Below are 115,343 nucleotides of genomic sequence, written 5' to 3'. Positions count from 1 at the left end.
AAGAAGACGTCATTTTTGAAGCCATGCTCGCGCCACTCCAGCTCGCTGTTATCCCGACCAAAAAGCAGGGGAATACGGTAGCGTTCGGCGTGCTTTTGCAGGACGCGTAAATCGAACTGCACGACGTTCCAGCCGATAATGACATCAGGATCGTGACGGGCAACCCAGTCGTTGAGCTTTTCCAGTAGCAGCGGACGGCTTGCGACGTACTCAAGTTCAAAATCCAGCGCCGAGGCATTACCGTTTTCCGGGCCGAGCATGTAGACAATTCGCTGCCCGCAGCCTTCAAGGCCGATGCAGTAGAGTTCGCCGTGGCGCGTGGTTTCGATATCCAGCGAGACCCATTTCAACGGTGGTCGGTAGTCCGGGTTCGGCTTCAGGCGGGCATTAATCAGTGTGTTGTTTTGAGGAGTACCTTCGACCCAAACCGGGGAGGTAATAAAACGTTCCATCAGATAACGTTCTGGTGGACGCACATCGGCCTCGTAAACCGTTACACCATTTTCGCGCAGCAGTTTTTCCAGCCTCATAAGCTGGCGATGTGAGTGGCAATACAGGCCAGAAACGGGCTGACGGTGAAAGTCTTGCAGCTGAAGCGGCGCCAGGCGATAGCCTTTTTCGGTGCGTAATAATGTGGTGACGCGGGGGATCTGACTGGTGGGGATAAAAGCGACCGACTCCTGCGGTGCAAGCGTGACCTGCAATGGCCCGCTGTCCGTTGCCAGCCAGAATGAAACCTCTGTCCCCTGCGGGGTATCCCGCCAGTGTCGGGTTAGAATAAAGCCTGCCTGCGCCACGCTGTGTATCCATTAAAAAACCAGGCATTATTATAGCCTGGTTCTGATAGATTGGCTGTGATTTTATACAGTTGTTATGTGTCAGCAGGGACTACTGCCCGTAGTAGGCTTTTGCGCCGTGTTTGCGCAGGTAGTGTTTATCCAGCAGGGTTTGCTGCATATCCGGCAATTGCGGCGCAAGCTGGCGGCAGAAGATCCCCATATAGGCCACTTCTTCCAGCACGATGGCGTTGTGTACGGCATCTTCAGCATTTTTTCCCCAGGCAAACGGACCGTGAGAGTGCACCAGCACGCCTGGCATCTGCGAAGCGTCAATGCCTTGTTTCTCAAAGGTTTCGACGATCACATTCCCGGTTTCCCATTCATATTCGCCGTTGATTTCTTCCTCGGTCATTTTCCGTGTGCAGGGAATCGTGCCGTAGAAATAGTCCGCATGAGTGGTTCCCGTGGCCGGAATAGACTGACCTGCCTGCGCCCAGATGGTTGCGTGACGGGAATGGGTGTGAACAATGCCGCCAATGGTCGGGAATGCCTGGTACAGCAGACGGTGCGTTGGGGTATCAGAAGAGGGTTTTTTCTGGCCTTCCACCACTTCGCCTGTTGCAATACTGACAACGACCATATCGTCGGCAGTCATTACGCTGTAATCGACACCGGATGGTTTAATCACAAATACGCCGCGTTCGCGATCGACGGCGCTAACGTTGCCCCAGGTCAGGGTGACCAGGTTGTGCTTAGGCAACGCCAGATTGGCTTCCAGCACCTGACGTTTAAGATCTTCTAGCATGTTAACTCCTGAATGCCGGATGGCGCTTCGCTTATCCGGCCTACGGTGATTTGTAGGCCCGGTAAACGCAGTGCCACCGGGCAATCCGTACTTTAGCGTTTAAAACCGTAATACACGTCATTCCAGCGCAGTGCGTCTTTAAAGGCTGGCAGGCGGGTATCGTTGTCGATCACGGCGATCTCGATATCGTGCATTTCAGCGAACTGGCGCATATCGTTCAGATCCAGCGCGTGGCTGAAGACGGTGTGATGTGCGCCGCCGGCGAGGATCCAGGCTTCAGATGCGGTTGGCAGATCCGGCTGGGCTTTCCACAGTGCGTTTGCCACCGGCAGTTTCGGCAGGGAGTGCGGCGTTTGTACCGTGTCGATACAGTTAACCAGCAGGCGAAAACGATCGCCGAGATCGATCAGGCTGGCAACCACGGCCGGGCCGGTTTTGGTGTTGAAGATCAGACGGGCAGGATCGTCTTTACCGCCAATGCCGAGGTGCTGTACGTCGAGGATCGGTTTCTCTTCCACCGCGATAGACGGGCACACTTCCAACATGTGCGAACCGAGTACCAGATCGTTGCCTTTCTCGAAGTGGTAGGTGTAATCCTCCATAAATGAGGTGCCGCCCTGCAGACCGGTTGACATCACCTTCATGATGCGAAGCAGAGCGGCGGTTTTCCAGTCGCCTTCGCCCGCAAAGCCGTAGCCTTGCTGCATCAGACGCTGTACGGCCAGACCCGGAAGCTGTTTCAGACCGTGTAAATCTTCAAATGTGGTGGTGAAGGCGTGGAATCCGCCCTGTTCCAGGAAGCGCTTCATCCCCAGTTCAATACGGGCCGCTTCCAGGACGTTCTGACGTTTTTCACCGTGGACTTGCGTTGCCGCCGTCATGGTATAGGTGCTTTCATACTCATCGATGAGCGCGTTGATTTCGCCGTCGCTAATTGCGTTCACGACCTGTACCAGATCGCCCACGGCCCAGGTGTTTACCGAGAAGCCGAATTTGATCTGCGCGGCAACTTTATCGCCATCGGTGACCGCAACTTCGCGCATGTTGTCGCCAAAACGGCAGACTTTCAGATGGCGAGTGTCCTGTTTGGACACGGCCTGGCGCATCCAGGAGCCGATGCGTTCGTGTGCCTGTTTGTCCTGCCAGTGACCGGTGACCACGGCGTGCTGCTGACGCATACGTGCGCCGATAAAGCCGAACTCACGGCCGCCGTGCGCGGTTTGGTTCAGGTTCATAAAGTCCATATCAATGCTGTCCCACGGCAGGGCGGCGTTGAACTGGGTGTGGAACTGAAGTAGCGGTTTATTAAGGATAGTCAGGCCGTTGATCCACATTTTCGCCGGCGAGAAGGTGTGCAGCCACACCACCATACCTGCGCATTTGTCGTCGTAGTTGGCGTCGCGACAGATGTTGGTTATTTCATCCGGACGCGTACCCAGCGGTTTTAACACCAGTTTGCAGGGCAGTTTAGCTTCGGTATTCAGTGCGTTAACGACGTGCTCCGCATGTTGAGTTACCTGACGCAGGGTTTCAGGGCCATACAGATGCTGGCTACCAATCACAAACCACACTTCATAGTTATCAAAAATCGTCATTGTCGTGTCCTTAATGTGTCAGGGTTGCCAGGTCTACCGGGGCTTGTTGCGCCGGAGCGGCAGTCGGAAGGTATTGTTGTTCAGCGCTAATCGCCCACTGCTGGTAGCGGCGGTAAAGCTGTTCAAAACGTTGAGCCTGTTCTGGACGAGGTTGCAGTGTGTTTTCCACGGCACTCGCCATTTTTTGCTGAGCGGCCGGGATATCGGCGTGTACTTTCGCGGCAACGGCGGCGAAGATAGCCGCGCCAAGTGCGCAGCACTGGTCGGAAGCGACAATCTGTAGCGGACGGTTTAGCACGTCACAGCAGGCCTGCATGATGACCGGGTTTTTACGGGCGATACCGCCTAACGCCATCACGTTATTAACCGCAATGCCTTGATCGGTGAAGCATTCCTGAATGGCACGTGCGCCAAAGGCCGTGGCGGCAATCAGCCCACCGAACAGCGCTGGTGCGTCGGTGGCCAGATTGAGATCGGTAATCACCCCTTTCAAACGCTGGTTGGCATTGGGCGTACGGCGACCGTTAAACCAGTCGAGCACCACCGGCAGGTGATCCAGCGACGGATTTTTCGCCCAGGCTTCGGTGAGCGCTGGCAGCAGTTGTTTTTGGCTGGCTTTAATCTGGGTCTTCAGCTCCGGATGCTGCGCGGCAAGCTGCTCCAGCGGCCAGCTCAACACGCGGCTAAACCAGGCATAGATATCGCCAAATGCGGACTGCCCCGCCTCAAGGCCAATAAAATCAGGCACTACGCTGCCATCAACCTGGCCGCATATGCCTTTCACCGCGCGTTCGCCGACGCTGTGTTTGTCGGCAATCAGAATGTCGCAGGTCGACGTGCCGATGACTTTTACCAGCGTATTGGGTTGTGCGCCCGCGCCGACCGCACCCATATGGCAGTCAAAAGCGCCGCCTGCAATCACCACGCTTTCCGGTAGCCCCAGACGCTGTGCCCACTCGGCGCACAGGGTGCCAACCGGCAGGTCGGCCGTGAAGGTATCGGTAAACATTGGGTATGGCAGATGGTGGTTAAGGATGGGGTCGAGCTCATCAAAGAAACTGGCTGGCGGTAGGCCGCCCCAGCTTTCATGCCACAGGGATTTGTGTCCGGCGCTGCAACGTCCGCGGCGAATATCCTGTGGACGTACGGTATTGGAGAGCAGGGCCGGAACCCAGTCGCACAGCTCAATCCATGAAACCGCAGCCTCTGCGACCGCGTTATCCTGGCGGGTTACATGTAGGATTTTGGCCCAGAACCATTCGCTGGAATAAATACCGCCGATATAGCGGGAGTAATCGATCTTGCCCGGTGCGTGGCACAGACGGGTAATTTCTTCAGCTTCTTCGACTGAGGTGTGATCTTTCCACAGGACAAACATTGCATTCGGGTTTTCAGCGAACTCCGGACGCAGCGCCAGTACGTTGCCCTCGGCATCGATAGGTGCCGGGGTTGAGCCGGTACTGTCAACGCCAATCCCGACCACTTCCGCGCGCTGTTCAGCGCTCAGTTCGGCCAGCACGGTTTTCAGCGCCGCTTCCATGGATTCAATGTAGTCGCGCGGATGATGGCGAAACTGGTTGTTTGGGCCATCGCAATACTGCCCTTCCTGCCAACGTGGATACCACTCAACGCTGGTGGCGATCTCTTCGCCGGTGGCACATTCCACCGCCAAAGCGCGTACTGAATCACTACCAAAATCGAGGCCAATTGCAATCGCCATCGTCTTACTCCATCCAAAAATACGGGTATGGATAAACAGTAGTGAGTAGCGATAAAAACCGTCAGGCAGGATCCGCTAATCTTATGGATTAAAATGCTGTGGCATCACAAAGTGTGACGCTGTGCAAATAATCAATGTGGACATTTCTGCCGTAGTTATAGACACTTTTGTTAGCCGATTTTGACGTTGGCGTAGTACATGTTTTTTACAAAGAGCTTTTCACAAGCGGGGTTGATGGTCCATTATCGCAAACACAGCGGCCCGCAGCGGCGACGGCGATGATGTCTGACGTAATATGGACAAATTGTTTCTTGGCAGAACCTAGGGAGTATTGAAATTATGGCTGAAACGCAAAACGATCCCCTGCTACCAGGCTATTCGTTTAACGCGCACTTGGTGGCCGGATTAACCCCCATTGAGGCGAACGGATACCTGGATTTTTTTATCGACCGGCCGCTGGGGATGAAGGGCTATATCCTCAATCTCACCATCCGTGGCGAGGGGGTTATCAATAACCAGGGCAAGCAGTTTGTCTGTCGTCCTGGGGATATTTTGCTGTTTCCGCCCGGAGAAATTCACCACTACGGACGCCATCCTGATGCCAGCGAATGGTACCACCAGTGGGTCTACTTCCGGCCGCGCGCCTACTGGCAGGAGTGGCTGGCCTGGCCGGCAATCTTTGCCCAGACTGGCTTTTTCCGCCCGGACGAAGCGCACCAGCCGCATTTTAACGAACTGTTTGGACAGATCATTCATGCCGGGCAGGGAGAAGGGCGCTATTCCGAACTGTTGGCGATAAACCTGCTGGAGCAATTATTGCTCAGACGTATGGACGCGATTAACGAATCGCTGCATCCGCCGATGGATAACCGCGTGCGCGATGCCTGCCAGTACATCAGCGATCACCTGGCGGACAGTAATTTTGATATTGCCAGCGTCGCACAACACGTCTGCCTGTCGCCTTCCCGTTTGTCGCATCTGTTCCGTCAGCAGTTGGGCATCAGCGTATTAAGCTGGCGTGAGGATCAGCGTATCAGCCAGGCCAAGTTACTGCTGAGCACCACACGTATGCCTATTGCCACGGTGGGTCGCAATGTTGGCTTTGACGACCAACTCTATTTCTCCCGCGTTTTCAAAAAATGCACTGGTGCCAGTCCGAGCGAGTTTCGCGCTGGATGTGAATAAAAAGTGAATGATGTGTCCTGAAAGTTGTCATAACTCGCAATCTATTCAGACAATTGATGGCTTGACGAAGTTGAGAAGGGTTAGCAGAATCCCTGCTTCGTAAATCTGACGGACACATTATGCAAGCATTGCTGGAACACTTTATTCTCCAGTCCGCCATGTACTCTTTGATAGCTGTGCTTCTGGTGGCTTTTTTAGAGTCTCTGGCGCTGGTTGGCCTGATTCTACCTGGCACCGTGATGATGGCGGGGTTGGGGGCGCTGATTGGCAGCGGTGAACTGAATTTCTGGCATGCCTGGCTTGCGGGCATCATTGGTTGCTTGTTGGGGGACTGGATCTCTTTCTGGCTGGGCTGGCGCTTTAAAAAGCCGTTGCACCGTTGGTCGTTTATGAAAAAGAACAAGGCGTTGCTGGATAAAACCGAGCACGCGTTGCATCAGCACAGCATGTTTACCATCCTGGTGGGGCGCTTTGTTGGCCCGACGCGGCCTTTGGTGCCGATGGTGGCGGGTATGCTGGATCTGCCCGTCGCCAGGTTCATCGTTCCCAATATCATCGGCTGTGTGTTGTGGCCGCCGTTCTATTTTCTGCCAGGGATCCTGGCGGGGGCGGCAATCGATATTCCTGCTGATATGCAGAGTGGGGATTTCAAATGGTTGCTGCTGGCCACGGCGCTACTGCTGTGGGTAGGCGGTTGGTTTTGCTGGCGGTTGTGGCGCAGCGGCAAAGCGGCTGCCGATCGCTTAACCGCGTATTTCCCCCGTAGCCGTTTGTTGTATCTGGCGCCGTTGACGCTCGGCATTGGCGTGGTTGCGCTGGTGGCGTTGCTGCGACATCCACTGATGCCGGTGTATATCGATATTCTGCGCAAAGTGGTGGGTTACTGACGATTCCTTTGCCGGATGGCGGCTTCGCCTTATCCGGCCTACAAAATGTGCGACCTGTAGGCCGGATAAGGCGTTTACGCCGTCATCCGGCAATGCATTATGCTTTAATGCCCAATAGCGCCGAGGCGCTGGCCTGGCCGCTTAATAACGCATCCGTTTTGCCCTGCCAGGCGATGCGTCCATCGGCGACCACAATCGAACGAGTCGCAATGCGCGCCGCATCTTCAACGCTGTGCGAAACCATCAGCAATGTAAGCTGCTTATCGCGACAGATCCCGGCCACCAGCGTTAACATCTCCTGGCGCAGCGCAGGGTCAAGCGCAGAGAACGGTTCATCAAGCAGCAAAATGGGTTGTTCGCGCACCAGGCAACGCGCCAGCGCCACGCGTTGTCGCTGCCCGCCGGAAAGCTCTCCGGGGAGTCGCTCCAGCAGTGAGTCAATTCCCATTTGCCGGGCGATGTGGTGCATTTTCTCCCGCTGCGATGCGTTCAGCTTCAATCCCGGATTCAGGCCCAGGCCGATGTTTTGCTGCACGTTCAGATGGCTGAACAGGTTGTTTTCCTGAAACAGCATAGAAACAGGACGGCGTGAGGGTGGAGTGGTGGTGTGATCTTCGCCTGCAATCATCATTGTGCCGCTTGCAGGCGTGAGAAAGCCTGCTATCAGATTCAACAGCGTACTTTTCCCGGCGCCGCTTGGCCCGAGTATCGCTACCTGCTCACCGCGCGCGATCGACAACGTAAAGCGCATGGGCAAATGGTGATAAAGCCATGTGATATCAATCAGTTTTAACATTTCGACCCGGCAATTTCTCAATAACGGTAAACAGCGTAAAGCACAGGATCAGCAGCAATAACGCCGTCACCGCGCCATCCTGGCTGCGATAAGAGCCAATCTGCTGATATAAATAAAACGGCAGGGTGCAGAAATCTTCATTGCCGAACAGGGCGACTACGCCAAAATCGCCAATCGACAGAACACAGGCAAAGGCCATCGCCTGCGCCAGTGGGCGCTTCAGGGCGCGCAGTTCAACCACTTTTAGGCGCGACCATCCCTCAATGCCCAACGACTGGCACAACATACTGTAACGCGCGGTCACGTCACGCATTGGGTTTTCCAGCACCTTCAACGCGTAGGGGATCGCCATTAGCGCATTGGTAAAAATGACAATGCCGTCAGCGGACTCGGGGAGTCCAACGGTATTATTGAGCAGCAGAAAGAAGCCGGTTGCCAGCACGATACCCGGCATGGCGAGGATCATCATGCCGCTAAGCTCCAGCATTTGCCCTGCCAGCGCCTGTTGGCGGGCACGCAGTTCACGACTACTCCAGAGCAGCATCATGGTGAGTATGACGCACAACGCCCCTGCCGCCAGCGCAATGCGCAGCGAGGTTCCCAGCGCCTGCCACAGTACGGGTTGCCTAAGAACGTCCAGCATATGGTGGTTAAATCCATCGACAATCACCGCCAACAGCGGCGGCAGCAGTAGCAGTAAAGCCAGACTAATCAGCAGTGCGTCTGCCAGACGGCTGTGTAGACGATCGTCGGGATCCCGCCAGCCCTGAACCAGCGTGATGCCGGGGGCGATGGCCCGGCTCAGGCGTTGGCTGAGCAGCACCAGTGCCAGACAACAAATCATCTGGATCAACGCCAGCATGGCGGCGCGGGCGGGATCGTAATCAAAGTTCAGCGCCTGATAAATCGCCAGCTCGATGGTGGTGGCCTGCGGCCCGCCGCCCAGCGACAAAACGGTGGCGAAGCTGGCGAAACAGAGCATAAAGATGAGTGCTGCGACGGGCAGGATTTGCCGGCGCAGCCACGGCCATTCCACAAAGCGGAAGAAATGCCAGCCGCGCAGACCCAACTGAGCGGCTAACTGTCGCTGTTCACCGGGAATATTCTCCAGCGACTGCAACAGCAGGCGGCTGGCCATCGGCAGATTGAAAAAGACGTGCGCCAGCAGAATGCCCTGCAAACCGTACGGCGAAAAGGTCCATTCCAGCCCGAAGGCATGCCAGAGTGAGGCCAGCCAGCCCTGACGACCGTAGACACTAAGAATACCGAAGACCGCGACCAGCACCGGCAGGATTAACGTCATTGCGCACAGACGCAGCAGCGCCAGACGTCCGGGAAAACGACGACGATAGAGCGCTCTGGCAAGGAAAATCGCCGGGACAACCGACAGCACAGCGGATAGAAAAGCCTGCCAGAATGAAAAGCGCACCACGTGCCACAGGTAGTCATCTTGCCACAGCGAGAGCCACTCTCCCTGCGGGGCGTTAAACCACAGCGCCAGAAACGCGGCCAGGGCCACGGCGACCATCAGCGTGGCGGCGGTAAGCCCTGGAACCAGCCAGCCGGGGATTAACGGCTGACGGCGCGTTGCCATTCGCTAATCCATGCCTGACGTTGAGCCGCAACCTGCTGCGGCGTAAATTCCAGCGCGGTGGCTGGCTTAGTCAGTTGCTCGAATCCTGACGGCAGGGCGACCTGCGTCACCGGATACATCCAGTTGCCGGTCGGAATCGCATTCTGGAATGCCGGAGACACCATGAACTTCAGGAATTTCTCGGCCAGTTCCGGCTGCTTGCTGGCCGCGGTTCGCGCGGCGACTTCCACCTGCAAATAGTGGCCTTCGCTAAAATTAGCGGCGGCGTAGTTGTCTTTTTTCTCGGCGATGATGTGATAGGCCGGAGAGGTGGTGTAGCTGAGCACCAGATCGCTTTCACCTTTCAGGAACAGGCCGTAGGCTTCACTCCAGCCCTTGGTGACGGTGACGGTTTTTGCCGCCAGTTTCTGCCAGGCCTCTGGCGCTTTATCGCCATAGACTTTTTGCATCCACAGCAGCAGTCCCAGACCTGGCGTGCTGGTACGTGGATCCTGATAAATGACGCGCCATTTCTGGTCGCTTTCTACCAGTTCCTTCAGGCTCTTCGGCGGGTTTTTCAGCTTGTTTTTATCATAAACGAAGGCGAAATAACCGTAATCAAATGGGACAAAGGTGTCGTTTTTCCAGCCGCCTGGCACGTTAACGGCGTCACTTGCCACACCGCTTTTGGCGAACAGGTTAGTTTGCGTGGCGGCTTCCAGAAGATTGTTGTCCAGCCCCAGCACGACGTCGGCTTTGCTGTTCTTTCCTTCCATGCGCAGGCGGTTAAGCAGCGAAACGCCATCTTCCAGCGCGACCAGTTTCAATTCACAGTTGCAGTCAGCTTCAAACGCGTTTTTGATTGTCGGACCCGGACCCCAGTCAGCGGCGAACGAGTCGTAGGTATAGACGGTCAGTACAGGTTTGGCGAAGGCAGGTGCTGCGCACAGCAGTAAAAGCGGAAGACATTTTTTAAACACTTTGCACCTCATAAAGTAAAACTCTAAATAATTCGAGTTGCAGGAAGGCGGCGACGCAGCGCATCCCCGGGAGCGTACTGGTAGTACGTGACTGGGGTGAGCGAGGAAAGCCAACGCATCTGCAGCTTGAAGTATGACGAGTTAGGTGGCAAAGGACTTGAGGAGCAGGCTCAAATCCCTTCGCCGGCATTATCCGGATCAGGTTCGACGGGTATCTCTCAGCCCATACGCGTCATCCTTCAAGCTGCCTCTGCGTTGCCTGCGTTCGTTCACCCCAGTCACATAGTTATCTATGCTCCTGAGGATTCACTCGCTTGCCGCCTTGATGCATCATGAATGATTTAGCGTATATTTGTTTTCTGGCACCCCGTTGAGAACGGCGTTAGTGTAATGATTTTGTTGCCGGGCAGCAATCAAGAGCAAGGCTCTACGGATCCGGTGGTGCAAACCACGCCGATTTAAAATCAAACCAGCCGAGGGTATTCATGCGCAACCCGCGCATACTGCGCTGCCCCTGAATAATCAACCAGTGGTGGATTAACGGCACAATGGCCTTTGTGGTGAGCAACTGTTGGCACCATGCCGCCAGGCTCATTTCACCGGTTCGCCAGCGGGCGGCATCGTTTTCCCAGTCCTGCGAAATACAGTTTTGCAGCAGCGGAACCTCGCACAAATGGGCGAACAGCGAGAAGTCCAGCGGTAGGGTAAAGTTAGCGCTGTTGAGCCAGATATCGCTGACGATTTCTCCCGCATGCCATTGATCGTAGTCGATCTCCTGAATATTCAGTTGCACCTGATGCTGCGCCAGCAATGTTTTCATGATCTGCGCGATAATTCGGTGTTCGATATGATCGCGATAGTAAGTGAGAGTCAGCGTTTCCAGTCCGGCTGGTTTTTCACCATGGCCGGGTTTGGCATGGTGCCAGCGGGGGAGTAAACCATAGGCGGGGAACCACAATCGCTGATACTGTTCGTCGGCGTGGCAAATTAAATGGGTTGGCGAGAGTACGCGGCTAGCCCACTCGCGAACCTCCTGGTTCGCGCCGCGGTGGGTGCGCGTATCAAACAGCAGGTAGTAGCAACCTTCTTCGAGGCGGCTCTCGATCGCCTTTTCATCCTCGGTGGGACCTTTTAGCGTCAACCCGCCGCCCGGTTCTTCGCCGATGTCAGGTAACACCCAGACGTTCACTTCGTCGATCAGCGCCCGGTAACCAAAGTAATCATCAAATGCGTGAATTTTCAGCTGGTTATTGGTATTTCTCATCACCGCATAGGGGCCAGTGCCAATCGGGTGGCTGGAGAAGTTATTCAGCGTTTCCCATTCTCGCGGCAGGATCATCGCCGGGACTTGCCCTAACAGCCAGGGTAGCCAGCGGTCAGGCTGGGCAAGGTGGATATCCAGCGTCCAGGCGGTGGGAGAGACGATTTGTGTAATGTGTGAGTACAGCGGCAGCGTGTTAATGCGCCTCAGTGAGGCGATGACATCCTCCATTTCCAGCTCGCGTCCATGGTGGAAATGGATCCCCGGGCGCAGGAAGAATCGCCAGTGTAAAGGTGATATCTGCTGCCAGTGATGGGCAATGTCCGCTTCCAGTTCCCCATTTTCCTCATTTACACGAATTAAGGCGCTGAAGATTTGCCGGGCGATATGGGTTTCGGAACGGCGTAATGCCGTACCGGGCAGCAGGTTGTGCATGGGACGATAATAGAGAACGCGCATGATGTGCCGCCCCTGGCGAAAACTGCGGCCGAGGTGGGAAACCAGCATCTGCCGTACGGCCGTTTTGTCACCGACCAGTTGCACCAGTTGATCGATGCGATCCTGTTCCAGCAGGTCTTCTGCCCGCTGCTGCTGGAGCGCCAGCCCGGTGTAGAGGAATGTCAGGCGTGAGCGTTTACCGCGCCCAACCTCGGCTTCCCACGTTAACCAACCGCGCTCCTGCATGGTATTAAGCAGGGTTCGCATATGGCGGCGCGAGCAGTTGAGCAGCTCCGCCAGCTCGTTCAGCGTGGTGTCTTGCGTTTTGCCGTCACAGCATTGCCACAGACGGATGAACTGTTGTTGCAAACGACCAGAAGACATAAAAGGGGAACTCCTGCGAAAAACTCAGCAATTTTATTATCCCTATATTAAGCCAATAATAGATTCCGATGAAGCGATGAGACAACGAAGGGGTTATCTATGCGTCAGTTCTATATGAAGTACTTTACCGCGACAGAGAAATCGTCCTGGTTGGCTTGCCTGAGCGCACCGCAGCGCTTAAAGATGCTCGAAGAACTGATGCAGTGGGAGGTGACAGCCTGACCTCTGAATTACGCATTGCAGACATCATGTGTGACTGAGTATTGGTACAGGCTGTATCCTGCCATTATCCCTGAGCATCGCTGGTGGCTATTTTTTCACATGGCAAGGCGCGAACAGTGAAATTTGGTGAACCAAATAAGGTGTGAGCAACGCAGCAATGTGAAAAAATGGCCCCAGCCCTCCGGGACGCGTGTAAAAAACGCATTCTCTGCGTTGTCAGGCTTGGGGATAGATTTCTATACCCTGCGCCCTCCGCCTTGATAATGCGTTTTTTACTCAGCGTCGATGCCAGGTATAATGGCAGGATACAGCCTAAATTCGCCGCGCCAGCAGGTATTATCTGCTGGCTTTTTTCGTTTCAGCTGCGCTTAAAAGGAAAGATATGCTCTGGATAATGACCATGGGACGGCGCCTCAACGGTGTTTACGCGGCATTTATGCTGGTCGCTTTTATGATGGGCGTGGCAGGGGCGTTGCAGGCACCCACGCTGAGCCTGTTCCTGAGCCGTGAAGTCGGGGCGCAGCCATTTTGGGTCGGGCTGTTTTACACCGTTAATGCGATTGCCGGGATTGTCGTCAGCCTTGGCCTTGCGAAACGTTCCGACAGCCAGGGCGATCGGCGCAAGCTGATCATGTTTTGCTGCCTGATGGCGATTGGCAACGCGCTGCTGTTTGCCTTTAATCGCCATTATCTCACGTTGATCACCTGCGGCGTGCTGCTGGCCTCGCTGGCGAATACCGCGATGCCGCAGTTGTTTGCGCTGGCGCGGGAATATGCGGATAACTCCGCGCGTGAAGTGGTGATGTTTAGTTCGGTGATGCGTGCGCAGCTTTCGCTGGCCTGGGTGATCGGACCGCCGCTGGCCTTCATGCTGGCGCTGAATTACGGCTTCACGGCGATGTTTTCCATTGCCGCAGGGATTTTTGCCATTAGCCTGGTGCTGATTGCGCTGATACTGCCGTCTGTCGCTCGGGTGGAGCAGCCCGTTGACGTGCTGCTGGAACAAACGGGGGGCTGGCAGGACAAAAATGTGCGTATGTTGTTTATTGCCTCCACGCTGATGTGGACCTGCAATACCATGTACATCATCGATATGCCGCTGTGGATAAGCCTTGAACTGGGTTTGCCGGACAAGCTGGCAGGGATCCTGATGGGGACGGCTGCCGGGCTGGAAATTCCGGCGATGATTCTGGCGGGCTACTACGTGAAGCACTTTGGTAAACGACGAATGATGATTACCGCCGTGGCGGCCGGCGTGCTGTTTTACCTTGGTCTTATTTTCTTTCACAGCCATACGGCGTTGCTTATTTTGCAGCTGTTTAACGCCGTATTCATCGGTATTGTCGCTGGGATAGGGATGCTGTGGTTTCAGGATCTGATGCCGGGACGCGCGGGTTCAGCAACCACATTATTCACCAACAGTATTTCGACCGGCGTCATTCTGGCGGGGGTGATTCAGGGCGCTGTTGCGCAAAGTTACGGACATTTTGCCGTTTATTGGGTGATTGCGGCGATTTCAGTGGTCACGCTGATGATGACCGGGCGGGTGAAGGACGTGTAATACGTACCGGGAATTTCACGGCGTTGCAGCGCTCGTCCTGGCTACGCCGGATGGCGGCGTAAACGCCTTATCCGGCATAACAAGGACTAGCGCATAAACGCCGGCTGCTTGTCTTCGTACTCGGTAATAGCCGCTTCATGCTGTAGCGTCAGCCCGATGCTGTCGAGACCATTCAGCATGCAGTGACGGCGGAAGTCGTCGATTTTAAAGCTGTAAGACTTATCGCCCGCTTTCACCACCTGCGCTTCCAGATCCACTTCAAATTTAATCCCCGGATTGGCTTTCACCTGCGCAAACAGTTCATCCACCTGCGCATCGCTCAGGGTGACCGGCAGCAGTTGGTTATTGAAGCTGTTACCGTAGAAGATGTCGGCGAAGCTTGGGGCGATCACCACTTTAAAGCCGTAATCGGTCAGCGCCCACGGCGCATGTTCGCGAGAAGAGCCGCAGCCAAAGTTTTCCCGCGCGAGCAGAATTGACGCACCTTTATATTCCGGGAAGTTCAGCACGAACTCAGGATTAGGCTGTTGACCTTTTTCGTCCAGAAAACGCCAGTCGTTGAACAGATGAGCGCCAAAACCGGTACGCGTAACCTTCTGCAAAAACTGTTTGGGAATAATTGCGTCGGTATCAACGTTGGCGGCATCCAGTGGGACAACCAGGCCGGTATGCTGGGTAAATTTCTCTGCCATGGTAGTTTCCTTATTTGATGCTGCGAATGTCGGCAAAATGACCGGTGACGGCGGCAGCGGCGGCCATGGCCGGGCTGACTAAATGCGTACGCCCACCGCGGCCCTGACGGCCTTCAAAGTTGCGGTTGCTGGTGGAGGCACAGCGCTCGCCCGGGTTCAGGCGGTCATTGTTCATCGCCAGACACATCGAACAACCCGGTAAACGCCATTCAAACCCAGCTTCGATGAAGATCTTGTCCAGACCTTCCGCTTCCGCCTGCGCTTTCACCGGACCAGAACCCGGCACCACCAGCGCCTGTACGCCCGGCGCGACTTTGCGCCCTTTGGCGATTTCTGCCGCGGCGCGTAAATCTTCAATACGCGAGTTGGTGCAGGAACCGATGAACACTTTATCGATAGCGACTTCTGTTAACGGAATACCCGGTTTCAGCCCCATGTACGCCAGCGCTTTTTCTGCTGAAGCGCGTTCTACCGGATCGGCAAATGATGCCGGGTCGGGGATATTATCGTTCACCGAGATGACCTGACCCGGATTCGTTCCCCATGTTACCTGCGGTGCAATCTCTTCTGCCTGCAGGGTAACGACGGTATCAAACGTTGCACCATCGTCGGTTTTCAGCGTTTTCCAGTACTCTACCGCGCGGGCAAAATCATCGCCTTTCGGTGCGTGCAAACGGCCCTGCACATAGTTAAAGGTGGTTTCATCCGGTGCGACCAGGCCCGCCTTGGCACCCATTTCAATGGCCATATTGCACAACGTCATACGGCCTTCCATGCTCAGTGCGCGAATGGCTTCGCCGCAAAACTCAACCACATGCCCGGTGCCGCCTGCGCTACCAGTTTTACCGATAACGGCCAGCACGATATCTTTGGCGGTAATGCCCGGAGCGGCTATACCATTGACTTCAATCTTCATGGTTTTGGCGCGCCCTTGTTTCAGGGTCTGCGTTGCCAGCACGTGTTCAACTTCAGAGGTGCCAATACCAAAGGCCAACGCGCCGAACGCGCCGTGGGTAGCGGTGTGGGAGTCGCCGCAGACGATGGTCATACCCGGCAACGTCACGCCTTGCTCAGGCCCCATCACGTGGACGATCCCCTGATACGGGTGGTTCAGGTCGTACAGTTCGACGCCAAATTCATTGCAGTTTTTGATCAATTCCTGCATCTGAATACGCGCCATTTCGCCCGAGGCATTAATGTCTTTCGTTTGCGTCGAAACGTTGTGGTCCATCGTGGCAAAAGTTTTACCCGGCTGGCGAACCTGGCGGCCATGCGCGCGCAGCCCATCAAACGCCTGCGGAGAGGTCACTTCATGCACCAGATGTCTGTCGATATACAACAGCGGGGTTTCGTTTTGCGCCTCAAAGACGACGTGCGCATTAAACAATTTTTCGTATAACGTCCTGGCCATGATTACACCCCTTCTGCGACGTAGCGAGCAATGATATCGCCCATTTCATCGGTACTGACTGCGGCAGCGCCACGGGCTAAATCACCGGTGCGAATACCTTCTTCTAATGCGCGGTTGATGGCGCTCTCAATGGCGGTTGCCGCATCATTGGCATCCAGGCTGTAGCGCAGCAGCAGCGCCAGCGACAGGATCTGGGCGATAGGGTTGGCAATATTCTTCCCTGCGATATCGGGTGCAGAACCGCCAGCTGGCTCGTACAGGCCAAAACCCTGCTCATTCAGGCTGGCAGACGGCAACATACCCATTGAGCCCGTGATCATGGCGCACTCATCAGACAGAATGTCACCAAACAGGTTGGAACACAGCAGTACGTCGAACTGAGACGGGTCTTTGATTAATTGCATTGTCGCGTTGTCGATATACATATGCGTCAGTTCAACGTCCGGGTACTCGTTGGCGATTTCATTGACGATTTCACGCCACAAGATGGACGTTTGCAGTACGTTGGCTTTATCAATCGACGTGACTTTACGGCGACGCTGGCGAGCGGATTCAAACGCGATACGCGCAATGCGTTCAATCTCGAAGCGATGATAAACCTCGGTATCAAACGCTTTTTCATGTTGTCCGCTGCCTTCGCGGCCTTTTGGCTGACCGAAGTAGATCCCGCCGGTCAGTTCGCGAACGCACAGGATGTCGAAACCGTTGGCGGCAATATCTGCGCGCAGAGGACAGAAGGCTTCCAGTCCCTGATACAGCTTAGCCGGACGCAGGTTACTGAATAATTTGAAGTGCTTACGCAATGGCAACAGCGCACCGCGTTCAGGTTGCTGGTTAGGCGGCAGATGTTCCCATTTTGGGCCGCCAACGGATCCAAACAGAATGGCGTCGGCTTGCTCACAGCCTTCAACCGTCGCCGGTGGCAGCGGCTGACCGTGGTTATCGATAGCGGCTCCGCCCACGTCATAGTGGCTGGTGGTAATGCGCATGCCAAAACGGTTGCGAATTGCGTCCAGTACTTTCAATGCTTGCGCCATCACTTCCGGGCCAATACCGTCACCCGGCAAAACAGCAATATGATAATTCTTCGACATCACACGGTTTCCTTGTTGTTCTCGTTGTTCTGAGCTTTGCGTTGCAATTCTTTTTCGACTTCTTCAGCGCGCCAGATGTTGTTCAGCACATGGACCATCGCTTTGGCGGAAGACTCGACGATATCCGTTGCCAGACCGACGCCGTGGAAGCGGCGACCGTTATAGTTGGCGACGATATCCACCTGACCCAGCGCATCTTTACCGTGGCCTTTGGCGGTCAGGCTATATTTGACCAGTTCGATGTTGTATTCGGTGACACGGTTGATGGCCTGATAAATTGCATCGACCGGGCCGTTACCGTTAGCCGCTTCGGCTTTGACTTTTTCGCCACAGGCCAGCTTGACGGAGGCGGTGGCAATATCATTAGAACCAGACTGCACGCTGAAGTAGTCCAGACGGAAGTGCTCTGGCTCTTCCTGCTGTTTGTTAATAAAGGCCAGCGCTTCCAGGTCGTAATCAAATACCTGACCTTTTTTATCCGCCAGCTTCAGGAACGCGTCGTACAGGTTGTCCAGGTTGTATTCATTTTCTTTATATCCCATCTCGTCCATACGGTGTTTTACCGCAGCGCGTCCGGAACGGGAGGTCAGGTTCAACTGTACCTGGTTCAGGCCGATGGATTCAGGCGTCATGATTTCGTAGTTTTCACGATTTTTCAGCACACCGTCCTGATGGATACCGGAAGAGTGGGCAAACGCACCGCTACCAACAATCGCTTTGTTGGCCGGGATAGGCATGTTGCAGATTTGGCTGACTAATTGACTGGTACGCCAGATTTCCTGGTGATTAATGCGGGTCTGTACGTTCAAAATATCTTTGCGTACTTTGATCGCCATGATCACTTCTTCCAGTGAGCAGTTACCGGCGCGTTCGCCGATACCGTTCATTGCGCCTTCCACCTGGCGAGCACCGGCGTGAACGGCCGCCAGCGCGTTGCCAACGCCTAAACCTAAATCATCATGGGTGTGCACGGAGATGATGGCTTTATCGATATTCGGTACGCGCTCATACAGGCCAGAAATGATTCCACCAAACTCAAATGGCATGGTGTAACCGACGGTATCCGGGATATTGATGGTTTTGGCACCGGCGTTAATAGCGGCTTCTACCACGCGGGCCAGATCGGCGATAGGAGTACGCCCCGCATCTTCACATGAGAACTCCACGTCATCCGTATAATTACGCGCACGCTTAACCATGTAGATTGCGCGTTCGATCACTTCATCCAGCGTGCTGCGTAATTTCGTCGCGATATGCATCGGCGAGGTGGCGATAAACGTATGAATACGGAAAGCCTCAGCGACCTTCAGCGATTCTGCGGCAACGTCGATATCTTTTTCTACGCAGCGGGCTAAGGCACACACGCGGCTGTTCTTAACCTGACGAGCGATGGTTTGTACGGACTCAAAGTCACCCGGTGAAGAAACAGGAAAACCCACTTCCATCACGTCAACGCCCATACGCTCGAGAGCCAGAGCTATCTGCAGTTTTTCTTTCACACTCAGGCTTGCCTGTAACGCCTGTTCACCGTCGCGTAAGGTGGTATCGAAAATAATGACTTGCTGGCTCATGGTTTAGGTCCTTGGTGTTTAGGGCGCCTTGCTTCGAGCATAAAAAAACCCGCGCAATGGCGCGGGTTTTTGTCTTAACTGGAGCTGACTTATTGCTGAATGTCGTCCACCAGTCTACCGCGCAATGACAATGCGTTTAGTAGTAGTAGACCGTTAAAACGAGCAATGTAAGTCATCAATCAAGCTCCAGGCGAATGCGATATGCTTTTAGTGGTACTGGATATGAAGATTGATGTCAACCCCATCCCCCATAAATGCCTCCACTCGGCGGAAAAAATCTCCTGAACTTTGAGCGAATTGTGCTGAATTTTTATGGTTGTATAAAATAAATCAGCGTGTGGATTACATACTTTTCACGATTTGACATATTTGAGCATATTTGTTTTCAGCCATTGTAACGGCATATTGAAGAGATAACTTGTGGATGAATTTTCTATCTTTATGATTTATTGGTTTTTATATTAATTTTGAATGGGTTTGAGGTGCCGTGGGAAAAATGATTGATAAATAAATGTTAAGCATCGCGGTGTTAATGATATAAACATTTAATTAAATCTTAAATATACATTCACTTCGTGCATGATTGTGTATTTGTCATGGTTATGGTTATATTGTTTTCGACATTTAAACGTATGAATCATCGTGCAGTGACCTCTGCCACACTGCGCTCGCATTTGTTTTTGTTCATTCAGGCATGGGCCTTTATGTTTTCCTAATTTTAATGCTTTTCCTTTTTCTTATTTTATATGCATGGTAAATCATATTAACGGAGGTTATTTCTGAGCTCCGTCTGGGAAAAGGGAGTTTTGAGTGACAGTGGAGTTAAATATGCCAGAAGCAAAAATAATAGATAAATCTAATCTTTTAGAGATGGGGAAACCGCAGCTGCGCATGGTTGACCTTAATTTATTAACCGTTTTTGATGCGGTGATGCAAGAACAGAATATTACTCGCGCAGCGCATTCTCTGGGTATGTCGCAGCCTGCAGTCAGCAACGCAGTCGCGCGTCTGAAAGTTATGTTTAATGATGAGCTCTTTGTGCGCTATGGCCGAGGCATCCAGCCCACTGCACGGGCTTTTCAGCTATTTGGCTCTATTCGTCAGGCGCTGCAATTGGTGCAGAATGAACTGCCAGGGTCCGGTTTTGAACCCGCCAGCAGCTCACGTGTATTTAATCTCTGCGTCTGTAGCCCATTGGATAATATCCTCACGTCATTGATTTACAATCGCGTTGAGCAAGTTGCACCTAATATTCATGTTGTATTTAAATCATCGCTCAACCAAAATACAGAACATCAATTACGGTATCAGGAAACAGAATTTGTTATTAGCTATGAAGAATTCCGCCGTCCTGAATTCACCAGCATTCCGTTATTCAATGATGAGATGGTGTTAGTCGCAAGTAAAAAACACCCGCGCATTAGCGGTCCATTACTCGAGAGTGATGTCTATAATGAACAGCATGCGGTAGTTTCTCTCGATCGCTTTGCGTCATTCAGCCAACCCTGGTATGACACTCAGGATAAACAAGCCTGCGTTGCTTATCAGGGAATGGCATTAATCAGTGTACTGAATATTGTATCTCAAACTCATTTGGTTTCTATTGCGCCACGCTGGTTAGCTGAAGAGTTCTCCGAGGCTTTAGAACTGCAAATATTACCGCTACCGTTAAAACTGAATAGCCGGACTTGTTATCTTTCCTGGCATGAAGCAGCAGGTCGGGATAAAGGACATCAATGGATGGAAGAGCTGTTAGTCTCTATCTGTAAGCAGTGACCTATGGCAGAGTAAATCCGATGATGCGTCTGGTTTATTCTGCTTTTTTATTTTTATTTGAAATTTTATGCTGAAATCTGCTTTTGGTTTTTGCCTGGGAGGGTGAAAAAATAGAGTAATCGCTGTAAGTACTCATTTTTAAGAGATTATTTGTCATTTCATTTGCTTATGCTGGTTTAATTCTCCGTTTATTCGATTCTTTCCTCCGTTTTATTCTTATCCGCTGTTACACCACCACTTCGGTGTCAATTGCCAGGCCTTATCGTCAGCGGTTAATGTGTTGTTAAACCGTTATTCATTATAAGAGTGGAGGCAAGCCATGGAGATGTTGTCTGGAGCCGAGATGGTCGTCCGATCGCTCATCGATCAGGGTGTGAAGCAGGTATTCGGGTATCCCGGGGGCGCAGTCCTCGATATTTATGATGCTTTGCATACGGTCGGAGGTATTGATCATGTGCTGGTCCGCCATGAGCAGGCAGCGGTCCATATGGCCGATGGTCTGGCACGCGCGACGGGGGAAGTGGGCGTTGTGTTGGTCACCTCAGGGCCGGGAGCAACCAATGCGATCACCGGTATCGCAACGGCGTACATGGACTCCATCCCGCTGGTGATACTCTCCGGGCAGGTGGCTACCTCTCTGATTGGCTACGATGCCTTTCAGGAGTGCGATATGGTGGGGATTTCTCGTCCGGTGGTGAAACACAGCTTTTTGGTTAAACAAACGGAAGACATCCCGCAGGTGCTGAAAAAAGCCTTCTGGCTGGCGGCAAGCGGTCGTCCGGGACCGGTGGTAGTGGATTTGCCGAAAGATATTCTGAATCCGGCGAAGAAACTGCCTTATAGCTGGCCAGAGTCGGTGAGCATGCGTTCGTATAATCCGACGACGACCGGGCACAAAGGACAGATAAAACGTGCGCTGCAGACGCTGGTAGCCGCGAAAAAACCGGTTGTGTACGTGGGGGGCGGGGCGGTGAATGCTGCCTGCCACGAACAACTGAGGCAGATTGCTGAAGCACTAAATCTACCGGTTGTCTCCTCGCTGATGGGCTTAGGTGCGTTCCCGGCAACGCATCGCCAGGCGCTGGGCATGTTGGGTATGCACGGTACCTATGAAGCGAATATGACTATGCATCATTCGGATGTGATATTTGCGGTCGGCGTGCGCTTCGACGATCGCACGACCAATAATCTGGCAAAATATTGCCCGAATGCGACCGTGTTACATATCGATATCGATCCCACCTCTATTTCAAAAACCGTTACTGCGGATATTCCAATCGTGGGTGATGCTCTCCTGGTGCTTGAGCAGATGCTGGAGCTGCTGCCGCATGAAAAATCACAGCAGCCGCTGGATGATAACCGTGACTGGTGGCAACAGATTGAGCACTGGCGCGCCCGGCAGTGCCTGAAGTATGACACCCAGAGTGAGAGCATTAAACCGCAGGCCGTCATTGAAACTATCTGGCATCTGACGAAAGGCGATGCGTATGTCACTTCAGATGTGGGCCAACATCAGATGTTTGCTGCACTGTACTACCCGTTTGATAAACCGCGCCGCTGGATCAACTCAGGTGGCCTCGGCACCATGGGATTCGGTTTACCCGCAGCGTTAGGGGTGAAGATGGCACTGCCGAATGAAACAGTAGTCTGCGTCACCGGGGATGGCAGCATTCAGATGAATATCCAGGAGCTGTCGACGGCGCTGCAATATGAGCTGCCGGTGCTGGTACTCAACCTTAACAACCGCTATCTCGGCATGGTCAAACAGTGGCAGGACATGATCTATTCCGGGCGTCATTCGCAGTCTTATATGCAGTCGCTACCCGATTTTGTCCGTCTTGCTGAAGCATATGGGCATATTGGTATCCAGATAAATCATCCGGATGAGCTGGAAAGCAAGCTGGGGGAAGCACTGGAACATGTGCGCAACCACCGGCTGGTGTTTGTTGATGTCACCGTCGATGGCAGTGAGCATGTCTACCCGATGCAAATTCGAGGGGGCGGTATGGATGAGATGTGGTTAAGCAAAACGGAGAGGACCTGATTATGCGCCGGATATTATCAGTATTGCTGGAAAACGAGTCGGGTGCATTATCGCGTGTGATTGGCCTCTTCGCCCAGCGTGGTTACAACATTGAAAGCCTGACCGTCGCGCCGACAGACGACCCGACCTTGTCGCGGATGACGATTCAAACCGTGGGCGATGAAAAGGTCCTGGAGCAAATTGAAAAGCAGCTTCACAAACTGGTGGACGTTCTGCGCGTCAGCGAACTGGGGCAGGGCGCCCACGTTGAACGAGAGATCATGCTGGTGAAGATCCAGGCCAGTGGCTATGGCCGGGAGGAGGTGAAACGTAACACGGAAATTTTCCGTGGGCAGATCATCGATGTCACGCCGTCTATCTACACTGTGCAGTTGGCGGGAACCAGTGACAAACTGGACGCCTTCCTGGCCACACTGCGTGAAGTCGCTAAAATTGTGGAAGTTGCCCGTTCCGGCGTGGTGGGGCTTTCCCGCGGCGATAAAATCATGCGCTAATCATGATCGGCTTCTGAATTCGCAAGCCCAACGACACTGGTTGGGCTTTTTTTTGCGAAATCAGCGGTAACCAGAGACAAAAGCGGTTGCCGGAGTCATTATTCTGCGCTTAGATGTTAATAAATTTAACCCATGCCATCTCAAAGGTTATGGTTTGTACATTTTACGCAAGGGGCAATTGTGAAACTGGATGAAATCGCTCGGTTGGCCGGCGTTTCGCGAACGACTGCAAGCTACGTTATTAACGGTAAAGCAAAGCAATATCGCGTAAGCGACAAAACGGTTGAAAAAGTCATGGCGGTGGTGCGTGAGCATAATTACCACCCGAATGCCGTGGCGGCCGGGCTCCGTGCTGGACGCACACGTTCTATCGGGTTGGTGATCCCGGACCTGGAGAATACGAGTTATACCCGCATTGCAAACTACCTGGAACGTCAGGCGCGTCAGCGTGGGTATCAACTGCTGATTGCCTGCTCTGAAGATCAGCCGGATAACGAAATGCGCTGTATTGAGCATCTTTTACAACGCCAGGTTGACGCCATTATCGTGTCGACCTCCTTGCCGCCTGAACATCCGTTCTATCAGCGTTGGGCGAACAGCTCATTCCCGATTGTGGCGCTGGATCGCGCGCTGGATCGCGAACACTTCACCAGTGTTGTCGGCGCAGACCAGGATGATGCGGAAATGTTGGCGGAGGAACTGCGTAAATTCCCGGCTGAAACCGTGCTCTATCTGGGGGCTCTCCCTGAATTATCCGTCAGTTTCCTGCGCGAACAGGGTTTCCGTACCGCGTGGAAAGACGATCCGCGTGACGTGCACTTCCTGTATGCCAACAGCTATGAGCGGGAGGCAGCAGCGCAGCTGTTTGATAAATGGCTGGAAACACATCCGATGCCTCAGGCACTGTTTACCACGTCGTTTGCCCTGCTGCAGGGGGTGATGGATGTGACTCTGCGTCGCGATGGTCAGTTACCGTCTGATTTAGCGATTGCGACGTTTGGCGACCACGAACTGCTCGACTTCCTGCAGTGCCCGGTACTGGCGGTGGCGCAGCGTCATCGTGATGTGGCTGAACGTGTGCTGGAGATCGTCCTTGCAAGCCTTGATGAACCGCGTAAACCAAAACCAGGATTAACGCGCATTCGGCGTAATCTGTACCGTCGCGGCATCCTTAGCCGTAACTAAGTGGTTGCTATTGATGGCATTGGAGAGAATGCTTCGATGCCATCAAATATCTTACTGTCAGAAATAACCTTATTATATTTAAGAATATTCTTTAGAATTATCTGAATTTCATTCTTTAATTATCCTAATTTAAAAATGCAACTATCCTTTTTTGGGTTATTGATACGTAACGACGCGTTACGTTTGTATTATTTTGTTACATGCTTGTGTGGATTTGCCGAATTAACAAACACTTTGCCGTCGAATTGCGGCAATCCCTCGCCTTCCTTGGCCGTACGGGTCGTACAGACCGATGAACTGGTACTGTTATCTCGCCGCATATTGTCCTAAAATGCCGCTCGCGTCGCAAACTGACACTTTATATTTTCTTCTGATGATATTCAGTTGTTTTAAACAATGATGAGTTGTTGGATTTTTTTCTTACAAATATTCATGACGTTAATTTGCTTCGTTTGCTGTACGGAATTTGCTCAACGCAGATATTAGCCGTAAACAATGGGTTTTTTGCTCCGCTAAGCGCCGTGACTTGCTTGACAAGGTTTTCCTCCGCTCCGTAAACTCCTTTAAGTGGGAATTTGTGGGATAAAGTGGTAATCGGGGGTGAGACTGGCATGTTCCGGGGAGCAACGTTAGTTAATCTCGACAGTAAAGGGCGCTTATCCGTGCCTACCCGTTATCGGGATCAACTGCTCGAGAGCGCTACCGGTCAGATGGTTTGTACCATTGACATCCATCACCCGTGCCTGCTGCTGTACCCCCTGCCTGAATGGGAAATTATCGAACAGAAGTTATCGCGTCTGTCGAGCATGAATCCAGTTGAGCGTCGCGTACAGCGCCTGTTGTTGGGTCATGCCAGCGAATGTCAGATGGATAGCGCTGGTCGCTTATTGATAGCGCCCATTCTGCGGCAACACGCAGGGTTAACGAAAGAAGTGATGCTGGTTGGGCAGTTCAATAAGTTTGAACTGTGGGATGAAACGACCTGGTATCAACAGGTCAAGGAAGATATCGACGCTGAACAGTCTGTTACCGGCGCGCTGTCGGAACGATTGCAGGATTTGTCTCTATAAAATGATGGAAAACTATAAACATACAACGGTGTTGCTGGATGAAGCCGTAAACGGCCTGAATATTCGTCCAGACGGCATCTACATTGACGGGACATTTGGTCGCGGCGGTCATTCACGTCTGATCCTCTCGCAGCTTGGCGAAGAAGGACGTTTACTGGCTATCGATCGCGATCCGCAGGCTATTGCCGTAGCACAGACGATTACCGATCCCCGTTTTTCCATCGTCCATGGACCTTTTTCTGCGCTGGCTGACTATGTCGCCGAGCGCGGACTGACCGGTAAGATCGACGGGATTCTTCTCGATCTTGGGGTTTCTTCTCCGCAGCTTGATGACGCTGAGCGCGGATTCTCATTTATGCGTGACGGTCCGTTAGATATGCGTATGGACCCAACACGCGGTCAGTCAGCGGCCGAATGGCTGCAAACCGCCGATGAAGCAGACATTGCCTGGGTGATTAAAACCTTTGGCGAAGAACGCTTCGGCAAACGCATTGCACGCGCCATCGTAGAGCGCAATCGCATCGAACCGATGACCCGCACCAAAGAGCTTGCGGAAGTGATTGCGGCGGCAATGCCGGTGAAAGACAAATTCAAACATCCCGCGACCCGTACCTTCCAGGCGGTGCGCATTTGGGTGAACAGTGAACTGGAGGAGATAGAGCAGGCGCTAAAAAGCTCGCTCAGCGTGCTGGCACCAGGTGGTCGCCTTTCGATAATCAGTTTCCATTCGCTTGAAGATCGCATTGTGAAACGCTTTATGCGCGAACAAAGCCGTGGTCCTCAGGTTCCGGCTGGAATACCGATGACCGAAGCGCAGATCAAAAAACTGGGCGGTCGTGAGTTGAGAGCACTAGGCAAGTTAATGCCGGGCGAAGAAGAGGTTGCTGAAAATCCTCGTGCCCGTAGTTCAGTTCTGCGTATTGCAGAGAGGACGAACGCATGATCAGCAGAGTGACAGAAGCCCTCAGCAAAGTTAAGGGATCGATAGGAAGCAACGAGCGCCATGCTTTGCCTGGTGTGATCGGTGACGATCTTTTGCGGTTTGGGAAGCTGCCACTCTGCCTGTTCATTTGCATTATTTTGACGGCGGTTACCGTCGTGACAACCGCACACCATACGCGGTTACTGACCGCGCAGCGTGAGCAGCTGGTTCTGGAGCGAGATGCGCTGGATATCGAATGGCGCAACTTGATCCTTGAGGAGAACGCGCTCGGCGACCATAGCCGTGTTGAACGGATCGCAACGGAAAAGCTGCAAATGCAGCATGTTGATCCCTCACAAGAAAACATCGTAGTACAAAAATAAGGATAAACGCGACGCATGAAAGCAGCGGTAAAAACGCACAAACCAAAACGCCAGGAAGAACAAGCCAACTTTATCAGTTGGCGTTTTGCGTTACTGTGCGGCTGTATTTTGCTGGCACTGGGTTTTCTGCTGGGGCGCGTTGCCTGGCTGCAAATCATCGCGCCGGACATGCTGGTACGTCAGGGCGACATGCGCTCTCTGCGTGTCCAGGAAGTGTCCACCTCGCGCGGGATGATTACCGACCGCTCTGGTCGTCCACTGGCGGTGAGCGTTCCGGTGAAGGCGATTTGGGCCGACCCAAAAGAGGTGCATGACGCAGGCGGCGTGAGCGTTGGCGAGCGCTGGAGAGCGCTGTCGACGGCGCTGAACCTCCCGCTTGATCAACTGGCTTCCCGCATTAACGCCAATCCGAAAGGGCGCTTTATCTATCTGGCGCGTCAGGTAAACCCTGACATGGCCGACTACATCAAAAAACTGAAGCTGCCAGGGATTCACCTGCGTGAAGAGTCCCGCCGTTACTATCCTTCCGGAGAAGTGACTGCTCACCTCATTGGTTTTACCAACGTCGACAGCCAGGGGATTGAAGGCGTTGAGAAGAGCTTCGACAAATGGCTCACCGGACAGCCGGGTGAACGTATTGTGCGTAAAGACCGCTATGGTCGCGTCATTGAAGATATCTCCTCTACCGATAGCCAGGCGGCGCACAACCTCGCGCTGAGTATCGATGAGCGTTTACAGGCGCTGGTCTACCGTGAACTGAATAACGCCGTGGCGTTCAACAAGGCGGAGTCAGGCAGTGCGGTGCTGGTGGATGTGAACACCGGTGAAGTGCTGGCAATGGCGAACAGCCCGTCTTACAACCCGAACAATCTCACCGGTACGCCGAAAGATGCGATGCGTAACCGTACCATTACCGACGTGTTTGAGCCGGGTTCTACCGTCAAACCGATGGTGGTGATGACCGCGCTGCAGCGTGGCGTGGTACGTGAAAATACCGTGCTTAACACCATTCCTTACCGAATTAATGGCCACGAAATTAAAGACGTGGCGCGTTATAGCGAATTGACCCTTACCGGGGTTTTGCAGAAGTCGAGTAACGTCGGTGTTTCCAAGCTGGCGTTAGCGATGCCGTCCTCAGCGTTAGTAGATACTTACTCACGTTTTGGGCTGGGAAAAGCGACCAATTTGGGGTTGGTCGGAGAACGCAGTGGCTTATATCCTCAAAAACAACGGTGGTCTGACATAGAGAGGGCCACCTTCTCTTTCGGCTACGGGCTAATGGTAACGCCGTTACAGTTAGCGCGAGTCTACGCAACGATCGGCAGTTATGGCGTTTATCGCCCGTTGTCGATTACCAAAGTTGATCCTCCTGTTCCGGGCGAACGTATCTTCCCGGAGGCGACCGTACGCACCGTGGTGCACATGATGGAAAGCGTGGCGCTGCCGGGCGGCGGTGGCGTGAAGGCGGCGATTAAAGGCTATCGCATCGCGATTAAAACCGGTACGGCGAAAAAAGTAGGGCCGGACGGCCGCTACATCAATAAATACATTGCTTATACCGCAGGCGTTGCGCCTGCGAGTCAGCCGCGCTTCGCGCTGGTTGTTGTTATCAACGATCCGCAGGCGGGTAAATATTACGGTGGCGCCGTTTCCGCGCCGGTCTTTGGTGCCATCATGGGCGGCGTTTTGCGCACCATGAACATCGAGCCGGATGCGCTGACAACGGGCGATAAAAATGAATTTGTGAATAATCAAGGCGAGGCAACAGGTGGCAGATCGTAATTTGCGCGACCTTCTTGCTCCATGGGTGCCGGGTGCACCGGAGCGAGCACTGCGAGAGATGACACTCGACAGCCGTGTGGCTGCATCGGGCGATCTCTTTATAGCAGTAGTGGGTCATCAGGCGGACGGGCGTCGATATATCCCGCAGGCGATAGCGCAAGGTGTGGCTGCCATTATTGCAGAGGCAAAAGATGAGGCCGCTGACGGTGAAATCCGTGAAATGCACGGCGTTCCGGTCATCTATCTCAGCCAGCTTAACGAGCGTTTATCTGCACTGGCAGGCCGCTTTTACCACGAGCCATCTGAAAATATGCGTCTGGTCGGTGTGACCGGAACGAACGGTAAAACCACCACTACTCAACTGCTGGCACAGTGGAGCCAACTGCTTGGCGAAACCAGTGCGGTAATGGGCACGGTAGGTAATGGCCTGCTGGGTAAAGTGATCCCGACGGAAAATACCACTGGGTCAGCCGTTGACGTTCAGCATGTGCTGGCGGGTCTGGTTGAACAGGGCGCGACCTTTGGCGCGATGGAAGTTTCATCGCATGGTTTGGTTCAGCACCGCGTGGCGGCGCTGAAATTTGCGGCCTCAGTATTTACCAACTTAAGCCGTGACCATCTCGATTATCACGGCGATATGGAACACTACGAAGCCGCGAAGTGGTTGCTGTATTCCACGCACCACTTTGGGCAGGCTATCGTCAATGCGGATGACGAAGTGGGTCGCCGCTGGCTGGCGAAGCTGCCGGATGCGGTAGCTGTCTCGATGGAAGACCATATCAATCCCAACTGCCACGGTCGTTGGCTGAAAGCCGTTGAAGTGAACTATCACGATAGCGGCGCAACGATTCGCTTTGCCTCTACCTGGGGAGAAGGTGAAATTGAAAGCCGCCTGATGGGTGCGTTTAACGTCAGCAATTTGCTGCTGGCGCTGGCCACTCTGCTGGCGTTGGGGTATCCGTTAGCCGATTTACTGAAAACGGCGGCACGACTGCAGCCAGTCTGCGGGCGCATGGAAGTGTTCAGCGCGCCGGGCAAAACCACCGTGGTGGTTGATTACGCCCATACGCCGGATGCACTTGAAAAAGCGCTCCAGGCGGCCCGTCTGCATTGCACTGGCAAGCTGTGGTGCGTCTTTGGCTGCGGCGGCGATCGCGACAAAGGCAAACGTCCGTTGATGGGGGCTATTGCCGAGCAGTTTGCCGATGTCGTTGTGGTTACGGATGACAACCCACGCACCGAAGAGCCTCGCGCCATTATCAATGACATTCTGGCGGGTATGCTGGATGCCGGGCAGGCAAAAGTAATGGAAGGCCGTGCTGAAGCGGTCACTAGCGCCATCATGCAAGCGAAAGAAAATGACGTGGTGCTGGTCGCTGGCAAAGGTCATGAAGACTACCAGATTGTCGGCGCACACCGTCTCGACTACTCCGACCGCGTGACGGCAGCACGTCTGCTGGGAGTTATCGCATGATTAGCGTAACGCTCAGCCAACTGGCGGAAATTCTCCGTGGCGAACTGAAAGGAGTCGATCTGACCCTTGATGCGGTGACAACCGATACGCGTAAAGTGACGCCAGGCTGCCTGTTTGTGGCGCTGAAAGGCGAACGCTTTGATGCCCATGATTTTGCCGACAAGGCGCAAGAGAGCGGGGCGGGTGCGCTGTTGGTCAGCCGTCCTTTGGACACCGACCTGCCGCAGCTGATTGTTAACGATACGCGTCTGGCGTTTGGTGAACTGGCGGCGTGGGTTCGCGCTCAGGTTCCGGCTCGTGTGGTGGCGCTTACCGGCTCTTCCGGTAAAACGTCCGTTAAAGAGATGACGGCCTCCATTCTGAGCAAGTGTGGCAACACGTTATATACCGCGGGCAACCTGAATAACGACATCGGCGTACCGATGACGCTGCTGCGCTTAAACAACGATTACGACTATGCCGTTATTGAACTTGGCGCCAATCACCAGGGTGAAATCGCCTGGACCGTTGGGTTGACGCGTCCGGAAGCGGCGCTGGTGAACAACCTGGCCGCTGCGCATCTGGAAGGCTTCGGCTCTCTGGCGGGCGTGGCGAAGGCAAAAGGTGAGATTTTTACCGGCCTGTCAGCGAACGGTATCGCCATTATGAATGCCGACAACAACGACTGGCTGAACTGGCAGAGCATTATTGGCGATCGCAAAGTCTGGCGTTTTTCGCCGAATGCGGCTAACAGCGACTTTTCGGCGGCCAACGTACATGTGACCTCACACGGCACGGAGTTTTCGTTGCAAACGCCAACCGGAAGCATTGATGTTCTGCTACCGCTGCCGGGTCGCCATAACATTGCTAACGCCCTGGCGGCGGCTGCACTCGCGATGGCGGTAGGCGCGACGCACGAAGCAGTGAAAGCGGGTCTGAAGGATTTGCAAGCGGTCCCGGGGCGTCTGTTCCCGATTCAACTGGCAGAAAACCAGTTGCTGCTGGACGACTCCTATAACGCTAACGTCGGATCAATGACCGCAGCGGTACAGGTGCTGTCCGAAATGCCCGGCTACCGCGTGTTGGTGGTTGGCGATATGGCAGAGCTTGGCGCGGAAAGCGAAGCATGTCACGTGCAGGTGGGTATCGCCGCGAAGGCGGCGGGTATCGACTGTGTGCTGAGTACAGGGAAACTGAGTCAGGCAATTAGCCATGCCAGCGGCGTTGGTGAGCATTTTGCGGATAAAACCGCGCTGACCGCACATCTTAAAGCGCTGATTGCAGAACATCAGATCATGACGATTTTAGTGAAGGGTTCACGTAGTGCCGCCATGGAAGAGGTAGTACGCGCATTACAGGAGAATGGGACATGTTAGTTTGGCTGGCCGAACATTTGGTCAAATATTATTCCGGCTTTAACGTCTTTTCCTATCTGACGTTTCGCGCCATCGTCAGCCTGCTGACCGCGCTGTTCATCTCTTTGTGGATGGGCCCGCGTATGATTGCCCGCTTGCAAAAAATGTCATTTGGTCAGGTCGTGCGTAATGACGGCCCAGAATCACACTTTAGTAAACGTGGTACGCCGACCATGGGCGGCATCATGATCCTCACCGCGATTGTTATCTCCGTGCTGCTGTGGGCCTACCCATCCAACCCGTACGTGTGGTGCGTGCTGGTGGTGCTGATTGGCTACGGCATTATCGGTTTTGTCGATGACTACCGCAAAGTGGTGCGTAAAGACACCAAAGGCCTGATAGCGCGCTGGAAATATTTCTGGATGTCGGTCATTGCATTAGGGGTCGCGTTTGCGCTGTATCTGGCAGGAAAAGACACCCCGGCAACTGAACTGGTGGTGCCGTTCTTTAAAGATGTCATGCCGCAACTGGGGCTGTTCTACATCCTGCTGGCGTACTTCGTCATTGTCGGTACCGGGAATGCGGTAAACCTTACCGACGGCCTGGATGGCCTGGCCATTATGCCGACCGTGTTTGTGGCCGCCGGTTTTGCGCTGGTGGCATGGGCGACCGGTAATATGAACTTTGCTAACTATCTGCACATTCCTTATTTACGCCATGCAGGCGAACTGGTGATCGTCTGTACGGCGATTGTCGGCGCGGGATTAGGTTTCCTGTGGTTTAACACCTATCCGGCGCAGGTCTTTATGGGTGACGTCGGTTCACTGGCGCTGGGTGGCGCGCTGGGCATTATTGCCGTACTGCTGCGTCAGGAGTTCCTGCTGGTGATTATGGGCGGTGTCTTCGTGGTGGAAACCCTGTCGGTCATTCTGCAGGTTGGCTCCTTTAAGCTGCGCGGACAGCGCATCTTCCGTATGGCGCCGATTCACCATCACTATGAATTGAAGGGCTGGCCGGAACCGCGCGTGATTGTGCGCTTCTGGATTATTTCGCTGATGCTGGTGCTGATTGGCCTGGCAACGCTGAAGGTACGTTAATCATGGCTGATTACCAGGGTAAAAAAGTCGTCATTATCGGTCTGGGGTTGACCGGACTGTCCTGCGTGGATTTCTTCTTGGCGCGTGGCGTGACGCCGCGCGTAATGGATACCCGTGCGACGCCGCCTGGCCTGGATAAATTACCGGAAGCGGTTGAGCGTCATGTTGGCAGTCTGAATGATGACTGGCTGCTGGCCGCTGATTTAATCGTCGCCAGCCCCGGTATTGCCCTGGCGCACCCTTCGTTGAGCGCTGCTGCTGATGCAGGGATTGAAATTGTTGGCGACATTGAGCTGTTCTGCCGCGAAGCGCAGGCGCCGATCGTCGCGATCACCGGTTCAAACGGTAAAAGTACCGTTACGACGCTGGTTGGCGAAATGGCGAAAGCGGCCGGAGTAAACGTCGGTGTTGGCGGTAATATCGGTCTGCCGGCGCTGATGCTGCTGGATGACGAACGTGAGCTGTATGTTCTGGAGCTGTCCAGCTTCCAACTGGAGACAACCTCCAGCTTACGGGCTGTCGCGGCCACCATTTTGAACGTCACTGAAGATCATATGGACCGTTATCCGTTTGGACTGCAGCAGTACCGTGCAGCCAAACTGCGCGTCTATGAGAACGCGAAAGTATGCGTGGTCAATGCGGATGATGCGCTGACTATGCCGGTTCGTGGTGCAGATGAGCGTTGCGTGAGCTTTGGCGTCAATATGGGGGACTATCACCTTAATCGTCAGCAGGGCGAAACCTGGCTGCGGGTGAAAGGGGAAAAAGTCCTCAACGTGAAAGAGATGACGCTTTCCGGTCAGCATAACTATACCAACGCCCTGGCTGCGCTGGCGCTGGCGGATGCCGCAGGTTTACCACGGGCGTCGAGCCTGAAAGCGCTGACCACCTTTACCGGCCTGGCGCACCGTTTCCAGTTGGTACTGAATCATAACGGCGTGCGTTGGATCAATGATTCAAAAGCGACCAACGTCGGCAGCACTGAAGCCGCGCTGAATGGCCTGCACGTTGACGGCACGCTGCACCTGCTGCTGGGCGGCGACGGAAAATCCGCTGACTTTATGCCGCTGCAACGTTACCTGACCGGCAACAACATTCGTCTGTACTGCTTTGGCCGCGATGGCGCACAGCTTGCCGCTCTGCGACCTGAGATTGCGGAACAAACTGAAACCATGGAACAGGCGATGCGTCTGCTTGCGCCGCGCGTGAAGCCGGGCGATATGGTGCTGCTGTCGCCAGCCTGCGCCAGCCTCGATCAGTTCAAGAACTTTGAGCAACGTGGCGACGTCTTTACCCACCTGGCGAAGGAGTTGGGTTGATGCGCTTATCTCTCCCTCGTCTGAGACTGCCGCGCTTACCGGGACTGGGTGTCCTGGCGTGGATCTTTGCGGCGCTTAAAGGCTGGGTGATGGCTTCGCGTGATAAAGACGCCGACAGCCTGATCATGTATGACCGCATGCTGCTGTGGCTGACCTTTGGTCTGGCGGCGATCGGCTTCGTGATGGTGACATCAGCATCGATGCCCGTAGGACAACGCCTGGCGGGCGATCCTTTCCTGTTTGCTAAGCGTGACGCGTTGTACATCTTCCTCGCGTTTTGTCTGGCGATGGTCACGCTGCGTCTGCCGATGGAGTTCTGGCAAAAGTACAGTACGACGATGCTGATAGCCTCAATCATCATGCTGCTGATCGTGCTGGTTGTAGGCAGCTCGGTTAACGGGGCGTCGCGCTGGATTGCGTTGGGGCCGCTGCGTATTCAGCCTGCGGAGTTTACCAAGCTGTCGTTGTTCTGTTACCTCGCCAACTACCTCGTGCGTAAGGTGGATGAGGTGCGTAACAACCTGCGCGGTTTCTTAAAGCCGATGGGCGTGATCCTGGTGCTGGCTATTTTACTGCTGGCGCAGCCCGATCTGGGTACGGTGGTGGTGCTGTTTGTCACGACCCTGGCGATGCTGTTTCTGGCGGGCGCGAAACTGTGGCAGTTCATCGCCATCATCGGCATGGGGATTTCGGCGGTCGTACTGCTGATCCTTGCCGAGCCGTATCGTATTCGCCGCGTAACTTCCTTCTGGAACCCATGGGAAGATCCGTTTGGCAGCGGTTACCAGCTGACGCAATCCCTGATGGCCTTTGGTCGCGGTGAGGTTTGGGGACAGGGCTTAGGTAATTCAGTACAAAAACTGGAGTATTTACCTGAAGCGCACACCGACTTCATCTTCGCCATCATTGGGGAGGAGCTGGGTTATATCGGTGTGGTATTGGCACTTTTAATGGTATTCTTCGTCGCTTTTCGCGCGATGTCGATCGGTCGTAAGGCGCTGGAAATTGACCACCGTTTTTCAGGTTTCTTAGCCTGCTCCATCGGGATTTGGTTTAGCTTCCAGGCGCTGGTAAACGTCGGCGCGGCGGCAGGTATGCTGCCAACCAAAGGTCTGACGCTGCCGCTGATCAGTTATGGTGGTTCCAGTTTGTTGATCATGTCGACGGCCATCATATTTTTGTTACGTATTGATTATGAAACGCGTCTGGAAAAAGCCCAGGCGTTTACACGAGGTGCACGATGAGTGGTCAACCGAAGCGGTTAATGGTGATGGCGGGCGGTACCGGTGGACATGTCTTCCCGGGGCTGGCGGTCGCGCATCATTTAATGGCCCAGGGCTGGCAGGTTCGTTGGCTGGGCACCGCCGATCGTATGGAAGCGGACTTAGTGCCGAAACACGGCATTGACATTGATTTTATTCGCATCTCCGGTTTGCGTGGCAAAGGCGTTAACGCACTGCTGGCTGCACCTGTACGTATTTTTAATGCCTGGCGTCAGGCGCGCGCCATCATGAAGCAGTTTAAGCCTGATGTGGTGCTGGGTATGGGCGGCTACGTGTCCGGTCCTGGCGGTCTGGCGGCCTGGTCATTAGGCATTCCGGTGGTTCTGCATGAGCAGAACGGCATTGCGGGATTAACCAACAAGTGGCTGGCGAAAATTGCAACGAAGGTAATGCAGGCTTTTCCTGGCGCTTTCCCGAATGCGGACGTGGTGGGGAATCCAGTGCGAACTGATGTCCTTGCATTGCCGTTACCCGAAGAACGTCTGGCTGGGCGTGAAGGTCCGGTTCGCGTGCTGGTCGTCGGGGGATCTCAGGGTGCACGCGTATTGAACCAGACGATGCCGCAGGTTGCCGCAAAGCTTGGCGATGCGGTGACTATCTGGCATCAGAGCGGCAAAGGCGCGCAGCAAACCGTTGAGCAGGCTTATGCCGACGCGGGACAACCGCAGCACAAGGTCACTGAGTTTATTGATGATATGGCAGCCGCCTACGCGTGGGCAGATGTCGTAGTGTGTCGCTCAGGCGCGCTGACAGTGAGCGAAATTGCCGCCGCAGGTTTGCCGGCGCTGTTTGTGCCGTTCCAGCACAAAGACAGACAGCAGTACTGGAATGCGCTGCCGCTGGAGAAAGTGGGCGCTGCCAAAATTCTTGAGCAGCCGCAGTTTACTGTGGATGCCGTCGCTAACACCCTTGCCGGGTGGTCGCGAGAAACCTTATTAACCATGGCAGAACGTGCGCGCGCCGCATCCATACCGGATGCCACAGAGCGGGTTGCAACTGAAGTGAGCCGGGCTGCCCGGGCGTAATTGTGGTGATGCCTTTTGCATCGCATGAACTAAGAAGTTAATGGCTAAAGAATGAATACACAACAACTGGCAAAACTGCGTTCCATCGTGCCCGAAATGCGTCGCGTTCGGCACATCCACTTTGTCGGCATCGGTGGTGCCGGTATGGGCGGTATTGCCGAAGTTTTGGCCAATGAAGGTTATCAGATCAGCGGTTCTGACCTGGCGCCGAATCCGGTTACGCAGCAGTTGACGAATCTGGGCGCCACGATTTTCTTTAATCATCGCCCGGAAAACGTGCGTGATGCGAGCGTGGTGGTGGTGTCCAGCGCTATTTCTGCGGATAACCCGGAAATTGTTGCGGCCCATGAAGCGCGTATTCCGGTGATCCGTCGTGCTGAAATGTTGGCTGAATTAATGCGTTTTCGTCACGGTATCGCCATTGCCGGGACCCACGGTAAAACCACAACCACCGCGATGGTCTCCAGCATTTACGCGGAAGCGGGACTGGATCCGACCTTTGTCAACGGCGGACTGGTGAAGGCGGCAGGCGTACATGCGCGCTTAGGCCATAGCCGTTATTTGATTGCGGAAGCCGATGAGAGCGATGCGTCGTTCCTGCATTTGCAGCCGATGGTGGCGATTGTCACCAACATCGAAGCTGACCATATGGATACCTACCATGGCGACTTCGAAAATTTAAAGCAGACGTTTATTAATTTCCTGCATAACTTGCCGTTTTATGGTCGTGCGGTGATGTGCGTTGACGATCCGGTGATCCGCGAGCTGTTACCGCGCGTCGGGCGTCAAACCACAACCTATGGTTTCAGCGACGATGCCGATGTGCGCGTTGAAGATTACCAGCAGATTGGTCCACAAGGGCACTTCACGCTGCTGCGTCAGGGGATGGCCGATTTACGTGTGACGTTGAACGCGCCTGGCCGTCACAATGCCTTGAACGCGGCGGCTGCCGTGGCAGTGGCAACGGAAGAGGGTATTGAAGACGACGCGATCCTGCGCGCGCTGGAAAGTTTCCAGGGCACCGGACGCCGTTTTGACTTCCTCGGCGAATTCCCGCTTGAGCCAGTCAACGGTAAAACCGGGACGGCGATGCTGGTCGATGACTATGGCCATCACCCAACGGAAGTCGATGCCACGATCAAAGCCGCGCGCGCGGGCTGGCCGGACAAAAATCTGGTAATGCTGTTCCAGCCGCATCGGTTCACGCGTACGCGCGATCTGTACGACGACTTTGCCAACGTGCTGACTCAGGTCGATGCGCTGTTGATGTTGGATGTGTATGCCGCGGGCGAAGCCGCGATTCCGGGGGCAGACAGCCGCTCGCTGTGCCGTACCATTCGTGGTCGCGGTAAGATCGATCCTATTCTGGTGTCCGATCCGGCCCAGGTAGCGGAAATGCTGGCGCCGGTATTAACCGGCAACGATCTGATTTTGGTGCAAGGTGCTGGAAATATCGGCAAAATCGCGCGTTCCTTAGCTGAAATCAAACTGAAGCCGCAAAACCCGGAGGAAGAACAACATGGCTGATAAAATCGCGGTTCTGTTAGGGGGCACCTCCGCAGAACGAGAAGTGTCGCTGAATTCTGGCGCGGCTGTGCTGGCAGGGTTACGTGAAGGTGGTGTCGATGCCCATCCGGTTGATCCGAAAGAGGTTGATGTCACTCTTTTGAAATCAATGGGTTTTCAGAAGGTGTTTATTGCGCTGCACGGTCGTGGCGGGGAAGATGGCACGTTGCAGGGCATGCTGGAGCAAATTGGCCTGCCGTATACCGGCAGCGGCGTTATGGCATCGGCTATCTCAATGGACAAACTGCGCAGCAAGCTGCTGTGGCAGGGCGCAGGTTTACCCGTTGCGCCATGGGTTGCATTGACCCGCACTGAGTTCGAAAAAGGTCTTAGCAATGAATCGGTTACAAAAATTTCTGCGTTAGGCTTGCCGTTGATTGTGAAGCCAAGCCGTGAAGGCTCCAGCGTAGGGATGTCAAAAGTTGAAGAAGAAAATGCTTTGCAGGGTGCATTAGCATTGGCTTTTCAGCATGATGAAGAAGTACTGATCGAAAAATGGCTCAGTGGGCCGGAATTTACAGTTGCGATACTTGGTGAAGAAATTTTACCGTCAATACGTATCCAACCCGCGGGAACCTTCTATGATTATGAGGCGAAGTATCTGTCTGATGAGACACAATATTTCTGCCCCGCAGGTCTGGAAGTCGAACAAGAGACCCGTTTGCAGGAATTAGTCCTGAAAGCATGGACCGCATTGGGCTGTAAAGGTTGGGGCCGTATTGACGTCATGCTGGACAGCGATGACCAGTTTTATCTGCTGGAAGCCAATACCTCTCCGGGTATGACCAGCCACAGCCTGGTGCCGATGGCGGCGCGTCAGGCGGGCCTGAGCTTCTCGCAGTTGGTGGTACGAATTCTGGCGTTGGCGGACTGATATGTCGCAGGCTGCGCTGAACACGCGAAACGGTGATGAAGAAGAAGTCAATTCCTCACGCCGCAATAATGGAACGCGTCTTGCAGGAATACTGTTTCTGCTGACAGTGCTGTGCACCGTGTTTGTTAGCGGCTGGGTCGTGTTGGGATGGATGGAAGATGCGCAGCGTTTGCCATTGTCAAAACTGGTGTTAACCGGCGAACGGCATTATACGCGCAATGACGATATCCGGCAGTCCATCCTGGCGCTGGGCGCTCCGGGAACCTTTATGACTCAGGATGTGAACATCATCCAGAGCCAGATTGAACGTCTCCCCTGGATCAAACAGGCGAGCGTCAGAAAGCAATGGCCTGATGAATTGAAGATTCATCTGGTTGAATATGTGCCGATAGCGCGTTGGAATGACCAACATATGGTGGATGCCGAAGGAAATACGTTCAGCGTCCCAACCGGTCGGGCCAATAAGCAGGTATTACCTATGTTGTACGGGCCAGAAGGCAGCGCGAGTGAAGTGTTGCAAGGGTTCCGTGATATGGGGCAGGTGCTGGCTAAGGATAGATTCACCCTGAAGGAAGCGGCGATGACCGCTCGTCGTTCCTGGCAGTTGACGCTGAATAACGATATTAAGCTCAATCTGGGCAGGGGCGATACGATAAAACGTTTGGCTCGCTTTGTGGAACTCTACCCGGTTTTACAGCAGCAGGCGCAAACCGATGGCAAACGGATTAGCTACGTTGATTTGCGTTATGACTCAGGAGCGGCAGTAGGCTGGGTTCCCTTGCCTCCTGAGGAATCTAATCAGCAACAGAATCAGGCACAGGCAGAACAACAATGATCAAGGCGACGGACAGAAAACTGGTAGTTGGACTGGAGATTGGCACCGCGAAGGTAGCCGCTTTAGTAGGGGAAGTTCTGCCCGACGGTATGGTCAATATCATTGGCGTGGGCAGTTGCCCATCGCGAGGTATGGATAAAGGCGGGGTGAACGACCTGGAGTCAGTGGTGAAATGCGTACAGCGCGCCATTGACCAGGCTGAACTGATGGCAGATTGCCAGATTTCCTCAGTGTATCTGGCGCTTTCTGGTAAACATATTAGCTGTCAGAATGAAATTGGTATGGTGCCCATTTCCGAAGAGGAAGTGACCCAGGAAGATGTGGAAAATGTTGTGCATACGGCAAAATCCGTGCGTGTGCGCGATGAACATCGTGTACTGCACGTTATTCCACAGGAATACGCCATTGACTACCAGGAAGGCATTAAAAATCCGGTCGGTCTTTCCGGCGTGCGTATGCAGGCAAAAGTACATCTGATTACCTGTCACAACGACATGGCGAAGAACATCGTCAAAGCCGTTGAACGCTGTGGCCTGAAAGTTGACCAACTGATATTTGCCGGGTTGGCAGCCAGTTATTCCGTGTTAACGGAAGACGAACGTGAGCTGGGTGTCTGCGTGGTCGATATTGGTGGTGGTACAATGGACATCGCCGTTTATACTGGCGGGGCGTTGCGCCATACCAAAGTAATCCCTTATGCAGGGAATGTGGTCACCAGCGATATCGCGTATGCCTTTGGTACGCCGCCGAGCGATGCGGAAGCCATTAAAGTTCGTCATGGTTGTGCGCTGGGTTCTATCGTTGGCAAAGATGAGAGCGTTGAAGTGCCAAGCGTCGGTGGTCGTCCGCCACGCAGTCTGCAACGTCAGACTCTGGCTGAGGTCATTGAGCCGCGTTATACCGAGCTGCTTAACCTGGTCAACGAAGAAATTTTGCAATTACAGGAACAACTTCGCCAGCAAGGTGTGAAACATCATCTGGCGGCGGGGATTGTGTTAACCGGTGGTGCTGCGCAAATTGAAGGTCTTGCGGCCTGCGCTCAGCGCGTGTTCCATACCCAGGTACGTATTGGCGCGCCGCTGAATATTACCGGTCTGACAGATTATGCCCAGGAGCCGTATTATTCAACGGCAGTGGGGCTGCTTCACTACGGGAAAGAATCCCATTTAAGTGGTGAAGCTGAAGTTGAAAAACGTGTAACGGCATCAGTTGGCTCGTGGATTAAACGACTCAATAGCTGGCTGAGAAAAGAGTTTTAATTTTTAAAGAGACCGACGCACATTAACGGTCTCAGGCGACAGGCACAACGGAGAGAGAAACTATGTTTGAACCTATGGAACTGACCAATGACGCGGTGATTAAAGTCATCGGCGTCGGCGGCGGCGGCGGTAATGCCGTTGAACACATGGTGCGTGAGCGCATCGAAGGTGTTGAATTCTTCGCGGTGAATACCGACGCTCAGGCGTTGCGTAAAACGGCGGTTGGACAGACCATTCAGATTGGTAGCGGCATCACCAAAGGTCTGGGCGCGGGTGCGAACCCGGAAGTCGGCCGTAATGCGGCAGACGAAGATCGTGAAGCTCTGCGTGCAGCGCTTGACGGGGCAGACATGGTGTTTATCGCAGCAGGCATGGGCGGCGGTACCGGTACCGGTGCAGCGCCAGTGGTTGCTGAAGTAGCAAAAGATTTAGGTATCCTGACCGTTGCTGTCGTGACCAAACCGTTCAACTTTGAAGGCAAGAAGCGTATGGCATTCGCGGAGCAGGGTATCACCGAGCTGTCCAAACACGTGGACTCTCTGATCACTATCCCGAACGACAAACTGCTGAAAGTGCTGGGTCGCGGTATCTCCCTGCTGGATGCGTTTGGCGCAGCGAATGACGTGCTGAAAGGCGCAGTCCAGGGTATCGCTGAATTGATTACCCGTCCGGGCCTGATGAACGTCGACTTTGCCGACGTGCGCACCGTGATGTCCGAAATGGGCTACGCGATGATGGGTTCTGGTGTGGCGAGCGGTGAAGACCGTGCAGAAGAAGCGGCTGAAATGGCTATCTCTTCTCCGCTGCTGGAAGACATCGATCTGTCCGGCGCACGCGGCGTGCTGGTCAACATTACTGCGGGCTTCGACCTGCGTCTGGATGAGTTTGAAACCGTGGGTAACACCATCCGTGCCTTTGCATCGGATAACGCGACCGTGGTAATCGGTACCTCTCTGGACCCGGATATGAACGACGAACTGCGCGTAACCGTTGTTGCGACTGGAATTGGTATGGACAAGCGTCCTGAAATCACTCTGGTAACCAACAAGCAGGTACAGCAGCCGGTCATGGATCGTTACCAGCAGCACGGTATGGCGCCGTTGACGCAAGAACAGAAGCCGGTAGCGAAAGTGGTTAACGACAATACGCCGCAAACCACTAAAGAGCCGGATTATCTGGATATCCCTGCATTCCTGCGTAAGCAAGCTGATTAAGAATTAGCTGGAATTTGGGAATCTGCGCTCTTTGTGCTAAACTGGCCCGCCGAATGTATAGTACACTTCGGTTGGATAGTTAATTTGGCGAGATTATACGATGATCAAACAAAGGACACTTAAACGTATCGTTCAGGCGACTGGCGTCGGTTTACATACCGGCAAAAAAGTCACGCTGACGCTACGCCCTGCGCCGGCCAACACCGGGGTCATCTATCGTCGCACCGACTTGAATCCTCCGGTAGATTTCCCGGCCGATGCCAAATCTGTGCGTGATACCATGCTCTGTACGTGTCTGGTCAACGAGCATGATGTGCGGATTTCAACCGTTGAGCACCTTAATGCTGCTCTGGCGGGCTTAGGTATCGATAACATTGTTATTGAAGTTAACGCCCCGGAAATCCCGATCATGGATGGTAGTGCTGCTCCATTCGTCTACCTGCTGCTTGACGCAGGTATTGAAGAACTGAACAGTGCGAAGAAATTTGTCCGCATCAAAGAGACCGTTCGCGTCGAAGATGGCGACAAGTGGGCTGAATTCAAGCCGTTTAATGGTTTCTCGTTGGATTTTACCATCGACTTTAACCATCCGGCGATTGATGCCAGCACGCAGCGCTATGCGATGAACTTCTCTGCTGATGCGTTCATGCGCCAGATCAGCCGTGCGCGTACTTTCGGCTTCATGCGTGATATCGAGTATCTGCAGTCCCGTGGCCTGGCCCTGGGCGGCAGCTTCGATTGTGCCATCGTTGTTGACGATTATCGCGTACTGAACGAAGACGGCCTGCGTTTTGAAGATGAATTCGTTCGTCACAAAATGCTCGACGCGATTGGTGACTTGTTCATGTGTGGTCACAACATTATTGGTGCATTCACCGCGTATAAGTCCGGTCATGCATTGAATAACAAACTGTTGCAGGCGGTCCTGGCAAAACAGGAAGCCTGGGAATATGTGACCTTCCAGGACGACGCAGAACTGCCGCTGGCGTTCAAAGCGCCTTCGACTGTACTGGCATAATAACTATACACAAAATCATTCAAGTTGCATCAAGGCGGCAACTGAGCGAATCCTCAGGAACGTACGACCAGTACGTGACTGGGGTGAGAGAAGGCAGCCAACAAAGAGGCAGCTTGAAGGATGAAGTGTATATCTGTCGTATAAATTCGACTGGTCAATCTGGCACTCTCTCCGGCCAGGTGAGCCAGTCGTTTTTTTTATCCTCCGATAGCTCACCGTCTTTTTCGATGCGACTTTTTTCCCGCTGTCAGATTAAAATACAGCGCGATCGCTGCTTTCTTAAGCATATTTAACCACGGCTTGCTGTCATTACTGCTGTGGAGTGCGCGCTTTAATGATAAGATTTGTGCGCAAAAATCGTTTTGAATTTATAACCCCAAATGCAGGGTAGATCAGGTGGCACTAACGTGAGTGGAATACTGACGCGCTGGCGACAGTTAGGCAGACGGTACTTCTGGCCGCATCTCTTATTAGGGATGGTCGCGGCAAGTTTTGGCCTGCCCGCGATCGGTAATGCCGCTGAACCGAATACGCCCGCGAAAGCGACCGCCAGCAACCACGATCAATCCGCTAAGGTTAACTTTAGCCAGCTTGCTTTGCTGGAAGCCACTAACCGTCGCCCGAATTTTACTGTCGATTACTGGCATCAACATGCCATTCGTACGGTTATCCGCCATCTTTCTTTTGCCATGGCGCCTCAGGCGTTGCCCGTTGCCGATGAGCCATTGCCAATCCAGGCGCACCATCTTGCGTTACTGAATACGCTCAGCGCGATGCTGACGCAGGAAGGCAGACCACCGGCGACTGTAAGTCGCGTGACATACGCCCATTTCACTTCTCAGGCCGCGTTTAGCGTTTCGGTCTGGATCAGCCAGCTGCAGGGTATCCGCGCTGGTCCTCAACGCCTCAGCTAAAAAAGAACCTTCCAACTTATAATTTTTGACTCCGCATCGCGGGGCGTTTGAGATTTTATTATGCTAATCAAATTATTAACGAAAGTATTCGGTAGCCGTAACGAGCGTACGCTGCGTCGTATGCGCAAAGTGGTCAACGTCATTAACGCGATGGAACCGGAGATGGAAAAACTCTCCGATGATGAGCTGAAAGCGAAGACTGCTGAATTCCGCGCGCGTCTGGAAAAAGGTGCCAGCGTTGAAAGCCTGATCCCGGAAGCATTTGCGGTAGTCCGTGAAGCCAGTAAGCGTGTGTTCGGTATGCGTCACTTTGACGTGCAGCTGCTGGGCGGTATGGTGCTTAACGATCGCTGCATCGCGGAAATGCGTACCGGTGAAGGTAAAACCCTGACCGCAACGTTGCCGGCCTACCTGAACGCATTAAGCGGGAAGGGCGTACACGTGGTGACCGTGAACGACTACCTGGCTCAGCGTGACGCCGAAAATAACCGCCCACTGTTTGAGTTCCTCGGTATGACCGTAGGGATCAACATGTCAGGTCTGCCGGCACCGGCCAAGCGTGAAGCCTACAATGCCGATATTACCTACGGAACCAACAACGAATACGGTTTTGACTACCTGCGCGACAACATGGCGTTTAGTCCGGAAGAGCGCGTTCAGCGTAAACTGCATTATGCGTTGGTGGATGAGGTCGACTCCATCCTGATCGATGAAGCACGTACGCCGCTGATCATTTCCGGCCCGGCTGAAGATAGCTCGGAAATGTACAAGAAAGTGAACAAAATTATTCCAAACCTGATCCGTCAGGAGAAGGAAGATTCTGACTCGTTCCAGGGCGAAGGCCACTTCTCTGTCGATGAGAAATCGCGTCAGGTTAACCTTACCGAACGTGGTCTGGTTCTGATTGAAGAACTGCTGGTGAAAGAAGGCATTATGGATGAAGGCGAGTCGTTGTACTCTCCGGGCAACATCATGCTGATGCATCACGTGACTGCCGCACTGCGCGCACATGTGCTGTTCACCCGCGATGTCGACTACATTGTGAAAGACGGCGAAGTTATCATCGTCGACGAACACACCGGACGTACCATGCAGGGGCGTCGCTGGTCTGACGGTCTGCACCAGGCTGTTGAAGCCAAAGAAGGCGTAGAAATTCAGAACGAAAACCAGACGCTGGCTTCTATCACCTTCCAGAACTACTTCCGCTTGTACGAAAAACTGGCCGGTATGACCGGTACAGCAGATACCGAAGCGTTCGAATTCAGCTCTATCTACAAACTGGATACCGTAGTTGTGCCGACCAACCGTCCGATGATCCGTAAGGATTTGCCGGATCTGGTGTACATGACCGAAGCGGAAAAAATTCAGGCCATTATCGAAGATATTAAAGAGCGTACCGCAAATGGCCAGCCGGTGCTGGTGGGTACTATCTCCATTGAAAAATCTGAAGTGGTCTCTAACGAACTGACCAAAGCCGGTATCAAGCATAACGTGCTGAACGCCAAGTTCCACGCTAACGAAGCGGCAATCGTCGCACAGGCGGGCTATCCGTCAGCCGTGACCATTGCCACTAACATGGCAGGTCGAGGTACGGATATCGTGCTGGGTGGTAGCTGGCAGGCAGAAGTCGCCGAGCTGGAAAATCCGACAGAAGAACAAATCGCACAGATTAAAGCTGACTGGCAGGTGCGTCACGACGCGGTGTTGGCCTCCGGTGGTTTGCACATCATTGGTACCGAACGTCATGAATCTCGCCGTATCGATAACCAGCTGCGTGGTCGTTCTGGTCGTCAGGGGGATGCGGGTTCTTCTCGTTTCTACCTGTCGATGGAAGATGCGCTGATGCGTATTTTTGCCTCCGACCGCGTGTCTGGCATGATGCGTAAACTGGGCATGAAGCCGGGTGAAGCGATTGAACACCCGTGGGTAACTAAAGCGATTGCTAACGCGCAGCGTAAAGTGGAAAGCCGCAACTTCGACATTCGTAAGCAATTGCTGGAATATGATGATGTCGCCAACGACCAGCGTCGCGCAATCTACACCCAGCGTAACGAGCTGCTGGATGTGTCCGACGTTAGCGAGACCATCAACAGCATCCGTGAAGATGTCTTCAAAGCAACGATTGATGCCTATATTCCGCCGCAGTCGCTGGAAGAAATGTGGGATATCCCGGGTCTGCAGGAACGTTTGAAAAACGATTTCGACCTCGGGATGCCGATTTCAGAGTGGCTGGATAAAGAGCCTGAACTGCATGAAGAGACGCTGCGCGAACGTATTCTGGCCAACGCTGTAGAAGTCTATCAGCGTAAAGAGGAAGTTGTGGGCGCGGAGATGATGCGTCACTTCGAAAAAGGTGTGATGCTGCAAACGCTCGACTCCCTGTGGAAAGAGCACCTTGCGGCGATGGACTACCTGCGTCAGGGTATCCACCTGCGTGGTTATGCGCAAAAAGATCCGAAGCAGGAATATAAACGCGAATCCTTCTCCATGTTTGCCTCTATGCTGGAGTCACTGAAATATGAAGTGATCAGCACCCTGAGCAAAGTTCAGGTGCGTATGCCTGAAGAAGTCGAAGCAATGGAGCAGCAGCGTCGCGAAGATGCTGAGCGTTTAGCGCAGATGCAGCAACTGAGCCATAAAGGTGATGATTCTGCTGTCGCAGAAGAGCTGGCGGCACAGACCGGCGATCGTAAAGTGGGACGTAACGATCCGTGCCCTTGCGGTTCAGGTAAAAAATACAAACAGTGCCATGGCCGTCTGAGCTAAGAAAGTAACTTACTGAAAAGGCGCAGAATTCTGCGCCTTTTTTATGGACGATAAATATGAAAGTACTGCAAATCTCTGTGGGAATTATTCGTAATCCGCAACATGAAATTTTTATCACCCAGCGTGCGGCTGATGCCCACATGGCAAATAAGCTGGAGTTCCCCGGCGGAAAAATAGAAGCGGACGAAACGCCGGAACAGGCGCTGGTTCGCGAGCTACAGGAAGAAGTTGGGATTACGCCGACTCAAAGCTCATTGTTCGAAACGCTGGAGTATCAGTTTCCGGACAGGCATATCACTTTATGGTTCTGGCTGGTTGAACGCTGGGAAGGTGAGCCATGGGGAAAAGAGGGGCAGCCGGCGCAGTGGATTGCGCAGAGTGCACTGAATGTAGACGATTTCCCGCCAGCCAATGAACCGGTGATCAAAAAGCTGATTGCTGGCTAATGACGTTCGTAGGCCTGATAAGCGTAGCGACATCAGGCGAAACAGCATAAAAATGCCGGATGCGGCGTAGCCTTATCCGGCCTACCGTTTTTGTAGAATTACTTCTGCTCTTCGCTCCAGTCGTCGCTTTCCGACAAGTCGCCTGAGCTTGGGATACGTTTCTCTTCTGCGGCCCACTCACCGAGATCGATTAACTGGCAGCGCTTGCTGCAGAATGGGCGAAACGGACTGACTTCTGCCCACACGACAGCTTTACCGCAGGTTGGGCAGTTTACGATAGTTTGTTCAGACATCTTAACTCCTTAACAGCACGCCAGATCGAAATCGAGGCGCTCAGGCACCTGACCGTTCTCGCTATCCAGTGGCATAAAGCGAATGGCAAAGCGGCTCTTATGACCCGAGATTTGCGGATAAAGCTGCGAAGCGAGCGGCAACTGTAAACGCAGTAGGTCTGCATCATCGCCGTTGTCCTGGTAAAAACCATTCAGGCTGGTTTGCTTACGAAACGGTGCAGAGTTACGGATTAAATCCAACACCAGAGACAATGCCTGGTTGAGAGGATTCAGGCTGGCAAGCCAGGTTTCAACCTGCGCGTCGCGATGCGATTGTGGTAAATGTAACCAGATATGCAGGGTCGGCAGATCGAAACTGCAGCACCCGCCAGGAATGCTTAAACGCTGACGCACGAGGCCAATCAGACGATCTTCGCGCAGGGTTTGTCCGATGCGCGGGGCAGCAATCAGAATGCTGCCCGCACTTTTTAACTGCTGACGTAAAGAGTCGATTCTGCTTTGATCGACGCCGGGAACTTCAACCCAGGCCTGAAGTTTTCGCTGCTGTCTTTCCAGCTCTTTGAGGAGTTCAGTACGGACTTCGCCACGTTCAAATACATCCAGTAAATCTCCTACATTGCGGAAAAAATGCAGTGCGCCTGCGTGATCCACAATGGGCAAATTAATGGAGAGTTGCTGGATCAGAAACTCAATGCGCAGCCATGTACGCATCTTCTCATTGAGAGGGTGTTCAAAAAGGACCTGGGTGTGCATTACGGTTTTTCCTGTGAGACAAACTGCGACGCGAATTGCAAATAGAGCGCGTGCAGGCGGGCGACATCCGAGACGATAGCACCCGGTGTGCCATTATTATCAATAACATCATCTGCCACGGCAAGGCGCGCTTCACGTGTTGCCTGGGCAGCAAGAATATGTTCCACATGCTCACGCGTGACGTCATCACGCTGCATAGTGCGTCTGAGCTGTGTTTCGGGGGTAACATCTACCACGAGTACGCGATCGGCTTTTTTATACAGCGCGTTTTCCACCAACAAGGGGACGACCCATAACAGATAAGGAGAGGTCGCTTGCTGAAACTGACGCTGTGTTTCCTGCTGAATAAGTGGGTGGAGCAAGGCATTTAGCCATTTTTTCTCATCAGGATCGGAAAAAATGCGTTCGCGTAAAATTCGCCGCTGTAACGAGCCATCCGCAGCAATAACGTCGGAACCAAAATGTTCTGCAATTGCCTGTAGGGCAGGCATGCCGCGTTCGACCACCTGGCGCGCAATGATATCCGCATCAATCACGTTTATTCCGAGGTCAGCGAATGCATTTGCAACGGTACTTTTACCACTGCCAATGCCGCCGGTTAAGGCTACCGTATACCTCATAGATGCAGATCCTGGAGTTTTGGTTTGATTATCAAACAGTTAAAAATTAAGCATGCGAAGGCGAAGCTGATGCAGGATTAACCTACTAATCGCCAGGTAAATTTATGGGATTGTAGCGTAAAAAAAGAGAATTTCGCAGTCTTGCGCGGCATTGATTAGTGCGTATGATAGCGTCACTGGAGTTGTGAGTTTCGATTTTTCGCCATTAACCCCAGGAATCCGCACATGCGTATCGAAGAAGATCTGAAGTTAGGTTTCAAAGACGTTCTTATCCGCCCTAAGCGTTCTACTCTCAAAAGCCGTTCCGATGTTGAACTGGAACGTCAATTCACCTTTAAACATTCAGGTCAGACCTGGTCCGGCGTGCCGATTATCGCCGCGAACATGGACACCGTTGGGACGTTTGCCATGGCAACGGCGCTTGCCTCCTTCGACATCCTGACCGCTGTGCATAAACACTATTCTGTTGAAGACTGGGCCGCTTTCATTGCGGACTCCTCTGCCGATGTACTGAAACACGTGATGGTTTCAACCGGGACGTCGGACACTGATTTCGAAAAAACCAAACAGATTCTGGCACTGAATCCAGCGCTGAACTTTATCTGCATTGATGTGGCAAATGGCTATTCAGAGCACTTTGTTCAGTTTGTGTCGAAAGCACGTGCGGCCTGGCCGACAAAAACGATCTGTGCTGGCAACGTGGTCACCGGCGAGATGTGTGAAGAACTGGTGCTTTCCGGTGCTGATATTGTCAAAGTGGGCATTGGCCCAGGTTCTGTATGTACCACCCGCGTAAAAACCGGCGTTGGCTATCCGCAGCTTTCTGCCGTCATTGAATGTGCTGATGCAGCGCACGGCCTGGGTGGCATGATTGTCAGCGACGGTGGCTGCACAATGCCGGGTGATGTGGCAAAAGCGTTTGGCGGTGGTGCGGACTTCGTGATGCTCGGCGGTATGCTGGCCGGCCATGAAGAAAGCGGCGGTAAAATCGTTGAAGAGAACGGTGAGAAATTCATGCTGTTCTACGGTATGAGCTCTGAGTCTGCTATGACGCGCCATGTTGGTGGTGTTGCTCAGTATCGTGCCGCTGAAGGTAAAACCGTTAAGCTGCCGCTGCGTGGCCCGGTTGATAACACCGCTCGTGATATCCTTGGCGGCCTGCGTTCTGCCTGTACTTATGTCGGTGCATCCCGTCTGAAAGAGCTGACCAAACGGACAACCTTTATTCGCGTACAGGAACAAGAAAACCGCGTTTTCAATAGCCTGTAAGAACAGATCGTACTGTTAAACGCCTGATGGCGCACAGCTTATCAGGCCTACGCTCATGCTCAGTGTAGGCCTGATAAGGCGTTTATGCCGCCGTCCGACATTTAAATTTATCCCACACCACTCATTGCATCTCCCAGATGAAAAATCGGTAAATACATTGCCACAACCAGCGTACCGATAATCAACCCCGTAATGACAAGCAAGGCTGGCTCAAGTAATGACGCCAAATTTTCGGCCTGAGACAGTGTGTACTCGCTGTGATGTCGGGCGAGGTTTTGCAACATCGCATCCAGAGAGCCGGAAACTTCACCGGTTCTCACCAGTTGCAAGCAAAGTGGACTAAATTCACCGCTATTTTTAAGCGCCAGCCATACCGGCTTCCCGGCACTGATATCGTGATGCACCTGTGCCAAACGTTGTGACCAATAAGGGCAGTTAAGGGTTTCGGTGACACTTTCCAGACCTTGCAGAAAGGGAATGCCCGCGTTTTGTGTTAATGCCAGTACGGTGAAGATCTGTGTGAGTTTTTGTCCCCTGACCATCGGCCCGATGATGGGGAAGTGCAGCAGTATTTTCTGGCGCAGAATAAGCCAGTAGGGTTTCTGCTTTATCAACCCGTATGTTGTTCCCAGCACCAGGCAGAGCAACCCTGCCAGCCATCCCCATCGACTGCTGTAGTGTGCCGCGACCATAATCCACTGAGTGAGCGCCGGTAGCGGAGTGTTGAACGTGCGATAGATAGCGGCAAATTCAGGTAACACAAAATGCAGCATCGCCAGCACGACCATTATCGCCATGGCAAGAATGATAATGGGATAGCGTAGTGCTTTTTTTACTTTATCCGCCAGTTGCTGTTGGTTTTTTTGCTGACGGGCAAGTTCAAAGCAGCAGTCGTCCAGTTTGCCCGTTAGTTCTCCGGTACGGATCATTGCCTGGTACAGTGGGGGAAATACGTGTTGCCACCGCGAAAGCGAGGCTGACAGCGCAATGCCTTGTTCCATGTCATAAGCCAGCGTGCGCAGTAATGCTTGCCACTGGTTGCTGGGATGCTGTTCAGCGAGCAGAGTTAACCCAGCGGAAAGCGTCAATCCCGCTTTAAGCAATGTCGCCAACTGGCGTATGGCTTCGGCACTGTTTGCTCTGCTCCAGTGCGAGGTTTTAATGCGCATCCGGTTAATGCGAACCGGTGTAATTTGCTGTTGTTCGAGCACAAACAGGAGCGATGGTCGGGTATCAGCCCACAGCATCCCTGCTACAGGCTGGCCTTCGTGGGTTATGCCTTGCCAGCGCCAGAGGTGTTTAGTTGGCATGGGGCGTGCCCAGTACGCGGATCAGTTCTTCAAATGTCGTTAACCCTTGTTCCACAGCCTGACAGCCATACTCGAAAATAGTACTCATGCCCGCTTGCTGAGCATCTGATTCCACAACGTCTGCCGATGAGCCATCGGCAATACGTTGCCGCAACGCAGGCGTAATGGGCAGAACTTCAAACAGCGCGGTTCGACCATAAAAACCGTGATAGCAGTGTTGGCAACCGGGTGCCTGCCAACGTGGTAGTGGCGTGGGCCAAAGTGTTGCCGGGAGTGTTATGGGAGTATCAAGTCGTCGCCGACAATGTGGGCATAATTTTCTGACTAATCGCTGCGCAACAATTAATGTCAGCGCGGAGGCAATCATCCAGCGTGCCACCCCCATTTGCTGCAGGCGCACCAGCGTTTCAGTGGTCGAATTGGTATGCAGCGTCGAAAGAACCAAATGACCGGTTTGTGCGGCTTTTAGGGCAATCTCAGCTGTTTCGCCGTCGCGGATTTCGCCTACCATAATAATGTCGGGATCCTGGCGCAGTAGTGCACGTAATACACCCTGAAAATTAAGCCCGGCGCGGGGATGAATTTGAGTCTGGTTAAGACCGCCGATCGGGATCTCTACCGGATCTTCCACGCTGCAAAGATTCACCTGCGGGGTGTTTCGGGTTTGTAGCGCACTGTACAGGGTAACCGTTTTGCCGCTCCCGGTCGGCCCGGTGACCAGAATCAAACCCTGTGGCTGCTGTAATGCTTGTGAAAACGCAGCCAGCTGTGCCTCATGCATGCCCAGTGCGTTGACTTCCAGCGTTTGATTAACCTGATGAAGCAGGCGTAGCACTACTTTTTCACCCCATCGGCAAGGCAGCGTGGCGATGCGAAACGAAATGGGGTCACTTGAAATCTCCACGGTAAATTGCCCATCTTGCGGGAGTCGGTGCTCGGCAATATCCAGACTGCCTAATACCTTTAATCTTGCAGTGAGAGCAATGCCCATCTCGGTTGTGACTTCCGGTAAAACATGCAGTACGCCATCCACACGTATCCTGACCCGGTAGTGATTCTCCGCAGGTTCAATATGAATATCAGAAGCCCGTTGTGCCAGAGCGGATTGGAACGTCTGATGCAGCAAGTCTGCGGCGCTGGCGCTGCTTTTAGTGACCACTGCCGGGAGCATTTTGCGTGGTGTATGCGTGTGGCCTTCCATTTGCTGGTGCGTCCAGCAAACAATGTCGATGCGTCGGGTAGTCGCAAAATGCAGTGCGTCCAGCAGCTCGTGGGATGGGGCATCCACGACGGCGATGTGCACCACTTCATTATCTGCATCCAGTAATATGGCCTGATAACGCTGGCACAGCGCCGTAAGTTGGGTGGTATTCATCTCTTTTCCTTAGTTGGCATCAAAGCGAAAAACGTCTTCGCAAGCCTGTTGCAGCGCGCTGTCATTCTGGATAGCGCAGTTGCGATTCCAGCCCGTTATGCCGTTGGCGTTGTCCCAACCTGGCGTCATGGTGATGCTTAGCCCATTCAGACTTTCCTGCCCAGTGAGGCTGACAACGCCTTTTTCCACGCTCATGGCGGAGACATAGCGGGTGGTGGTCGCAGAGGGGATGCCATTTGTTCCGGCATCACAGGTTTCTGTTCCGCCGTGCTCCAGCGCGCAGAGTTCGACGGCAGTACGGTAGGGGACAAAGGTTTGTAGCATGTCTGTCAGCGCAGCTTTGCGTAGATAGTTTTGATAAGCCGGAATGCCGATGGCGCTAAGAATGGCAATAATGCCAATGACCACCATGAGTTCGATAAGCGTGAAGCCTCGTTGTTTGTCCATTGTTGATTTGCTCCTTGAGTTAGCTGGCGCTACTTTGGCAAATCGAAGGGATTTTAGGCGAGGGGCAAAAAATAGAACGAGAAGGCCGGTTCAGATGAATGTTACGAAATTACAGAATCAGACAACGTATTTGCGAAGACGCTCGAATAAACTGCCGATCGGCGGCGTATACGGCTGGGGCTGTAGGCCCGATACGCGAAGCGCCACCGGGCAGAACAATCAGCGATTAACGAAAACGCATCGAGAGGTCGAGTGCGCGGACATGTTTGGTCAGTGCGCCCACAGAGATGAAATCCACGCCGGTTTCCGCGAATTCGCGCAGCGTTTCATAGGTGACGTTACCTGATACTTCCAGACGCGCCTGGCCGTTGGTACGTTTGACCGCTTCGCGCATTTGGTCGGTTTCGAAATTGTCGAGCATGATGATGTCCGCCCCGGCTTTCAGCGCATCGTCCAGTTCATCCAGACTTTCCACTTCTACCTCAACCGGCACGTCCGGGTGCAGCCAGAAGGCTTTTTCCACGGCCTGTTTCACCGAACCGGAAGCAATAATGTGGTTCTCTTTAATCAGGAAGGCGTCAGAAAGACCTAAACGATGATTCGCACCGCCGCCGCAGAGCACCGCGTATTTCAGCGCGGTACGCAGCCCCGGCAGGGTTTTGCGCGTATCCAACAGTTGGGTTTTTGTCCCCGCCAGCAGGTCGACGTATTTACGTACTTCGCTCGCCACGCCAGAAAGCGTCTGCACAAAATTAAGTGCGGTACGTTCGCCGGTCAGCAGTACGCGGGAAGGGCCGTCCAGTTCAAACAGCGGCTGATTAGCCTTAATGCTGTCGCCATCTTCGACATGCCAGGTGACGCTGACATCATCGCCAGCAAGCTGAATAAAGACCTCTTCCACCCAACGTTTCCCACAAAAAACGCCCTCTTCGCGGGTGATTACGGTAGCGTGGGAGCGCATGTCTTCGGGTAAAAGCTGTGCGGTGATATCGTTATTGGCATCAACTTCTCCGCCTAAATCTTCACGCAGCGCCTGAGCTACAGCGGCAGGGATATCGAGATTTATGCGTTCCAACAGCGCGTCACGTCGGTAGTCAGGGTTATAGCGGCGAGGCGGCATGATAAAACTCCAAATTGCTAACGAATCATAAGGTAGAAACATGCTACCCTGAACCTGATATGAGCACCACCAATAAGGAGATTCTGCATGTTGTTAGACGAGGGCTGGCTGGCAGAGGCGCGACGCGTTCACTCTCCTCATTACGATTGCCGCCCGGATGACGAAAGCCCTTCTTTGCTGGTGGTGCACAATATCAGCCTGCCACCCGGTGAATTTGGCGGCCCATGGATAGACGCGTTATTTACTGGAACAATTGATCCCAACGCCCATCCTTTTTTTGCACAAATTGCCCATTTGCGCGTTTCTGCCCATTGTCTGATCCGCCGTGACGGTGAGGTCGTGCAATATGTTCCCTTTGACAAACGTGCCTGGCATGCAGGCGTCTCCTGCTATCAGGGGCGTGAACGCTGTAATGATTTTTCAATTGGTATTGAGCTTGAAGGTACGGATACGCTGGCTTATACCGATGCGCAGTACCAGAAACTGGCTGCCGTGACAAACACCCTGATTACGCGTTATCCGGCGATTGCCAGTAACATGACTGGGCATTGCAATATTGCGCCCGAACGGAAGACCGATCCTGGGCCATCTTTTGACTGGGCAAGGTTTCGCGCCCTGGTCACCCCCTCGTCGCACAAGGAGATGACATGACGCTGTTTACAACATTACTGGTGTTGATTGTTGAACGCCTGTTTAAGCTGGGTGAGCACTGGCAGCTTGATCACCGGGTTGAAGCTTTTTTCCGCCGGATTAAGCATTTCTCGATGATGCGTACGGTAGGCATGACTCTTATTGCGATGGGAGTGACGTTTCTGCTACTGCGCGCACTTCATGGGCTGCTGTTTAACGTTCCGTTGCTGGTGGCGTGGATCTTAATTGGCTTGCTGTGCATCGGCGCAGGCAAGGCGCGCCTTCACTATCACGCTTACCTGAACGCGGCTGCTCGCGATGACGCTCACGCTCGTGATGCGATGGCCAGCGAGCTGACGCTTATCCATGGTGTTCCGCCGGACTGTGACGAGCGTGAGTTCCTGCGTGAACTGCAGAACGCGCTGTTATGGAACAACTTTCGCTTTTACCTGGCGCCGTTATTTTGGCTGATTGTCGGTGGCCCGTGGGGACCTGTGACGCTGGTTGGTTATGCCTTTTTACGTGCCTGGCAGTCCTGGCTGGCGCGCTATCAGACACCGCACCAGCGTCTGCAATCGGGTATTGATGCGATCCTGCATGTGCTGGACTGGATCCCGGTGCGTCTGGCGGGCGTGGTCTATGCGCTGTTAGGACACGGCGAGAAAGCGCTGCCAGCCTGGTTTGCGTCGCTTGCTGATCTGCATACTTCGCAATATCAGGTGTTGACGCGTCTGGCGCAGTTCTCGCTGGCGCGCGAACCTCATACCGATAAAGTCGAAACGCCAAAAGCTGCCGTTGCAATGGCGAAGAAAACCTCGTTTGTGGTGGTGGTGGTCATTGCGCTGCTGACAATTTATGGCACGCTGATCTAGCGATTGTTGCCGGATGGCGGTGTAGCCGCCTTATCCGGCCTGGCGCATATGTAGACCGGATAACGGTGCAATGACTCAATACGTATCCGCTGGCGGGACGCCAAAATCAGGCATGCCGTTTTCGTCCCAGCGCACGAGCTTCAAACGAGTATGGCGGTTTGGGTCGTACAGCGGATCGCCCTCGATTTCAGTGTAATTTCTCGCGTGGTACACCAGCACATCTTCACCTTTCGGCGTTAGCGTGTGGTGCTATACGGTGCTGGAACATCCCCAGTTTGTCGAGCGCCTGAGTGTGCGTGGCCGTAAAGTAGATGTACCACTTACCGGCAATAGCGTGGATCTCGGGGCCCAGATGAGCTGATTCACTAGGCTTTCCTTACGGTTTCAGTTGTTTTTATCTTGTGGTATTCATTCAGTTCACGGTAGTTGTCGCGGCGTTTTTCCAGGTCTGATTGGATTTTCTGCATAAATTCGCGGTCAACTTTTAGCAGACGAACCACGCCTGCGGTAATCAGATAACCGACGCCCGGAATAATAGTGAACAACAGCATAATGCCGTTAATCGCGGAGTCACTTTGCGCTTTAGCACCTGCGTCGTAACCGTACCAGGAGAGCAGGAAGCCCACCATCACGCCGACAATCGCCAGCCCCAGCTTCAGGAAAAACAGGTTGCCAGAGAAGCTGATCCCGGTGATGCGTTGCAGGATAACGCCGCTGATATGGACGAAACAGTTGTGAGAGGGAAAATGTGAGGCAGGTAACAACCCCCACCTGGTGCAGGTGGGGGAGGGACAATTAATGTGCTTTAACCGCGCCGGCGGTTTTCTGCTTGCACACGTAACCAATGCCAAGAATAGCAATCCATACCGGGATTAAGTACACAGAGATCGCCATGCCCGGCGTCATCAGCATAATCACCAGTACTGCGGCCATGAAAATCAGGCACACCCAGTTACCCAGCGGATAGAGCAGAGCCGGGAAGCGGGTGGTAACGCCCTGCTGCTGTTTGGCTTTGCGAAACTTCATGTGCGCCAGGCTGATCATTGCCCAGTTGATCACCAGGGCGGAAACCACCAGCGCCATCAGTAGACCAAAAGCGGATTCCGGCGCCAGATAGTTAATCAGCACGCACAGAGCCGTCACCAGCGCGGAAACCAGAATGGTGTTCACCGGTACGCCGCGTTTGTCGACGTTCATCAGCGCTTTTGGCGCGTTACCCTGTTGTGCCAGACCGAACAGCATGCGGCTGTTGCAATATACGCAGCTGTTATAGACAGAAAGCGCGGCGGTCAGCACCACGACGTTCAGCGCGTTGGCAACAAACGTATCACCCAGTTCATGGAAAATAAGGACAAACGGGCTGGTATCCGCCGTGACGCGTGTCCACGGCATCAGGGAAAGCAGAACCGCCAGCGAACCCACATAGAAAATCAGGATACGGTAGATAACCTGGTTGGTGGCTTTGGGAATGCTTTGCTCCGGGTTATCGGCTTCTGCTGCGGTGATCCCGACCAGCTCCAGCCCACCGAAAGAGAACATAATAATCGCCATCATCATCACCAGACCGGTGAAGCCGTGCGGCAGGAAGCCCCCCTGACTCCACAGGTTGCTAACGCTGGCCTGCGGGCCGCCGTTGCCGCTGAACAGCAGCCAGCCGCCGAAGATAATCATCGCGACCACGGCAATGACTTTAATAATGGCAAACCAGAACTCCATCTCACCAAACACTTTTACGTTGGTCAGGTTAATGGCGTTGATCAGTACGAAGAAGGCAGCCGCAGAGGCCCAGGTTGGGATCTCCGGGTACCAGAACTGGATATATTTACCGACTGCAGTCAGCTCAGCCATGGCAACCAGCACGTACAGTACCCAGTAGTTCCAGCCAGAGGCGAAACCCGCGAAACTGCCCCAGTATTTATAAGCAAAGTGGCTAAAGGAGCCTGCTACCGGCTCTTCAACCACCATTTCACCTAACTGACGCATAATCAAAAAGGCGATAAAGCCGGCAATAGCGTAACCCAGAATAATACCCGGTCCTGCAGACTGGATAACGGATGCGCTACCGAGGAATAACCCGGTACCAATCGCGCCACCCAGCGCGATTAGCTGTATATGGCGGTTCTTAAGACCGCGCTTGAGCTGATCGCCATGCTGTTGACTTTCCATCATTAAACCTCGTGTGTGGTTTTACTCTTCATCTTTCGAGTACTTATTTTTTGAACTACGCAGCAATGCGTGTGTAAGTTTGCAATTCCGTTTGTTGTATTAATTTGTTTACAGATGATTTGGATGAAATGTTGCCTAAGTGCTTTTGTCTTGATCAGAATAATGATATGCGAGCGCGAATGCACCTGCTTTATGCGGGCAAGCTGACGAGTTGAATAAAAAGAAACCATTTGTAAATGCGAGTTTATCTACCACAAAATTTCCATTTTGAATTTTTATTCATTATTTGTGGTTTAATAATCGATAAATAAGCAGGTGAATCGGTTCAGATGCGATAACTTTTCGTTTCAATTCCGTTAAAACTACCCCGTGGTGGGTAAATTTAACATTTGTGCATAGTTACATGTTTGAAACGTTATTTCTGTAATGTTGTTAAAATATGCCCCCTTTACTGATTTCAATCAAAACCTGTATGGACAGAAGGTGAATACTTTGTTACTTTAGCGTCAAGAACATGAAATTGGTAAGACCAATTGACTCCGGGCAAATGGCTTAAGACAGGAAATCATGGCCTACAGCAAAATCCGCCAACCAAAACTCTCCGATGTGATTGAGCAGCAGCTGGAGTTTTTAATTCTTGAGGGGACACTTCGCCCCGGAGAAAAACTCCCACCGGAACGCGAGCTGGCAAAACAGTTCGACGTCTCCCGCCCCTCCTTACGCGAGGCGATCCAACGCCTTGAAGCGAAGGGGTTACTGCTTCGTCGTCAGGGCGGTGGCACTTTTGTTCAGAGCAGCCTGTGGCAGAGCTTTAGCGACCCACTGGTAGAGCTGCTCTCCGACCATCCTGAATCCCAGTTTGACCTGCTTGAGACGCGCCATGCGCTGGAAGGTATTGCCGCTTATTACGCTGCACTACGCAGCACGGATGAAGACAAAACGCGTATCCGTGAACTCCACCATGCGATCGAACTGGCTCAACAGTCCGGCGATCTTGACGGCGAATCTGATGCGGTACTGCAGTATCAAATTGCTGTCACCGAAGCGGCACATAATGTGGTGCTGCTCCATTTGCTAAGGTGTATGGAGCCGATGCTGGCCCAGAATGTTCGGCAAAACTTCGAATTGCTGTATGCGCGTCGCGAGATGCTGCCGCTGGTAAGCAGTCACCGTACCCGTATCTTTGAAGCAATTATCGCCGGGAAGCCGGAGGAGGCGCGTGAAGCGTCGCACCGTCACCTGGCCTTTATCGAAGAGATTCTGCTGGACAGAAGCCGTGAGGAAAGTCGTCGTGAACGCGCCTTACGCCGCCTGGAGCAACGAAAGAATTAGTGATTTTTCTGGCGGAACGTTAACCAGAAGATGTTGTAAATCAAGCGCCAATTAAAGTGCGCGGCAACTAAACGCAGAACCTGTCTTATTGCGCTTTTGGTTGTTCAAAATAATTCGGGTTGTATCGCGGCGGCAAGCGCGCGAGTCGCCAGGAGCATAGTGAACTATGTGACTGGCGCGAGGAAGCGCAGCCAACAAAGAGATAACCTGAAGTATGAAGAACAAAGAACGCAATGGGACAGGTTCCAGATAACTCAACGTATTAGATAGATAAGGAATACCCCCATGTCAGAACGTTTCCCAAATGACGTGGATCCGATCGAAACTCGCGACTGGCTACAGGCGATCGAATCGGTCATCCGTGAAGAAGGTGTTGAGCGTGCTCAGTATCTGATCGACCAACTGCTTTCAGAAGCTCGCAAAGGCGGCGTGAAAGTAGCGGCAGGTGCAGGGGCCAGCAATTATGTAAACACTATTGCCGTTGAAGATGAACCGGAATACCCGGGCAATCTGGAGCTGGAACGTCGTATTCGTTCTGCTATCCGCTGGAACGCCATCATGACCGTACTGCGCGCGTCTAAAAAGGACCTCGAGCTGGGTGGCCACATGGCATCCTTCCAGTCCTCCGCAACGGTATATGATGTTTGTTTCAACCACTTCTTCCGTGCACGCAATGAGCAGGATGGCGGCGACCTGATTTACTTCCAGGGCCACATCTCTCCGGGCATCTATGCACGCGCATTCCTGGAAGGTCGTCTGACCGAAGAGCAGATGAACAACTTCCGTCAGGAAGTTCATGGCAAAGGCCTGTCTTCCTACCCGCACCCGAAACTGATGCCTGAATTCTGGCAGTTCCCGACCGTATCTATGGGTCTGGGTCCAATCGGTGCTATCTACCAGGCTAAATTCCTGAAGTATCTGGAACACCGTGGCCTGAAAGATACCTCTAAACAAACTGTTTACGCCTTCCTGGGCGACGGTGAGATGGATGAGCCAGAATCTAAGGGTGCTATCACCATCGCGACCCGTGAAAAACTGGACAACCTGGTCTTTGTTATCAACTGTAACCTGCAGCGTCTTGACGGCCCGGTAACCGGTAACGGCAAGATTGTTAACGAACTGGAAGGCATCTTCGCGGGCGCTGGCTGGAACGTTATCAAAGTCATGTGGGGCGGTCGTTGGGATGAGCTGCTGCGTAAAGACACCAGCGGTAAACTGATCCAACTGATGAACGAAACCGTTGACGGCGACTACCAGACCTTCAAATCCAAAGATGGCGCATACGTACGTGAGCACTTCTTCGGTAAATACCCGGAAACCGCAGCGCTGGTTGCGGACTGGACTGACGAGCAGATTTGGGCTCTGAACCGCGGTGGTCACGATCCGAAGAAAGTCTACGCTGCACTGAAAAAAGCGCAGGAAACCAAAGGCAAAGCAACTGTAATCCTCGCCCATACCATCAAAGGTTACGGCATGGGTGACACCGCCGAAGGTAAAAACATCGCTCACCAGGTTAAGAAAATGAACATGGACGGCGTGCGTTACATCCGCGACCGTTTCAACGTTCCTGTGACCGATGAGCAGGTTGAAAACCTGTCTTACATCACCTTCCCGGAAGGTTCAGAAGAGCACACCTATCTGCACGCTCAGCGTCAGAAGCTGCACGGCTACCTGCCTGCTCGTCAGCCGAACTTCACTGAGAAGCTGGAACTGCCGGCTCTGGAAGACTTCGGTGCGCTGCTGGAAGAGCAGAACAAAGAAATCTCCACCACTATCGCCTTCGTTCGTGCTCTGAACGTGATGCTGAAGAACAAGTCGATCAAAGATCGTCTGGTGCCGATTATCGCTGATGAAGCGCGTACTTTCGGTATGGAAGGTCTGTTCCGTCAGATCGGTATTTACAGCCCGAACGGCCAGCAGTACACCCCGCAGGACCGTGAGCAGGTTGCTTACTACAAAGAAGACGAGAAAGGTCAGATCCTGCAGGAAGGTATCAACGAGCTGGGTGCTGGCGCATCCTGGTTGGCGGCTGCGACTTCTTACAGCACCAACGATCTGCCGATGATCCCGTTCTACATCTACTACTCCATGTTCGGGTTCCAGCGTATCGGTGACCTGTGCTGGCAGGCTGGCGACCAACAGGCTCGCGGCTTCCTGATCGGTGGTACTTCCGGTCGTACGACGCTGAACGGCGAAGGTCTGCAGCACGAAGATGGTCACAGCCATATTCAGTCTCTGACTATCCCGAACTGTATCTCTTACGATCCGTCCTACGCGTATGAAGTTGCGGTCATCATGCACGATGGTCTGGAGCGTATGTACGGTGAGAAACAAGAGAACGTTTACTACTACATCACCACGCTGAACGAAAACTACCACATGCCGGCAATGCCAGCAGGTGCCGAGGAAGGTATCCGTAAAGGTATCTACAAACTCGAAACCCTCGAAGGTAAGAAAGGTAAAGTTCAGCTGCTGGGCTCCGGTTCTATCCTGCGTCACGTCCGTGAAGCAGCACAGATCCTGGCGAACGACTACGGCGTAGGTTCTGACGTTTACAGCGTCACTTCCTTCACTGAACTGGCGCGTGATGGCCAGGATTGTGAGCGCTGGAACATGCTGCACCCGATGGAAACGCCTCGCGTTCCGTACATCGCTCAGGTGATGAACGACGCGCCGGCAGTGGCATCTACTGACTATATGAAACTGTTTGCCGAGCAGGTTCGTACTTATGTACCGGCTGATGATTATCGCGTACTGGGTACTGACGGTTTCGGTCGCTCTGACAGCCGTGAAAACCTGCGTCACCACTTCGAAGTTGATGCTTCATACGTGGTTGTAGCGGCCCTGGGCGAACTGGCTAAACGTGGCGAAATCGATAAGAAAGTGGTTGCAGATGCAATCATCAAATTCAACATCGATGCAGATAAAGTTAACCCGCGTCTGGCGTAAGAGGTAAAAGAATAATGGCTATCGAAATCAATGTACCGGACATCGGGGCTGATGAAGTTGAAATCACCGAGATCCTGGTCAAAGTGGGCGACAAAGTTGAAGCTGAACAGTCGCTGATCACCGTAGAAGGCGACAAAGCCTCTATGGAAGTTCCGTCTCCTCAGGCTGGTATCGTTAAAGAGATCAAAGTCTCTGTTGGCGACAAAACTGAGACCGGCAAACTGATCATGATTTTCGATTCCGCCGACGGTGCAGCAGCAGCTGCACCTGCTCCGGCAGAAGAGAAGAAAGAAGCCGCTCCGGCAGCAGCACCTGCTGCGGCAGCGGCGAAAGAAGTCCACGTACCGGACATCGGCGGCGACGAAGTTGAAGTTACCGAAGTCATGGTTAAAGTGGGCGACACCGTAGCGGCTGAACAGTCTCTGATCACCGTCGAAGGCGACAAGGCTTCCATGGAAGTTCCAGCGCCGTTCGCGGGCGTGGTGAAAGAGATCAAAATCAACACCGGCGACAAAGTGTCTACCGGTTCCCTGATTATGGTCTTCGAAGTGGCGGGCGCAGCGCCTGCTGCAGCACCGGCTCAGACTGCCGCTCCGGCAGCAGCGGCGGCTCCGGCTGCTTCCGGCTCGAAAGAAGTTAACGTACCGGATATCGGCGGTGACGAAGTTGAAGTTACCGAAGTGATGGTGAAAGTGGGCGATAAAATTGCCGCTGAGCAGTCACTGATCACCGTTGAAGGCGATAAAGCGTCAATGGAAGTTCCGGCACCGTTCGCGGGCACCGTGAAAGAAATCAAAATCAGCACCGGCGACAAAGTGAAAACCGGTTCTCTGATTATGGTCTTCGAAGTCGAAGGCGCAGCACCGGCTGCCGCTCCTGCGCAAGCAGCTGCTCCGGCTCCGGCCGCAGCACCAGCGCCTGCGCAAGCCGCAGCTCCGGCCGCGAAAGCGGAAGGCAAATCTGAGTTTGCTGAGAACGACGCTTACGTTCATGCAACGCCGCTGATTCGTCGCCTGGCGCGCGAATTCGGTGTGAACCTGGCGAAAGTGAAAGGTTCTGGCCGTAAAGGTCGTATCCTGCGTGAAGACGTTCAGGCTTACGTGAAAGACGCTATCAAGCGTGCTGAAGCGGCTCCGGCTGCAGCAGCAGGCGGCGGTATCCCGGGCATGCTGCCTTGGCCGAAAGTGGACTTCAGCAAGTTTGGTGAAATTGAAGAAGTGGAACTGGGTCGTATCCAGAAAATCTCGGGTGCTAACCTGAGCCGTAACTGGGTGATGATCCCGCATGTTACGCACTTCGATAAGACCGATATCACCGATCTGGAAGCGTTCCGTAAACAGCAGAACGCCGAAGCTGAAAAACGTAAACTGGACGTGAAATTCACCCCAGTAGTCTTCATCATGAAAGCCGTTGCCGCTGCTCTGGAACAGATGCCGCGCTTCAACAGCTCCCTGTCTGAAGACGGTCAGCGCCTGACCCTGAAGAAATACATCAACATTGGTGTGGCGGTAGATACGCCGAATGGTCTGGTTGTTCCGGTCTTCAAAGACGTGAACAAGAAGAGCATTACCGAGCTGTCTCGTGAACTGACCGTGATCTCCAAGAAAGCGCGTGATGGCAAGCTGACCGCTGGCGAAATGCAGGGCGGTTGCTTCACCATCTCCAGCATCGGTGGCCTGGGTACTACCCACTTCGCGCCGATTGTGAACGCGCCGGAAGTGGCTATCCTCGGTGTCTCCAAGTCCTCTATGGAGCCAGTGTGGAACGGTAAAGAGTTTATGCCGCGTCTGATGATGCCGATTTCGCTCTCCTTCGACCACCGTGTAATTGACGGTGCGGATGGTGCGCGCTTTATCACCATCATTAACAACATGCTGTCTGACATTCGCCGCCTGGTGATGTAAGCGAAAAAGCCGGCCCGACGGCCGGCTTTTTTCTGGTAATCTCATGAAGTCAGTGAGGTTATTGTGCGAAAGACAAATCGGTTGCCGTTTGTTGTTTCAAAATTGTTAACAATTTTGTAAAATACGGGCGGATAGAACGACCCGGTGGACGACGGGTATAAATTAAGAGGTCATGATGAGCACTGAAATCAAAACTCAGGTCGTGGTACTTGGGGCAGGCCCTGCAGGTTACTCTGCTGCCTTCCGTTGCGCAGATTTAGGTCTGGAGACCGTCATCGTAGAACGTTACAGCACCCTCGGTGGTGTTTGTCTGAACGTCGGCTGTATCCCTTCTAAAGCGCTGCTGCACGTAGCAAAAGTTATCGAAGAAGCCAAAGCGCTGGCTGAGCACGGTATCGTTTTTGGCGAGCCGAAAACTGATATCGACAAGATTCGTACCTGGAAAGAAAAAGTTATCACTCAACTGACCGGCGGTCTGGCGGGTATGGCCAAAGGCCGTAAAGTGAAAGTGGTTAACGGTCTGGGTAAATTCACCGGGGCGAACACCCTGGAAGTTGAAGGCGAAAACGGCAAAACCGTGATCAACTTCGACAACGCGATCATCGCGGCGGGTTCCCGTCCGATCGAACTGCCATTCATTCCGCATGAAGATCCGCGCGTGTGGGATTCCACTGATGCGCTGGAGCTGAAAACCGTTCCTAAACGCCTGCTGGTTATGGGCGGCGGTATCATCGGTCTGGAAATGGGTACCGTGTACCATGCGCTGGGTTCAGAGATCGACGTGGTTGAAATGTTCGACCAGGTTATCCCGGCTGCCGATAAAGACGTGGTTAAAGTCTTCACCAAGCGCATCAGCAAGAAATTCAACCTGATGCTGGAAACCAAAGTGACCGCCGTTGAAGCGAAAGAAGACGGCATTTACGTTTCCATGGAAGGCAAAAAAGCGCCTGCTGAAGCACAGCGTTATGATGCCGTACTGGTTGCTATCGGTCGTGTACCGAACGGTAAAAACCTCGACGCGGGCAAAGCTGGCGTTGAAGTTGATGACCGTGGTTTCATCCGCGTTGACAAACAGCTGCGCACCAACGTGCCGCACATCTTTGCTATCGGCGATATCGTCGGTCAGCCGATGCTGGCGCACAAAGGTGTTCACGAAGGTCACGTTGCCGCTGAAGTTATTGCCGGTAAGAAACACTACTTCGATCCGAAAGTTATCCCATCCATCGCGTACACTGAACCAGAAGTGGCATGGGTTGGTCTGACCGAGAAAGAAGCGAAAGAAAAAGGCATTAGCTACGAAACCGCCACCTTCCCGTGGGCTGCTTCTGGCCGTGCTATCGCTTCCGACTGCGCAGACGGTATGACCAAACTGATTTTCGACAAAGAATCTCACCGTGTTATCGGTGGTGCGATTGTCGGTACCAACGGCGGCGAGCTGCTGGGCGAAATCGGTCTGGCGATCGAAATGGGTTGTGACGCTGAAGACATCGCGCTGACCATCCACGCGCACCCGACTCTGCACGAGTCCGTGGGCCTGGCGGCAGAAGTGTTCGAAGGTAGCATCACCGACCTGCCAAACCCGAAAGCGAAGAAGAAGTAATCTTCCCGCTTTTGTGAAACGCCTCTTCGGAGGCGTTTTTTTGTCTAAAGCTTCACCGCAATTTCCCCGGTAATCTCTTTATGATGCGACAACCAACGCGTTGGCCGTTCAGGGCGCTACGGGATGCCAGGTTTTTTCAGGGCTGTACTCAGTCATCGCCTGCGCTTTCTGTTGCGATGCTTCGCCAAGGTTGGCCTGATAAACATTGTCATCGCCGCTAATCATAAAGCTCATCACTCCGGTGTGACCGTAGCTAATCGGCCATGCAATCATGGCAAAACCACTGGCTTTGTCCGGCAGTATGCGGAAACGATAACCGTGATAGCCCGTGCCGGGTTCTTGTGGGCTGAAGGCGGGTCCCAGAGGGCTTGGCGCTTCGCCTGGTGCGACCGGCCAGTAAAGCCCATCTTTTTTACCTTCGCTACTGACAATTTTTTGCGCATACGATTTGTTCAGCGCGTAATAGCTTTGCTGCGCGTCAACGTAGGCGTGCAGTGCTTCGATGGCTGAAAGCTCGTTGCGACCGATCGTTCGGGTGAGGATCTCCTCCTGGGCTTCGGTCATATCGAACGCCCAGCCTTTGCTGGTTTTCACCATCGGTATAGGCAACTGCCAGTCATCTTGCCCTACGTTGAGATGCGCCATGTTGTCCTGCAGCACAATGTGATGGCTCACCTTCCAGTCGCGATTAAAGCGTGCCACTGCTTCCGGATCGGCCCCTTCTGGTGGCAAAAAATGTCGCCAGTTTTCACCCAATAGCGCCGTGAGCTGCTTTTCATTTTGCTGCGCCACCGCAGCGGCAAATGCACTGGCCGCGTCTTCGGGAGAGGTGAACGCCTGTTGCGCATAGCTCACCAGCGGCAAGGAGAGCAACAGGGCGCTTAACATAATTTTTTTCATCATCGGCTCCGGTTAACGACGGCGAAATTCGTGGTGCTCAGAAAAATTTTCACGTGCCGCAGCGCGCTGTCCGCTGTTGAGGTTGCCCGCGCGACGGCTTTCCTGCCCACGCAGTTGCTGGGACTGCCACGACGGTGAGCGACTGTCATTCCCGCTGAAGACGTTTGAAGGCGTATTCTGACGGGAGACCAGACGTTGTTGCGAGTTGGATGATTCAACGCGCTGGCGAGCGGTTTCCCTTTGCTGCTGTGAAACCGGATGCTGCTGAGCTTTTGACTTCAGTTCAGAGCGGTGCTGCTGTTGCGTAGTTGATTTATTCAGCGTCTTCTGTGCTGCTTCACGACGGCTGTTGTTTGGTGTTTCGTCATAGCCACGATAGTTGTTGCGCTGGGCAATTTGATTTAGCTGTGAAGAGGCGGCTTTGCGTTGAGCATCCCGCGATGTCTGACCCGACAGGTTTGCCGGGGAGGTCTGGCTACGCTGTTGGAACTGCGTCATTGCGGCCTGACGCTGGCTGTCTCGTGTGGCAGTGGTGGTCGGTGTATGTTGAGTGGCGCTTAATCCCCCGCTAACGTTGGTCTGATGAAAACGTTGTGCGACCGCGTCGTTCTGGTAAGGCACGCCGTTACGGTACGCAGAGTTGTGCTGCCAGGCAATGTTTTGTCCTTTCAGATTTTGTCCGGAGATATGGTTGAAATTGTTAACATCAATATTGATGTTATCTCCGTTGTGCTGGTAGCCATTACCGCCGTGAGGGCCGTCATGGTCATGATAGTCATCATCATGGTGATGGTCGTCGTCATCCCAGTCGATGTTACTGAACAACGCATAGGTTGTCGCAACGCCCAGGCTATAGCCGAAGCCTTTGACGAAGCTATCGGCAAACTGCTCGCCCGGAGGGGGCGGCAGATAGACAGGGGGGTAGGCGGTATTAGGCCAACTGCCGTAAACAACGGTTGGATTGTAGTTCGGCACATATACCACCTGTGGATCGGTCGGCTCAATTTTGATAACCGTCGAGGTGGGCGCGCTGCTGGTCACTTTCGTCGTTGATGATGACGGCGTCTGAACCACGGTTGTTTTCTGGGTGTTCGTGACCGTTTGCTGCGGTGTGGATTTTAGCGAACCTGTTTGCTGAGCCAGCAAACGCAGGCGCTGTACGGCATCCATCACGTCCTGTGGCTGTGCCAGAAACGCATTCCCCAGGTTTTGTACCCAGTCAGGATTTTCGCCCATCAGGGCCATCAGTTGCGGAAATGCCACCAGCGACTTCACGCTGGGGTCCCATGACTGGCCGGACACTGCCTGAATGGCGGCGTCACCTTGCAGTGTCGGATTATCACGAGACCACTGAACCGCCTGCACCACGTTCGATGGATACGTTGAGGCCATCAGCACCTGAGACAGTAACGGGTCAGGGTAGAGCGCAACAGGGGCAACCCACTGATCGAGTTGAGCAGTGGTATACGTTGTTGGCGCAACCGGGGCTACTGCGGGAGCCGCCGCAACGGGTGGTTGAGGCGCTGCTGCCGGGGCCGGCTGAGAGGGGGCTTCTGGTGTGCGGCTGTTTACAAACAGCACGCCCGCACCGAAAAATAACCCTGCACTGCACGCCAGAGCAATGATATGGGGCTTAAAGGGCAACGTCATTTTATCTCTCCCGACTCATTAAGAATCGTCATAGTCATTATGCCTGCCGCCAGTGGGTGCAGTGTTCCGTGAGTATAAAGAGGCAATAGTTTAATTTTTGACGAATCTTGGGATCGTTAACGCAAGTTTATTACCAGGGAGCTAAATAATGTGACTAAACATTGCGGGCGAAATTATCATTCCCCTTCTGCCATTGCGAAGGGCATTAGACCATCCTTAACGATTCAGCCAATTTTTTATGTTGCTTTTTTGTAAACAGATTAACACCCAACGAAAATCCTGTTATTGTGCCTTTTGCGGTACCGGGCATTTACCCTACTAACTGCTGTCTCACAGGAGCGTGAAGAGAATCGCCCATCTACAAAAGCGCCGCATTATGACAATGAGAGCGAGGAGATATCGTCGTGCTAGAAGAATACCGTAAGCACGTAGCTGAGCGTGCTGCCCAGGGGATTGTGCCGAAACCCTTAGACGCAACCCAAATGGCTGCACTTGTCGAGCTGCTGAAGACCCCGCCTGTGGGCGAAGAAGAATTCCTGTTAGACCTGTTGATTAACCGCGTTCCCCCTGGTGTAGATGAAGCCGCTTACGTTAAAGCCGGTTTTCTCGCCGCTGTCGCTAAAGGTGACACTACCTCTCCGCTGATCACGCCAGAAAAAGCCATCGAACTGCTGGGTACCATGCAGGGCGGTTATAACATTCATCCGCTGATTGATGCGCTGGACGATGCAAAACTGGCGCCGATTGCCGCTAAAGCGCTCTCTTCAACGCTGCTGATGTTTGATAACTTCTACGATGTAGAAGAAAAAGCCAAAGCGGGCAATGAATATGCTAAGCAGGTGATGCAGTCCTGGGCTGATGCTGAATGGTTCCTCAACCGTCCGGCTCTGGCTGAAAAAATCACCGTTACCGTCTTTAAAGTGACGGGTGAAACCAACACTGATGACCTGTCTCCGGCTCCGGACGCGTGGTCCCGCCCGGATATCCCGCTGCACGCGCTGGCGATGCTGAAAAACGCCCGCGAAGGTATCGAACCGGATCAGCCGGGCGTGGTAGGCCCAATCAAACAGATCGAAGAACTGCAGAAAAAAGGTTACCCGCTGGCCTATGTGGGTGACGTTGTTGGTACCGGATCTTCGCGTAAATCTGCGACCAACTCCGTGCTGTGGTTTATGGGTGATGATATCCCTCATGTACCGAACAAGCGCGGCGGCGGTTTGTGTCTGGGCGGCAAAATTGCACCCATTTTCTTCAACACTATGGAAGATGCGGGCGCGCTGCCAATTGAAGTGGACGTAAGCAACCTGAACATGGGCGACGTGATTGACGTTTACCCGTTCAAAGGCGAAGTGCGTAACCACGAAACCAACGAACTGCTGGCTACCTTCGAACTGAAAACCGATGTGCTGGTTGACGAAGTACGCGCCGGTGGCCGTATTCCGCTGATTATCGGTCGTGGCCTGACCACCAAAGCGCGTGAAGCGCTGGGTCTGCCGCACAGTGATGTATTCCGTCAGGCGAAAGATGTAGCGGAAAGCAGCCGTGGCTTCTCTCTGGCACAGAAAATGGTTGGCCGCGCCTGTGGCGTAACCGGCGTCCGTCCGGGAGCCTACTGCGAACCGAAGATGACTTCCGTCGGCTCTCAGGACACCACTGGCCCAATGACCCGCGATGAACTGAAAGACCTGGCGTGCCTGGGCTTCTCTTCTGACCTGGTGATGCAGTCGTTCTGTCATACCGCTGCGTATCCGAAACCCGTTGACGTGACTACCCACCATACCCTGCCTGACTTCATCATGAACCGTGGCGGCGTGTCGCTGCGTCCGGGCGATGGCGTAATCCACTCCTGGCTGAACCGTATGCTGCTGCCGGATACCGTAGGTACGGGTGGTGACTCCCATACTCGTTTCCCGATCGGTATCTCTTTCCCGGCGGGTTCTGGTCTGGTGGCGTTTGCGGCTGCGACTGGCGTGATGCCGCTGGATATGCCGGAATCTGTTCTGGTGCGTTTCAAAGGCAAAATGCAGCCAGGTATCACCCTGCGTGACCTGGTTCATGCCATCCCGCTGTATGCGATCAAACAAGGTCTGCTGACCGTTGAGAAGAAAGGTAAGAAAAACATCTTCTCTGGCCGCATTCTGGAAATTGAAGGTCTGCCGGATCTGAAAGTTGAGCAAGCATTCGAACTGACCGATGCCTCCGCTGAACGTTCCGCTGCCGGTTGTACCATCAAGCTGAACAAAGAGCCGATCGTTGAGTACCTCAGCTCTAACATCGTTCTGCTGAAATGGATGATCGCTGAAGGTTACGGCGATCGCCGTACGCTGGAGCGTCGCATTCAGGGTATGGAAAAATGGCTGGCAGACCCGCAACTGCTGGAAGCCGATGCTGACGCCGAATACGCGGCAGTGATCGACATCGATCTGGCGGATATCAAAGAGCCGATCCTGTGTGCGCCGAACGATCCGGACGACGCGCGTCTGCTGTCTGACGTGCAGGGTGAGAAGATCGACGAAGTGTTCATCGGTTCCTGCATGACAAACATTGGTCACTTCCGTGCCGCGGGTAAACTGCTGGATGCGCACAAAGGCCAGTTGCCGACGCGTCTGTGGGTTGCCCCACCAACGCGTATGGATGCGGCACAGCTCACCGAAGAAGGCTATTACAGCGTCTTTGGTAAGAGCGGGGCGCGTATCGAGATCCCGGGCTGTTCACTGTGCATGGGTAACCAGGCGCGTGTGGCAGACGGTGCGACAGTCGTTTCTACCTCGACCCGTAACTTCCCGAACCGTTTAGGCACGGGAGCGAACGTCTACCTGGCTTCTGCAGAGCTGGCGGCGGTTGCTGCGCTGATCGGTAAACTGCCGACGGCGGAAGAGTATCAGACCTATGTGGCGCAGGTAGATAAAACGGCCGTGGATACTTACCGGTATCTGAACTTTGACCAGCTCTCTCAGTACACCGAGAAAGCAGACAGCGTGATTTTCCAGACTGCGGTTTAATTCGCGACCACATTTAGCGTAAAAACGCATCAATGCCCGAAGAAGCTGACTTCTCCGGGCATTTTTATTTCCATTCCTTATACCCGCTACACTTTTTTTCTGCCGCGCTGCTGCGATAATTACAGCAAGGTGCAATGCGGTATTGGCGCATTGCCGGGAGCAGAGGAAGACATTATGGATTACGAATTTCTGCGCGATGTTACCGGGCGGGTTTTAGTGCGTATGTCCATGGGCCATGAAGTCGTGGGGCACTGGTTTAATGAAGAAGTGAAAGATAACCTGGCCTTGCTCGATGAAGTGGAACAGGCGGCGCGTGCGGTAAAAGGCAGTGAACGTTCCTGGCAGCGAGCGGGGCATGAATACACGCTCTGGCTGGATGGCGAAGAGGTGATGGTTCGCGCCAATCAACTGGAGTTCACGGGCGATGAAATGGAAGAAGGAATGAATTACTACGACGAAGAGAGCTTTTCACTTTGCGGCGTAGAGGATTTTCTTCAGGTTGTGGTGGCTTATCGTGAATTTGTGCAACAACGTTAATTCGCACCCACCTCTGCCGGGGGCGCTGCGTTTACCCGGCCAGGTACAATGATGTCATTCCCAGTTCGTAGGCCCGATAAGCGTAGCGCCATCGGGCACGGTGCCTTATTTGACGTAAGCCAACAGGCTTAAGGAGTCGCGCGCCAGCGCTTTGCATTTTTTCGCGACCGGAATGCCAATGCCGCTCAAATCGCGATAGCTGTCTTCACCGAGTGCTTTCATATCGAAGGTATCGTAATTACTGAGATCCCACTGGTTTTGCTGGGCAAAAAAGACCAGTGCGCGACGGATCTGCCCGTTGGGCAAATTCTGGTAGCCACAGTCATTTTTCAGAAAAACAAAAACTGCCGTTAAATCGGCCATATCTTCGGCTTCGGATTCACTCAGCGCGTAGCTGTTTGCACATACGGCCATCAGGCTGCCGAACAAAACTGTTCTGAAAAACGTCTTCATTGGTTCTACCACTGCATCACGGAAATTAAACGTTAGCATACTGCGAGCGAAGCGACGACCTTTATTATCAGCCGTTCACTTGACCTTCCCGTAAGGGGAAGGCTTATGCTTAAAAGATAGCCTGCTTAAGCTGCTGAATATAAGGAAATGAATATGCAACGTCGTGACTTTTTAAAGTACTCCGTGGCGCTGGGTGTCGCCTCAGCATTACCTTTGTGGAGCCGCACCGTATTTGCCGCTGACCGTCCTGCGTTACCCATTCCAGACCTGTTAACTGCGGATGCTTCGAATCGCATACAGCTGATTGTGAAAGCCGGGCAGTCGACGTTTGCGGGGAAAACTGCCACCACCTGGGGATATAACGGCAATCTGCTCGGACCGGCGGTCAAACTGAATAAAGGTCAGGCGGTGAGCGTGGATATCCATAATCAGCTGGCCGAAGAGACGACGCTGCACTGGCATGGGCTGGAAATCCCTGGGGAAGTCGATGGCGGGCCGCAAGGTGTTATTCCGGCGGGCGGGAAGCGCTCAGTGGCCTTTACTCCTGCGCAAAGGGCAGCAACCTGTTGGTTCCATCCGCATCAACACGGGAAAACCGGACGTCAGGTTGCGATGGGCCTGGCCGGGCTGGTGCTGATTGAAGATGAAGAGATTCGCAAGCTACTGCTGCCTAAGCAGTGGGGTATCGACGATGTGCCGGTGATTATTCAGGACAAACAGTTTTCCGCTGACGGACAAATTAATTATCAGTTAGATATGATGACCGCCGCCGTCGGTTGGTTTGGCGATACGCTGCTAACCAATGGGGCGATTTTTCCTCAGCATGCGGCGCCGCGCGGCTGGCTGCGCCTGCGTTTGCTTAATGGGTGTAATGCCCGCTCACTGAATATCGTGGCCAGCGATAATCGCCCGCTGTATGTCATTGCCAGCGATGGCGGTTTGTTGGCGGAGCCGGTAAAAGTGACCGAGCTTCCTATGCTGATGGGCGAACGTTTCGAAGTGCTGGTGGATGTGAGCGACGGTAAAGCTTTCGATCTGGTCACATTGCCTGTCAGTCAGATGGGCATGGAGGTGGCGCCGTTTGATAAGCCGCACCCGGTAATGCGCGTTCAGCCGCTGCTGATTACCGCCTCCGGCACGCTGCCGGATACGCTGACATCTATGCCGGCGCTGCCGTCGCTTGATGGGCTGACGGTACGCAAACTGCAGCTGTCTATGGATCCGATGCTCGACATGATGGGCATGCAAATGCTGATGAAGAAATACGGTGGGCAGGCCATGGCAGGGATGGATCATGGGAAGATGATGGGTCATATGAATAACGACAATATGAGCCACGGGAACATGGATCATGGCAATATGAACCATGGTGAGATGGGGAATATGCAGCATGGCGGCATGGGCAACATGAAGCAGGATGGCACATTCGATTTCCATAATGCCAACCGGATTAACGGGCAGGCGTTTGATATGAATAAACCGATGTTTGCCGCGGCGAAAGGTCAGCACGAACGCTGGGTGATTTCCGGCCAGGGCGACATGATGCTGCACCCGTTCCACATTCACGGCACGCAGTTCCGCATTCTGTCTGAAAATGGCAAAGCGCCTGCTGCACACCGTACGGGATGGAAAGACACTGTGCGGGTAGAGGGCGGCGTCAGCGAGGTACTGGTGAAGTTTGACCACGATGCGCCGAAAGAACATGCCTATATGGCGCACTGCCATCTGCTGGAGCACGAAGACACTGGCATGATGCTCGGTTTTACGGTTTAAACAACGACGTCTCAGCGCTTGCCCGGCCTGCAGGATATTTCTTGTCGGCCAGGTAAGGCACATCCCCTGCATATTCTGCCATTGAACATAAAGTAATCGCCTTTGGGGCCGATAATCATCATGTACCCAATGTGAGTTCAATGGATGAAAAACGTGATTAAAAATATTCGTGTTATTACCGGTATCCTGCTGGTTCTCGCCATTTTCTGTTTACTGCAGGCCGTTACGGGAAGCCTGTTTTATTCTGCGGTAAACAATGACAGGCATAATTTCCAGAACTCAGGCACCCTCAACGCTCAGCAAGAAAATCTGAGTGACAGCGTCAATACGTTGATTAAAACCCGTGTTACGGTGACGCGCGTCGCCATCCGCTTTTTAAAAAATCAGCGCGATCCCGCCTCGTTGGCCGCGATCAACACGCTGCTCAATACCGCCAGTGATTCAATGAAGAAGGCCGAAGGCTATTTCGCCCAGTATCAGGGATTACCACAGGTTACAGGGCAGGATCCGCAGATCGCCAGTGAAATGGAAAAGCAGTATCGCCAGATGCACGAAGTGATGAAATTATCGATTGAGTATCTGCGAGCGAATAACTATCAGGCTTATGGCGATCTTGATGCTCAAAAAGCGCAGGATGAGATGGAAGCGAGCTATGATCACTGGCGAAACGAGAATAATGCGCTGCTGCAGCACGCTGCTGCGGAAAATCAGCTCAGTTTTTCCCGTATGCAGTGGACACTGGGAGGCATCGTTCTGGTTGTGCTGATCGTTCTGGGCATGATCTGGAGCGGGTTGCAACACATCCTGCTTAAACCGCTGGCGCAGATTATGGAGCATATTCGCGTCATTACCGGTGGAGACTTAACCCATAAGCTCAATGTTGAAGGTCGCAACGAAATGGGCCGACTGGCGATGGGGTTGGAAGAGATGCAACAGTCGCTGATTTCGACAGTCACTGCCGTACGCAATAGCTCGGAGTCAATTCATACCGGAGCCGCTGAAATATCCTCGGGCAACAACGACCTTTCTTCGCGCACTGAGCAGCAGGCGGCCTCGCTTGAGGAAACTGCCGCCAGCATGGAGCAGTTGACTGCGACAGTGAAGCAGAATACGGACAATGCGAAACAGGCAACCCAATTGGCGAAAAACGCCTCTGATACTGCCGCTCGCGGTGGTCGTGTTGTTGATACCGTTGTTCATACGATGAGTGAAATAGCGGACAGTTCGCAGCAAATCGCGCAGATCACGAACGTTATCGACAGTATTGCATTCCAGACCAACATTCTGGCGCTGAACGCCGCGGTAGAAGCGGCCAGAGCCGGAGAGCAGGGGCGCGGTTTTGCGGTTGTGGCAGGTGAAGTCCGGACTCTGGCAAGCCGTAGTGCCCAGGCAGCAAAAGAGATCAAAGCGCTGATTGATAATTCAACCCACTGTGTAGGCATGGGATCGCAGCAGGTTTCGGATGCCGGTAAAACCATGGCAGAAATTGTCGCGGCGGTGACCCGTGTGACCGATATCATGGGCGAAATTGCGTCTGCTTCTGAAGAGCAGAGTCGGGGGATTGAACAGGTTAGCCTCGCGGTTTCGCAGATGGACAGCGTTACCCAGCAAAACGCCGCGCTGGTGGAGGAGTCTGCGGCGGCGGCGGCCTCTCTGGAGCAACAGGCCGAGCAGTTGCGGCAGGCCGTTGCGGTATTTCGTATTACCCGCGAGAAGGCGGTGAGTGGGGCTCGAAAACCACCGCAGGACGCTCCACGCAAGGAGCGCGTTGTCTCTACTACCCAGGATCAACATTGGGAAACGTTCTGACCTGAAAAAGTCCGATTTTGCTCACGCTAAAAGCCGGGTTCGTTGCCCGGCTTTCGCGTATTCAGAGCGCGTTAAAATGCGTGCGCAGGTTCTCTGAGTAACTATCAGAGGAATGCGGTCTCTTTGCTGGTATACTTCACCCACTGAATTGTTTGTATGCTGTCGCAAGTTTTGTGGTTAGTGCGAGCCACCGTCTCTTCGGCGGTGTATCAAGGTAAGCGCTTTCTTTCGATTTGCATGATGTGTTAACTGATAAAAATCAGTGAGTTATTTCTTTTATGAAACATACTGTAGAAGTCATGATCCCGGAAGCGGAGATCAAAGCGCGTATTGCCGAACTGGGACGTCAGATTAACGAGCGTTACAAGGACAGCGGCAGTGATATGGTGCTGGTAGGCCTGTTACGCGGTTCATTTATGTTTATGGCTGACCTGTGCCGTGAAGTGCATGTCTCCCACGAAGTCGATTTCATGACCGCCTCCAGCTACGGCAGCGGAATGTCCACCACGCGTGATGTTAAAATCCTCAAAGACCTGGATGAAGACATTCGTGGCAAAGACGTGCTGATTGTTGAAGACATCATCGACTCCGGCAACACGCTGTCAAAAGTGCGTGAAATCCTGAGCCTGCGTGAACCTAAATCTCTGGCGATTTGTACGTTGTTGGATAAACCTTCTCGCCGTGAAGTGAATGTACCGGTCGAGTTTATCGGTTTCTCCATTCCAGATGAGTTCGTTGTTGGCTACGGCATTGACTATGCACAACGTTATCGCCATCTGCCGTATGTTGGCAAAGTGGTGTTGCTGGACGAGTAATGGGCTGGAGCGCCTGATGGCGATTCGCTTATCAGGCCTGTGGCGCTGATTTGTAGGCCGGGTAAGGCGTAACCGCCACCCGGCAATATCGCCTTACTTATGGTTACTGTGTTTCTGGCTGAGGTTCGACAACCCCTGTCGGTAGCGTTGTTCCAGTGTTTCGCGGCTGGTAGCCGTGACGTCCAGATCGCGCAGCAGACCATCATGAATACCGTAAGCCCATCCGTGAATCGTCACTTTCTGACCGCGTTTCCAGGCTGAACGCATGATTGTCGAATGGCCCAGGTTATAGACCTGCTCCATGACATTCAGTTCGCACAGGGTGTCCATGCGACGTTCCTGCGGCATTTCGCCCAGCAGTGAGCTGTGTTTAAACCAGATATCGCGGATATGCAGCAACCAGTTATCAATCAGCCCCTGCTCTTTATTTTCAATAGCCGCCTGGACGCCACCGCAACCATAGTGACCACAAATAATAATATGTTCCACTTCCAGCACATCCACCGCATACTGAACCACTGAGAGACAGTTCAGGTCGGTGTGAATAACCAGATTAGCAACATTACGGTGAACAAACAGTTCACCCGGTTCAAGACCGGTTAAACGTTCAGCGGGAACGCGGCTATCAGAACATCCAATCCATAGAAAACGCGGATTTTGTGCGTGTGTCAGCGTTTCAAAAAATCCGGGATCCTCTTCTATCAGCATCTTTGACCATAGTGCATTGTTGCTGATGAGTGTATCTATGTCTTTCATGGAGTTGTACAACCCGAAGCCAGATAAATTCGATGGGCTAATATAGGGTAACTCCAGCATTATTTAAACTATATATAAAATGTCAGAACGTAAGGTAAGTAAAAAACCATGACCATTGCTCTGGAACTTCAACAACTTAAAAAAACCTATCCCGGTGGCGTTCAGGCGCTACGTGGCATAGATTTGCAAGTCGAAGCGGGTGATTTCTATGCGTTGCTAGGTCCCAATGGCGCGGGGAAGTCCACCACCATCGGTATTATCAGCTCGCTGGTGAATAAAACCTCCGGGCGGGTGAGCGTCTTCGGGTTCGATCTTGATAAAGATACGGTTAACGCCAAGCGTCAGCTTGGGCTGGTGCCACAGGAGTTCAACTTTAACCCGTTTGAAACCGTGCAGCAGATCGTGGTGAATCAGGCGGGATATTACGGCGTTGAGCATAAAGAGGCGGTTAAACGCAGTGAAATTTATCTAAAACAGCTCGACCTGTGGGAAAAACGCAACGAGCGTGCTCGTATGCTTTCCGGCGGGATGAAGCGCCGCCTGATGATTGCTCGCGCGCTGATGCATGAGCCAAAGTTGCTTATCCTCGATGAACCTACTGCCGGTGTTGATATTGAATTACGCCGCTCAATGTGGGGCTTTTTGAAGGATTTAAACGATAAAGGTACGACGATTATTCTTACCACCCACTACCTCGAAGAAGCGGAAATGCTGTGCCGTAATATCGGCATTATTCAGCACGGTGAGCTGGTAGAAAATACCTCGATGAAGAATCTGCTCTCCAAGCTCAAATCTGAGACGTTTATTCTCGATCTGGCGGCGAAAAGTCCGCTACCTAAGCTGGAGGGCTATCAATACCGTCTGGTTGATACCTCAACGCTGGAAGTTGAAGTTCTGCGCGAGCAGGGGGTGAACAGCGTGTTCTCGCAGCTGAGCGCTCAGGGTATTCAGGTATTGAGTATGCGGAACAAGGCGAACCGGCTGGAAGAGCTGTTTGTTTCTCTGGTTCATGAAAAACAAGGAGATCGCGCATGATGCAGCTTTACTGGGTCGCGCTGAAAAGCATCTGGGCGAAAGAGATCCACCGCTTTATGCGTATCTGGGTGCAAACCCTGGTGCCTCCCGTCATCACCATGACGCTCTATTTTATTATCTTTGGTAATTTGATCGGCTCACGGATCGGTGAAATGCATGGCTTTAGCTACATGCAGTTTATCGTGCCGGGGCTGATTATGATGGCGGTGATCACCAACTCGTACGCTAACGTGGCGTCGTCATTCTTCAGCGCCAAGTTTCAACGTAATATTGAAGAGCTGCTGGTCGCACCGGTGCCAACGCACGTGATCATCGCCGGTTTTGTCGGCGGCGGCGTGGCGCGTGGCCTGTGCGTCGGGATCCTGGTCACGGCTATCTCACTGTTCTTCGTGCCGTTCCAGGTGCACTCCTGGGTCTTCGTGGCGCTGACGCTGGCGTTAACGGCGGTGCTGTTTTCGTTGGCCGGTTTGTTGAATGCAGTCTTCGCCAAGACCTTTGACGATATCAGTCTGATCCCAACCTTCGTGCTGACGCCTCTGACCTATCTGGGTGGCGTTTTCTATTCGTTAACGCTGCTGCCGCCGTTCTGGCAGGGACTGTCGCATCTGAACCCGATTGTCTACATGATTAGCGGTTTCCGCTACGGTTTCCTGGGTATTCACGATGTTCCTCTGGTCACCACGTTTGGCGTGCTGGTGGTGTTTATCGCTGCGTTCTATTTGCTGTGCTGGTATCTGATTCAGCGCGGGCGCGGACTGCGCAGCTAACCCCTTTTCCTCTCCCCGAACGGGAGAGGAAACTTTTGATGTTTATCACCCTTACATATTTATCACCCTGATAAACTACTTGCCTGCTAAGGAGGTAGGCGATGCTAGGTTGGGTAATTACCTGTCATGACGATAAGGCACAGGATATGCTGCATCGTCTGGAAAAAAAGCACGGTCCTTTGGTCCAGTGTCAGGCGGTGAGTTTTTGGCGAGGTCTCAGCTCAAACATGCTAAGTCGCATGATGTGCCATGCCCTGCATGCCACAGACTCAGGCGAGGGGGTGATATTCCTGACCGATATGGCCGGGGCTGCGCCTTACCGCGTGGCTTCGTTAATGAGCCATAAACATCCCCAGTGTGAAGTCATTTCCGGTATCAGCTATCCATTACTTGAGCGAATGATTTCGTCGCGGGAATCAATGAGCAGTTCTGCGTTTCGCGATTGCATCGTTGCGCTTGGCGGGCCTGAAGTCTCCAGTCTCTGGCATCAGCAACAAAAAAATCCCCCCTTCGTGTTGAAGCATGATTTGTATGAGTATTAATCATTGGTATTGATGGCGCTTTTGCTACAATAGCCGAGGTTTCTCGCCTCGGTTATCTCATATGGTGATGCGCGTTCTGTTGGTTCTGTTACTCCTGTTCTCCGGTAGCGTTGCTGCGGCGTTGCCTGCTCGTTATATGCAAACCACCGAAGCGGCTGCCGTGTGGGCACTGATTGGCAATAAGATGGTGACGGTCGGGAATATTCGCGCCGGGCAGATCCTCGCCGTTGAGCCCATTGCGGCAGATTATTACGAATTTCCCTTTGGCTTTGGCACTGGATTTATTGATAAGGGGCATCTGGAGCCCGTCCAGGGGCGGCAGAAAGTCGAAGATGGTTTAGGCGACCTCAACAAGCCGCTCAGCAACCAAAGACTGCTAACCTGGAAAGATACGCCGGTTTATAACGCTCCGGATGTCGGTAGCGCCCCGTTTGGCGTGTTGGCGGATAATCTGCGTTATCCCATCATTAGTAAGCTCAAAGACCGACTTAATCAGACCTGGTTTCAGATCCGCATTGGTGGCAGGCTGGCCTATATCAGTGCGCTGGATGCGCAGGAAGACCACGGTATTCCCGTGTTGACCTACCACCATATTCTGCGTGATGAAGAGAATACCCGTTTTCGCCACACCTCCACGACGACCTCAGTGCGTGCGTTCAGTAACCAGATGGCCTGGCTTCAGGATCGCGGCTACACCACGTTGACGATGTATCAACTGGAAGGCTACGTGCAGAATAAAATGAACCTCCCGGCGCGGGCGGTGGTGCTGACCTTTGATGATGGTCTGAAGTCGGTGAGTCGTTATGCTTACCCCATTTTGAAGCAGCACGGCATGAAGGCCACGGCGTTTATTATCTCCTCACGTATCAAGCGCCACCCGCAGAAGTGGGATCCGAAATCGCTGCAGTTTATGAGCCTCTCTGAACTGAATGAGATCCGGGACGTGTTCGACTTCCAGTCGCATACCCATTTTTTACATCGGGTTGATGCGAATCGCCGGCCGATCCTGCTAAGTCGCAGCTATCATAATATTCTTTTCGATTTTGCCCGCTCGCGTCGGGCGTTGTCTCAGTTTAACCCTCACGTCCTGTATCTTTCGTATCCGTTTGGCGGTTATAACGCCACGGCGGTAAAAGCGGCAGGCGACGCGGGATTCCACATGGCAGTTACCACGGTGAGAGGGAAGGTTAAGACGGGAGATAATCCGTTCTTATTGAAACGACTCTATATTTTAAGAACGGATTCACTGGAAACGATGTCGCGGCTGATCAGCAACCAGCCGCAGGGGTAGGGCTATCAGGCAACCTGTACCGGAATGGCTTTAGCGGTACGCTTCATTTCGTTGTCGCCTTCAAAGTAAGCCACTTTCGGGCGCCATGTACGGGCTTCTTCATCAGACATAGTGACAAAGCTGGCGATAATCACAATGTCGCCAACCTCAGCACAATGCGCTGCCGCACCGTTCACCGAGATGATTTTGGAGCCGCGTTCAGCCGCAATCGCATAGGTTGAGAAACGTTTTCCGTTGGTCACGTTCCAGATATCAATAGCTTCATTTTCCAGAATACCGGAGGCATCAAGGAAATCCTGGTCGATGGCGCAGGAGCCTTCATAGTGCAGGTCTGCCTGCGTGATTTTTACACGGTGGAGCTTGCCTTGCAGCATGGTGCGAATCATAACTTCTATACCCTGTCGTTTATCTTGGCTAAGCAGGTGCTACTGACCTGCTTTGAGAATTTTCAGGCAGTATTGCCTGATTTTTAACCCCTGTCTACTGGGCTAATGTAACGCTTTGATTATCGATCAGACGAGCCTGACCCAGCCAGGCGGCAACCAGAATCACTGCGCGTTTACTGCTTTCAGTCAGTTCAAGCAGCGTGTCGGCGTCGCGGATCTGAATGTCGTCGGCGCGGAAGCCTTTTTCATTCAGCTCGTGCTCAGCAATGGCGATAATCTCTTCCAGATCGCGTTCCCCAGCCTGTAATTTTTCGCCAATGCGGCTCATCACTTTGTACAAGCCAGGGGCGACTTTACGCTGCTCTGTCGTGAGATAGCCGTTACGTGAGCTTAGGGCTAAGCCGTCTTTGGCGCGAATAATCGGTACGCCGACGATCTCAATGTCATAACCCATATCCGCAACCATTTTGCGGATCAGCGCCAGTTGCTGGAAATCTTTCTCACCAAAGCAGGCGATATCTGGCTGGATCAGGTTAAACAGCTTGCTGACGATAGTGGAAACACCACGGAAGTGACCCGGACGGCTGGCGCCTTCCAGCATGGTAGACAGTCCCGGAACATCTACATAGGTATGACCTTCCGTGCCCTGCGGGTAGATTTCTTTCTCTGACGGTGCAAAGACGACATCGACTTTACGCTTGTTCAGTTTTTCGCAATCTTCCTGCAGGGTGCGCGGATAGCGCGCCAGGTCTTCCACACGGTCAAACTGCATCGGATTAACGAAAATACTGACGATCACCACATCAGCCTGAGCCTTTGCTTCATCAACCAGCTTCATATGGCCGTCGTGCAGGTTGCCCATTGTCGGAACCAGCGCGACGCGTTTGCCTTCCTGACGCAGACGACGAATGTGCTGGCGCAGCAGCGGCAGAGTTTCAATAATTAACACAACAAGACTCCTTAGATACGATGCCTGATGGTGCTTCGCTTATCAGGCCTACGCGTGAAGTTGTAGGCCGGATAAGGCGCGTAGCGTCGCCATCCGGCGTAATGGCGTGCTGGCAGATAAATTAATGGAAACTGTGTTCTTCACCCGGATAGACGCCGGATTCAACCTCAGCAATATACTGCCGTACTGCGGCGCGCATGTCGCCCGCTTCAGCGAGGAAATTTTTGGCAAATTTAGGGATATGGCCGCCGGTAATGCCAAAGGCATCATGCATGACGAGGATTTGTCCATCAGTGACGTTACCTGCGCCAATACCGATAACCGGAATCGACAACGCATCGGTGACGCGCTTCGCCAGCTCAACCGGAACGCATTCCAGTACCAGCAACTGAGCGCCAGCGGCTTCCAGCGCCAGCGCATCTTCCAGCAGAACGTTGCCGGCATTGCCGCGACCCTGAATTTTATAGCCGCCAAAGATATTTACCGATTGCGGCGTCAATCCCAGGTGGCCGCAAACTGGGACGGCGCGCTCGGTGAGCATTTTCACCGTATCAACCAGCCACGCACCGCCTTCGATCTTGACCATATTGGCACCCGCGCGCATCACAATCGCCGCGTTTGCAAAGGTTTGTTCTGGCGTAGCGTAGGCCATAAACGGGAGATCGGAAAGTAGCAGGCAGTTGGGGGCGCCGCGACGCACTGCGCGGGTGTGGTAGGCGATATCTTCAACGGTGACGGGGAGGGTAGAATCATGGCCCTGAACGGTCATGCCCAGCGAGTCGCCAACCAGCATCACATTGATGCCTTCATCGGCAAATAACTTAGCGAAGCTGTAGTCGTAGGCCGTAATCGTCGCGAAGCGTTTCTTCTCTTGCTTGTATTTTTGCAGCAATGAGATTGTTGTCGGTTTCATAACATTTCCTGATGGTAAAAGTCATATTTAACGGCATTCTAGCAGTCACATTCAGGGGGGCAATTGATTTAAGCAATCGTTTGGCGCGAAAGCTGTAAACGCTAAAGGAGAATAATTATTTTACCAGTGTGCAGGTTTTGCTGCACCGAGCTGGGAGAGGCGTTGATGCAGGCTGGTTCCGTCCGGGAAGATCAGTTCAGGCGCGATTTCAAAAAGTGGCCACAGCATAAAGCCGCGGTTCTTCATGTCGTAGTGCGGCACGGTCAGACGTTCGGTGTTAATCACTTCATCACCAAACAGCATAATATCAAGGTCCAGCGTGCGTGGCCCCCAACGTTCAGCTTTACGTACGCGTCCCTGCTGCAGCTCAATGCGTTGGGTATGATTGAGCAATTCTTCGGGCGCGAGTGCGGTTTCCAGCGCCACTGCGGCGTTCAGGTAGTCTGGCTGATCCTGTGGGCCTAACGGCGGGGTACGGTAAAACGAGGAAACGGCGACGATGCGGCTATCGGGAATGTCGCCGATCGCTTGCACGGCAGCATTAACCTGCTCCAGAGGTGAGGCTAAATTGCTGCCGAGCGCAATATAAGCGAGGGTCACGCGGAACCCTCGCGACGTGGCGCACGTTTGCGCGGACGACGATGGCGGCGGCGTTCCGGTTCTTCGTCGAGTTCGTTCAGCATGCCTTTTTGCTCAGGCGGCGCCGACACCTGGAATTCGCCCCACCACTGCGCCAGACGCTGCAGCTCGGCGTTATTTTCCACTTCGGCACGCAGGGCCAACAAGTCGTAGGCAGCGCGGAATTTTGGATGCTCCATCAGCTTCCAGGCGCGCTTACCCTGACGACGGGACATGCGTAATTGAAGCTGCCAGATATCACGGGTGAGCGACGTCAGGCGTTTTGGGATAGCCAGTGAACGACAGGCTTCATCCAGCACGTCGTTCATTGCCAGCGCGAAGGCGTCGTAATAGGCCAGACCGCTTTCCTGGGCAATTTTTTGCGCGGTTTCCAGTAGCGGATACCAGAACATGGCGGCGAACAAGAACGCCGGGTTAACGCGCATATCATTATTGATGCGGTTATCGGTGTTCTTCAATACCTGGGCAATGATGCGTTCCATCGGGCTGTCACCGTCTTCGGTGAAATAGCGCGTAATGGTTGGGAACAGCGGCTGGAACAGGCTGTACTCACGCAGTTTTTTATAGGTTTCATACCCATAGCCCGCCTGTAACAGTTTGAGCGCTTCTTCAAACAGGCGTGCGGGGGGAATATCATTAAGCAGCGTTGCCAGACGTGGGATCGGCTCTGCGGTTTCCGGGCTGATACGCATGTCGAGCTTGGCGGCAAAGCGCACGGCACGCAGCATACGTACAGGATCTTCGCGGTAGCGCGTTTCCGGATTACCGATCAGGCGGATGACGCCATCTTCGAGATCCTGCATGCCACCGACGTAATCACGCACGGTGAAATCGGCCACGCTGTAATACAGGCTGTTAATCGTGAAGTCGCGACGCTGAGCATCTTCTTCGATGGAGCCGAAGATGTTGTCGCGCAGCAGCATACCGTTTTGCCCGCGTTGTGACGTTGTGCGATCGGACTCACTGCCTTCATGGTGTCCACGAAAGGTCGCAACTTCGATAATTTCCGGGCCAAACATGACATGGGCCAGACGGAATCGGCGCCCAACCAGGCGACAGTTACGAAACAGTTTTCGCACCTGATCTGGCGTTGCATTGGTGGTGACATCAAAATCTTTCGGCTTTTTGCCCAGCAAAAGATCGCGTACGCCACCGCCTACCAGCCATGCCTCGTATCCGGCTTTATTGAGCCTGTACATTACCTTCAGGGCATTTTCACTGATATCTTTGCGGGAGATAGAGTGCTGCTCACGCGGGATTACCGTCATATGCGGACGGGCGACGGCAAGCTCGGCCTCGCGCTCCTCACGGCTTAGCACCTTGCGGCAAAAATTAGCGACTCGGGTAAAAATAGTGCACCTCGGTAGTGTCAAACTTCAGTCAGAACAAGTGTTGCTGTGTAAAAATCGCGGCTAATCATAGCTCAGCATGAGTCATTTGAGAATGCCGGATTTACATTCACTGAACCCGGCACAGTCGTAAGCGTCCAATTTTGCACCGCAGTTTGCAGTAATTCTTCCACACTCAGCGCTTGCCACGGTATTACAGTGTTCTGACCGAGGAAGCGCAACGCGTTGATGAGAACCGGGCGTGGATCGCCTTGCGGCAGGGCAGGCGCATGATTCTGCTTAGAAAGTTTAGCGCCTTGCTCGTTGAGCGCCAACGGCAGATGAATATAGTCCGGTACTTGCCAGCCGAACTGCTGATACAACGAAATTTGGCGTACAGTCGGTTCGATGAGATCCGCGCCGCGTACAATCTCAGTTACCCCCTGGAAATGGTCATCAACCACCACCGCAAGGTTATAAGCAAACAGTCCGTCGCGTCGGTGGATAATAAAGTCTTCCCGTGCAAGCTCTGGGTCGGTGTGAATATTGCCGCGCAACAGGTCGTTAAAGTGTAAAACGGGATGCTGCTGCTTGATGCGTACCGCTGCATTTTCCGGCCCGTGGCGTAACGCACGGCAATGACCGTCGTAAATCCCGCCAATACTCTGAATACGGGCGCGTGTACAGGTACAGTAGTAGCTTAAATCTTGTTGTTGTAACCAGGCCAGTGCCTCACGGTAGGCGTCATGGCGTTGCGACTGCCACATGATTTCGCCATCCCAGTGCAGCCCGTAATGTTCCAGCTGACGCAGAATCGTCTCTGCAGCACCGGGAACTTCACGAGGGGGATCGATATCTTCAATGCGTACCCGCCAGATTCCGCGCTGTGCACGGGCCTGCAGATAACTGCCGAGGGCGGCTACCAGGGAACCAAAATGCAGTTCACCAGAAGGTGAAGGGGCAAAACGGCCAATATAGGGTTTGTCTGTCATGTCGATGGATAATATAAAAGAATAAGGCGGGAGAAACTCCCGCCCAGGTACTGTCGGATGAGCGTAATGCTACCCGGCATGCAACAGTCTACGGGATTAACCCGCCATCTGTTTTTCGCGAATTTCTGCCAGCGTTTTGCAGTCGATGCACAGATCGGCTGTTGGACGGGCTTCCAGACGACGAATACCAATTTCTACGCCGCATGATTCGCAGTAGCCGAAATCTTCGTCTTCTACTTTCTTCAGCGTCTTCTCGATCTTTTTGATCAGTTTGCGCTCACGGTCACGGTTACGCAGCTCAAGGCTGAATTCTTCTTCCTGCGCGGCACGGTCAACCGGATCAGGGAAGTTAGCCGCTTCGTCCTGCATATGAGTCACAGTGCGATCGACTTCATCCCTGAGTTGATTACGCCATGCTTCAAGAATACGCCTGAAGTGCGACAGCTGGGCTTCGTTCATATACTCTTCGCCCGGTTTCTCCTGGTACGGCTCCACCCCAGCGATGGCGAGAATACTCAGGGACGATGTTTTACGGTTTTGCCCTTCTTGCATGTTGCTTCTCCTTAACACGCACTATCGATCCCCATGTTCGGGGGAAAAATCAGGTCGCTATAAATAGCAGATGCTTTTCCGGATAGCAATTATCTATACGTAACACTTGACAACCCTGTGAGGAAAAGCGTATTTGCGCACGCGGCCAGAATACTAATTAACCCGTTGTTTACACCATTACAAGGCAATGGGCAACGGCTCTTTAAGAGTCATACTATGGGCAGAAAGTTCCGCTTTATAAACCAGAATTTCGACCCCCTTTAGCTGTGCTTCGACTAATAACTGCGCATATTTTGCATCGATATGACGCGCGGGTGAAAACCGTGTAATGGCTGAATGTAGTACCGCGAAAAATATGACGGCACGTTTACCTTCAGCCGCTACGCTCATCAATTCCCGAAGATGTTTCTGCCCTCGTTCAGTTATGGCATCGGGAAAATAACCATACTCTTTTTCCGCCAACGTGACTGATTTTACTTCAATATAGCAGTCAGTCCGGGAATCTGCCTGTAACAAAAAATCAATACGGCTGCCTTCTGCGCCGTATTTTACTTCACTTTTCAACACGCTGTAGCCAGAAAGCTCCGCAATGAGCTCATTCTGAATAGCCTCTTTCGTTAAGCGATTGGCCCATAGCGTGTTAACACAAATAAATGCATCGGATGCGGTTTGCGTTAATTCCCAGGTATGTGGATATTTCCGCTTAATATTTTCTGATGTTGAATACCAGACGGTATCCCCAGGGGTTGCGCATCCGGTCATCGCGCCGGTATTTGGGCAGTGTAGCGTCAAGGTTGTGCCATCAGGTGTGATCACATCCGCTAAAAAACGTTTATAGCGCTGAATTAGCGTAGCGCGTTGTAAAGGGGGAGAAAATTGCATGAATAATACCCTTGATTATTTGCTCAGCACCCAGCGTTGCAAGATTGAATAGCGAGTGCGTCCTAGCTCAAATGACGAGGCATAAAGCGCAAACTCCGTAACCGGAAATGACCAGCAAAAACCGGGGGGCGGGATGGCGACTGCATGGCTGGCATCGCGCAAGAGCGTGATATGCGGGTGAAAGGGCTGTGGGTTTTGGTAGCATCCGTTGCGTGCGGCCTGTGCTCGCAGCATATTGGCCAGTTGCAATAACCCGCGTGGCGGCTGGCGCATTCCCAACCATATGACCCGCGAACGCAGCCATTGCCCGGCATCATCCAGTTTGAGCGTAAAACCTGGCTGGCGAATGCGTCCAGCCAGTTGTGATAGCGCCTTCTGTTTCTCGGCACTCACATCCCCTAAAAAAGCCAGCGTCAGGTGCAGATTGTCTGCGGCGACCGGGCGGCCCGCTTCCGGTGGAAATTGTGCGGCTCGCCAGTGGATGAGCTGCTCCCGAACCTCAGCAGGCAATTCAATGGCAAAGAACAGCCGTTTTGGCTCAGACATGATGGATACTCGGTTATGAATTAACGCGATGCTACAATGCAGCGCGAAGAATGTTAACCCTCTGGAGTCATTTGTGACGTCGTTGCCCGTTGCCGCCATAGTGCCTGAACTGCTTACTGCCCTTGATGCTTCACCGCAGGTCCTGCTGACCGCGCCGACCGGTGCCGGGAAATCGACCTGGCTGCCGCTACAGCTTCTGGCGCATCAGGGGATATCGGGGCGCATTATCCTGCTGGAGCCGCGTCGCCTGGCGGCTCGCAATGTGGCACAACGACTGGCGGAGTCGCTGAACGAAAAGCCCGGCGAAACCGTGGGCTATCGCATGCGTGCGCAAAGCTGCGTGGGGCCGCAAACCCGGCTTGAAGTGGTGACGGAGGGCGTCCTGACGCGCATGATCCAGCGCGATCCTGAACTGGCGGGCGTTGGGCTGGTGATCCTCGACGAATTTCACGAGCGCAGCCTGCAGGCGGATCTGGCACTGGCGCTGCTGTTGGACGTACAGCAAGGCCTGCGGGACGATTTAAAGCTGCTGATTATGTCAGCCACACTGGACAACGGGCGTTTGCAGCAGCTGTTGCCTGAAGCGCCTACCCTTGTTTCCGAAGGTCGCGCGTTTCCTGTTGAACGGCGCTACCAGCCGTTGGCGGCGCATCTGCGTTTTGATGAAGCGGTGGCGATAGCGACGGTGGAACTCCTGCGCCACGAAAGCGGGTCGCTGCTACTGTTTTTACCGGGCGTAGGGGAAATCCTGCGCGTGCAGGAACAGCTGGCGTCGCGTGTGGGCGGCGATGCTGTGTTATGTCCGTTATACGGCGCGTTGACGCTGGCTGAGCAGCGTCAGGCGATTTTGCCTGCGCCGCAAGGTAAGCGCAAAGTGGTGCTGGCGACCAATATTGCCGAAACCAGCTTAACGATTGAAGGGATCCGGTTGGTGGTGGACTGCGCCCAGGAGCGCGTGGCGCGTTATGATGCACGCACCGGTTTGACGCGACTGATTACCCAACGTATCAGCCAGGCCTCAATGACCCAGCGTGCCGGACGCGCCGGGCGTCTGGAGCCAGGTATCTGCCTACATTTGCTTGCTAAAGAGCAGGCGGAAAGAGCGGCGACACAGGGCGAGCCTGAGATATTACAGAGCGATCTGTCCGGGCTGCTGATGGAGCTGCTGCAATGGGGATGCACCGATCCCGCACAGTTGAACTGGCTGGATACGCCACCCGCTATCAACCTGCAGGCGGCAACGCGTTTGTTACAGATGCTGGGCGCGCTGGAGGGCGACAGACTCAGCGCCACGGGGCAGAAAATGGCGGCGTTGGGTAACGATCCCCGTTTAGCGGCTATGCTGGTTAGCACCAACAATGACGATGAAGCGGCATCGGCGGCAAAACTGGCAGCAATTCTGGAAGAGCCGCCACGCGGGGGCAGCACCGATTTGGCTGTCGCGTTTTCACGAAATCAGCCCGCCTGGCAGCAGCGCAGCCAACAATTGCTGAAACGGCTTAACGTTCGCAGCGGGCAGCCCGATAGCGCGCTGCTCCCCTCGTTGCTGGCGCAGGCGTTTGCCGATCGGATCGCGCGTCGACGTGGACAAGAAGGACGCTATCAACTGGCCAACGGCATGGGCGCGATGCTGGATGCCGATGACGCCCTGGGACGCCATGAGTGGCTGATAGCGCCGCTGTTACTGCAAGGCAGCGCGTCACCGGATGCGCGTATTTTGTTAGCGTTGCCGCTGGATATTGAAGCGTTGATGCAGACGTGTCCTGAACTGCTGCAACAGTCCGACACCATCGAATGGGATGAAGCCCAGGGAACGTTAAAAGCACTGCGCCGCACGCGGATAGGCCAGTTGACGCTAAAAGTGCAGCCACTGGCCAGGCTCTCGGAAGATGAGTTGCATCAGGCGATGCTGAATGGTATTCGCGATAAAGGGTTAAGTGTGCTCAACTGGACGCCGGAGGGCGAGCAGTTTCGGCTGCGTTTGCAGTGTGCGGCAAACTGGTTACCTGAGTACGACTGGCCTGCGGTAGATGAGGATTCTCTGCTGGCGACGCTGGAGACCTGGCTGCTGCCGCACATGAGCGGTGTGCACTCTTTACGTGCGCTCAAAGCAGTAAATGTGGGCCAGGCATTGCGCGGTTTGCTGGACTGGTCGATGCTGCAACGTCTGGATAGTGAGCTTCCTGCGCATTACACTGTGCCGACGGGAAGCCGGATAGCCATTCGCTATCACGAGGATAACCCTCCGGTATTGGCCGTTCGGATGCAGGAAATGTTTGGCGAAGCGAATACGCCAACCATCGCCGGGGGGCGTGTGCCGTTGGTGCTGGAACTGCTGTCTCCGGCCCAGCGACCGCTGCAGGTAACGAGCGATCTGAGCGCATTCTGGAAAGGATCGTACCGTGAGGTACAAAAAGAGATGAAAGGGCGTTATCCCAAGCACGTCTGGCCGGACGATCCGGCGAATACCGCGCCAACGCGGCGCACCAAAAAGTATTCATAGCTGTATGCGTGGTTGCCTAATGGCGCTGCGCTTATCAGGGCGAACGTAGGCCGGATAAGGCGTTTTACGCCGCCATCCGGCATAAATACAGCTGAAAATTGAGAGATTTCTTCTTCTGTCGCCTGACGGAAGAACAGAGAATCGGGCCTTTGCGCCTGAATGTTGCGGAGAAAAAGCATGGCGGGGAATGACCGCGAGCCAATTGGACGTAAAGGGAAACCCTCACGTCCGGTGAAACAAAAGGTGAGCCGTCGTCAACTCAGAGATGATGAGTATGACGATGATTATGATGATGACTATGAGGATGAAGAACCGATGCCGCGTAAGGGTAAAGGCAAAGGGCGTAAGCCTCGTGGTAAGCGCGGCTGGTTCTGGCTGCTGGTAAAACTGTCGATCGTCTTTTTGGTGCTGATCGCGATATATGGCGTGTATCTGGACCAAAAAATCCGTAGCCGTATCGACGGTAAAGTCTGGCAACTGCCTGCGGCAGTATATGGCCGCATGGTTAACCTTGAGCCAGAAATGCCGATCGGCAAGAACGAGATGGTGAAACTGCTGGAGGCGACACAGTACCGTCAGGTAACGAAAATGACGCGCCCGGGCGAATTCACCGTGCAGGCGAAAAGCATTGAGATGATTCGTCGTCCGTTTGACTTCCCGGACAGTAAAGAAGGGCAGGTGCGCGCGCGTCTGACCTTTGACGGCGATCATCTGGACACCATCGAGAATATGGATAACAACCGCCAGTTCGGTTTCTTCCGTCTCGATCCACGCCTGATTACCATGCTCTCTTCCCCTAACGGTGAGCAGCGCCTGTTCGTTCCACGCAGCGGCTTCCCGGATTTGCTGGTTGATACGCTGCTGGCAACCGAAGACCGTCACTTCTATGAGCATGATGGCGTCAGCCTCTACTCGATTGGTCGTGCGGTGCTGGCTAACCTGACGGCCGGTCGCACGGTGCAGGGGGCGAGTACGCTGACTCAGCAACTGGTGAAAAACCTGTTCCTCTCCAGTGAACGTTCCTACTGGCGTAAGGCCAACGAAGCCTATATGGCGCTGTTGATGGACGCGCGTTACAGCAAAGACCGCATTCTTGAGCTGTACATGAACGAAGTCTATCTCGGTCAAAGCGGCGATAATGAAATTCGCGGCTTCCCGCTGGCGAGCCTGTATTATTTTGGTCGTCCGGTAGAGGAGTTGAGTCTTGACCAGCAGGCGCTGCTGGTGGGAATGGTGAAAGGCGCGTCAATCTACAACCCATGGCGTAATCCGAAGCTGGCGCTGGAGCGTCGTAATCTGGTGCTGCGCCTGCTGCAACAGCAGCAGATTATCGATCAGGATCTGTATGACATGCTGAGTGCGCGCCCGTTAGGCGTGCAGCCGCGTGGCGGGGTGATTTCACCACAGCCAGCGTTTATGCAGATGGTACGCCAGGAGCTACAGGCGAAGCTGGGCGATAAGGTCAAAGATCTCTCCGGTGTGAAAATTTTCACCACCTTTGATTCCGTGGCGCAGGACGCCGCAGAAAAAGCGGCGGTGGAAGGCATTCCTGTGCTGAAGAAACAGCGCAAGCTGAGCGACCTGGAAACCGCGATTGTGGTCGTTGACCGCTTTAGCGGCGAGGTTCGTGCTATGGTCGGCGGCGCAGAGCCGCAGTTTGCGGGCTATAACCGTGCGATGCAGGCGCGTCGTTCGATTGGTTCTCTGGCAAAACCGGCAACCTATCTGACGGCGCTGAGCCAGCCGAAGCTGTATCGCCTGAATACCTGGATCGCCGATGCGCCGATTGCGCTGCGCCAGCCGAACGGCCAGGTGTGGTCACCGCAGAACGATGACCGTCGCTATAGCGAAAGCGGTAAAGTGATGCTGGTGGATGCATTAACGCGTTCAATGAACGTCCCGACCGTCAATCTGGGGATGGCGCTGGGTCTGCCCGCGGTTACCGAGACCTGGACGAAACTGGGCGCCCCGAAAGATCAGCTCAATCCGGTTCCGGCGATGCTGCTGGGGGCGTTGAACCTGACGCCAATTGAAGTGGCGCAGGCGTTCCAGACCATCGCCAGCGGGGGTAATCGTGCGCCATTATCAGCACTGCGTTCGGTGATTGCTGAAGATGGGACCGTGCTGTATCAAAGCTTCCCGCAGGCAGAGCGCGCAGTGCCTGCTCAAGCGGCATATATGACGTTGTGGACCATGCAACAGGTGGTTCAACGCGGTACGGGTCGCCAGCTTGGCGCGAAGTATCCGGGGCTGCATCTGGCAGGGAAAACCGGGACCACCAACAACAATGTGGATACCTGGTTTGCCGGGATCGACGGCAGCCAGGTGACGATTACCTGGGTAGGCCGCGATAACAACCAGCCAACCAAGTTGTACGGTGCCAGCGGCGCAATGTCGATTTATCAGCGTTATCTGGCTAACCAGACACCAACACCGCTGGTGCTGACGCCGCCGGAAGATGTTGTTGATATGGGCGTAGATTACGACGGTAACTTCGTGTGCAGTGGTGGTATGCGTACGCTGCCCGTGTGGACCACCGATCCGGATTCGTTGTGTCAGCAAGGTGAGATGCAGCAGCAATCGGGTAATCCGTTCGATCAATCTTCTCAACAGCCGCAGCAGCAACAGCCTCAACAGCAGCAGCCAGCCCAGCAGGAGAAGAAAGACAGCAATGGTGTAGCAGGTTGGATCAAAGATATGTTTGGTAGTAACTGATATCTGATTTAGCTGTTCTCCCCCGCATCAGCGCTGTGTTAATCACCGCTGGTGTGGGGGAGGCTCCATCCTGCCGTTATTACACATCCCTTTCTGGTCATTTCCCTTTTGAACTCTGATTACGTCTGCTCATAAAATTATTATATTATTTTTTTGTATGTATTTGCTGTTGGTTAATTTCACTCGGTTTTTTGTCGGTTTTTTATTTATTTTTATTTATCAATTGCATATTTAATTCTTGATTATTTTCTTTGTGAATACTTTGATGTTAACTTAATTCAGAATTAAGAAAATATCATTTTTACGCTATTTAATATGAAAAACAAGATGTTAAACCTGTTTTTTTATAGTTTTTATAAATTCATAGGTTAGCTTTTACATATCGTGGCCCGTAGAATTAATGACGCAAGGGAATGCTTTTAATTGAATGAGTTGATAACGATATATTATATATCTGCTGTTGTATGTTACATACAGGTCTACAGCGCATCTCCAGCCCATCTCTATTTCCCTGTTAACTTTTCTTTGTTAATTTTTGTCGACATATGTAAGGAATGCGTTATGTGCAAAAAAATTCTCACCTCGTTGTTTGTCAGCAGCATACTGGCTGGCACCGCAGTTCCTGCGTTAGCTGTTGATACCGGAACCATAACGTTCAATGGGAAGATTCTTCCCGATAGTTGCAAAGTGGATGTAAACGGTACGGCGACAAACGGTACTGTGACGTTTAACAATCTTTCACAAACTGCATTTGGTGCAGATAAGAAAGTGGGAGATTCACAACCTGTTGTAATTACGCTGACTGAATGTGATTCAGCGATTGGTAACCTCAATATCAAATTTGATGGGACACGTATTGCCGGATACGACGATGAAGTCTTGCAGGCGACAGGAACTGCGCAGAACCTCGGGGTACGTATTCTTCCAGAAGGAAGCAGCAACTACGTGAAATTTGATGGCTCAGATCCTGAAGCGGTATTGAACAAGGCTAATGGTGGCAGCGTGGTTTTTAATTATAAAGCTGAGGTTATCCAGGTTGGTAGCACTTTACCAACTACCGGTGATTATACCGCACAAGCGACCTATACTCTGCTTTATCGTTAATCATCATAAACCTGGCCCAGGCAGGGCCAGTATTTCAATGGAATGGAAAGATGAAGCGACTTATCACAGCATTAATACTTATATTAACCTCGGGATTAAATTCGACTCAAGCGGGCGTGGTGGTGGGTGGCACACGAATTATATATCCGGCAAACCAATCTGAAGTTCAGATTGCATTAAAAAACAAAGATAATGATAAACGTTATCTCGTGCAGAGCTGGGTTAGTACTATTGATGACAGTAAAGCGCCATTTATTATGACGCCACCAATTTATAAATTGGACGAAAACCGCCAGACGCTGCTACACGTGGTTTATACCGGAAATAAATCGGCGCTACCTCAGGATCGTGAGTCATTATTTATGGCTAATATCAAATCTGTTTCTGCGATCCCCGAAGAGTTACATGATAAGAACACGCTGCAATTTGCAATTAAGACCAGGTTAAAGCTGTTCTACCGCCCGGTTTCGCTAAAAGAAAGCGAAGCGCAAACAGCCTGGCAATCGTTGCAATTTAACCGCAATCAAAACCAGTTAGTAGTAAAAAACCCAACGCCCTTCTACATCACCTTTGGACAGTTGACGGTTGCGGGGAAAGTGGTTAAGGCTGCATCGGAGCAACATTCCCCCTCGGCATTAACCATGATGGTCGCTCCATTTGGTGAGCAGCGTTTTCCGCTGCCATCTGCAGTAAAAGGGGACGTTATCTGGACCGCTATTAATGATTTTGGCTCCGAAACCGAACAGCGTAAACAGTCGCTGTAAATCAGCTATTGATGAGTTGTGTGGGATATTTATGCCTTCGCATCGTGTTGCCCGGCTTTTTGCTCTCAATACGCTGACATTCGCGATATTGACTGCGAGTGGTTCCGTTTGTGCTGATGATTATTTCAATCTCAGTGTACTTGAAACGGGAACCCCACTTGAGAATACCGGGGCGCTTGAAGCTTTTTTACAGCATAATGGTTTATCCCCCGGACGTTATTTAACGTCGATTGTTTGGGATCAGGATCGCATTGATAAACGAAATTTAAATTACCTCCTTTCAAAAGATAAGAGCAAACTGATTCCGCAATTTACCAAAGCGGAGCTGCGCGAACTGGGCGTTAAAGTTGATACGGTTCCGGCATTAAATAATGTTAACGAAGATACGTTGCTGGGTGATATTAGCGAATATATCTCGGATGGACGCTATGACTTCAGTCCGGAAACACAGGTGCTGCAATTACGTATTCCGCAGATCTACCGCGACCGCAAAATTTCGGGCGAAAGCAATCCCACTTTCTGGGATGACGGCATTCCGGCTCTGTGGACCAGTTACTATATTTCGGGATCGCACCAACAATCCAGAGGTCAAAATAATGCTTCGAACTGGGCAAGTTTGAATTCAGGGATGAATATCGGCCCCTGGCGTTTGCGTAACACCAGCAATTGGGGGAATGACAATGGTTGGCAATCTATTAATACGACGCTTGGACGCGATGTCAAAGCATTGCGTAGCCAGCTTCAGATAGGGCAAACCTACACTAACGGCGAACTGTTCGATAGCGTGCAGATGACGGGCGTTAAGCTGGAGACAGATACCAGTATGCAGCCCAGTGGATTACAGGGCTTTGCCCCGGTCGTTCGTGGGATTGCTAATAGCGATGCCAAAGTCACCATTAAGCAAAACGGTTACACCATCTACCAGACCAACGTCTCGCCTGGCCCGTTTGAAATTCGTGATTTAACGCAGGTGACGGCAGGAGCGGATCTGGAAGTCACCGTGACGGAGGCCGACGGTACAGAGCGCAGCTTTATTCAGGCCAGCTCCTCGGTGCCGATTATGCAACGTGAAGGCGCGCTGAAGTACAGCCTGGCGGCTGGGAAATATCGCGATGTTGATAACGGCGAGGAGCCGGAATTCAGCCAGGCTACGGCAATTTATGGCTTACCTTTCGGAATTACCGCTTACGGCGGTCTGCAGGGCGCGTCGATATATCGCGCCGGACTGGCCGGCATCGGAGCCGATTTACGCGATTTTGGTTCGCTGTCGATGGATCTGACGGCGGCGAGAACCGCGTTTGACGACGAACGCGCGGATGCGAATGGCCAGTCGTGGCGCGCGCAGTACGCAAAAGATTTTCCGTTAACCAATACCACGGTCACGCTGGCCAGCTATCGTTATTCCACCTCCGGGTTTTATACCTTTCAGGAGGCGCTCGATCAGCGTAATAACAGCTACGACGATGACAGCATCTATAGCTATCGCGATAGCTATAACCGTCGCAGCCGCCTGCAACTTAATCTTTCTCAGTCGTTACAGAGCTGGGGATCGGTATACGCCAACGCTTATCAGCAAGATTACTGGGGCATGGATGGTCATGAACGCAGCGTCAGTCTGGGTTACAGTCGCAGTTGGCAGGGCATTAACTGGTCGCTGAATTACAGCATGACAAAAACGCCATCAACCACTAACGATCAGCTGTTTTCTGTTTCAATTAACATCCCTCTTTCGCGGTGGCTGGCGAACGCCTGGGGAACATATAACCTGACGAGTTCCAAAAATGGTAATAGCTCGCATCAGGTCGGTGTCAGCGGAACGCTGCTGGAAAATAACAATTTAAATTACAACCTCCAGCAAACCTACACCGATAACGATGTCGGTTATGGTGCCTATCTCTCTTCCCGGTATCGGACATCGGCTGGCGAGTTCAGCACCAATTACAGTTATCAAAAGGACAGTAAGCAGTGGGGCTATAGCGCGCAGGGTTCCGTTGTCGCACATTCGCAGGGAATCACGCTTGGTCAATCCATACAGGATGCCTTTGCCATTGTGCACATTACCAATGGCGATAATGTAAAAATACAAAATTCTTTGGGGGTTTACACCGATTATTGGGGCAATGCCATTGTGCCGACTTTAACCAATTATCGCCGTAATACTATTACTGTGAATACCCAGGGACGTGACGATATTGATATTAAGGATGCTTCTCTGGATACGACCCCGACAAAAGGGGCTGTCGTGAAAGTTGACTTCACGGCGCGTTCAGGCAAGCGTGCATTACTTACCTTAAAACATGGTCAGAGCGTAGTTCCTTTTGGCGCGGTGTTGAGTATGGACGGTACGACATCGATCGTAGGTGACGACGGTGAAGTGTATGTCACGGGGCTAAAAGGAACACAGCGCATTGAGGCGCAATGGGGAAATACCGCACAAACGAAATGCACGGGTAGCGTAAGCGTGCCTGAGAACGCGGGTGCGGGAATTTTCACTGCTACGGTTAATTGCCAATAACTGAAGATGACTTATAAATATGGAATTTGTCAGATATGAGTAAAAGGAATCAAAATATTTTCAGGGCTATTTTGATCATATTGATTTTAGCGGGAGCGGCAGCTCCTGTTTATGCCACCACATGTACCGGAACCCTCCCGGAAAATAGCGCACTGATCTTTCAACTTCCGGCAAGCATAACGGTGGAGCCTGATACACCAGTTGGTACGATTATTTATGAGGGAAGCATTGAGAGCGGTCAAATTGATATGAATTGCCGGAATAGTGGCAACAAATACAAAGGCTACGTGATGTTAACGGATGCCGATGCCCGCAATGAAGTGCTGGAAGGCGTTTATCAGACTGGCGTGCCAGGTATAGGTATCCGTATGGCGGAAGCGGAAGAACGAATGTCTACCTTTACCTCTGATGATATCGTCACTCCCATGCATTTTTATAGCTATGGTTCGAGCGGATCGAGCACTATTCATACGAAGTACCATGCGTCAATGCAGTTGGTTGTGACGGGCGACGTTGAGGATGGTTATCTTGATACCTCCAGGCTGACGGCAGAAGAGAAGTGGGGTAATGATGTGATTGCTCAGATAGTGGTATCTCCCACCAGTATTCATATCCAGACCAATACCTGTAATCTGGAAGATAAAAATATCTACGTGCCGCTGAAGACGATTAATGTCGATAACTTTGACAGTCAATTTTCAGAAGTACTTACTGACAATAGTTTTAAAATCGAGATTGCTGATTGTCGGGCAGGTACGCAAATCGACTATCAGTTCGACAGTGCTGGTTCAACAGGCGTTACGGATGGCAATATTTTGGCTATCACCAATGGAGACAGCTCTGCCAGTGGTGTCGGTATCCAGATTCTGGACGCGAACAATAATGTGCTGAGTTTTGATCAAACCTATACCGCTGTGAGCAGCACCAGCGCTAACGAAGTGGCAGAAATTCCGCTGAAGGCACGCTATGCCAAAACTGGCAATGTCAAAGCCGGGAAAGTGGACGCCGTAGCTACTTTTGAAGTTTTTTACCGATAATTTCTTGTGGCCCGTTTCGGCGGGTCGCCAGCGTTCTAACATTCCAGCCTAATTTATTAACCCTTTCTTTTCATCTGGTTATTTCTTAACCCCTTAGTTTTAGTAGGGGTGCGTATCGCTTGCTATCTCGCCAGTGTTTCGAATATTATGCTGCCGTTATAATAATAATTCTCGTTTACGTTATCATTCACTTTCATCAGAGATATACCAATGGCGCGTCTTAAAACTGCTCAGCCAAACTCCTCACTGCGCAAAATTGCAGTCGTGGTAGCCACAGCGGTTAGCGGCATGTCTGTGTATGCACAGGCGGCGGTTCAACCGAAAGAAGAAACAATCACCGTAACCGCAGCACCTGCCGCACAAGAAAGCGCATGGGGGCCTTCGCCGACGATTGCCGCGAAGCGTTCCGCCACCGCCACCAAGACTGATACGCCTATCGAAAAGACCCCGCAGTCTGTTTCGGTTGTGACGCGTGAAGAGATGCAGATCCATCAGTCTCGTTCCGTAAAGGAAGCACTGGGTTATACCCCGGGCGTTGTGGTCAGTAACCGTGGTGCTTCGAATACCTACGATTTTGTCAGCATCCGTGGTTTTACCTCTGTCGGTTTAAGCCAGAACAACTATCTGGATGGTCTGAAACTACAAGGAAACTTCTATAACGACGCGGTTATCGATCCTTACATGCTGGAGCGTGTTGAGTTGATGCGTGGACCAACTTCCGTGTTGTACGGTAAGAGTAACCCTGGTGGGATTATTTCGATGGTTAGTAAACGTCCAACCACCGAGCCGCTAAAAGAAGTTCAGTTCAAAATGGGAACAGATAATCTGTTCCAGACTGGGTTTGATTTTAGTGACGCATTAGATGATAACGGTGAATTCTCTTACCGTTTAACCGGGCTGGCTCGTTCCAAAAATGAGCAACAGCAGGGTTCTGAATCACAGCGTTATACCGTTGCTCCGTCCTTCTCATGGCGTCCTGACGACAAGACCAACTTTACATTCCTCTCCTATTTCCAGAATGAACCCGAAACGGGTTACTACGGTTGGTTGCCGAAGGAGGGTACGGTTGAACCGCTACCTAACGGCAAGCGTCTGCCGACAGATTTTAATGAAGGTGCTTCAAATAATACTTATTCCCGCAATCAGAAAATGGTGGGATACAGCTTTGAACACGGCTTTAATGACACTTTCACCGTCCGGCAGAATTTACGTTTTGCTGAAATGAAAACGTCGCAGCAGAGCGTGTACGGCACGGGTATCTGTACAACAAATACGTTTAATGCGCCTTGCCAGGCAATTCCGGTCGATCAGCGCGATCACTATCTTGGCCGTGGCACCGTTGTCGATGACGAACGTTTGCAGAACTTCAGTGTTGATACCCAGTTACAGAGCAATTTCGCGACGGGAACGGTGGAGCATACATTGCTGACAGGTATTGACTTCATGCGTATGCGTAATGATATCAATGCTAAATTTGGTACAGCTCCTGTTCTGGATCTTTATAACCCACAGACTCTGGATGATTTTGCTTTCGACTCTACCGAGCCTTATCAGATGAACGAAACCAAACAAACCGGTATCTATATCCAGGATCAGGCGGAATGGGATAAGTGGGTCTTTACGCTGGGTGGTCGTTATGACTGGTCACAGCAAGCAACGACAATTCGCCAGAATTCAACCACGCCGCAAGCGGGTTATATTGAGCGTAACGATCATCAGTTCACATGGCGTGGCGGTGTAAACTACCTGTTTGATAATGGTATTTCTCCGTACGTTAGCTATAGCCAGTCATTTGAACCAAACGCATTCGATCTCTACAGCACTCCACGCATGGCTTTTGCGCCATCTAAGGGTGAACAATATGAAGCAGGTGTAAAATATGTGCCGAAAGATCTGCCGGTGGTGATTACGGCTGCGGCATATCATTTGACGAAGACGAATACGCTGACAACCGATCCGACCAACTCGAATCTGCAAGTTCCGTCAGGCGAAGTACGTTCTCAGGGCTTTGAATTTGAAGCTAAAGCGGCCTTGAATGCCAATATCAATGTTACAGCTTCATATACTTACACTGATGCGGAGTATACCAAGGATACCAATCTCAAAGGGAACAACGTAGAACAAGTTCCTGAACATATGGCATCACTCTGGGGCGATTATACCTTTAACGAAGGCGTTCTGTCGGGACTGACACTGGGAACCGGTGGACGTTTTATCGGTTCTAGCTATGGCGATCCTGCAAACACCTTTAAAGTGGGAAGTGCTGCTGTAATGGATGCGGTTGTTAAATACGATTTAGCGCGTTTTGGTATGGCTGGCTCTAGTGTTGCCGTCAACGTTACCAATCTGCTGGACCGTGAATACGTTTCTAGTTGCTTCCAAACCTATGGCTGCTTCTGGGGCGCGGAACGTCAGGTCGTTGCAACAGCAACCTTCCGTTTCTAATTTCTCTTTGGGCACGCTTTGCGTGCCCGATTTACAAGTTGGCCGCTATGCAGGAAAACAGATCCCATCCCGACACGACGTTTGCGTTGAAGAATGTCTCCTTCCGTGTGCCTGGCCGCACGCTTTTGCATCCTCTCTCGTTAACCTTTCCCGTGGGTAAAGTGACGGGGCTTATCGGCCACAACGGCTCCGGTAAATCCACCTTATTGAAAATGCTGGGGCGCCATCAGCCGCCGTCAGAAGGTGAAATCCTGCTTGATGAGCAGCCGCTGGAGAGCTGGAGCAGCAAAGCGTTTGCCCGTAAGGTTGCCTATTTACCCCAGCAGTTACCGCAGGCCGAAGGGATGACGGTACGTGAGCTGGTAGCGATTGGTCGTTATCCCTGGCATGGCGCGCTGGGACGTTTTGGCGTGGCCGACAGAGAGAAAGTGGAAGAGGCAATTACGCTTGTTGGGCTCAAACCGCTGGCGCATCGCCTGGTGGATAGCTTGTCTGGCGGCGAGCGTCAGCGTGCGTGGATCGCCATGCTGGTAGCACAAGACAGCCGTTGCCTGCTGCTTGACGAACCGACCTCGGCGCTGGATATTGCGCATCAGGTTGACGTGCTGGCGCTGGTGCATCGCTTGAGCCAACAGCGTGGGTTGACGGTGATCGCCGTACTGCATGATATCAATATGGCGGCCCGCTACTGTGATTACCTGGTCGCGCTGCGCGGTGGTGAAATGATTGCACAGGGAACCCCCGCGGAACTGATGCGTAGTGAAACCCTGGAACTGATTTACGGTATCCCGATGGGCATTTTGCCGCATCCGGCCGGTGCCGCACCCGTGAGTTTTGTCTATTAATGATTGGATTACCTCATCTTTCCCGTCGACGGCTGCTAACGGCAATGGCGTTGTCGCCGCTACTGTGGCAAATGAATACAGCCCGTGCGGCGGCGGTTGATCCACAGCGTATAGTGGCGCTGGAATGGCTTCCGGTTGAGCTGCTGCTGGCGTTGGGTGTTGCACCTTACGGCGTCGCGGATGTTCCAAACTACAAACTGTGGGTCAACGAACCCGCGCTGCCGGACTCCGTCATCGATGTCGGATTACGAACTGAACCTAATCTCGAACTGCTGACCGAAATGAAACCCTCATTTATGGTCTGGTCGGCAGGTTACGGTCCTGCACCTGAGAAGCTTGCACGTATTGCGCCGGGTCGTGGCTTTAACTTCAGTGATGGCAAAAAGCCGTTGGCGGTTGCGCGTCAGTCGTTGCAAGAACTGGCGCAGTTGCTGAATCTGCAGACCGCTGCCGAACGTCATCTGGCGCAGTACGAACACGTGATTGCCAGCCTGAAACCGCGCTTTGTTCAGCGAGGCTCGCGGCCATTACTGCTGATAACTTTGCTCGATCCTCGCCATATGCTGGTGTTTGGGCCTAACTGCTTGTTTCAGGAGGTGCTGGATGAGTACGGGATCCGCAACGCCTGGCAGGGTGAAACCAACTTTTGGGGCAGCACCGCGGTAGGGATTGATCGGCTTGCCGCCTACAAAGATGTCGATGTGCTGTGCTTCGATCACGGTAACAACAAGGATATGCAAACGCTGATGTCTACACCGTTGTGGCAGGCGATGCCGTTTGTCCGCAGCGGACGTTTTCAGCGCGTCCCTGCCGTCTGGTTCTATGGCGCCACGCTATCGGCTATGCACTTCGCGCGCATTCTTGATAATGCGCTGGGGGGCAAAGCGTGAGTAAAAGAATTGCACTATTCCCGACCCTGCTGCTGGCGGTTCTGTTTGTGGCTGCCTGCTGGTTGACCTGGTTTAACTTTTCCGCTGCTCTACCGCGTAGCCAGTGGCAACAGGCTATCTGGTCACCGAATATTGATCTCATTGAGCAGATGGTTTTCCACTACAGTCTGCTGCCGAGGCTGGCGATTTCACTACTGGTTGGCGCCGGGCTGGGGCTGGTCGGCGTCTTGTTTCAGCAGGTGCTGCGTAACCCGCTGGCAGAGCCAACCACGCTGGGCGTCGCGACCGGTGCGCAACTTGGCATCACGGTGACTACGCTGTGGGTTATTCCCGGTGCGCTTACCACGCAGTTTGCGGCGCTGGCAGGGGCTTGTATTGTTGGGGCGCTGGTGTTTGGCGTCGCCTGGGGCAAGCGTCTTTCTCCGGTGACGTTAATCCTTGCCGGGCTGGTGGTCAGCCTGTACTGCGGGGCGATTAACCAGTTGATGGTTATCTTCCATCACGATCAACTGCAAAGCATGTTTTTATGGAGCAGCGGCACGCTAACGCAAACCGACTGGAGCGGGGTGCAAAGACTGTGGCCGCAACTGGTGGGGGGCGTGATGTTGACGCTGCTGCTATTACGCCCAATGACGCTGATGGGACTGGATGACGGCGTGGCGCGTAATCTCGGACTGGCGCTGTCATTGTCGCGTCTGGCGGCCTTGTCATTGGCGATTGTTCTCAGCGCCTTGCTGGTTAACGCCGTCGGGATTATCGGCTTTATTGGCCTGTTTGCGCCGCTGCTGGCGAAAATGCTCGGCGCGCGGCGTTTGCTGGCGCGTCTGCTGCTGGCCCCGCTCATTGGCGCGCTGATCCTCTGGCTCTCCGATCAAATTATTTTGTGGCTCACTCGCGTCTGGATGGAAGTCTCCACGGGATCGGTGACGGCGCTGATTGGCGCACCGCTACTGCTGTGGTTGCTGCCGCGTCTGAAGAGCATAAGTACGCCGGATATGAATGCCAGCAACCGTGTCGCCGCTGAGCGCCAGCACGTGCTGATGTTCGCGCTGGCTGGGGGCGCAATATTGTTGCTGACGGTTGTGGTCGCGCTGTCGTTGGGCCGTGATGCACACGGCTGGAACTGGGCCAGTGGCACAATGCTGGATGAACTGATGCCCTGGCGCTGGCCGCGTATCCTGGCTGCACTGGTGGCTGGCGTAATGCTGGCTGTGGCGGGTTGTATTATTCAGCGTTTGACCGGTAATCCGATGGCCAGCCCGGAAGTGTTGGGCATTAGTTCCGGCGCGGCCTTCGGTGTCGTGCTCATGTTGTTTCTGGTCCCCGGCAATGCCTTTGGCTGGCTGTTGCCCGCCGGGAGCCTCGGGGCAGCGGTCACCTTACTTATTATTATGATTGCCGCCGGGCGAGGTGGTTTTTCGCCGCACAGGATGCTGTTGGCGGGGATGGCGCTCAGTACGGCATTTACTATGCTGCTGATGATGCTGCAAGCCAGCGGCGATCCTCGCATGGCGGGCATTCTGACCTGGATGTCCGGCTCGACTTATAACGCCTCCAACGAACAGGTTTTACGTACCGGCATTGTAATGATTATTCTGCTGGCGATAACGCCGTTGTGTCGCCGCTGGCTGACGATTCTACCGTTAGGAGGGGACACTGCACGGGCTGTCGGTATGGCATTAACGCCGTCGCGTGTTGGCTTACTGATGTTGGCTGCGGGTCTGACCGCTACGGCGACCATGACAATCGGTCCGTTGAGCTTTGTCGGGCTGATGGCGCCGCATATTGCACGGATGTTAGGTTTTCGACGTACGATGCCGCATATGGTGATATCCGCGCTGGCGGGGGGCGTGTTGCTGGTGTTTGCCGACTGGTGCGGGCGTATGGTGCTGTTTCCGTATCAGATCCCGGCGGGATTACTGTCGACGTTTATTGGCGCGCCGTATTTTATCTATCTGCTGAGAAAGCAGAGTCGCTGAGGCTGACCCCTTTCATGTAGGCCGGATAAGACGCTTTGCGTCGCCATCCGGCAATAAAAAAGCCGGGTGGCGGCGCTTCGCCTTACCCGGCCTACATTTCTGCCCGTTCTCTTTTTTACAATTTCGCAAACACCCGGCGTGCGGCGTCGATGGTGTTATTGATATCTTCTTCGCTGTGCGCGACAGACATAAAGCCTGCTTCAAAGGCAGACGGCGCCAGGTAAACGCCTTCATCCAGCATCATGTGGAAGAAACGCTTGAAGCGCTCAACATCGCACGCCATCACGTCCTGATAGCAGGTTACGGTTTCTGCGTCAGTGAAGAAAATCCCGAACATCCCGCCGACATGGTTAACCACCAATGGAATATTTGCTTCCTGAGCGGCTTCCAGCAGGCCTTCTGCCAGGCGCGTGGTCAGTTCGTTCAACGTCTCATGAATCCCCGGCTGGGCGACTTCATTCAGACAGGCGAATCCTGCCGCCATCGCAATTGGATTACCGGACAGCGTACCCGCCTGGTAAACCGGCCCGGTTGGGGCCAGGGCATCCATCACATCACGACGGCCGCCAAATGCGCCAACGGGCATGCCGCCACCGATAATTTTACCCAGGCAGGTCAGGTCCGGTACAACGCCGTAATAATCCTGCGCACCAGCCAGTGCGACGCGGAAACCGGTCATCACTTCATCGATGATCAGTAGTGCGCCAAACTCATCACACAGCGCACGCAGGCCCGGCAGGAATTCCGGCAGTGGCGGGATGCAGTTCATGTTGCCGGCAACCGGTTCAACGATAATACAGGCGATTTCCTGCGGATACTGTTCAAATGCCGCACGTACTGAGGCAAGATCGTTATAGGTGCAGGTCAGGGTATGTTTCGCGAAATCTGCCGGAACCCCTGGGGAGTTAGGCTGACCCAGCGTTAACGCGCCGGAACCGGCTTTGACCAGCAGGCAGTCAGCATGGCCGTGGTAGCAACCTTCAAATTTGATGATCTTATCGCGTCTGGTGAAACCACGCGCCAGACGGATCGCGCTCATTGTGGCTTCGGTACCGGAGTTCACCATACGTACCATATCCATGGTTGGCACTAACTCAGTGACCAGCGCCGCCATTTTTACTTCCATTTCGGTCGGCGCGCCGAAGCTTAAACCGCGCTCTGCCGCTTCAATCACGGCATTGCGAATTGCCGGGTGGTTATGACCCAGCACCATCGGCCCCCAGGAGCCGACATAATCGATATAGGCTTTACCATCGACATCATACAGATATGCGCCGTCCGCTTTTTCAATAAACAGCGGAGTACCACCCACGCCAGTAAAGGCACGAACGGGGGAGTTAACGCCGCCGGGGATAAGTTCGCGTGCTGCGCTGTAGAGGTTTTCAGACTTACTCATGGATGGGGTCCTGGTTCGTAGAAAAAGTAAATGCCCGCTATTCTAGTTATTCAGAGAAGGTTATGAAAGTTTTGCGTATTTGAAACAATACGATTTGCAGGGGATTTTCACGAAACGTGCGAGTAGAATGCCGTTTCCGTATTTGTATTACCAATTAATGATTATCTGATGAAAACAGACACCCCTTCTTTTGAAGCACAACAAATTGTGCGTTTACGGCGCAGGGATCAGATCCGTCGACTCCTTGAGCGTGACAAAACGCCGTTGGCGATCCTCTTTATGGCCGCCGTGGTGGGGACAGTGACGGGGTTAGTGGGTGTGGCGTTTGAGAAAGCCGTGACCTGGGTGCAAAATCTGCGTATTGGCACGCTGGCACAGGTTGCTGACCACGCCGTCCTGGTATGGCCTTTGGCGTTTATTCTTTCTGCACTGCTGGCGATGGTGGGGTATTTTCTGGTGCGTAAATTTGCCCCGGAAGCCGGTGGTTCGGGGATACCTGAGATTGAAGGCGCATTGGAAGAGCTCCGCCCAGTGCGCTGGTGGCGTGTGCTGCCGGTAAAATTTATCGGCGGTATGGGAACGCTGGGCGCCGGAATGGTGCTTGGCCGGGAAGGGCCAACGGTGCAAATTGGTGGCAATATCGGGCGCATGGTGCTGGATATTTTCCGCATGCGTAGCGCCGAAGCGCGGCACACCTTACTGGCAACCGGTGCGGCTGCGGGGCTGTCGGCTGCGTTTAATGCGCCTTTGGCCGGCATTCTGTTCATTATTGAAGAGATGCGACCACAGTTTCGTTATAACCTCGTGTCGATCAAAGCCGTATTTACTGGCGTGATTATGTCGAGCATTGTGTTTCGTATTTTCAACGGCGAGGCTCCGATTATTGAGGTCGGGAAACTCTCCAATGCGCCGGTTAATACGCTGTGGTTGTACCTCATCCTTGGGATTATTTTTGGTTGCGTCGGGCCGTTGTTCAATACCATGGTGTTGCGTACCCAGGATATGTTTCAACGCTTTCACGGTGGTGAAATTAAAAAATGGGTGCTGATGGGCGGTGTGATCGGCGGCCTGTGCGGGATCCTCGGTTTGATTCAACCTGAAGCGGCAGGCGGTGGATTTAACCTGATCCCGATTGCCGCTGCGGGCAATTTCAGCGTGGGCCTGCTGCTGTTTATCTTTATCGCCAGGGTCCTCACCACGCTGCTGTGCTTCTCATCCGGCGCGCCTGGTGGGATATTTGCCCCGATGCTGGCGTTAGGCACATTGCTGGGAACTGCATTTGGCATGGCTGCAGCAGCCTCGTTTCCGCAGTATCATCTGGAGGCGGGGACGTTTGCTATTGCCGGGATGGGGGCATTGCTGGCCGCTTCAGTGCGTGCGCCGTTAACGGGCATTGTGCTGGTGCTGGAAATGACGGATAACTATCAGCTCATTTTGCCAATGATTATTACCTGTCTTGGCGCAACACTATTAGCCCAGTTTATGGGTGGAAAACCGCTATACTCGACTATCCTTGCCCGCACACTGGCTAAACAGGAAGCAGAGCAGGCGGCAAAAAGCCAGAGTACCGCCACGGGCGAGAATACTTGAACGAAATACCAGGGTATTAGATAATGGCCTCAACCATTGGGTTATAATTTGCCCAATTGCCAATGTCGTTTGGAGCAAAATATGAGTGATGACGTAGCGCTGCCACTGCAATTTACTGAAGCAGCAGCCAATAAAGTAAAAAGCCTGATCGCAGATGAAGATAACCCAAATCTGAAATTACGCGTGTATATCACCGGCGGTGGTTGCAGCGGTTTCCAGTACGGTTTTACCTTTGATGATCAGGTAAACGATGGTGATATGACCATTGAGAAGCAGGGTGTTGGTCTGGTGGTTGATCCGATGAGCCTGCAGTATCTGGTAGGCGGTGCGGTTGATTACACCGAAGGTCTGGAAGGTTCTCGCTTTGTTGTGACTAACCCGAACGCCAAAAGCACCTGCGGGTGTGGTTCCTCTTTCAGCATCTGATTGCTGTCTGTAATACCGATGGTCTGACGGTGTAGGCCCGGTAAGCGTAGTGCCACCGGGCAATATGCCGGATGGCGGCGTAAACGCCTTATCCGGCCTACATGTTCTGCATCGTCACATCAACGCCCGTTATCATCCAGCGCAAACGTCGGCAATTTCAAATGCCAACGAATGGCGGCAAGCCGAATCAGCAGGGTAACGACCATCCCCATCATACTGGCGTTTTCCAGCGACACATTAAAGGTATAAAACGCGGTGGCGTGGACGATGCCGCCAATGATGCATGCGGTAGCGTAGATTTCGGTACGTAAGATCATCGGCACTTCACGCGCTAACACGTCGCGAATAATTCCGCCGCCGACGCCGGTAATGACCCCCATACAAATTGCCACCAGGGGTCCGGTTCCGGCGAGAAACGCTTTATTCACGCCAATACCCACGAACACCGCCAGGCCGACGGCATCCAGCACCGGAAGGATCCATTTCGGTAAGCGTCTTGGCTGACGCACCAGCACGATCGTCAACATACTGGTGATCATCGCCACTACCAGGTCGGTGGGATCTTTAACCCAGAATACGGGGCCATGATCCAGCGCCATATCTCGGATCGTACCGCCACCGACGGCGGTTACCACGCCCAGGACCAGAACGCCGAAGGGGTCCATACGCAGTTTTCCGGCAAGCAATACGCCAGAGATAGCAAATACCGCGGTACCGACAATATCCAGCCAATAGACGAGCATCTTTACATCCTCACAACAAACCTGGTGGGGGCAGGCGCTAATTTACTTGTGAAAGCGCATTACAGAGTTGTTTTGCGGCGAGGATAATACGCGGGCTCGCGCGTTCAAACCAGTCACTATCAAGAGTAATAACCGGAATTTTTAGCTGATTTCCCCAGTATTGCTCAATTTTAAGAATTTCGCCTGAACCGCCGGTAGCAACAATTGCCTGAGGGGCGCGCGCCAGAACCTGTTCGCGGCTGACCTGCGGCCATGGAACCCGGCTGCCGGAAAAGATGTTTTCTCCACCACATACCTCAAGAACCTGGTTTTGAATGGAACCTTTTCCACTGGTAAACAGAGGATTTGCGCCAAACTGGAGAAACACACGTTTTTTTGGTTTGTTGGCATACTGAGATTTTAGTAAAGCATACTCATCAAGCAAGGTTTGCGCTGCTTGCTTTGCCTGTTCAGGCTTGGGACTCCATGGCGCAAGTTGACGCAATGCCTCAGCGACCTGCTCGATGGTGACGGCATCGACCCAGATGACCTTAATTCCCAGGGCGGTCAGTTGATTAACCTGCCGCTCAGCATTCCCTCCACGCCAGGCAATAACCAAATCGGGTTTGAGCGCCACAATACGTTCCAGATTCATGCCTTGCCAGGTTGAGACCTCTTCAATATTTTTGGCCTCTGGCGGGTAGTTTGAATAGCTGCTGACGCCAACGGGGGTAATACCGGCGGCGAAGGCCAGTTCAGTGTTGGCTGGGGAAAGCGAAATAACGCGCGGCGCGGCGTAAAGCCACGCCGGAAGCATGAAAAGCAGGGCGACCAGCGCCCTGGAGATGTATTTAGCCATGTGCCAGTTTCTGTACCAGCGTTTCAACCATCAGGCTTGACTGTTTCGCAGCAACGACCAGGAACTCGTCAAAGCTGAGATGGGACTGCTGATCGGCGACGTCAGAGATAGCGCGAACGACAACAAACGGCACGTTAAAGTTGTGACACACGTGCGCAATTGCGGTTGCTTCCATCTCAACGGCAATTGCCCGCGGGAAGTTATGCTGAATTTTTGCCAGGCCAACGGAACCGTTAATGAAGGCATCGCCGCTGACGATCAGTCCACGGACCGCGTTCAAATTGAGTTCGGCAATGCAGGATTCCGCCGCCGCAATCAGTGCCGGGTCGGCTTTAAAACCGGCCGGGCAGCCCGGTAACTGGCCAAATTCATAGCCGAATGCGGTGACGTCAGCATCGTGATAGCGCGCTTCGTCAGAAACCACGATATCACCCACTTTCAGCGTAGAAGCCAGGCCACCCGCTGAACCGGTATTGATGATGGCATCTGGCTTGCAGTGTTCAAGCAGCAGCGTTGCGCCCAGCGCCGCAGCCACTTTACCGATGCCTGATTTCAGTAGCGCAACCTCAGTACCGTTCAGTTGGCCGGTGTAAATTTCACAACCGCCAAGAGCGATTGTCTGACGGTTTTCGATTTTGTCACGCAGCAGCGTAACTTCTTCTTCCATTGCACCAATGATGCCGATTTTCATAGATTTACTCGCGATAAGCCAGATTTGAGGGCATAGTCTATCATGCGCTTAAGGGGTAGCGCATTTCTCAGGCGGGAGAGGACATGGCACAGATCGATTTCCGAAAAAAAATAAACTGGCATCGTCGTTACCGTTCGCCGCAGGGCGTGAAATCTGAACATGAGATCCTGCGCATTTTCGAAAGCGACCGTGGACGCATTATCAATTCTCCGGCTATTCGCCGACTGCAGCAAAAAACCCAGGTCTTTCCGTTGGAGCGTAACGCGGCGGTGCGTACGCGCCTGACGCACTCGATGGAAGTTCAGCAGGTAGGACGTTATATCGCCAAAGAGATCCTCAGCCGACTGAAAGAGCAAAAGCTGTTGGAGCAGTACGGCCTGGATGAATTGACCGGTCCCTTTGAAAGCATCGTCGAAATGTCCTGCCTGATGCATGACATCGGCAATCCGCCGTTTGGTCATTTTGGCGAGGCAGCAATTAATGACTGGTTTCGCCAGCGACTCTATCCGGCTGATGCTGAAAGTCAGCCGTTAAGCGACGATCGCTGCCTGGTGTCTGCGTTATGCTTGCGTGAAGGTGAAGAGTCGCTCAATGATATTCGCCGCAAGGTACGTCAGGACCTGTGCCATTTTGAGGGCAATGCGCAGGGCATTCGGCTGGTGCATACCCTGATGCGCATGAACCTGACCTGGTCGCAGGTGGGGGGAATTTTAAAATATACGCGCCCGGCATGGTGGCGTGGAGGTACGCCGGCGACGCATAGCTATTTAATGAAGAAACCAGGATATTACCTTTCCGAGGAACCGTATATTGAGCGGTTACGTAAAGAATTATCCTTAGCACCTTACAGTCGCTTTCCGTTAACCTGGATTATGGAAGCAGCGGACGATATCTCTTATTGTGTGGCTGATCTGGAGGATGCTGTTGAGAAAAGAATCTTCAGCGTCGAGCAGCTTTACCACCATCTGTATGAGGCGTGGGGACATCATGAAAAAGGTTCCCTGTTTAGCCTGGTTGTTGAGAACGCCTGGGAAAAATCTCGCTCAAATACATTAAGCCGCAGTACGGAAGATCAGTTCTTTATGTATTTACGCGTTAACACGCTGAATAAGCTGGTACCGTACGCCGCTCAGCGTTTTATTGATAATGTGCCACAAATTTTTGAGGGGAGTTTTAATCACGCTTTATTAGAAGATGCCAGTAGCTTCAGCCAGTTGCTGGGTGTCTATAAAAATGTGGCGGTAAAACATGTATTTAGCCATCCAGATGTGGAGCAACTGGAATTGCAAGGCTATCGGGTTATCAGTGGGCTTCTGGAAATCTACCAACCACTGTTAAAAATGTCATTATCCGACTTTAGCGGGCTGGTTGAACACGAAAGATTAAAACAGTTTCCTATCGAATCACGATTATTTCAGAAGTTGTCTACCCGCCATCGTCTTGCTTATGTTGAGGCGGTCAGTAAAATATTGCCGGGTAGTGCCGAGTTCCCGGTCATGGAATATTATTACCGCTGTCGTTTAATTCAGGATTATATCAGCGGGATGACTGACTTGTATGCCTGGGATGAATATAGACGGCTGATGGCGGTAGAACAATAAATACTCATTTGTAAAGGCGGACAATAAAATTTTACTTTTTCCTTAAACTTCATTCTGGAACTTAGCGCTATAAAACGACTCTGAGGTATACAGCAATTTTGCGTGACCTGTTAATCGAGAACGAAACACATGAAAAAAACCACATTAGCAATGAGTGCACTGGCTCTGAGTTTAGGTTTGGCGTTGTCCCCCCTGTCTGCAACGGCGGCTGAGACAGCGTCTTCAGCGACAACAGCCCAACAGATGCCAAGCCTGGCCCCGATGCTCGAAAAAGTGATGCCATCGGTGGTGAGTATTAATGTCGAGGGGAGCACGACGGTCAATACGCCGCGTATGCCGCGTAATTTCCAGCAGTTCTTCGGTGATAACTCTCCGTTCTGCCAGGACGGTTCTCCGTTCCAGAGCTCCCCGTTCTGCCAGGGCGGTGCTCCGGGCGCTGACAACGGCGGCGGACAGCAGCAGAAATTTATGGCGCTGGGGTCTGGCGTCATCATTGATGCCGCGAAAGGGTATGTTGTGACCAACAACCATGTGGTCGATAATGCCACGGTGATCAAGGTTCAACTGAGCGATGGGCGTAAGTTTGACGCGAAGATCGTCGGAAAAGATCCGCGCTCTGATATCGCGCTGATCCAAATTCAGGATCCGAAAAACCTGACGGCAATTAAGCTGGCAGATTCTGATGCGCTGCGCGTGGGTGATTACACTGTAGCGATTGGCAACCCGTTTGGCCTCGGTGAAACGGTGACATCAGGTATCGTTTCTGCACTGGGGCGTAGTGGCCTGAATGCCGAAAACTACGAGAACTTTATCCAGACGGATGCGGCGATCAACCGCGGTAACTCTGGTGGTGCGCTGGTTAACCTGAATGGTGAGTTGATCGGGATTAACACCGCGATCCTCGCACCGGATGGTGGCAACATCGGGATCGGTTTTGCTATCCCAAGCAACATGGTGAAAAACCTGACTTCGCAGATGGTTGAGTTCGGTCAGGTTAAACGCGGTGAGCTGGGTATTATGGGGACTGAGCTGAGCTCTGAGCTGGCGAAAGCGATGAAAGTGGATGCCCAGCGCGGGGCATTCGTCAGCCAGGTGATGCCGAACTCTTCTGCAGCGAAAGCCGGTATCAAAGCTGGTGACGTGATTACATCACTGAACGGTAAACCAATCAGCAGCTTCGCAGCCCTGCGTGCGCAGGTTGGCACCATGCCAGTGGGGAGTAAAATTAACCTTGGCCTGCTGCGCGACGGTAAGCCGGTAACGGTGAACCTGGAACTGCAGCAGAGCAGCCAGACTCAGGTTGATTCCAGCTCTATCTTCAAAGGCATTGAAGGTGCGGATATGAGCAACAAAGGCCAGGATAAAGGTGTCGTGGTAAGTGATGTGAAACCGAATTCGCCGGCGGCACAGATTGGCCTGAAGAAAGGGGATGTCATCATCGGTGCTAACCAGCAACCAGTGAAAAACATCGCCGAACTGCGCAAAATTCTCGACAGTAAACCGGCTGTACTGGCGCTGAACATTCAGCGTGGCGACAGCTCCATCTATCTGTTGATGCAGTAATCTCCCTCAACCCCTTCCTGTAAAGGAAGGGGTTCTTTTTGTGATACCTCCCACAACTCCATATTTCTTCCTTCTGCTTTGTGCATTTGCACAATGTCGCCGCTTATTATCTTCCCTATGCTTGAGCTCTGCTCACAGGAGGGGTTTATGGCTGGCTGGCATCTCGATACCAAAATGGCGCAGGATATCGTGGCGCGCACGATGCGCATCATTGATACCAATATCAACGTAATGGATGCCCGTGGGCGGATCATTGGCAGTGGCGATCGCGAACGTATTGGTGAATTGCACGAAGGTGCGCTGCTGGTGCTCTCACAAGGCCGGGTGGTGGACATTGACGATGCAGTGGCAAGGCATTTGCACGGCGTGCGTCAGGGGATAAACCTGCCGTTGCGTCTTGAAGGCGAAATCGTTGGTGTTATCGGGCTTACCGGTGAACCGGAACATCTGCGTAAATACGGCGAGTTGGTGTGTATGACCGCCGAAATGATGCTGGAGCAGTCGCGTTTGATGCATCTGCTCGCTCAGGACAGTCGTCTGCGCGAAGAACTGGTGATGAACCTGATTCAGGCTGAAGAGAACACCCCGGCGCTGGTGGAATGGGCGCAGCGGCTAGGTATAGATCTGAACCAGCCGCGCGTGGTAGCGGTGGTGGAGGTCGACAGCGGTCAGCTTGGTGTAGACAGTGCCATGGCTGAACTACAGCAATTACAAAATGCGTTGACGACACCAGAACGAAATAACCTGATTGCGATTGTTTCACTGACTGAGATGGTGGTTCTGAAACCCGCACTGAATCAGTTTGGCCGCTGGGATGCAGAAGATCATCGCAAGCGTGTTGAACAGCTGATCGCCCGTATGAAAGAGAACGGACAGCTACGCTTTCGCGTATCGCTGGGCAACTATTTTACCGGACCCGGCAGTATTGCCCGTTCGTATCGTACGGCGCGCACCACCATGATGGTCGGTAAGCAACGGATGCCGGAAAGCCGCAGCTATTTTTACCAGGATTTAATGTTGCCAGTGCTGTTAGACAGCTTGCGTGGTGGCTGGCAGGCTAATGAGCTGGCCCGTCCGTTGGTACGACTGAAAGCGATGGATAACAACGGCTTGCTGCGTCGAACATTAGCGGCATGGTTTCGCCACAACGTACAGCCGCTGGCGACCTCAAAGGCGCTATTTATCCATCGCAATACGCTGGAATATCGCCTGAATCGTATTTCAGAACTTACCGGGCTGGATTTGGGGAATTTCGATGACAGACTGCTGCTGTATGTGGCGTTACAGCTGGATGAGCAGCATTGATTCATTGCCTGATGGCGCTACGCTTATCCGGCCTACGAGGACATACCTGTAGGCCGGATAAGGCGTAATACGCTGCCATCCGGCAACAAACTGCTTATTTACGCGTTAGCTTTTCCAGATCGGCTTCAATTTCGCTGATCTTATTGGTCACGACGCTTTCCAGATGACGTAAATCATCGAGGATCTTGCGTTTAAGATCGAC

Annotated in this window: 97 protein-coding genes and 3 pseudogenes (2 of these 100 running past the window's edge); 59 read left to right on the top strand and 41 right to left on the bottom strand. The window is 53.1% G+C overall.

What is annotated here, in order from left to right; translation table 11 throughout:
• The 4 genes from polB to araB form a co-directional block, all read right to left on the bottom strand.
• Window positions 1–797, bottom strand: the 5' end (the start) of a protein-coding gene (polB, locus tag I6L54_RS21110; RefSeq protein ID WP_040230155.1) for a DNA polymerase II. It extends 1,555 nt beyond the left edge of the window; 797 of the gene's 2,352 nt are visible here — the first part of the coding sequence; its start codon is at window positions 795–797; its stop codon lies off the left edge, out of view.
• 91 nt (window positions 798–888) lie between these two features.
• Complete coding sequence (araD, locus tag I6L54_RS21105) at window positions 889–1,584, bottom strand: L-ribulose-5-phosphate 4-epimerase (RefSeq protein ID WP_005124519.1); 696 nt, start codon at window positions 1,582–1,584, stop codon at window positions 889–891.
• A gap of 92 nt (window positions 1,585–1,676) precedes the next feature.
• The gene (araA, locus tag I6L54_RS21100; RefSeq protein ID WP_040230154.1) at window positions 1,677–3,179 is read right to left on the bottom strand and encodes an L-arabinose isomerase; all 1,503 of its coding nucleotides are present in this window, start codon (window positions 3,177–3,179) and stop codon (window positions 1,677–1,679) included.
• A gap of 10 nt (window positions 3,180–3,189) precedes the next feature.
• Window positions 3,190–4,899 carry a ribulokinase gene (araB, locus tag I6L54_RS21095; protein ID WP_005124523.1) on the bottom strand — a complete coding sequence of 570 codons (1,710 nt, stop codon included), beginning with the start codon at window positions 4,897–4,899 and terminating at the stop codon, window positions 3,190–3,192.
• A gap of 339 nt (window positions 4,900–5,238) precedes the next feature.
• Here araB and araC point away from each other — a divergent pair, with 339 nt between their 5' ends.
• Both araC and I6L54_RS21085 read left to right on the top strand, forming a co-directional pair.
• Window positions 5,239–6,084, top strand: coding sequence for an arabinose operon transcriptional regulator AraC (gene araC / locus I6L54_RS21090; RefSeq protein WP_005124526.1), 846 nt, complete (start codon window positions 5,239–5,241; stop codon window positions 6,082–6,084).
• Window positions 6,085–6,203: 119 nt separating this feature from the next.
• Window positions 6,204–6,971, top strand: a complete 768-nt coding sequence (locus I6L54_RS21085; protein WP_040230152.1) for a DedA family protein — start codon at window positions 6,204–6,206, stop codon at window positions 6,969–6,971.
• Window positions 6,972–7,068: 97 nt separating this feature from the next.
• Here I6L54_RS21085 and thiQ read toward each other — a convergent pair whose 3' ends face one another.
• The 4 genes from thiQ to sgrR form a co-directional block, all read right to left on the bottom strand.
• Window positions 7,069–7,767 carry a thiamine ABC transporter ATP-binding protein ThiQ gene (gene thiQ / locus I6L54_RS21080; RefSeq protein WP_040230151.1) on the bottom strand — a complete coding sequence of 233 codons (699 nt, stop codon included), beginning with the start codon at window positions 7,765–7,767 and terminating at the stop codon, window positions 7,069–7,071.
• Window positions 7,751–9,361, bottom strand: coding sequence for a thiamine/thiamine pyrophosphate ABC transporter permease ThiP (gene thiP, locus I6L54_RS21075; RefSeq protein ID WP_040230149.1), 1,611 nt, complete (start codon window positions 9,359–9,361; stop codon window positions 7,751–7,753). The genes thiQ and thiP overlap by 17 nt, the downstream gene beginning before the upstream one ends.
• The gene (gene thiB / locus I6L54_RS21070; RefSeq protein ID WP_040230148.1) at window positions 9,337–10,320 is read right to left on the bottom strand and encodes a thiamine ABC transporter substrate binding subunit; all 984 of its coding nucleotides are present in this window, start codon (window positions 10,318–10,320) and stop codon (window positions 9,337–9,339) included. The genes thiP and thiB overlap by 25 nt, the downstream gene beginning before the upstream one ends.
• A gap of 427 nt (window positions 10,321–10,747) precedes the next feature.
• Entirely contained in the window at window positions 10,748–12,403 is a 1,656-nt protein-coding gene (gene sgrR / locus I6L54_RS21065; RefSeq protein WP_005124537.1) for an HTH-type transcriptional regulator SgrR, read from the bottom strand.
• A 99-nt stretch (window positions 12,404–12,502) separates the two neighbouring features.
• On the opposite strand from sgrR, the gene sgrT reads away from it, so the two are divergent.
• On the top strand, window positions 12,503–12,625 hold the full coding sequence (sgrT, locus tag I6L54_RS21060) for a glucose uptake inhibitor SgrT (protein ID WP_005124538.1): 123 nt from the start codon (window positions 12,503–12,505) through the stop codon (window positions 12,623–12,625).
• 382 nt (window positions 12,626–13,007) lie between these two features.
• Window positions 13,008–14,186 carry a sugar efflux transporter gene (locus I6L54_RS21055; protein WP_040230147.1) on the top strand — a complete coding sequence of 393 codons (1,179 nt, stop codon included), beginning with the start codon at window positions 13,008–13,010 and terminating at the stop codon, window positions 14,184–14,186.
• Between the two features lie 86 nt (window positions 14,187–14,272).
• On the opposite strand, the gene leuD is transcribed toward I6L54_RS21055, so the two are convergent.
• The 5 genes from leuD to leuL form a co-directional block, all read right to left on the bottom strand.
• On the bottom strand, window positions 14,273–14,878 hold the full coding sequence (leuD, locus tag I6L54_RS21050; RefSeq protein WP_005124542.1) for a 3-isopropylmalate dehydratase small subunit: 606 nt from the start codon (window positions 14,876–14,878) through the stop codon (window positions 14,273–14,275).
• A 10-nt stretch (window positions 14,879–14,888) separates the two neighbouring features.
• A complete protein-coding gene (gene leuC / locus I6L54_RS21045; RefSeq protein WP_005124543.1) occupies window positions 14,889–16,289 on the bottom strand; it encodes a 3-isopropylmalate dehydratase large subunit in 1,401 nt (466 codons plus the stop codon).
• Between the two features lie 2 nt (window positions 16,290–16,291).
• Complete coding sequence (gene leuB / locus I6L54_RS21040) at window positions 16,292–17,383, bottom strand: 3-isopropylmalate dehydrogenase (protein ID WP_005124544.1); 1,092 nt, start codon at window positions 17,381–17,383, stop codon at window positions 16,292–16,294.
• Complete coding sequence (leuA, locus tag I6L54_RS21035) at window positions 17,383–18,954, bottom strand: 2-isopropylmalate synthase (protein ID WP_005124546.1); 1,572 nt, start codon at window positions 18,952–18,954, stop codon at window positions 17,383–17,385. Before leuA ends, leuB begins: the two co-directional genes overlap by 1 nt.
• Before the next feature lie 89 nt (window positions 18,955–19,043).
• Window positions 19,044–19,130 carry a leu operon leader peptide gene (gene leuL, locus I6L54_RS21030; protein ID WP_137378391.1) on the bottom strand — a complete coding sequence of 29 codons (87 nt, stop codon included), beginning with the start codon at window positions 19,128–19,130 and terminating at the stop codon, window positions 19,044–19,046.
• Between the two features lie 652 nt (window positions 19,131–19,782).
• Between leuL and leuO the strand changes: the two genes are divergently transcribed.
• The 23 genes from leuO (at window position 19,783) to mutT (ending at window position 47,034) form a co-directional block, all read left to right on the top strand.
• Window positions 19,783–20,730: a transcriptional regulator LeuO gene (gene leuO / locus I6L54_RS21025; protein ID WP_005124547.1), complete on the top strand. Its 948-nt coding sequence runs from the start codon at window positions 19,783–19,785 to the stop codon at window positions 20,728–20,730.
• Window positions 20,731–21,049: 319 nt separating this feature from the next.
• Window positions 21,050–22,774 carry an acetolactate synthase 3 large subunit gene (ilvI, locus tag I6L54_RS21020; RefSeq protein WP_072041407.1) on the top strand — a complete coding sequence of 575 codons (1,725 nt, stop codon included), beginning with the start codon at window positions 21,050–21,052 and terminating at the stop codon, window positions 22,772–22,774.
• Between the two features lie 2 nt (window positions 22,775–22,776).
• Complete coding sequence (gene ilvN, locus I6L54_RS21015; protein ID WP_003829566.1) at window positions 22,777–23,268, top strand: acetolactate synthase small subunit; 492 nt, start codon at window positions 22,777–22,779, stop codon at window positions 23,266–23,268.
• A 180-nt stretch (window positions 23,269–23,448) separates the two neighbouring features.
• Window positions 23,449–24,453 carry a catabolite repressor/activator gene (gene cra / locus I6L54_RS21010; RefSeq protein WP_005124558.1) on the top strand — a complete coding sequence of 335 codons (1,005 nt, stop codon included), beginning with the start codon at window positions 23,449–23,451 and terminating at the stop codon, window positions 24,451–24,453.
• 611 nt (window positions 24,454–25,064) lie between these two features.
• Entirely contained in the window at window positions 25,065–25,523 is a 459-nt protein-coding gene (mraZ, locus tag I6L54_RS21005) for a division/cell wall cluster transcriptional repressor MraZ (protein ID WP_005124560.1), read from the top strand.
• Between the two features lies 1 nt (window position 25,524).
• On the top strand, window positions 25,525–26,466 hold the full coding sequence (rsmH, locus tag I6L54_RS21000; RefSeq protein WP_005124563.1) for a 16S rRNA (cytosine(1402)-N(4))-methyltransferase RsmH: 942 nt from the start codon (window positions 25,525–25,527) through the stop codon (window positions 26,464–26,466).
• Window positions 26,463–26,828: a cell division protein FtsL gene (gene ftsL, locus I6L54_RS20995; RefSeq protein WP_000625651.1), complete on the top strand. Its 366-nt coding sequence runs from the start codon at window positions 26,463–26,465 to the stop codon at window positions 26,826–26,828. Before rsmH ends, ftsL begins: the two co-directional genes overlap by 4 nt.
• Before the next feature lie 15 nt (window positions 26,829–26,843).
• Window positions 26,844–28,610 carry a peptidoglycan glycosyltransferase FtsI gene (ftsI, locus tag I6L54_RS20990; protein ID WP_040229974.1) on the top strand — a complete coding sequence of 589 codons (1,767 nt, stop codon included), beginning with the start codon at window positions 26,844–26,846 and terminating at the stop codon, window positions 28,608–28,610.
• Window positions 28,597–30,084 (top strand): UDP-N-acetylmuramoyl-L-alanyl-D-glutamate--2,6-diaminopimelate ligase, encoded by a 1,488-nt coding sequence (murE, locus tag I6L54_RS20985; RefSeq protein WP_040229975.1) that lies wholly within the window; start codon window positions 28,597–28,599, stop codon window positions 30,082–30,084. The genes ftsI and murE overlap by 14 nt, the downstream gene beginning before the upstream one ends.
• A complete protein-coding gene (murF, locus tag I6L54_RS20980; protein ID WP_005124608.1) occupies window positions 30,081–31,439 on the top strand; it encodes a UDP-N-acetylmuramoyl-tripeptide--D-alanyl-D-alanine ligase in 1,359 nt (452 codons plus the stop codon). Before murE ends, murF begins: the two co-directional genes overlap by 4 nt.
• The gene (mraY, locus tag I6L54_RS20975) at window positions 31,433–32,515 is read left to right on the top strand and encodes a phospho-N-acetylmuramoyl-pentapeptide-transferase (RefSeq protein ID WP_005124610.1); all 1,083 of its coding nucleotides are present in this window, start codon (window positions 31,433–31,435) and stop codon (window positions 32,513–32,515) included. Before murF ends, mraY begins: the two co-directional genes overlap by 7 nt.
• A gap of 2 nt (window positions 32,516–32,517) precedes the next feature.
• Window positions 32,518–33,834: a UDP-N-acetylmuramoyl-L-alanine--D-glutamate ligase gene (gene murD, locus I6L54_RS20970; protein WP_005124612.1), complete on the top strand. Its 1,317-nt coding sequence runs from the start codon at window positions 32,518–32,520 to the stop codon at window positions 33,832–33,834.
• Entirely contained in the window at window positions 33,834–35,078 is a 1,245-nt protein-coding gene (gene ftsW / locus I6L54_RS20965) for a cell division protein FtsW (protein WP_040229976.1), read from the top strand. Before murD ends, ftsW begins: the two co-directional genes overlap by 1 nt.
• Window positions 35,075–36,142 carry an undecaprenyldiphospho-muramoylpentapeptide beta-N-acetylglucosaminyltransferase gene (murG, locus tag I6L54_RS20960; RefSeq protein ID WP_040229977.1) on the top strand — a complete coding sequence of 356 codons (1,068 nt, stop codon included), beginning with the start codon at window positions 35,075–35,077 and terminating at the stop codon, window positions 36,140–36,142. Before ftsW ends, murG begins: the two co-directional genes overlap by 4 nt.
• A 51-nt stretch (window positions 36,143–36,193) precedes the next feature.
• Window positions 36,194–37,669 carry a UDP-N-acetylmuramate--L-alanine ligase gene (gene murC, locus I6L54_RS20955; protein ID WP_005124616.1) on the top strand — a complete coding sequence of 492 codons (1,476 nt, stop codon included), beginning with the start codon at window positions 36,194–36,196 and terminating at the stop codon, window positions 37,667–37,669.
• A complete protein-coding gene (locus I6L54_RS20950) occupies window positions 37,662–38,582 on the top strand; it encodes a D-alanine--D-alanine ligase (protein WP_040229978.1) in 921 nt (306 codons plus the stop codon). Before murC ends, I6L54_RS20950 begins: the two co-directional genes overlap by 8 nt.
• A 1-nt stretch (window position 38,583) precedes the next feature.
• Window positions 38,584–39,417, top strand: coding sequence for a cell division protein FtsQ (gene ftsQ, locus I6L54_RS20945; RefSeq protein ID WP_003018758.1), 834 nt, complete (start codon window positions 38,584–38,586; stop codon window positions 39,415–39,417).
• Window positions 39,414–40,676, top strand: a complete 1,263-nt coding sequence (gene ftsA / locus I6L54_RS20940; protein ID WP_003018755.1) for a cell division protein FtsA — start codon at window positions 39,414–39,416, stop codon at window positions 40,674–40,676. The genes ftsQ and ftsA overlap by 4 nt, the downstream gene beginning before the upstream one ends.
• Window positions 40,677–40,738: 62 nt before the next feature.
• A complete protein-coding gene (gene ftsZ, locus I6L54_RS20935; RefSeq protein ID WP_003018753.1) occupies window positions 40,739–41,890 on the top strand; it encodes a cell division protein FtsZ in 1,152 nt (383 codons plus the stop codon).
• Between the two features lie 100 nt (window positions 41,891–41,990).
• On the top strand, window positions 41,991–42,908 hold the full coding sequence (gene lpxC / locus I6L54_RS20930) for a UDP-3-O-acyl-N-acetylglucosamine deacetylase (RefSeq protein ID WP_003018750.1): 918 nt from the start codon (window positions 41,991–41,993) through the stop codon (window positions 42,906–42,908).
• A 407-nt stretch (window positions 42,909–43,315) separates the two neighbouring features.
• Window positions 43,316–43,822: a secA translation cis-regulator SecM gene (gene secM, locus I6L54_RS20925; protein WP_040229980.1), complete on the top strand. Its 507-nt coding sequence runs from the start codon at window positions 43,316–43,318 to the stop codon at window positions 43,820–43,822.
• A gap of 60 nt (window positions 43,823–43,882) precedes the next feature.
• The gene (gene secA, locus I6L54_RS20920; RefSeq protein WP_040229981.1) at window positions 43,883–46,588 is read left to right on the top strand and encodes a preprotein translocase subunit SecA; all 2,706 of its coding nucleotides are present in this window, start codon (window positions 43,883–43,885) and stop codon (window positions 46,586–46,588) included.
• 56 nt (window positions 46,589–46,644) lie between these two features.
• Window positions 46,645–47,034 (top strand): 8-oxo-dGTP diphosphatase MutT, encoded by a 390-nt coding sequence (gene mutT / locus I6L54_RS20915; protein ID WP_040229983.1) that lies wholly within the window; start codon window positions 46,645–46,647, stop codon window positions 47,032–47,034.
• 98 nt (window positions 47,035–47,132) lie between these two features.
• Here the strand turns inward: mutT and yacG are convergent, their stop codons facing one another.
• Genes yacG through coaE form a run of 3 tightly spaced genes read right to left on the bottom strand, consistent with a single transcriptional unit; the run spans window position 47,133 to window position 48,700 of the window.
• Window positions 47,133–47,327: a DNA gyrase inhibitor YacG gene (gene yacG, locus I6L54_RS20910; protein ID WP_005124648.1), complete on the bottom strand. Its 195-nt coding sequence runs from the start codon at window positions 47,325–47,327 to the stop codon at window positions 47,133–47,135.
• A gap of 9 nt (window positions 47,328–47,336) precedes the next feature.
• Entirely contained in the window at window positions 47,337–48,080 is a 744-nt protein-coding gene (gene zapD / locus I6L54_RS20905; RefSeq protein ID WP_005124651.1) for a cell division protein ZapD, read from the bottom strand.
• Window positions 48,080–48,700 carry a dephospho-CoA kinase gene (gene coaE, locus I6L54_RS20900; protein WP_040229984.1) on the bottom strand — a complete coding sequence of 207 codons (621 nt, stop codon included), beginning with the start codon at window positions 48,698–48,700 and terminating at the stop codon, window positions 48,080–48,082. Before coaE ends, zapD begins: the two co-directional genes overlap by 1 nt.
• 225 nt (window positions 48,701–48,925) lie before the next feature.
• Here coaE and I6L54_RS20895 point away from each other — a divergent pair, with 225 nt between their 5' ends.
• On the top strand, window positions 48,926–49,969 hold the full coding sequence (locus I6L54_RS20895; protein WP_040229985.1) for a GMP reductase: 1,044 nt from the start codon (window positions 48,926–48,928) through the stop codon (window positions 49,967–49,969).
• Window positions 49,970–50,076: 107 nt separating this feature from the next.
• Here I6L54_RS20895 and hofC read toward each other — a convergent pair whose 3' ends face one another.
• From hofC to nadC, 4 genes are all read right to left on the bottom strand, one after another.
• Window positions 50,077–51,279, bottom strand: a complete 1,203-nt coding sequence (gene hofC / locus I6L54_RS20890) for a protein transport protein HofC (RefSeq protein WP_040229987.1) — start codon at window positions 51,277–51,279, stop codon at window positions 50,077–50,079.
• Entirely contained in the window at window positions 51,269–52,654 is a 1,386-nt protein-coding gene (gspE, locus tag I6L54_RS20885; RefSeq protein ID WP_040229988.1) for a type II secretion system protein GspE, read from the bottom strand. The genes hofC and gspE overlap by 11 nt, the downstream gene beginning before the upstream one ends.
• Window positions 52,655–52,663: 9 nt before the next feature.
• Window positions 52,664–53,101: a prepilin peptidase-dependent pilin gene (gene ppdD / locus I6L54_RS20880; RefSeq protein ID WP_040229990.1), complete on the bottom strand. Its 438-nt coding sequence runs from the start codon at window positions 53,099–53,101 to the stop codon at window positions 52,664–52,666.
• 226 nt (window positions 53,102–53,327) lie between these two features.
• Window positions 53,328–54,221: a carboxylating nicotinate-nucleotide diphosphorylase gene (nadC, locus tag I6L54_RS20875; RefSeq protein WP_040230042.1), complete on the bottom strand. Its 894-nt coding sequence runs from the start codon at window positions 54,219–54,221 to the stop codon at window positions 53,328–53,330.
• A gap of 87 nt (window positions 54,222–54,308) precedes the next feature.
• On the opposite strand from nadC, the gene ampD reads away from it, so the two are divergent.
• The gene (ampD, locus tag I6L54_RS20870) at window positions 54,309–54,872 is read left to right on the top strand and encodes a 1,6-anhydro-N-acetylmuramyl-L-alanine amidase AmpD (RefSeq protein WP_040229991.1); all 564 of its coding nucleotides are present in this window, start codon (window positions 54,309–54,311) and stop codon (window positions 54,870–54,872) included.
• On the top strand, window positions 54,869–55,723 hold the full coding sequence (gene ampE / locus I6L54_RS20865; protein WP_040229993.1) for a beta-lactamase regulator AmpE: 855 nt from the start codon (window positions 54,869–54,871) through the stop codon (window positions 55,721–55,723). The genes ampD and ampE overlap by 4 nt, the downstream gene beginning before the upstream one ends.
• A 75-nt stretch (window positions 55,724–55,798) precedes the next feature.
• Here the strand turns inward: ampE and I6L54_RS20860 are convergent.
• From I6L54_RS20860 to aroP, 3 genes and pseudogenes are all read right to left on the bottom strand, one after another.
• A pseudogene (locus I6L54_RS20860) lies at window positions 55,799–55,966 on the bottom strand (family 43 glycosylhydrolase); the annotation flags it as partial.
• Between the two features lie 122 nt (window positions 55,967–56,088).
• Window positions 56,089–56,424, bottom strand: a pseudogene (locus tag I6L54_RS20855) (MFS transporter); the annotation flags it as partial.
• A 94-nt stretch (window positions 56,425–56,518) separates the two neighbouring features.
• Window positions 56,519–57,892 (bottom strand): aromatic amino acid transporter AroP, encoded by a 1,374-nt coding sequence (gene aroP / locus I6L54_RS20850; RefSeq protein WP_167335584.1) that lies wholly within the window; start codon window positions 57,890–57,892, stop codon window positions 56,519–56,521.
• Window positions 57,893–58,456: 564 nt separating this feature from the next.
• Here aroP and pdhR point away from each other — a divergent pair.
• The 4 genes from pdhR (at window position 58,457) to lpdA (ending at window position 65,674) form a co-directional block, all read left to right on the top strand.
• Window positions 58,457–59,221 carry a pyruvate dehydrogenase complex transcriptional repressor PdhR gene (gene pdhR, locus I6L54_RS20845; RefSeq protein ID WP_003018699.1) on the top strand — a complete coding sequence of 255 codons (765 nt, stop codon included), beginning with the start codon at window positions 58,457–58,459 and terminating at the stop codon, window positions 59,219–59,221.
• A 285-nt stretch (window positions 59,222–59,506) separates the two neighbouring features.
• Entirely contained in the window at window positions 59,507–62,170 is a 2,664-nt protein-coding gene (gene aceE / locus I6L54_RS20840; RefSeq protein WP_040229997.1) for a pyruvate dehydrogenase (acetyl-transferring), homodimeric type, read from the top strand.
• Between the two features lie 14 nt (window positions 62,171–62,184).
• Window positions 62,185–64,074 carry a pyruvate dehydrogenase complex dihydrolipoyllysine-residue acetyltransferase gene (gene aceF / locus I6L54_RS20835; protein ID WP_040229999.1) on the top strand — a complete coding sequence of 630 codons (1,890 nt, stop codon included), beginning with the start codon at window positions 62,185–62,187 and terminating at the stop codon, window positions 64,072–64,074.
• Window positions 64,075–64,249: 175 nt separating this feature from the next.
• On the top strand, window positions 64,250–65,674 hold the full coding sequence (gene lpdA, locus I6L54_RS20830) for a dihydrolipoyl dehydrogenase (protein WP_003018686.1): 1,425 nt from the start codon (window positions 64,250–64,252) through the stop codon (window positions 65,672–65,674).
• Between the two features lie 108 nt (window positions 65,675–65,782).
• On the opposite strand, the gene I6L54_RS20825 is transcribed toward lpdA, so the two are convergent.
• Both I6L54_RS20825 and I6L54_RS20820 read right to left on the bottom strand, forming a co-directional pair.
• The gene (locus tag I6L54_RS20825) at window positions 65,783–66,577 is read right to left on the bottom strand and encodes a DUF2950 family protein (protein ID WP_040230000.1); all 795 of its coding nucleotides are present in this window, start codon (window positions 66,575–66,577) and stop codon (window positions 65,783–65,785) included.
• A 9-nt stretch (window positions 66,578–66,586) separates the two neighbouring features.
• The gene (locus tag I6L54_RS20820) at window positions 66,587–68,224 is read right to left on the bottom strand and encodes a DUF3300 domain-containing protein (RefSeq protein ID WP_040230001.1); all 1,638 of its coding nucleotides are present in this window, start codon (window positions 68,222–68,224) and stop codon (window positions 66,587–66,589) included.
• Between the two features lie 404 nt (window positions 68,225–68,628).
• Here I6L54_RS20820 and acnB point away from each other — a divergent pair, with 404 nt between their 5' ends.
• Window positions 68,629–71,226 carry a bifunctional aconitate hydratase 2/2-methylisocitrate dehydratase gene (acnB, locus tag I6L54_RS20815; protein ID WP_040230003.1) on the top strand — a complete coding sequence of 866 codons (2,598 nt, stop codon included), beginning with the start codon at window positions 68,629–68,631 and terminating at the stop codon, window positions 71,224–71,226.
• 174 nt (window positions 71,227–71,400) lie between these two features.
• Window positions 71,401–71,763, top strand: a complete 363-nt coding sequence (gene yacL, locus I6L54_RS20810) for a protein YacL (protein ID WP_005124687.1) — start codon at window positions 71,401–71,403, stop codon at window positions 71,761–71,763.
• 105 nt (window positions 71,764–71,868) lie between these two features.
• Here yacL and I6L54_RS20805 read toward each other — a convergent pair whose 3' ends face one another.
• The gene (locus I6L54_RS20805; RefSeq protein WP_001295568.1) at window positions 71,869–72,216 is read right to left on the bottom strand and encodes a YacC family pilotin-like protein; all 348 of its coding nucleotides are present in this window, start codon (window positions 72,214–72,216) and stop codon (window positions 71,869–71,871) included.
• A gap of 153 nt (window positions 72,217–72,369) precedes the next feature.
• Between I6L54_RS20805 and cueO the strand changes: the two genes are divergently transcribed.
• From cueO to hpt, 3 genes are all read left to right on the top strand, one after another.
• The gene (gene cueO / locus I6L54_RS20800) at window positions 72,370–73,989 is read left to right on the top strand and encodes a multicopper oxidase CueO (protein ID WP_040230005.1); all 1,620 of its coding nucleotides are present in this window, start codon (window positions 72,370–72,372) and stop codon (window positions 73,987–73,989) included.
• Window positions 73,990–74,142: 153 nt separating this feature from the next.
• Window positions 74,143–75,798, top strand: a complete 1,656-nt coding sequence (gene tcp, locus I6L54_RS20795) for a methyl-accepting chemotaxis citrate transducer (RefSeq protein WP_040230043.1) — start codon at window positions 74,143–74,145, stop codon at window positions 75,796–75,798.
• Between the two features lie 278 nt (window positions 75,799–76,076).
• The gene (gene hpt / locus I6L54_RS20790) at window positions 76,077–76,613 is read left to right on the top strand and encodes a hypoxanthine phosphoribosyltransferase (RefSeq protein ID WP_003018658.1); all 537 of its coding nucleotides are present in this window, start codon (window positions 76,077–76,079) and stop codon (window positions 76,611–76,613) included.
• Window positions 76,614–76,706: 93 nt separating this feature from the next.
• On the opposite strand, the gene can is transcribed toward hpt, so the two are convergent.
• Window positions 76,707–77,369, bottom strand: coding sequence for a carbonate dehydratase (gene can / locus I6L54_RS20785; protein WP_008786227.1), 663 nt, complete (start codon window positions 77,367–77,369; stop codon window positions 76,707–76,709).
• A 108-nt stretch (window positions 77,370–77,477) separates the two neighbouring features.
• Between can and I6L54_RS20780 the strand changes: the two genes are divergently transcribed.
• From I6L54_RS20780 to I6L54_RS20765, 4 genes are all read left to right on the top strand, one after another.
• Window positions 77,478–78,404 carry an ABC transporter ATP-binding protein gene (locus I6L54_RS20780; protein ID WP_005124697.1) on the top strand — a complete coding sequence of 309 codons (927 nt, stop codon included), beginning with the start codon at window positions 77,478–77,480 and terminating at the stop codon, window positions 78,402–78,404.
• Window positions 78,401–79,171, top strand: a complete 771-nt coding sequence (locus tag I6L54_RS20775; protein ID WP_005124698.1) for an ABC transporter permease — start codon at window positions 78,401–78,403, stop codon at window positions 79,169–79,171. Before I6L54_RS20780 ends, I6L54_RS20775 begins: the two co-directional genes overlap by 4 nt.
• 101 nt (window positions 79,172–79,272) lie before the next feature.
• Window positions 79,273–79,713, top strand: a complete 441-nt coding sequence (locus I6L54_RS20770) for a PTS sugar transporter subunit IIA (RefSeq protein ID WP_005124701.1) — start codon at window positions 79,273–79,275, stop codon at window positions 79,711–79,713.
• A gap of 61 nt (window positions 79,714–79,774) precedes the next feature.
• Window positions 79,775–81,004 carry a polysaccharide deacetylase family protein gene (locus I6L54_RS20765; RefSeq protein ID WP_040230008.1) on the top strand — a complete coding sequence of 410 codons (1,230 nt, stop codon included), beginning with the start codon at window positions 79,775–79,777 and terminating at the stop codon, window positions 81,002–81,004.
• A 5-nt stretch (window positions 81,005–81,009) separates the two neighbouring features.
• Here I6L54_RS20765 and panD read toward each other — a convergent pair whose 3' ends face one another.
• The 9 genes from panD to thpR form a co-directional block, all read right to left on the bottom strand.
• Window positions 81,010–81,390 (bottom strand): aspartate 1-decarboxylase, encoded by a 381-nt coding sequence (panD, locus tag I6L54_RS20760; RefSeq protein WP_005124704.1) that lies wholly within the window; start codon window positions 81,388–81,390, stop codon window positions 81,010–81,012.
• 94 nt (window positions 81,391–81,484) lie between these two features.
• On the bottom strand, window positions 81,485–82,339 hold the full coding sequence (gene panC, locus I6L54_RS20755; RefSeq protein WP_005124706.1) for a pantoate--beta-alanine ligase: 855 nt from the start codon (window positions 82,337–82,339) through the stop codon (window positions 81,485–81,487).
• Window positions 82,340–82,460: 121 nt separating this feature from the next.
• On the bottom strand, window positions 82,461–83,252 hold the full coding sequence (gene panB, locus I6L54_RS20750) for a 3-methyl-2-oxobutanoate hydroxymethyltransferase (RefSeq protein WP_040230009.1): 792 nt from the start codon (window positions 83,250–83,252) through the stop codon (window positions 82,461–82,463).
• Between the two features lie 120 nt (window positions 83,253–83,372).
• Window positions 83,373–83,852, bottom strand: a complete 480-nt coding sequence (gene folK, locus I6L54_RS20745; RefSeq protein ID WP_005124708.1) for a 2-amino-4-hydroxy-6-hydroxymethyldihydropteridine diphosphokinase — start codon at window positions 83,850–83,852, stop codon at window positions 83,373–83,375.
• The gene (gene pcnB / locus I6L54_RS20740; RefSeq protein WP_209442480.1) at window positions 83,849–85,243 is read right to left on the bottom strand and encodes a polynucleotide adenylyltransferase PcnB; all 1,395 of its coding nucleotides are present in this window, start codon (window positions 85,241–85,243) and stop codon (window positions 83,849–83,851) included. Before pcnB ends, folK begins: the two co-directional genes overlap by 4 nt.
• Before the next feature lie 71 nt (window positions 85,244–85,314).
• Window positions 85,315–86,211 carry a tRNA glutamyl-Q(34) synthetase GluQRS gene (gene gluQRS, locus I6L54_RS20735; RefSeq protein ID WP_005124711.1) on the bottom strand — a complete coding sequence of 299 codons (897 nt, stop codon included), beginning with the start codon at window positions 86,209–86,211 and terminating at the stop codon, window positions 85,315–85,317.
• A 96-nt stretch (window positions 86,212–86,307) separates the two neighbouring features.
• On the bottom strand, window positions 86,308–86,763 hold the full coding sequence (dksA, locus tag I6L54_RS20730; RefSeq protein WP_003829221.1) for an RNA polymerase-binding protein DksA: 456 nt from the start codon (window positions 86,761–86,763) through the stop codon (window positions 86,308–86,310).
• A 177-nt stretch (window positions 86,764–86,940) separates the two neighbouring features.
• Window positions 86,941–87,645 (bottom strand): DNA/RNA nuclease SfsA, encoded by a 705-nt coding sequence (sfsA, locus tag I6L54_RS20725; RefSeq protein WP_005124714.1) that lies wholly within the window; start codon window positions 87,643–87,645, stop codon window positions 86,941–86,943.
• 15 nt (window positions 87,646–87,660) lie between these two features.
• The gene (thpR, locus tag I6L54_RS20720; protein ID WP_040230013.1) at window positions 87,661–88,191 is read right to left on the bottom strand and encodes an RNA 2',3'-cyclic phosphodiesterase; all 531 of its coding nucleotides are present in this window, start codon (window positions 88,189–88,191) and stop codon (window positions 87,661–87,663) included.
• A gap of 73 nt (window positions 88,192–88,264) precedes the next feature.
• Between thpR and hrpB the strand changes: the two genes are divergently transcribed.
• From hrpB to fhuB, 10 genes are all read left to right on the top strand, one after another.
• Window positions 88,265–90,694: an ATP-dependent helicase HrpB gene (gene hrpB / locus I6L54_RS20715; RefSeq protein WP_040230014.1), complete on the top strand. Its 2,430-nt coding sequence runs from the start codon at window positions 88,265–88,267 to the stop codon at window positions 90,692–90,694.
• Between the two features lie 177 nt (window positions 90,695–90,871).
• Complete coding sequence (gene mrcB / locus I6L54_RS20710; protein WP_005124717.1) at window positions 90,872–93,409, top strand: bifunctional glycosyl transferase/transpeptidase; 2,538 nt, start codon at window positions 90,872–90,874, stop codon at window positions 93,407–93,409.
• A 561-nt stretch (window positions 93,410–93,970) separates the two neighbouring features.
• Complete coding sequence (locus I6L54_RS20705) at window positions 93,971–94,513, top strand: fimbrial protein (protein ID WP_005120612.1); 543 nt, start codon at window positions 93,971–93,973, stop codon at window positions 94,511–94,513.
• 50 nt (window positions 94,514–94,563) lie between these two features.
• Window positions 94,564–95,277, top strand: a complete 714-nt coding sequence (locus I6L54_RS20700) for a fimbrial biogenesis chaperone (protein WP_167335585.1) — start codon at window positions 94,564–94,566, stop codon at window positions 95,275–95,277.
• 31 nt (window positions 95,278–95,308) lie between these two features.
• Complete coding sequence (locus tag I6L54_RS20695; RefSeq protein ID WP_040230015.1) at window positions 95,309–97,792, top strand: fimbria/pilus outer membrane usher protein; 2,484 nt, start codon at window positions 95,309–95,311, stop codon at window positions 97,790–97,792.
• Between the two features lie 35 nt (window positions 97,793–97,827).
• Complete coding sequence (locus tag I6L54_RS20690) at window positions 97,828–98,829, top strand: fimbrial protein (protein ID WP_223237023.1); 1,002 nt, start codon at window positions 97,828–97,830, stop codon at window positions 98,827–98,829.
• 210 nt (window positions 98,830–99,039) lie between these two features.
• Window positions 99,040–101,274, top strand: coding sequence for a ferrichrome porin FhuA (fhuA, locus tag I6L54_RS20685; protein ID WP_005120618.1), 2,235 nt, complete (start codon window positions 99,040–99,042; stop codon window positions 101,272–101,274).
• Between the two features lie 47 nt (window positions 101,275–101,321).
• Window positions 101,322–102,119, top strand: a complete 798-nt coding sequence (fhuC, locus tag I6L54_RS20680; protein WP_040230016.1) for a Fe3+-hydroxamate ABC transporter ATP-binding protein FhuC — start codon at window positions 101,322–101,324, stop codon at window positions 102,117–102,119.
• Window positions 102,119–103,009: a Fe(3+)-hydroxamate ABC transporter substrate-binding protein FhuD gene (fhuD, locus tag I6L54_RS20675; RefSeq protein ID WP_040230018.1), complete on the top strand. Its 891-nt coding sequence runs from the start codon at window positions 102,119–102,121 to the stop codon at window positions 103,007–103,009. The genes fhuC and fhuD overlap by 1 nt, the downstream gene beginning before the upstream one ends.
• Complete coding sequence (gene fhuB / locus I6L54_RS20670; protein ID WP_040230020.1) at window positions 103,006–104,988, top strand: Fe(3+)-hydroxamate ABC transporter permease FhuB; 1,983 nt, start codon at window positions 103,006–103,008, stop codon at window positions 104,986–104,988. The genes fhuD and fhuB overlap by 4 nt, the downstream gene beginning before the upstream one ends.
• Window positions 104,989–105,103: 115 nt before the next feature.
• Here the strand turns inward: fhuB and hemL are convergent, their stop codons facing one another.
• Window positions 105,104–106,384, bottom strand: coding sequence for a glutamate-1-semialdehyde 2,1-aminomutase (gene hemL / locus I6L54_RS20665; protein WP_040230021.1), 1,281 nt, complete (start codon window positions 106,382–106,384; stop codon window positions 105,104–105,106).
• Between the two features lie 168 nt (window positions 106,385–106,552).
• Between hemL and clcA the strand changes: the two genes are divergently transcribed.
• From clcA to erpA, 3 genes and pseudogenes are all read left to right on the top strand, one after another.
• Window positions 106,553–107,974 (top strand): H(+)/Cl(-) exchange transporter ClcA, encoded by a 1,422-nt coding sequence (clcA, locus tag I6L54_RS20660; protein ID WP_040230022.1) that lies wholly within the window; start codon window positions 106,553–106,555, stop codon window positions 107,972–107,974.
• Window positions 107,975–107,997: 23 nt separating this feature from the next.
• Window positions 107,998–108,063, top strand: a pseudogene (gene yadW, locus I6L54_RS20655) (small protein YadW).
• Window positions 108,056–108,400 carry an iron-sulfur cluster insertion protein ErpA gene (gene erpA / locus I6L54_RS20650; RefSeq protein ID WP_003018581.1) on the top strand — a complete coding sequence of 115 codons (345 nt, stop codon included), beginning with the start codon at window positions 108,056–108,058 and terminating at the stop codon, window positions 108,398–108,400. The pseudogene yadW and the gene erpA overlap by 8 nt, the downstream one beginning before the upstream one ends.
• Before the next feature lie 119 nt (window positions 108,401–108,519).
• Here the strand turns inward: erpA and I6L54_RS20645 are convergent, their stop codons facing one another.
• From I6L54_RS20645 to mtnN, 3 genes are read right to left on the bottom strand one after another with little or no spacing between them, the layout of a single operon-like run.
• Window positions 108,520–109,143, bottom strand: a complete 624-nt coding sequence (locus I6L54_RS20645; RefSeq protein WP_005132135.1) for a TRIC cation channel family protein — start codon at window positions 109,141–109,143, stop codon at window positions 108,520–108,522.
• Between the two features lie 37 nt (window positions 109,144–109,180).
• Window positions 109,181–109,981, bottom strand: a complete 801-nt coding sequence (gene btuF / locus I6L54_RS20640; protein ID WP_005132134.1) for a vitamin B12 ABC transporter substrate-binding protein BtuF — start codon at window positions 109,979–109,981, stop codon at window positions 109,181–109,183.
• Window positions 109,974–110,672: a 5'-methylthioadenosine/S-adenosylhomocysteine nucleosidase gene (gene mtnN, locus I6L54_RS20635; RefSeq protein ID WP_040230026.1), complete on the bottom strand. Its 699-nt coding sequence runs from the start codon at window positions 110,670–110,672 to the stop codon at window positions 109,974–109,976. Before mtnN ends, btuF begins: the two co-directional genes overlap by 8 nt.
• Window positions 110,673–110,755: 83 nt before the next feature.
• Between mtnN and dgt the strand changes: the two genes are divergently transcribed.
• The 3 genes from dgt (at window position 110,756) to cdaR (ending at window position 115,141) form a co-directional block, all read left to right on the top strand.
• Window positions 110,756–112,273 carry a dGTPase gene (gene dgt, locus I6L54_RS20630; RefSeq protein WP_040230028.1) on the top strand — a complete coding sequence of 506 codons (1,518 nt, stop codon included), beginning with the start codon at window positions 110,756–110,758 and terminating at the stop codon, window positions 112,271–112,273.
• Between the two features lie 129 nt (window positions 112,274–112,402).
• Window positions 112,403–113,836: a serine endoprotease DegP gene (gene degP, locus I6L54_RS20625; protein ID WP_005132129.1), complete on the top strand. Its 1,434-nt coding sequence runs from the start codon at window positions 112,403–112,405 to the stop codon at window positions 113,834–113,836.
• A gap of 147 nt (window positions 113,837–113,983) precedes the next feature.
• On the top strand, window positions 113,984–115,141 hold the full coding sequence (cdaR, locus tag I6L54_RS20620; protein ID WP_005132128.1) for a DNA-binding transcriptional regulator CdaR: 1,158 nt from the start codon (window positions 113,984–113,986) through the stop codon (window positions 115,139–115,141).
• A gap of 94 nt (window positions 115,142–115,235) precedes the next feature.
• Here cdaR and I6L54_RS20615 read toward each other — a convergent pair whose 3' ends face one another.
• Window positions 115,236–115,343, bottom strand: the final stretch of a protein-coding gene (locus I6L54_RS20615) for a DUF3461 family protein (protein ID WP_005132126.1). Its footprint extends 279 nt past the window's final position; the window shows 108 of its 387 coding nt (coding positions 280–387); its start codon lies off the right edge, out of view — the gene reads right to left on this strand; the stop codon is at window positions 115,236–115,238.

The sequence above is a fragment of the Citrobacter pasteurii genome, from assembly GCF_019047765.1.
GTDB lineage: Bacteria > Pseudomonadota > Gammaproteobacteria > Enterobacterales > Enterobacteriaceae > Citrobacter > Citrobacter pasteurii.
Note: the sequence above shows the minus strand (reverse complement) of the source record. Positions and strands in the feature narration are given on the sequence as shown.

What these genes read in the sequence shown, in the direction of transcription:
- araD (WP_005124519.1), bottom strand. Translation starts at nt 1,584, where the DNA reads ATGCTAGAAGATCTTAAACGTCAGGTGCTGGAAGCCAATCTGGCGTTG.
- araA (WP_040230154.1), bottom strand. Translation starts at nt 3,179, where the DNA reads ATGACGATTTTTGATAACTATGAAGTGTGGTTTGTGATTGGTAGCCAG.
- araB (WP_005124523.1), bottom strand. Translation starts at nt 4,899, where the DNA reads ATGGCGATTGCAATTGGCCTCGATTTTGGTAGTGATTCAGTACGCGCT.
- araC (WP_005124526.1), top strand. Translation starts at nt 5,239, where the DNA reads ATGGCTGAAACGCAAAACGATCCCCTGCTACCAGGCTATTCGTTTAAC.
- I6L54_RS21085 (WP_040230152.1), top strand. Translation starts at nt 6,204, where the DNA reads ATGCAAGCATTGCTGGAACACTTTATTCTCCAGTCCGCCATGTACTCT.
- thiQ (WP_040230151.1), bottom strand. Translation starts at nt 7,767, where the DNA reads ATGTTAAAACTGATTGATATCACATGGCTTTATCACCATTTGCCCATG.
- thiP (WP_040230149.1), bottom strand. Translation starts at nt 9,361, where the DNA reads ATGGCAACGCGCCGTCAGCCGTTAATCCCCGGCTGGCTGGTTCCAGGG.
- sgrR (WP_005124537.1), bottom strand. Translation starts at nt 12,403, where the DNA reads ATGTCTTCTGGTCGTTTGCAACAACAGTTCATCCGTCTGTGGCAATGC.
- sgrT (WP_005124538.1), top strand. Translation starts at nt 12,503, where the DNA reads ATGCGTCAGTTCTATATGAAGTACTTTACCGCGACAGAGAAATCGTCC.
- I6L54_RS21055 (WP_040230147.1), top strand. Translation starts at nt 13,008, where the DNA reads ATGCTCTGGATAATGACCATGGGACGGCGCCTCAACGGTGTTTACGCG.
- leuD (WP_005124542.1), bottom strand. Translation starts at nt 14,878, where the DNA reads ATGGCAGAGAAATTTACCCAGCATACCGGCCTGGTTGTCCCACTGGAT.
- leuC (WP_005124543.1), bottom strand. Translation starts at nt 16,289, where the DNA reads ATGGCCAGGACGTTATACGAAAAATTGTTTAATGCGCACGTCGTCTTT.
- leuB (WP_005124544.1), bottom strand. Translation starts at nt 17,383, where the DNA reads ATGTCGAAGAATTATCATATTGCTGTTTTGCCGGGTGACGGTATTGGC.
- leuA (WP_005124546.1), bottom strand. Translation starts at nt 18,954, where the DNA reads ATGAGCCAGCAAGTCATTATTTTCGATACCACCTTACGCGACGGTGAA.
- leuL (WP_137378391.1), bottom strand. Translation starts at nt 19,130, where the DNA reads ATGACTTACATTGCTCGTTTTAACGGTCTACTACTACTAAACGCATTG.
- leuO (WP_005124547.1), top strand. Translation starts at nt 19,783, where the DNA reads ATGCCAGAAGCAAAAATAATAGATAAATCTAATCTTTTAGAGATGGGG.
- ilvI (WP_072041407.1), top strand. Translation starts at nt 21,050, where the DNA reads ATGGAGATGTTGTCTGGAGCCGAGATGGTCGTCCGATCGCTCATCGAT.
- ilvN (WP_003829566.1), top strand. Translation starts at nt 22,777, where the DNA reads ATGCGCCGGATATTATCAGTATTGCTGGAAAACGAGTCGGGTGCATTA.
- mraZ (WP_005124560.1), top strand. Translation starts at nt 25,065, where the DNA reads ATGTTCCGGGGAGCAACGTTAGTTAATCTCGACAGTAAAGGGCGCTTA.
- rsmH (WP_005124563.1), top strand. Translation starts at nt 25,525, where the DNA reads ATGATGGAAAACTATAAACATACAACGGTGTTGCTGGATGAAGCCGTA.
- ftsL (WP_000625651.1), top strand. Translation starts at nt 26,463, where the DNA reads ATGATCAGCAGAGTGACAGAAGCCCTCAGCAAAGTTAAGGGATCGATA.
- ftsI (WP_040229974.1), top strand. Translation starts at nt 26,844, where the DNA reads ATGAAAGCAGCGGTAAAAACGCACAAACCAAAACGCCAGGAAGAACAA.
- murF (WP_005124608.1), top strand. Translation starts at nt 30,081, where the DNA reads ATGATTAGCGTAACGCTCAGCCAACTGGCGGAAATTCTCCGTGGCGAA.
- mraY (WP_005124610.1), top strand. Translation starts at nt 31,433, where the DNA reads ATGTTAGTTTGGCTGGCCGAACATTTGGTCAAATATTATTCCGGCTTT.
- murD (WP_005124612.1), top strand. Translation starts at nt 32,518, where the DNA reads ATGGCTGATTACCAGGGTAAAAAAGTCGTCATTATCGGTCTGGGGTTG.
- ftsW (WP_040229976.1), top strand. Translation starts at nt 33,834, where the DNA reads ATGCGCTTATCTCTCCCTCGTCTGAGACTGCCGCGCTTACCGGGACTG.
- murG (WP_040229977.1), top strand. Translation starts at nt 35,075, where the DNA reads ATGAGTGGTCAACCGAAGCGGTTAATGGTGATGGCGGGCGGTACCGGT.
- murC (WP_005124616.1), top strand. Translation starts at nt 36,194, where the DNA reads ATGAATACACAACAACTGGCAAAACTGCGTTCCATCGTGCCCGAAATG.
- I6L54_RS20950 (WP_040229978.1), top strand. Translation starts at nt 37,662, where the DNA reads ATGGCTGATAAAATCGCGGTTCTGTTAGGGGGCACCTCCGCAGAACGA.
- ftsQ (WP_003018758.1), top strand. Translation starts at nt 38,584, where the DNA reads ATGTCGCAGGCTGCGCTGAACACGCGAAACGGTGATGAAGAAGAAGTC.
- ftsA (WP_003018755.1), top strand. Translation starts at nt 39,414, where the DNA reads ATGATCAAGGCGACGGACAGAAAACTGGTAGTTGGACTGGAGATTGGC.
- ftsZ (WP_003018753.1), top strand. Translation starts at nt 40,739, where the DNA reads ATGTTTGAACCTATGGAACTGACCAATGACGCGGTGATTAAAGTCATC.
- lpxC (WP_003018750.1), top strand. Translation starts at nt 41,991, where the DNA reads ATGATCAAACAAAGGACACTTAAACGTATCGTTCAGGCGACTGGCGTC.
- secA (WP_040229981.1), top strand. Translation starts at nt 43,883, where the DNA reads ATGCTAATCAAATTATTAACGAAAGTATTCGGTAGCCGTAACGAGCGT.
- mutT (WP_040229983.1), top strand. Translation starts at nt 46,645, where the DNA reads ATGAAAGTACTGCAAATCTCTGTGGGAATTATTCGTAATCCGCAACAT.
- yacG (WP_005124648.1), bottom strand. Translation starts at nt 47,327, where the DNA reads ATGTCTGAACAAACTATCGTAAACTGCCCAACCTGCGGTAAAGCTGTC.
- zapD (WP_005124651.1), bottom strand. Translation starts at nt 48,080, where the DNA reads ATGCACACCCAGGTCCTTTTTGAACACCCTCTCAATGAGAAGATGCGT.
- coaE (WP_040229984.1), bottom strand. Translation starts at nt 48,700, where the DNA reads ATGAGGTATACGGTAGCCTTAACCGGCGGCATTGGCAGTGGTAAAAGT.
- I6L54_RS20895 (WP_040229985.1), top strand. Translation starts at nt 48,926, where the DNA reads ATGCGTATCGAAGAAGATCTGAAGTTAGGTTTCAAAGACGTTCTTATC.
- hofC (WP_040229987.1), bottom strand. Translation starts at nt 51,279, where the DNA reads ATGCCAACTAAACACCTCTGGCGCTGGCAAGGCATAACCCACGAAGGC.
- gspE (WP_040229988.1), bottom strand. Translation starts at nt 52,654, where the DNA reads ATGAATACCACCCAACTTACGGCGCTGTGCCAGCGTTATCAGGCCATA.
- ppdD (WP_040229990.1), bottom strand. Translation starts at nt 53,101, where the DNA reads ATGGACAAACAACGAGGCTTCACGCTTATCGAACTCATGGTGGTCATT.
- nadC (WP_040230042.1), bottom strand. Translation starts at nt 54,221, where the DNA reads ATGCCGCCTCGCCGCTATAACCCTGACTACCGACGTGACGCGCTGTTG.
- ampD (WP_040229991.1), top strand. Translation starts at nt 54,309, where the DNA reads ATGTTGTTAGACGAGGGCTGGCTGGCAGAGGCGCGACGCGTTCACTCT.
- ampE (WP_040229993.1), top strand. Translation starts at nt 54,869, where the DNA reads ATGACGCTGTTTACAACATTACTGGTGTTGATTGTTGAACGCCTGTTT.
- aroP (WP_167335584.1), bottom strand. Translation starts at nt 57,892, where the DNA reads ATGATGGAAAGTCAACAGCATGGCGATCAGCTCAAGCGCGGTCTTAAG.
- pdhR (WP_003018699.1), top strand. Translation starts at nt 58,457, where the DNA reads ATGGCCTACAGCAAAATCCGCCAACCAAAACTCTCCGATGTGATTGAG.
- aceE (WP_040229997.1), top strand. Translation starts at nt 59,507, where the DNA reads ATGTCAGAACGTTTCCCAAATGACGTGGATCCGATCGAAACTCGCGAC.
- aceF (WP_040229999.1), top strand. Translation starts at nt 62,185, where the DNA reads ATGGCTATCGAAATCAATGTACCGGACATCGGGGCTGATGAAGTTGAA.
- lpdA (WP_003018686.1), top strand. Translation starts at nt 64,250, where the DNA reads ATGAGCACTGAAATCAAAACTCAGGTCGTGGTACTTGGGGCAGGCCCT.
- I6L54_RS20825 (WP_040230000.1), bottom strand. Translation starts at nt 66,577, where the DNA reads ATGATGAAAAAAATTATGTTAAGCGCCCTGTTGCTCTCCTTGCCGCTG.
- I6L54_RS20820 (WP_040230001.1), bottom strand. Translation starts at nt 68,224, where the DNA reads ATGACGTTGCCCTTTAAGCCCCATATCATTGCTCTGGCGTGCAGTGCA.
- yacL (WP_005124687.1), top strand. Translation starts at nt 71,401, where the DNA reads ATGGATTACGAATTTCTGCGCGATGTTACCGGGCGGGTTTTAGTGCGT.
- I6L54_RS20805 (WP_001295568.1), bottom strand. Translation starts at nt 72,216, where the DNA reads ATGAAGACGTTTTTCAGAACAGTTTTGTTCGGCAGCCTGATGGCCGTA.
- cueO (WP_040230005.1), top strand. Translation starts at nt 72,370, where the DNA reads ATGCAACGTCGTGACTTTTTAAAGTACTCCGTGGCGCTGGGTGTCGCC.
- hpt (WP_003018658.1), top strand. Translation starts at nt 76,077, where the DNA reads ATGAAACATACTGTAGAAGTCATGATCCCGGAAGCGGAGATCAAAGCG.
- can (WP_008786227.1), bottom strand. Translation starts at nt 77,369, where the DNA reads ATGAAAGACATAGATACACTCATCAGCAACAATGCACTATGGTCAAAG.
- I6L54_RS20780 (WP_005124697.1), top strand. Translation starts at nt 77,478, where the DNA reads ATGACCATTGCTCTGGAACTTCAACAACTTAAAAAAACCTATCCCGGT.
- I6L54_RS20775 (WP_005124698.1), top strand. Translation starts at nt 78,401, where the DNA reads ATGATGCAGCTTTACTGGGTCGCGCTGAAAAGCATCTGGGCGAAAGAG.
- I6L54_RS20770 (WP_005124701.1), top strand. Translation starts at nt 79,273, where the DNA reads ATGCTAGGTTGGGTAATTACCTGTCATGACGATAAGGCACAGGATATG.
- I6L54_RS20765 (WP_040230008.1), top strand. Translation starts at nt 79,775, where the DNA reads ATGGTGATGCGCGTTCTGTTGGTTCTGTTACTCCTGTTCTCCGGTAGC.
- panD (WP_005124704.1), bottom strand. Translation starts at nt 81,390, where the DNA reads ATGATTCGCACCATGCTGCAAGGCAAGCTCCACCGTGTAAAAATCACG.
- panB (WP_040230009.1), bottom strand. Translation starts at nt 83,252, where the DNA reads ATGAAACCGACAACAATCTCATTGCTGCAAAAATACAAGCAAGAGAAG.
- gluQRS (WP_005124711.1), bottom strand. Translation starts at nt 86,211, where the DNA reads ATGACAGACAAACCCTATATTGGCCGTTTTGCCCCTTCACCTTCTGGT.
- dksA (WP_003829221.1), bottom strand. Translation starts at nt 86,763, where the DNA reads ATGCAAGAAGGGCAAAACCGTAAAACATCGTCCCTGAGTATTCTCGCC.
- sfsA (WP_005124714.1), bottom strand. Translation starts at nt 87,645, where the DNA reads ATGCAATTTTCTCCCCCTTTACAACGCGCTACGCTAATTCAGCGCTAT.
- thpR (WP_040230013.1), bottom strand. Translation starts at nt 88,191, where the DNA reads ATGTCTGAGCCAAAACGGCTGTTCTTTGCCATTGAATTGCCTGCTGAG.
- mrcB (WP_005124717.1), top strand. Translation starts at nt 90,872, where the DNA reads ATGGCGGGGAATGACCGCGAGCCAATTGGACGTAAAGGGAAACCCTCA.
- I6L54_RS20705 (WP_005120612.1), top strand. Translation starts at nt 93,971, where the DNA reads ATGTGCAAAAAAATTCTCACCTCGTTGTTTGTCAGCAGCATACTGGCT.
- I6L54_RS20700 (WP_167335585.1), top strand. Translation starts at nt 94,564, where the DNA reads ATGAAGCGACTTATCACAGCATTAATACTTATATTAACCTCGGGATTA.
- I6L54_RS20695 (WP_040230015.1), top strand. Translation starts at nt 95,309, where the DNA reads ATGCCTTCGCATCGTGTTGCCCGGCTTTTTGCTCTCAATACGCTGACA.
- I6L54_RS20690 (WP_223237023.1), top strand. Translation starts at nt 97,828, where the DNA reads ATGAGTAAAAGGAATCAAAATATTTTCAGGGCTATTTTGATCATATTG.
- fhuA (WP_005120618.1), top strand. Translation starts at nt 99,040, where the DNA reads ATGGCGCGTCTTAAAACTGCTCAGCCAAACTCCTCACTGCGCAAAATT.
- fhuC (WP_040230016.1), top strand. Translation starts at nt 101,322, where the DNA reads ATGCAGGAAAACAGATCCCATCCCGACACGACGTTTGCGTTGAAGAAT.
- fhuD (WP_040230018.1), top strand. Translation starts at nt 102,119, where the DNA reads ATGATTGGATTACCTCATCTTTCCCGTCGACGGCTGCTAACGGCAATG.
- hemL (WP_040230021.1), bottom strand. Translation starts at nt 106,384, where the DNA reads ATGAGTAAGTCTGAAAACCTCTACAGCGCAGCACGCGAACTTATCCCC.
- clcA (WP_040230022.1), top strand. Translation starts at nt 106,553, where the DNA reads ATGAAAACAGACACCCCTTCTTTTGAAGCACAACAAATTGTGCGTTTA.
- erpA (WP_003018581.1), top strand. Translation starts at nt 108,056, where the DNA reads ATGAGTGATGACGTAGCGCTGCCACTGCAATTTACTGAAGCAGCAGCC.
- I6L54_RS20645 (WP_005132135.1), bottom strand. Translation starts at nt 109,143, where the DNA reads ATGCTCGTCTATTGGCTGGATATTGTCGGTACCGCGGTATTTGCTATC.
- btuF (WP_005132134.1), bottom strand. Translation starts at nt 109,981, where the DNA reads ATGGCTAAATACATCTCCAGGGCGCTGGTCGCCCTGCTTTTCATGCTT.
- mtnN (WP_040230026.1), bottom strand. Translation starts at nt 110,672, where the DNA reads ATGAAAATCGGCATCATTGGTGCAATGGAAGAAGAAGTTACGCTGCTG.
- dgt (WP_040230028.1), top strand. Translation starts at nt 110,756, where the DNA reads ATGGCACAGATCGATTTCCGAAAAAAAATAAACTGGCATCGTCGTTAC.
- degP (WP_005132129.1), top strand. Translation starts at nt 112,403, where the DNA reads ATGAAAAAAACCACATTAGCAATGAGTGCACTGGCTCTGAGTTTAGGT.
- cdaR (WP_005132128.1), top strand. Translation starts at nt 113,984, where the DNA reads ATGGCTGGCTGGCATCTCGATACCAAAATGGCGCAGGATATCGTGGCG.